Annotated in this window: 110 protein-coding genes and 2 riboswitches (2 of these 112 only partly in view); of the genes, 48 read left to right on the top strand and 62 right to left on the bottom strand. The window is 62.7% G+C overall.

Translation table 11 applies throughout. The features are described from left to right. The 8 genes in view from iolC to RA302_RS10055 are tightly spaced (at most 52 nt apart) and all read left to right on the top strand, a layout consistent with a single transcriptional unit that may run on beyond the window. On the top strand, nucleotides 1-310 hold the final stretch of the coding sequence (gene iolC / locus RA302_RS10090) for a 5-dehydro-2-deoxygluconokinase (RefSeq protein ID WP_020969140.1). 695 nt of this gene lie to the left of the window's left edge; only the last 310 of its 1,005 coding nucleotides appear in the window; the start codon falls outside the window, past its left edge; its stop codon occupies nucleotides 308-310. Further along, a complete protein-coding gene (locus RA302_RS10085; RefSeq protein WP_133728409.1) occupies nucleotides 303-1,202 on the top strand; it encodes an aldolase in 900 nt (299 codons plus the stop codon). The genes iolC and RA302_RS10085 overlap by 8 nt, the downstream gene beginning before the upstream one ends. Nucleotides 1,203-1,223: 21 nt before the next feature. Further along, nucleotides 1,224-2,096, top strand: a complete 873-nt coding sequence (gene iolB, locus RA302_RS10080) for a 5-deoxy-glucuronate isomerase (RefSeq protein WP_338480442.1) — start codon at nucleotides 1,224-1,226, stop codon at nucleotides 2,094-2,096. Between the two features lie 14 nt (nucleotides 2,097-2,110). Further along, nucleotides 2,111-4,066 (top strand): 3D-(3,5/4)-trihydroxycyclohexane-1,2-dione acylhydrolase (decyclizing), encoded by a 1,956-nt coding sequence (gene iolD, locus RA302_RS10075; RefSeq protein WP_338480440.1) that lies wholly within the window; start codon nucleotides 2,111-2,113, stop codon nucleotides 4,064-4,066. 52 nt (nucleotides 4,067-4,118) lie between these two features. Further along, on the top strand, nucleotides 4,119-5,024 hold the full coding sequence (locus RA302_RS10070) for a sugar phosphate isomerase/epimerase (protein WP_019747670.1): 906 nt from the start codon (nucleotides 4,119-4,121) through the stop codon (nucleotides 5,022-5,024). Between the two features lie 26 nt (nucleotides 5,025-5,050). Then, on the top strand, nucleotides 5,051-6,091 hold the full coding sequence (locus tag RA302_RS10065) for a Gfo/Idh/MocA family oxidoreductase (RefSeq protein ID WP_019747669.1): 1,041 nt from the start codon (nucleotides 5,051-5,053) through the stop codon (nucleotides 6,089-6,091). Nucleotides 6,092-6,093: 2 nt separating this feature from the next. Further along, nucleotides 6,094-6,978: a sugar phosphate isomerase/epimerase family protein gene (locus tag RA302_RS10060; protein ID WP_338480438.1), complete on the top strand. Its 885-nt coding sequence runs from the start codon at nucleotides 6,094-6,096 to the stop codon at nucleotides 6,976-6,978. Nucleotides 6,979-7,002: 24 nt separating this feature from the next. Then, the gene (locus RA302_RS10055; protein ID WP_338480437.1) at nucleotides 7,003-8,508 is read left to right on the top strand and encodes a CoA-acylating methylmalonate-semialdehyde dehydrogenase; all 1,506 of its coding nucleotides are present in this window, start codon (nucleotides 7,003-7,005) and stop codon (nucleotides 8,506-8,508) included. Between the two features lie 62 nt (nucleotides 8,509-8,570). On the opposite strand, the gene RA302_RS10050 is transcribed toward RA302_RS10055, so the two are convergent. After that, a complete protein-coding gene (locus RA302_RS10050; protein WP_019747666.1) occupies nucleotides 8,571-9,143 on the bottom strand; it encodes a dihydrofolate reductase family protein in 573 nt (190 codons plus the stop codon). A gap of 198 nt (nucleotides 9,144-9,341) precedes the next feature. Here RA302_RS10050 and RA302_RS10045 point away from each other — a divergent pair, with 198 nt between their 5' ends. After that, complete coding sequence (locus RA302_RS10045; RefSeq protein WP_338480435.1) at nucleotides 9,342-10,655, top strand: D-alanyl-D-alanine carboxypeptidase family protein; 1,314 nt, start codon at nucleotides 9,342-9,344, stop codon at nucleotides 10,653-10,655. Here the strand turns inward: RA302_RS10045 and yhjD are convergent. The 7 genes from yhjD to RA302_RS10010 all read right to left on the bottom strand — a co-directional run bounded on the left by yhjD (nucleotide 10,652) and on the right by RA302_RS10010 (nucleotide 17,296). Then, entirely contained in the window at nucleotides 10,652-11,686 is a 1,035-nt protein-coding gene (gene yhjD / locus RA302_RS10040; protein WP_020969131.1) for an inner membrane protein YhjD, read from the bottom strand. The two genes, RA302_RS10045 and yhjD, sit on opposite strands and share 4 nt — an antisense overlap. 51 nt (nucleotides 11,687-11,737) lie before the next feature. Beyond that, the gene (gene trpS, locus RA302_RS10035; protein ID WP_003941025.1) at nucleotides 11,738-12,772 is read right to left on the bottom strand and encodes a tryptophan--tRNA ligase; all 1,035 of its coding nucleotides are present in this window, start codon (nucleotides 12,770-12,772) and stop codon (nucleotides 11,738-11,740) included. Between the two features lie 26 nt (nucleotides 12,773-12,798). After that, a complete protein-coding gene (locus RA302_RS10030; protein ID WP_019747663.1) occupies nucleotides 12,799-13,293 on the bottom strand; it encodes a barstar family protein in 495 nt (164 codons plus the stop codon). Beyond that, nucleotides 13,293-13,826, bottom strand: a complete 534-nt coding sequence (locus tag RA302_RS10025) for a ribonuclease domain-containing protein (RefSeq protein WP_021332497.1) — start codon at nucleotides 13,824-13,826, stop codon at nucleotides 13,293-13,295. Before RA302_RS10025 ends, RA302_RS10030 begins: the two co-directional genes overlap by 1 nt. A gap of 26 nt (nucleotides 13,827-13,852) precedes the next feature. Then, a complete protein-coding gene (locus RA302_RS10020; RefSeq protein ID WP_020969128.1) occupies nucleotides 13,853-14,698 on the bottom strand; it encodes an exodeoxyribonuclease III in 846 nt (281 codons plus the stop codon). Between the two features lie 36 nt (nucleotides 14,699-14,734). Next, nucleotides 14,735-15,874 (bottom strand): MFS transporter, encoded by a 1,140-nt coding sequence (locus RA302_RS10015; protein ID WP_020969127.1) that lies wholly within the window; start codon nucleotides 15,872-15,874, stop codon nucleotides 14,735-14,737. 198 nt (nucleotides 15,875-16,072) lie between these two features. Continuing rightward, a complete protein-coding gene (locus RA302_RS10010; protein ID WP_019747659.1) occupies nucleotides 16,073-17,296 on the bottom strand; it encodes an NADP-dependent isocitrate dehydrogenase in 1,224 nt (407 codons plus the stop codon). A gap of 305 nt (nucleotides 17,297-17,601) precedes the next feature. Continuing rightward, nucleotides 17,602-17,742, top strand: a riboswitch (SAM riboswitch). Between the two features lie 143 nt (nucleotides 17,743-17,885). Between RA302_RS10010 and RA302_RS10005 the strand changes: the two genes are divergently transcribed. From RA302_RS10005 to RA302_RS09990, 4 genes are all read left to right on the top strand, one after another. Beyond that, the gene (locus RA302_RS10005; RefSeq protein ID WP_019747658.1) at nucleotides 17,886-19,211 is read left to right on the top strand and encodes a bifunctional o-acetylhomoserine/o-acetylserine sulfhydrylase; all 1,326 of its coding nucleotides are present in this window, start codon (nucleotides 17,886-17,888) and stop codon (nucleotides 19,209-19,211) included. Beyond that, complete coding sequence (locus RA302_RS10000; protein WP_019747657.1) at nucleotides 19,208-20,344, top strand: homoserine O-acetyltransferase; 1,137 nt, start codon at nucleotides 19,208-19,210, stop codon at nucleotides 20,342-20,344. Before RA302_RS10005 ends, RA302_RS10000 begins: the two co-directional genes overlap by 4 nt. A 118-nt stretch (nucleotides 20,345-20,462) precedes the next feature. Beyond that, complete coding sequence (locus tag RA302_RS09995; protein WP_241896052.1) at nucleotides 20,463-22,292, top strand: DEAD/DEAH box helicase; 1,830 nt, start codon at nucleotides 20,463-20,465, stop codon at nucleotides 22,290-22,292. Next, on the top strand, nucleotides 22,292-22,867 hold the full coding sequence (locus RA302_RS09990) for a hypothetical protein (protein ID WP_211917094.1): 576 nt from the start codon (nucleotides 22,292-22,294) through the stop codon (nucleotides 22,865-22,867). Before RA302_RS09995 ends, RA302_RS09990 begins: the two co-directional genes overlap by 1 nt. A gap of 5 nt (nucleotides 22,868-22,872) precedes the next feature. On the opposite strand, the gene RA302_RS09985 is transcribed toward RA302_RS09990, so the two are convergent. Further along, complete coding sequence (locus RA302_RS09985) at nucleotides 22,873-23,157, bottom strand: DUF3017 domain-containing protein (protein ID WP_003940740.1); 285 nt, start codon at nucleotides 23,155-23,157, stop codon at nucleotides 22,873-22,875. Between the two features lie 5 nt (nucleotides 23,158-23,162). Further along, nucleotides 23,163-24,020 carry a bifunctional methylenetetrahydrofolate dehydrogenase/methenyltetrahydrofolate cyclohydrolase gene (locus RA302_RS09980; RefSeq protein WP_007727401.1) on the bottom strand — a complete coding sequence of 286 codons (858 nt, stop codon included), beginning with the start codon at nucleotides 24,018-24,020 and terminating at the stop codon, nucleotides 23,163-23,165. 31 nt (nucleotides 24,021-24,051) lie between these two features. Between RA302_RS09980 and RA302_RS09975 the strand changes: the two genes are divergently transcribed. Further along, nucleotides 24,052-24,564 (top strand): GNAT family protein, encoded by a 513-nt coding sequence (locus tag RA302_RS09975; RefSeq protein ID WP_069145850.1) that lies wholly within the window; start codon nucleotides 24,052-24,054, stop codon nucleotides 24,562-24,564. A 31-nt stretch (nucleotides 24,565-24,595) separates the two neighbouring features. Next, nucleotides 24,596-24,871, top strand: a complete 276-nt coding sequence (locus RA302_RS09970) for a DUF1905 domain-containing protein (protein ID WP_020969121.1) — start codon at nucleotides 24,596-24,598, stop codon at nucleotides 24,869-24,871. 6 nt (nucleotides 24,872-24,877) lie between these two features. On the opposite strand, the gene RA302_RS09965 is transcribed toward RA302_RS09970, so the two are convergent. After that, complete coding sequence (locus RA302_RS09965) at nucleotides 24,878-25,498, bottom strand: pentapeptide repeat-containing protein (protein WP_003940770.1); 621 nt, start codon at nucleotides 25,496-25,498, stop codon at nucleotides 24,878-24,880. A gap of 51 nt (nucleotides 25,499-25,549) precedes the next feature. Further along, nucleotides 25,550-26,221: a DUF2510 domain-containing protein gene (locus tag RA302_RS09960; RefSeq protein WP_259118910.1), complete on the bottom strand. Its 672-nt coding sequence runs from the start codon at nucleotides 26,219-26,221 to the stop codon at nucleotides 25,550-25,552. A gap of 136 nt (nucleotides 26,222-26,357) precedes the next feature. Between RA302_RS09960 and RA302_RS09955 the strand changes: the two genes are divergently transcribed. After that, entirely contained in the window at nucleotides 26,358-26,822 is a 465-nt protein-coding gene (locus RA302_RS09955; RefSeq protein WP_019747649.1) for a tRNA (cytidine(34)-2'-O)-methyltransferase, read from the top strand. Nucleotides 26,823-26,828: 6 nt separating this feature from the next. Here RA302_RS09955 and RA302_RS09950 read toward each other — a convergent pair whose 3' ends face one another. The 3 genes from RA302_RS09950 to RA302_RS09940 form a co-directional block, all read right to left on the bottom strand. Further along, nucleotides 26,829-31,013 carry a bifunctional nitrate reductase/sulfite reductase flavoprotein subunit alpha gene (locus tag RA302_RS09950; protein ID WP_338480418.1) on the bottom strand — a complete coding sequence of 1,395 codons (4,185 nt, stop codon included), beginning with the start codon at nucleotides 31,011-31,013 and terminating at the stop codon, nucleotides 26,829-26,831. A 180-nt stretch (nucleotides 31,014-31,193) separates the two neighbouring features. Continuing rightward, the gene (locus RA302_RS09945; protein ID WP_080909699.1) at nucleotides 31,194-31,406 is read right to left on the bottom strand and encodes a hypothetical protein; all 213 of its coding nucleotides are present in this window, start codon (nucleotides 31,404-31,406) and stop codon (nucleotides 31,194-31,196) included. A gap of 6 nt (nucleotides 31,407-31,412) precedes the next feature. Then, nucleotides 31,413-32,576, bottom strand: a complete 1,164-nt coding sequence (locus RA302_RS09940; protein WP_029254968.1) for an NAD(P)/FAD-dependent oxidoreductase — start codon at nucleotides 32,574-32,576, stop codon at nucleotides 31,413-31,415. Between the two features lie 75 nt (nucleotides 32,577-32,651). On the opposite strand from RA302_RS09940, the gene RA302_RS09935 reads away from it, so the two are divergent. Beyond that, the gene (locus RA302_RS09935; RefSeq protein ID WP_020906975.1) at nucleotides 32,652-33,332 is read left to right on the top strand and encodes a TetR family transcriptional regulator; all 681 of its coding nucleotides are present in this window, start codon (nucleotides 32,652-32,654) and stop codon (nucleotides 33,330-33,332) included. 25 nt (nucleotides 33,333-33,357) lie between these two features. Here the strand turns inward: RA302_RS09935 and RA302_RS09930 are convergent, their stop codons facing one another. Further along, a complete protein-coding gene (locus RA302_RS09930) occupies nucleotides 33,358-34,269 on the bottom strand; it encodes a LysR family transcriptional regulator (RefSeq protein ID WP_019747644.1) in 912 nt (303 codons plus the stop codon). Nucleotides 34,270-34,359: 90 nt separating this feature from the next. On the opposite strand from RA302_RS09930, the gene RA302_RS09925 reads away from it, so the two are divergent. Together RA302_RS09925 and RA302_RS09920 are read left to right on the top strand one after the other, a co-directional pair. Further along, nucleotides 34,360-35,445: a TDT family transporter gene (locus tag RA302_RS09925; protein WP_338480413.1), complete on the top strand. Its 1,086-nt coding sequence runs from the start codon at nucleotides 34,360-34,362 to the stop codon at nucleotides 35,443-35,445. Between the two features lie 74 nt (nucleotides 35,446-35,519). Then, nucleotides 35,520-36,161, top strand: coding sequence for a dihydrofolate reductase family protein (locus tag RA302_RS09920; protein ID WP_029254966.1), 642 nt, complete (start codon nucleotides 35,520-35,522; stop codon nucleotides 36,159-36,161). A 48-nt stretch (nucleotides 36,162-36,209) separates the two neighbouring features. Here RA302_RS09920 and RA302_RS09915 read toward each other — a convergent pair whose 3' ends face one another. Then, nucleotides 36,210-36,518: a rhodanese-like domain-containing protein gene (locus RA302_RS09915; RefSeq protein ID WP_019747641.1), complete on the bottom strand. Its 309-nt coding sequence runs from the start codon at nucleotides 36,516-36,518 to the stop codon at nucleotides 36,210-36,212. An 85-nt stretch (nucleotides 36,519-36,603) separates the two neighbouring features. On the opposite strand from RA302_RS09915, the gene RA302_RS09910 reads away from it, so the two are divergent. Then, nucleotides 36,604-37,443 carry a CPBP family intramembrane glutamic endopeptidase gene (locus RA302_RS09910; RefSeq protein ID WP_099697304.1) on the top strand — a complete coding sequence of 280 codons (840 nt, stop codon included), beginning with the start codon at nucleotides 36,604-36,606 and terminating at the stop codon, nucleotides 37,441-37,443. Between the two features lie 33 nt (nucleotides 37,444-37,476). Beyond that, entirely contained in the window at nucleotides 37,477-38,367 is an 891-nt protein-coding gene (locus tag RA302_RS09905; protein WP_205907716.1) for an alpha/beta hydrolase, read from the top strand. Here RA302_RS09905 and RA302_RS09900 read toward each other — a convergent pair. The 4 genes from RA302_RS09900 to RA302_RS09885 form a co-directional block, all read right to left on the bottom strand. Beyond that, nucleotides 38,354-39,361, bottom strand: coding sequence for an NAD(P)-dependent alcohol dehydrogenase (locus RA302_RS09900; RefSeq protein ID WP_195791080.1), 1,008 nt, complete (start codon nucleotides 39,359-39,361; stop codon nucleotides 38,354-38,356). The genes RA302_RS09905 and RA302_RS09900 overlap by 14 nt on opposite strands. 58 nt (nucleotides 39,362-39,419) lie before the next feature. Then, nucleotides 39,420-40,190, bottom strand: coding sequence for a glucose 1-dehydrogenase (locus tag RA302_RS09895; RefSeq protein WP_020906972.1), 771 nt, complete (start codon nucleotides 40,188-40,190; stop codon nucleotides 39,420-39,422). 14 nt (nucleotides 40,191-40,204) lie between these two features. Further along, nucleotides 40,205-40,552: a hypothetical protein gene (locus RA302_RS09890; RefSeq protein WP_338480402.1), complete on the bottom strand. Its 348-nt coding sequence runs from the start codon at nucleotides 40,550-40,552 to the stop codon at nucleotides 40,205-40,207. Between the two features lie 216 nt (nucleotides 40,553-40,768). After that, entirely contained in the window at nucleotides 40,769-44,056 is a 3,288-nt protein-coding gene (locus RA302_RS09885; RefSeq protein WP_024487466.1) for an error-prone DNA polymerase, read from the bottom strand. 269 nt (nucleotides 44,057-44,325) lie between these two features. On the opposite strand from RA302_RS09885, the gene phoA reads away from it, so the two are divergent. Beyond that, nucleotides 44,326-45,858, top strand: coding sequence for an alkaline phosphatase (phoA, locus tag RA302_RS09880; RefSeq protein WP_021343627.1), 1,533 nt, complete (start codon nucleotides 44,326-44,328; stop codon nucleotides 45,856-45,858). 37 nt (nucleotides 45,859-45,895) lie between these two features. Here the strand turns inward: phoA and RA302_RS09875 are convergent, their stop codons facing one another. Genes RA302_RS09875 through RA302_RS09860 form a run of 4 tightly spaced genes read right to left on the bottom strand, consistent with a single transcriptional unit; the run spans nucleotide 45,896 to nucleotide 49,525 of the window. Continuing rightward, nucleotides 45,896-46,666, bottom strand: coding sequence for a (2Fe-2S)-binding protein (locus RA302_RS09875; protein WP_069145845.1), 771 nt, complete (start codon nucleotides 46,664-46,666; stop codon nucleotides 45,896-45,898). Next, nucleotides 46,663-47,496: an ABC transporter ATP-binding protein gene (locus RA302_RS09870; protein WP_020969107.1), complete on the bottom strand. Its 834-nt coding sequence runs from the start codon at nucleotides 47,494-47,496 to the stop codon at nucleotides 46,663-46,665. The genes RA302_RS09875 and RA302_RS09870 overlap by 4 nt, the downstream gene beginning before the upstream one ends. After that, nucleotides 47,493-48,533, bottom strand: a complete 1,041-nt coding sequence (locus tag RA302_RS09865) for an iron ABC transporter permease (RefSeq protein ID WP_029254959.1) — start codon at nucleotides 48,531-48,533, stop codon at nucleotides 47,493-47,495. The genes RA302_RS09870 and RA302_RS09865 overlap by 4 nt, the downstream gene beginning before the upstream one ends. Further along, nucleotides 48,530-49,525, bottom strand: coding sequence for an ABC transporter substrate-binding protein (locus RA302_RS09860; protein ID WP_029254958.1), 996 nt, complete (start codon nucleotides 49,523-49,525; stop codon nucleotides 48,530-48,532). Before RA302_RS09860 ends, RA302_RS09865 begins: the two co-directional genes overlap by 4 nt. A 115-nt stretch (nucleotides 49,526-49,640) precedes the next feature. Further along, nucleotides 49,641-49,787, bottom strand: a riboswitch (cobalamin riboswitch). Between the two features lie 71 nt (nucleotides 49,788-49,858). On the opposite strand from RA302_RS09860, the gene RA302_RS09855 reads away from it, so the two are divergent. The 4 genes from RA302_RS09855 (at nucleotide 49,859) to RA302_RS09840 (ending at nucleotide 54,769) form a co-directional block, all read left to right on the top strand. Continuing rightward, a complete protein-coding gene (locus RA302_RS09855; RefSeq protein WP_020906965.1) occupies nucleotides 49,859-51,979 on the top strand; it encodes an MMPL family transporter in 2,121 nt (706 codons plus the stop codon). Between the two features lie 129 nt (nucleotides 51,980-52,108). Then, a complete protein-coding gene (locus RA302_RS09850) occupies nucleotides 52,109-52,231 on the top strand; it encodes a hypothetical protein (protein ID WP_019747629.1) in 123 nt (40 codons plus the stop codon). 50 nt (nucleotides 52,232-52,281) lie between these two features. Next, nucleotides 52,282-54,276, top strand: a complete 1,995-nt coding sequence (locus RA302_RS09845; protein ID WP_141487501.1) for an SDR family oxidoreductase — start codon at nucleotides 52,282-52,284, stop codon at nucleotides 54,274-54,276. Between the two features lie 52 nt (nucleotides 54,277-54,328). Continuing rightward, nucleotides 54,329-54,769, top strand: a complete 441-nt coding sequence (locus RA302_RS09840; protein WP_020906963.1) for a hypothetical protein — start codon at nucleotides 54,329-54,331, stop codon at nucleotides 54,767-54,769. A gap of 380 nt (nucleotides 54,770-55,149) precedes the next feature. Here RA302_RS09840 and RA302_RS09835 read toward each other — a convergent pair whose 3' ends face one another. Continuing rightward, nucleotides 55,150-56,139 (bottom strand): pyridoxal-phosphate dependent enzyme, encoded by a 990-nt coding sequence (locus RA302_RS09835; protein ID WP_338480393.1) that lies wholly within the window; start codon nucleotides 56,137-56,139, stop codon nucleotides 55,150-55,152. An 81-nt stretch (nucleotides 56,140-56,220) separates the two neighbouring features. Between RA302_RS09835 and RA302_RS09830 the strand changes: the two genes are divergently transcribed. Then, the gene (locus RA302_RS09830; RefSeq protein WP_042951331.1) at nucleotides 56,221-57,135 is read left to right on the top strand and encodes a LysR family transcriptional regulator; all 915 of its coding nucleotides are present in this window, start codon (nucleotides 56,221-56,223) and stop codon (nucleotides 57,133-57,135) included. A 25-nt stretch (nucleotides 57,136-57,160) separates the two neighbouring features. Here RA302_RS09830 and RA302_RS09825 read toward each other — a convergent pair whose 3' ends face one another. After that, nucleotides 57,161-57,745, bottom strand: a complete 585-nt coding sequence (locus RA302_RS09825; RefSeq protein ID WP_141487503.1) for a TetR/AcrR family transcriptional regulator — start codon at nucleotides 57,743-57,745, stop codon at nucleotides 57,161-57,163. 77 nt (nucleotides 57,746-57,822) lie between these two features. On the opposite strand from RA302_RS09825, the gene RA302_RS09820 reads away from it, so the two are divergent. Then, the gene (locus tag RA302_RS09820; RefSeq protein ID WP_020906960.1) at nucleotides 57,823-58,437 is read left to right on the top strand and encodes an NAD(P)H-dependent oxidoreductase; all 615 of its coding nucleotides are present in this window, start codon (nucleotides 57,823-57,825) and stop codon (nucleotides 58,435-58,437) included. A gap of 14 nt (nucleotides 58,438-58,451) precedes the next feature. On the opposite strand, the gene RA302_RS09815 is transcribed toward RA302_RS09820, so the two are convergent. From RA302_RS09815 to RA302_RS09795, 5 genes are all read right to left on the bottom strand, one after another. Further along, nucleotides 58,452-59,033: a GNAT family N-acetyltransferase gene (locus RA302_RS09815; RefSeq protein WP_070386833.1), complete on the bottom strand. Its 582-nt coding sequence runs from the start codon at nucleotides 59,031-59,033 to the stop codon at nucleotides 58,452-58,454. Between the two features lie 184 nt (nucleotides 59,034-59,217). Beyond that, the gene (locus tag RA302_RS09810) at nucleotides 59,218-60,108 is read right to left on the bottom strand and encodes a sucrase ferredoxin (protein WP_338481166.1); all 891 of its coding nucleotides are present in this window, start codon (nucleotides 60,106-60,108) and stop codon (nucleotides 59,218-59,220) included. A gap of 42 nt (nucleotides 60,109-60,150) precedes the next feature. Then, nucleotides 60,151-60,723, bottom strand: coding sequence for a YdeI/OmpD-associated family protein (locus RA302_RS09805; protein WP_019747619.1), 573 nt, complete (start codon nucleotides 60,721-60,723; stop codon nucleotides 60,151-60,153). 9 nt (nucleotides 60,724-60,732) lie between these two features. After that, a complete protein-coding gene (locus RA302_RS09800; RefSeq protein ID WP_338480385.1) occupies nucleotides 60,733-61,236 on the bottom strand; it encodes a hypothetical protein in 504 nt (167 codons plus the stop codon). Nucleotides 61,237-61,244: 8 nt separating this feature from the next. Continuing rightward, on the bottom strand, nucleotides 61,245-61,805 hold the full coding sequence (locus tag RA302_RS09795; RefSeq protein ID WP_070386976.1) for a TetR-like C-terminal domain-containing protein: 561 nt from the start codon (nucleotides 61,803-61,805) through the stop codon (nucleotides 61,245-61,247). 292 nt (nucleotides 61,806-62,097) lie between these two features. Between RA302_RS09795 and RA302_RS09790 the strand changes: the two genes are divergently transcribed. Beyond that, nucleotides 62,098-62,931 carry an alpha/beta fold hydrolase gene (locus RA302_RS09790; RefSeq protein WP_019747617.1) on the top strand — a complete coding sequence of 278 codons (834 nt, stop codon included), beginning with the start codon at nucleotides 62,098-62,100 and terminating at the stop codon, nucleotides 62,929-62,931. On the opposite strand, the gene RA302_RS09785 is transcribed toward RA302_RS09790, so the two are convergent. After that, entirely contained in the window at nucleotides 62,928-63,884 is a 957-nt protein-coding gene (locus tag RA302_RS09785) for a GlxA family transcriptional regulator (RefSeq protein WP_029254948.1), read from the bottom strand. The genes RA302_RS09790 and RA302_RS09785 overlap by 4 nt on opposite strands. A gap of 126 nt (nucleotides 63,885-64,010) precedes the next feature. On the opposite strand from RA302_RS09785, the gene RA302_RS09780 reads away from it, so the two are divergent. Then, nucleotides 64,011-64,649, top strand: coding sequence for an HD domain-containing protein (locus tag RA302_RS09780; RefSeq protein ID WP_338480380.1), 639 nt, complete (start codon nucleotides 64,011-64,013; stop codon nucleotides 64,647-64,649). Nucleotides 64,650-64,658: 9 nt separating this feature from the next. On the opposite strand, the gene RA302_RS09775 is transcribed toward RA302_RS09780, so the two are convergent. The 7 genes from RA302_RS09775 to RA302_RS09745 all read right to left on the bottom strand — a co-directional run bounded on the left by RA302_RS09775 (nucleotide 64,659) and on the right by RA302_RS09745 (nucleotide 72,018). Then, a complete protein-coding gene (locus RA302_RS09775; protein WP_019747614.1) occupies nucleotides 64,659-65,615 on the bottom strand; it encodes a R2-like ligand-binding oxidase in 957 nt (318 codons plus the stop codon). Nucleotides 65,616-65,702: 87 nt separating this feature from the next. Further along, nucleotides 65,703-67,340, bottom strand: a complete 1,638-nt coding sequence (locus RA302_RS09770; RefSeq protein ID WP_338480377.1) for a sulfatase-like hydrolase/transferase — start codon at nucleotides 67,338-67,340, stop codon at nucleotides 65,703-65,705. A 45-nt stretch (nucleotides 67,341-67,385) separates the two neighbouring features. Further along, nucleotides 67,386-67,727 carry a DUF6292 family protein gene (locus RA302_RS09765; protein WP_020906953.1) on the bottom strand — a complete coding sequence of 114 codons (342 nt, stop codon included), beginning with the start codon at nucleotides 67,725-67,727 and terminating at the stop codon, nucleotides 67,386-67,388. Between the two features lie 67 nt (nucleotides 67,728-67,794). Further along, complete coding sequence (locus tag RA302_RS09760) at nucleotides 67,795-68,550, bottom strand: alpha/beta hydrolase (RefSeq protein ID WP_019747611.1); 756 nt, start codon at nucleotides 68,548-68,550, stop codon at nucleotides 67,795-67,797. Further along, complete coding sequence (locus RA302_RS09755) at nucleotides 68,537-69,382, bottom strand: alpha/beta hydrolase (protein ID WP_338480374.1); 846 nt, start codon at nucleotides 69,380-69,382, stop codon at nucleotides 68,537-68,539. Before RA302_RS09755 ends, RA302_RS09760 begins: the two co-directional genes overlap by 14 nt. A gap of 165 nt (nucleotides 69,383-69,547) precedes the next feature. After that, a complete protein-coding gene (locus tag RA302_RS09750; RefSeq protein WP_019747609.1) occupies nucleotides 69,548-71,101 on the bottom strand; it encodes a DNA polymerase Y family protein in 1,554 nt (517 codons plus the stop codon). Beyond that, complete coding sequence (locus RA302_RS09745) at nucleotides 71,098-72,018, bottom strand: hypothetical protein (RefSeq protein ID WP_182261802.1); 921 nt, start codon at nucleotides 72,016-72,018, stop codon at nucleotides 71,098-71,100. Before RA302_RS09745 ends, RA302_RS09750 begins: the two co-directional genes overlap by 4 nt. A gap of 227 nt (nucleotides 72,019-72,245) precedes the next feature. Between RA302_RS09745 and RA302_RS09740 the strand changes: the two genes are divergently transcribed. Then, nucleotides 72,246-73,445, top strand: a complete 1,200-nt coding sequence (locus RA302_RS09740; protein WP_020906948.1) for a serine/threonine-protein kinase — start codon at nucleotides 72,246-72,248, stop codon at nucleotides 73,443-73,445. A gap of 27 nt (nucleotides 73,446-73,472) precedes the next feature. Here the strand turns inward: RA302_RS09740 and RA302_RS09735 are convergent, their stop codons facing one another. Further along, the gene (locus RA302_RS09735) at nucleotides 73,473-74,864 is read right to left on the bottom strand and encodes an FAD-binding oxidoreductase (protein WP_029537867.1); all 1,392 of its coding nucleotides are present in this window, start codon (nucleotides 74,862-74,864) and stop codon (nucleotides 73,473-73,475) included. Continuing rightward, nucleotides 74,861-75,697 carry a class I SAM-dependent methyltransferase gene (locus RA302_RS09730; RefSeq protein WP_338480371.1) on the bottom strand — a complete coding sequence of 279 codons (837 nt, stop codon included), beginning with the start codon at nucleotides 75,695-75,697 and terminating at the stop codon, nucleotides 74,861-74,863. The genes RA302_RS09735 and RA302_RS09730 overlap by 4 nt, the downstream gene beginning before the upstream one ends. 151 nt (nucleotides 75,698-75,848) lie before the next feature. Here RA302_RS09730 and RA302_RS09725 point away from each other — a divergent pair, with 151 nt between their 5' ends. From RA302_RS09725 to RA302_RS09700, 6 genes are all read left to right on the top strand, one after another. Further along, the gene (locus RA302_RS09725; RefSeq protein ID WP_070796127.1) at nucleotides 75,849-76,526 is read left to right on the top strand and encodes a helix-turn-helix domain-containing protein; all 678 of its coding nucleotides are present in this window, start codon (nucleotides 75,849-75,851) and stop codon (nucleotides 76,524-76,526) included. Nucleotides 76,527-76,636: 110 nt separating this feature from the next. After that, nucleotides 76,637-77,221: a M15 family metallopeptidase gene (locus tag RA302_RS09720; protein ID WP_019747603.1), complete on the top strand. Its 585-nt coding sequence runs from the start codon at nucleotides 76,637-76,639 to the stop codon at nucleotides 77,219-77,221. A gap of 2 nt (nucleotides 77,222-77,223) precedes the next feature. Then, a complete protein-coding gene (locus RA302_RS09715) occupies nucleotides 77,224-77,865 on the top strand; it encodes a phosphatase PAP2 family protein (protein ID WP_019747602.1) in 642 nt (213 codons plus the stop codon). A gap of 76 nt (nucleotides 77,866-77,941) precedes the next feature. Next, nucleotides 77,942-78,640 (top strand): response regulator transcription factor, encoded by a 699-nt coding sequence (locus RA302_RS09710; protein ID WP_020969076.1) that lies wholly within the window; start codon nucleotides 77,942-77,944, stop codon nucleotides 78,638-78,640. Beyond that, complete coding sequence (locus tag RA302_RS09705) at nucleotides 78,637-80,031, top strand: HAMP domain-containing sensor histidine kinase (RefSeq protein ID WP_029254938.1); 1,395 nt, start codon at nucleotides 78,637-78,639, stop codon at nucleotides 80,029-80,031. Before RA302_RS09710 ends, RA302_RS09705 begins: the two co-directional genes overlap by 4 nt. A 189-nt stretch (nucleotides 80,032-80,220) precedes the next feature. Continuing rightward, the gene (locus RA302_RS09700) at nucleotides 80,221-81,426 is read left to right on the top strand and encodes an MFS transporter (protein WP_338480366.1); all 1,206 of its coding nucleotides are present in this window, start codon (nucleotides 80,221-80,223) and stop codon (nucleotides 81,424-81,426) included. On the opposite strand, the gene RA302_RS09695 is transcribed toward RA302_RS09700, so the two are convergent. The 3 genes from RA302_RS09695 to RA302_RS09685 are packed head-to-tail and all read right to left on the bottom strand — an operon-like array spanning nucleotide 81,423 to nucleotide 84,860. Next, the gene (locus RA302_RS09695) at nucleotides 81,423-82,874 is read right to left on the bottom strand and encodes an MFS transporter (protein ID WP_338480364.1); all 1,452 of its coding nucleotides are present in this window, start codon (nucleotides 82,872-82,874) and stop codon (nucleotides 81,423-81,425) included. The two genes, RA302_RS09700 and RA302_RS09695, sit on opposite strands and share 4 nt — an antisense overlap. A gap of 49 nt (nucleotides 82,875-82,923) precedes the next feature. Then, nucleotides 82,924-83,583 carry a response regulator transcription factor gene (locus tag RA302_RS09690; protein ID WP_020969075.1) on the bottom strand — a complete coding sequence of 220 codons (660 nt, stop codon included), beginning with the start codon at nucleotides 83,581-83,583 and terminating at the stop codon, nucleotides 82,924-82,926. After that, nucleotides 83,580-84,860 (bottom strand): ATP-binding protein, encoded by a 1,281-nt coding sequence (locus tag RA302_RS09685; protein ID WP_037134353.1) that lies wholly within the window; start codon nucleotides 84,858-84,860, stop codon nucleotides 83,580-83,582. The genes RA302_RS09690 and RA302_RS09685 overlap by 4 nt, the downstream gene beginning before the upstream one ends. Nucleotides 84,861-85,096: 236 nt before the next feature. Between RA302_RS09685 and RA302_RS09680 the strand changes: the two genes are divergently transcribed. Both RA302_RS09680 and RA302_RS09675 read left to right on the top strand, forming a co-directional pair. Beyond that, nucleotides 85,097-86,491: a PspC domain-containing protein gene (locus RA302_RS09680; protein WP_259118953.1), complete on the top strand. Its 1,395-nt coding sequence runs from the start codon at nucleotides 85,097-85,099 to the stop codon at nucleotides 86,489-86,491. Beyond that, complete coding sequence (locus RA302_RS09675; RefSeq protein WP_020906937.1) at nucleotides 86,488-86,721, top strand: hypothetical protein; 234 nt, start codon at nucleotides 86,488-86,490, stop codon at nucleotides 86,719-86,721. Before RA302_RS09680 ends, RA302_RS09675 begins: the two co-directional genes overlap by 4 nt. Nucleotides 86,722-86,776: 55 nt before the next feature. Here RA302_RS09675 and guaA read toward each other — a convergent pair whose 3' ends face one another. Further along, nucleotides 86,777-88,348 carry a glutamine-hydrolyzing GMP synthase gene (gene guaA / locus RA302_RS09670; protein ID WP_019747593.1) on the bottom strand — a complete coding sequence of 524 codons (1,572 nt, stop codon included), beginning with the start codon at nucleotides 88,346-88,348 and terminating at the stop codon, nucleotides 86,777-86,779. Nucleotides 88,349-88,715: 367 nt separating this feature from the next. On the opposite strand from guaA, the gene RA302_RS09665 reads away from it, so the two are divergent. Continuing rightward, nucleotides 88,716-90,485 carry an Ig-like domain-containing protein gene (locus RA302_RS09665; RefSeq protein WP_338480358.1) on the top strand — a complete coding sequence of 590 codons (1,770 nt, stop codon included), beginning with the start codon at nucleotides 88,716-88,718 and terminating at the stop codon, nucleotides 90,483-90,485. Nucleotides 90,486-90,536: 51 nt separating this feature from the next. Further along, nucleotides 90,537-92,294 carry an Ig-like domain-containing protein gene (locus tag RA302_RS09660; RefSeq protein ID WP_020969070.1) on the top strand — a complete coding sequence of 586 codons (1,758 nt, stop codon included), beginning with the start codon at nucleotides 90,537-90,539 and terminating at the stop codon, nucleotides 92,292-92,294. 83 nt (nucleotides 92,295-92,377) lie between these two features. Here RA302_RS09660 and RA302_RS09655 read toward each other — a convergent pair whose 3' ends face one another. The 3 genes from RA302_RS09655 to guaB all read right to left on the bottom strand — a co-directional run bounded on the left by RA302_RS09655 (nucleotide 92,378) and on the right by guaB (nucleotide 96,996). After that, on the bottom strand, nucleotides 92,378-94,132 hold the full coding sequence (locus RA302_RS09655) for a GMC family oxidoreductase (protein WP_060938810.1): 1,755 nt from the start codon (nucleotides 94,130-94,132) through the stop codon (nucleotides 92,378-92,380). A 173-nt stretch (nucleotides 94,133-94,305) separates the two neighbouring features. After that, entirely contained in the window at nucleotides 94,306-95,445 is a 1,140-nt protein-coding gene (locus tag RA302_RS09650) for a GuaB3 family IMP dehydrogenase-related protein (RefSeq protein ID WP_003940976.1), read from the bottom strand. A 27-nt stretch (nucleotides 95,446-95,472) separates the two neighbouring features. Then, nucleotides 95,473-96,996 (bottom strand): IMP dehydrogenase, encoded by a 1,524-nt coding sequence (guaB, locus tag RA302_RS09645; protein WP_020723641.1) that lies wholly within the window; start codon nucleotides 96,994-96,996, stop codon nucleotides 95,473-95,475. 243 nt (nucleotides 96,997-97,239) lie between these two features. Here guaB and RA302_RS09640 point away from each other — a divergent pair, with 243 nt between their 5' ends. Continuing rightward, nucleotides 97,240-97,644, top strand: coding sequence for a DUF5319 domain-containing protein (locus RA302_RS09640; RefSeq protein ID WP_003940777.1), 405 nt, complete (start codon nucleotides 97,240-97,242; stop codon nucleotides 97,642-97,644). Nucleotides 97,645-97,746: 102 nt separating this feature from the next. Here the strand turns inward: RA302_RS09640 and RA302_RS09635 are convergent, their stop codons facing one another. The 3 genes from RA302_RS09635 to RA302_RS09625 all read right to left on the bottom strand — a co-directional run bounded on the left by RA302_RS09635 (nucleotide 97,747) and on the right by RA302_RS09625 (nucleotide 100,269). Continuing rightward, the gene (locus RA302_RS09635) at nucleotides 97,747-98,682 is read right to left on the bottom strand and encodes an anti-sigma-D factor RsdA (protein WP_223257858.1); all 936 of its coding nucleotides are present in this window, start codon (nucleotides 98,680-98,682) and stop codon (nucleotides 97,747-97,749) included. Further along, complete coding sequence (locus RA302_RS09630) at nucleotides 98,666-99,244, bottom strand: sigma-70 family RNA polymerase sigma factor (RefSeq protein WP_003940953.1); 579 nt, start codon at nucleotides 99,242-99,244, stop codon at nucleotides 98,666-98,668. Before RA302_RS09630 ends, RA302_RS09635 begins: the two co-directional genes overlap by 17 nt. A gap of 176 nt (nucleotides 99,245-99,420) precedes the next feature. Continuing rightward, nucleotides 99,421-100,269, bottom strand: coding sequence for a hypothetical protein (locus RA302_RS09625; protein ID WP_338480351.1), 849 nt, complete (start codon nucleotides 100,267-100,269; stop codon nucleotides 99,421-99,423). A gap of 605 nt (nucleotides 100,270-100,874) precedes the next feature. Here RA302_RS09625 and RA302_RS09620 point away from each other — a divergent pair. From RA302_RS09620 to RA302_RS09605, 4 genes are all read left to right on the top strand, one after another. Then, on the top strand, nucleotides 100,875-101,171 hold the full coding sequence (locus RA302_RS09620) for a WhiB family transcriptional regulator (RefSeq protein WP_003940939.1): 297 nt from the start codon (nucleotides 100,875-100,877) through the stop codon (nucleotides 101,169-101,171). A gap of 165 nt (nucleotides 101,172-101,336) precedes the next feature. Further along, nucleotides 101,337-102,002: a fasciclin domain-containing protein gene (locus RA302_RS09615; protein ID WP_007728616.1), complete on the top strand. Its 666-nt coding sequence runs from the start codon at nucleotides 101,337-101,339 to the stop codon at nucleotides 102,000-102,002. 88 nt (nucleotides 102,003-102,090) lie between these two features. Then, complete coding sequence (locus tag RA302_RS09610; RefSeq protein ID WP_019747585.1) at nucleotides 102,091-102,759, top strand: sigma-70 family RNA polymerase sigma factor; 669 nt, start codon at nucleotides 102,091-102,093, stop codon at nucleotides 102,757-102,759. A 1-nt stretch (nucleotide 102,760) separates the two neighbouring features. After that, on the top strand, nucleotides 102,761-103,498 hold the full coding sequence (locus RA302_RS09605; protein ID WP_019747584.1) for an anti-sigma factor: 738 nt from the start codon (nucleotides 102,761-102,763) through the stop codon (nucleotides 103,496-103,498). 76 nt (nucleotides 103,499-103,574) lie between these two features. Here RA302_RS09605 and groL read toward each other — a convergent pair whose 3' ends face one another. Together groL and groES are read right to left on the bottom strand one after the other, a co-directional pair. Further along, a complete protein-coding gene (gene groL / locus RA302_RS09600; protein ID WP_019747583.1) occupies nucleotides 103,575-105,185 on the bottom strand; it encodes a chaperonin GroEL in 1,611 nt (536 codons plus the stop codon). An 86-nt stretch (nucleotides 105,186-105,271) separates the two neighbouring features. Beyond that, a complete protein-coding gene (groES, locus tag RA302_RS09595; RefSeq protein ID WP_003940763.1) occupies nucleotides 105,272-105,571 on the bottom strand; it encodes a co-chaperone GroES in 300 nt (99 codons plus the stop codon). Nucleotides 105,572-105,804: 233 nt separating this feature from the next. On the opposite strand from groES, the gene RA302_RS09590 reads away from it, so the two are divergent. After that, nucleotides 105,805-107,520, top strand: coding sequence for a TIGR03767 family metallophosphoesterase (locus RA302_RS09590; RefSeq protein WP_019747582.1), 1,716 nt, complete (start codon nucleotides 105,805-105,807; stop codon nucleotides 107,518-107,520). Between the two features lie 19 nt (nucleotides 107,521-107,539). Here RA302_RS09590 and RA302_RS09585 read toward each other — a convergent pair whose 3' ends face one another. Continuing rightward, nucleotides 107,540-108,100, bottom strand: a complete 561-nt coding sequence (locus RA302_RS09585; protein ID WP_338480344.1) for an ion channel — start codon at nucleotides 108,098-108,100, stop codon at nucleotides 107,540-107,542. 161 nt (nucleotides 108,101-108,261) lie between these two features. Between RA302_RS09585 and RA302_RS09580 the strand changes: the two genes are divergently transcribed. Then, on the top strand, nucleotides 108,262-109,848 hold the full coding sequence (locus RA302_RS09580) for an Hsp70 family protein (RefSeq protein ID WP_019747580.1): 1,587 nt from the start codon (nucleotides 108,262-108,264) through the stop codon (nucleotides 109,846-109,848). A gap of 3 nt (nucleotides 109,849-109,851) precedes the next feature. On the opposite strand, the gene tsaD is transcribed toward RA302_RS09580, so the two are convergent. The 7 genes from tsaD to RA302_RS09545 all read right to left on the bottom strand — a co-directional run. Further along, the gene (tsaD, locus tag RA302_RS09575; RefSeq protein WP_029254929.1) at nucleotides 109,852-110,889 is read right to left on the bottom strand and encodes a tRNA (adenosine(37)-N6)-threonylcarbamoyltransferase complex transferase subunit TsaD; all 1,038 of its coding nucleotides are present in this window, start codon (nucleotides 110,887-110,889) and stop codon (nucleotides 109,852-109,854) included. After that, the gene (rimI, locus tag RA302_RS09570; RefSeq protein WP_020906927.1) at nucleotides 110,886-111,380 is read right to left on the bottom strand and encodes a ribosomal protein S18-alanine N-acetyltransferase; all 495 of its coding nucleotides are present in this window, start codon (nucleotides 111,378-111,380) and stop codon (nucleotides 110,886-110,888) included. The genes tsaD and rimI overlap by 4 nt, the downstream gene beginning before the upstream one ends. A gap of 10 nt (nucleotides 111,381-111,390) precedes the next feature. Next, complete coding sequence (tsaB, locus tag RA302_RS09565; RefSeq protein ID WP_084326037.1) at nucleotides 111,391-112,089, bottom strand: tRNA (adenosine(37)-N6)-threonylcarbamoyltransferase complex dimerization subunit type 1 TsaB; 699 nt, start codon at nucleotides 112,087-112,089, stop codon at nucleotides 111,391-111,393. Between the two features lie 165 nt (nucleotides 112,090-112,254). Next, nucleotides 112,255-112,746 carry a tRNA (adenosine(37)-N6)-threonylcarbamoyltransferase complex ATPase subunit type 1 TsaE gene (tsaE, locus tag RA302_RS09560; RefSeq protein ID WP_019747576.1) on the bottom strand — a complete coding sequence of 164 codons (492 nt, stop codon included), beginning with the start codon at nucleotides 112,744-112,746 and terminating at the stop codon, nucleotides 112,255-112,257. Beyond that, the gene (locus tag RA302_RS09555) at nucleotides 112,736-113,788 is read right to left on the bottom strand and encodes an alpha/beta hydrolase (protein WP_003940782.1); all 1,053 of its coding nucleotides are present in this window, start codon (nucleotides 113,786-113,788) and stop codon (nucleotides 112,736-112,738) included. Before RA302_RS09555 ends, tsaE begins: the two co-directional genes overlap by 11 nt. After that, complete coding sequence (gene alr, locus RA302_RS09550) at nucleotides 113,785-114,987, bottom strand: alanine racemase (RefSeq protein WP_338480339.1); 1,203 nt, start codon at nucleotides 114,985-114,987, stop codon at nucleotides 113,785-113,787. The genes RA302_RS09555 and alr overlap by 4 nt, the downstream gene beginning before the upstream one ends. Before the next feature lie 55 nt (nucleotides 114,988-115,042). Further along, a protein-coding gene (locus tag RA302_RS09545; protein WP_172933408.1) for an NAD(P)H-hydrate dehydratase crosses the window boundary here: on the bottom strand, nucleotides 115,043-115,343 show its 3' end. It continues 1,133 nt past the right edge of the window; 301 of the gene's 1,434 nt are visible here — the last part of the coding sequence; its start codon lies beyond the right edge, outside the window; it ends in the stop codon at nucleotides 115,043-115,045.

The following is a 115,343-nucleotide window of genomic DNA, read 5'->3' as shown; positions in this document are numbered from 1 at the left end:
CGACCTCGGAGTCGAACTGGCGATCGTGAAGCAGGGCCCGAAGGGTGTTCTCGGCAAAACACGAAAGCAATCGATCACCGTGCCGCCCAATGCCGTCGACGTGGTCAACGGGCTGGGTGCTGGCGACAGCTTCGGCGGATCACTGTGCCACGGACTGTTGGCCGGGTGGCCACTGGAGAAGGTACTGCGCTATGCCAACGCGGCCGGTGCGATAGTCGCATCTCGGCTCGAATGCTCCACTGCGATGCCAACCGCTGAAGAAGTCCACGATCTCGCCGAAGCCACAGCCACGGAGGCAGTCAATGTCTGACAAGCTCGCCGCCCGCCCCCTCGCCACCACCTACGCCGACGTGACGGAACTGCGTGCGAGCGATCCGCAGATCATCGAAAAGTCCTGGGCAGCAAGAACTCCTCGCGCCACCGTTCGAGGCAACGGACGACTGATGATCGTCGCTGCCGATCATCCAGCGCGTGGGGCATTGTCTGTCGGCGGCAAGCCGACAGCGATGAACAGTCGTACCGATCTGCTCGACAGATTACGCACGGCGCTCGACAATCCCGGAGTCGACGGCGTTCTCGGTACCGCGGACATTCTCGACGATCTGCTCCTCCTCGGGGCCCTCGAGGACAAGGTCGTCTTCTCGTCGATGAACCGCGGCGGCCTGGCGGGCGCGAGCTTCGAACTCGACGACCGCATGACCGGATATACCGCGGCGGGCACCGCGAAGTTCGGAATGAACGGCGGAAAGATGCTGCTGCGCATCGCCCTCGACGACGCGGGCACCCTGCCCACCATGACGGCATGTGCCGAGGCCGTTGACGAACTGGCCGCGGCCGGACTGATCGCGATGCTCGAGCCGTTCCTCTCCAGTCGCGTCAACGGCAAGGTGGTCAACGATCTCAGCCCCGACGCCGTCATCAAGTCCATCCACATCTCCCAAGGTCTCGGCTCCACCTCGGCGTATACGTGGATGAAACTGCCGGTCGTCGACGAGATGGAACGCGTCATGGATGCGACCACCCTCCCGACGCTGCTCCTGGGCGGCGATCCGCAGATCGCGCCGGAAGAAACGTACGCGAAGTGGGGCGCTGCCCTTCAGCTGCCGTCCGTGCGCGGACTGATCGTCGGGCGCGCGCTGCTCTACCCACCGGACGGCGACGTGACCGCGGCCGTCGACACCGCAGTCAAGCTCGTCCACTAGAACCGACCTGGCAGGAGCAAGATGTTCAGCAAGTACTACGTCCCCGCCGGATCGTCCGCCGACGGTGATTTCACGACAGTGGTCACGCCGGAGTCCGCCGGGTGGGCCGAATCCAGCTTGTGGACACTCGAACTCGCCCCCGGCGCTAACGTCCACCTGCAGTCCGGCGAGAACGAGATAGTCGTCGTTCCACTGTCGGGTTCGGCCGTGATCGTTGCCGAGGGGACGGAGATCGCCCTGACCGGCCGCGCGTCGGTCTTCGACGGACCGAGCGACTTCGCCTACGTAGGAAAGGATTCCGACTACACAGTGGCCAGCGCAGGTGGAGGCCGCTTCGCCCTGTGCGGAGCGCGCGCCGGCGCAAAGCTCCCCCATCGCTACGGCCCGGTGTCGGGAGTTGCCGTCGAACTCCGCGGTGCCGGTAACTGCAGCCGACAGGTTCACAACTTCGCCACCGCAGACACTTTCGAGGCAGACTCCATCATCGCGTGTGAAGTCATCACCCCCGGCGGGAACTGGTCGTCGTATCCCAGCCACAAGCACGACGAGAACAGCGACGTCGAATCGGCTCTGGAAGAGATCTACTACTTCGAGATCGACCGAAGCCCCACCGGGACCGAAGGTTTCGGCTACCACCGCGTGTACGGAACCGCCGAGAGACCTATCGAGGTGCTCGAGGAAGTCCGCTCGGGCGACGTCGTCCTCGTGCCGCACGGCTATCACGGCCCGTCCATCGCAGCGCCGGGCCACCACATGTACTACCTCAATGTCATGGCAGGTTCGGACGAGATCCGGGCGTGGAACATCTGTGACGATCCGCAACACACCTGGCTACGTGGAAGCTGGGATCACCAGGACATCGACCCTCGACTGCCGTTGCAGTCCCACAACTGACGGAAGTGAAAGCTGTGGCACCCACCAACAACGCAACCGGCAATCGTCTACCTCGCGACGAGCCGACCGTACACCTCACCGTTTCTCAAGCTGTCGTCCGCTTCCTCGCCAACCAGTACACCGAACGCGACGGCCAGCGCACCAAGCTGTTTGCCGGCTGCTTCGGAATCTTCGGGCACGGCAACGTCGCCGGACTGGGGCAGGCACTCTTGCAGGCCGAGATCCAGGATCTCGATGCCGGCCGTGAGCCGACACTCCCCTACGTGCTCGGCCGCAATGAACAGGCGATGGTGCACTCGGCTGTCGCGCACGCCCGCATGAAGGACCGCCTGCAGACGTGGGCAGTCTCGTCCAGCGTCGGCCCAGGTGCCACCAATATGATCACCGGCGCGGCGCTGGCCACCATCAACCGTCTACCTGTATTACTCCTTCCCGCAGACACTTTCGCGACCCGCGCCAGTGCCCCCGTCTTGCAGGAACTCGAACTCCCGTCGAGCGGCGACGTCACAGTCAACGACGCTTTCAAACCGGTCTCACGATACTTCGATCGGGTATGGCGCCCGGAGCAGTTGCCGAGCGCTCTGCTCGCCGGGATGCGCGTTCTCACTGATCCCGTCGAGACCGGCGCAGTCACCATCGCCATCCCGCAGGACGTGCAGGCCGAGGCTTTCGACTGGCCCGAGTCCTTCTTCGCCGAGCGAGTCTGGCACGTGGCCCGCCCGCTCCCCGAGCGATCGGTGATCGAACGCGCCGCCGCGATCATCCGCTCGGCTCGCAAACCACTGATCGTCGCCGGCGGCGGAGTGATCTACAGCCAGGCCACCGACTCTCTGGCAGCGTTCTGCGCGCAGACCGGAATCCCCGTGGGGCAGAGCCAGGCCGGCAAGGGTTCATTGGTCTACGACCATCCACAATCCGTCGGGGCGGTGGGGTCCACCGGCACTACGGCTGCAAACGCACTGGCTACCGAGGCGGACGTCGTCGTCGGTATCGGCACGCGGTACAGCGATTTCACGAGCGCGTCCCGCACCGCATTCACCAATCCCGACGTTCGCTTCATCAATATCAACGTCGCTTCACTGGACTCCGTGAAGCAGGGCGGAGTCAGCGTGGTCGCCGACGCACGTGAGGCACTCGACGCGCTGGCACTTGCACTGAACGACTACCGGGTAGACGACGAATACGCCTCCAGGATTGGTGACCTCGCCCGCAATTGGGATGCGATCGTCGAATCCGTCTACAACCCAGCCGAACCCGCTGCCGACGGGTCACTGAATCAGAATCAGGTGATCGGCCTGGTCAACACTCTGTCCGATCCACGTGACGTCGTCGTGTGCGCTGCCGGGTCCATGCCGGGTGACCTCCACAAGCTGTGGCGAACCCGTGATCCCAAGGGGTATCACGTCGAATACGGGTACTCGTGCATGGGATACGAAGTTGCCGGCGGTCTAGGCGTCCGCATGGCGTGCCCCGATCGCGACGTGTTCGTGATGGTCGGCGACGGTTCCTATCTGATGATGGCCACCGAATTGGTCACCGCCGTACAGGAACGCCTCAAGGTCATCGTCGTCCTGGTGCAGAATCACGGATTTGCCTCCATCGGTTCGCTGTCCGAGTCGCTGGGTTCCCAGCGCTTCGGCACGCAGTACCGCTACCGCTCGAATGACGGACGTCTCGACGGAGGTGTTCTCCCGGTCGATCTGGCCGCGAACGCCGCCAGCCTCGGTGTCGACGTCATCCGCGCCAACACCGCCGCCGAGTTCGCCGACGCGATCAAAGTCGCCAAAGCAAGCGACACCAGCACGGTCATCCACGTCGAAACCGATCCGCTGATCGGCGCCCCGGACAGCGAATCATGGTGGGACGTACCGGTATCAGCTACTTCCGAACTGGAATCGACCAAGAACGCCCGGACAACCTACGAGTCCTGGAAGAAGATCCAGCGACCGTATCTACGTCCATCCGAATGAAAATTCCGCACAGCCACACCCCAAAAAGCCTGCCCGCGAAAGGAATCTAGACATGAGCGCGATTCGCGTCGGATCAGCCCCCGACTCCTGGGGTGTGTGGTTTCCGGACGACCCTCAGCAGACCCCGTACACGCGATTCCTCGACGAGGTGTCCGCGTCGGGATATGAATGGATCGAACTCGGTCCGTTCGGATACCTTCCGACCGATCCAGCCAAGCTGACTGACGAACTCGGAGCACGCGGCCTCAAGCTTTCGGCCGGTACCGTTTTCGAACACCTGCACCAGGACGATTCCTGGGATGCCGTCTGGAATCAGATCAAGGACGTCGCCAAGTTGACCGCAGCCGTCGGCGGCAAGCACGTAGTGGTCATACCCGAGATGTGGCGCGATCCTTCCACCGGAGTGGTACTCGAGGATCGAAATCTGACTCCCGAGCAGTGGCGCAAGAAGACCGACGGCATGAACGCTCTCGGCAAGGCGATGCTCGAGGAGTACGGCGTCATGGCGCAGTACCACCCTCATGCCGACAGCCATGTCGATATCGAGGACAACGTCTACAAGTTCCTCGAAGGTACAGACGAGCGTTTCGTGAACCTGTGCCTCGATACCGGCCACATCAGCTACTGCGGCGGCGACAACCTGGCCATCATCAACAAGCATCCGGAGCGCATCGGGTACCTGCACCTCAAGCAGGTGGATCCGGCGATCGTCGCCAAGGTGGAGGCGGAGGACCTGCCGTTCGGCGAAGCGGTCAAACTCGGCGCGATGATCGAACCACCGCGTGGAATCCCGGACATGCCGCCGCTTCTGGAGGCCATCGAGAAGCTCGGCATCGACGTGTTCGCGATCGTCGAGCAGGACATGTATCCCTGCCATCCCGACACACCGCTGCCCATCGCACAGCGCACTCAGAAATACCTGTCCACCTGTGGCGTTCCCGCCGTCCGTTTCAGCTGAGCAACACAATCGAGGAGTACCACCGCATGTCTGACAACCAGGATCTCCGGATCGCAGTGCTCGGCGTCGGCATCATGGGGGCCGATCACGTCGACCGCATCACCAACAAAATCGGCGGTGCCCGAGTCACTGTCGTCAACGACTACTCTCTTGCCCGCGCCGAGGAAATCGCAGCATTGACGCCGGGGTCACGCGTCGTCGTCGATCCGTTCGATGCCATCGCAGCCGAGGACGTCGACGCCGTTGTGCTCGCAACCCCGGGCCCGACCCATGAGAAGCAGGTACTTGCCTGCCTCGAAGCAGGCAAGCCGGTTCTCTGCGAGAAGCCGCTGACCACCGACGCGGACAGTTCGCTGGCGATCGTCAAAGCCGAAGCAGCGCTGGGAAAGAAACTGATCCAGGTCGGTTTCATGCGCCGGTTCGACCACGAATACACCCAGCTCAAGGATTTGATCGACAGCGGCGATCTCGGTCGCCCTCTCGTTGTGCACTGCGCGCACCGCAATCCTGCGGTTCCGAACGGCTTCGACAGCGCGATGATCGTCAAGGACTCACTCGTCCACGAGGTCGACGTGACGCGATTCCTGCTCGACGAAGAGATCACCTCGGTGCAGATAATTAGGCCGTCTGCGAATTCGCTTGCTCCCGAGGGCATTCAAGACCCACAGATCGCGATATTCGAGACCGAGTCCGGTAGACACGTCGACGCCGAGGTGTTTGTCACCACCGGAGTTGCCTACGAAGTGCGCACCGAAGTTGTCGGCGAACTCGGAAGCGCGATGATCGGACTCGACGTGGGACTGATCCGAAAGACCAAGCCCGGAAACTGGGGTGGGCAGATCACCCCAGGATTCCGCGAACGCTTCGGGCAGGCATACGACACCGAGTTCGCCCGGTGGATCAAGGCAGTGAAGACGGGCGCCGGCACCGGCAACTACATCGACGGACCAGGTGCCTGGGACGGGTACGCCGCGGCCGCTGTCTGCGCCGCTGGCGTGAAGTCTCTGGAGACGGGTCAACGCGTCGTCGTGGACATGGTTGCGCGCGACTCTGTGGCCGGAGCGTAGCGATGAAGGTCGCACTCGATCCCACACCGTTCCATCACGATTACTCGCTGCTGGAGCTTCCCCGAGTTGTTGCCGATCTCGGGTACGAGTACCTGCAGCTCACACCGCACGTCGACATGATCCCGTTCTTCAATCACCCGAAAGCCGACGACGCGCTCGTCACCGAGTTCCGGAAGGCCTGCGCGAGTGCGGGAGTCGGCATCGCGTCGGTGCTCCCGGTCCTTCGGTGGTCCGGCCCGGACGAGGACGCTCGCGAAGCAGCAGTGCGTTACTGGAAGCGGGCCATCCAGATCACGGTCGATCTCGGTGTCAACGTCATGAACACCGAATTCTCCGGCCGCCCCGAGAAAGCCGAAGAGTCCGAGCGTGCGTTCTATCGTTCGATGGAGGAACTGCTTCCGATCATCGAACGCGAGGGGATCGACGTCCTGATCGACCCGCATCCGGACGATTTTGTCGAAGACGGGCTTGCCGCGATCCGCACGATCCGTGGCGTGAACTCCAAGAACCTCGGCATGGTGATCGTGGCGTGCCACCAATTCCACATGGGTGGGGACCTTCCCGCCATCATGGAGGCCGCCGGCGACATGGTCCGTCTCGTACATGTGGCAGACACCATGGATCATCACCGTTCCCACGGACTTCGCTACATCACCAATCCGCCAGGCAATGCCGTTCGAGTGCATCAACACCTCAAAATCGGGGACGGAGACGTCAACTGGGACGAATTCTTCGGCGGCCTCGGCAAACTCGGCTTCTACGATCGTGACAACACCGTGATGGTGTCGAGCGTCTTCGCCGAGAACGAAAACGCACACGAGGTTTCCCGGTACCAGCGCGAGACGATGAACGACTATGTCGCCAAGTACATCTCCCCGAACTCCTGAGCCACCAGACCACTAGGAAATACCATGACCAGCACTGATACTCGTGTCATCGCACACTGGTTGGACGGCAAGTCGTTCGCCGGAACATCCGAGAACACCGCCCCCGTCACCAACCCCGCCACCGGACAGATCACCGGCCGACTCGCCCTGGCGAACCTCGAGGATGCCCGCACCGTCATCGACGCTGCTGCGGCGGCCTTCCCCGCCTGGCGTGACACCTCCCTGGCCCGGCGCACACAGATACTGTTCAGCTTCCGCGAACTCCTCAACGCTCGCAAAGGTGAACTCGCCGAGATCATCACAGCCGAGCACGGCAAGGTTCTCTCCGACGCCCTCGGCGAAATCAGCCGCGGACAAGAAGTAGTCGAATTCGCCTGCGGAATACCGCATCTCCTCAAGGGCGGATACACCGAGAATGCATCGACCAAGGTCGACGTCTACTCCATCCGCCAACCCCTCGGCCCCGTAGGCATCATCTCCCCCTTCAACTTTCCCGCGATGGTCCCGATGTGGTTCTTCCCGGTCGCCATCGCCGCCGGGAACACCGTGATTCTCAAACCCTCGGAGAAGGACCCCACCGCGGCGATCTGGCTCGCCGAACTCTGGGCCGAAGCCGGTCTGCCCCCCGGCGTCTTCAACGTCCTCCAAGGTGACAAGCTCGCCGTCGATGAACTTCTGGAAAACAAAGCAGTCAAAGCGATTTCGTTTGTCGGATCCACCCCCATCGCCCAGTACGTCTATGCCACCGGCACCGCCAACGGCAAACGCGTGCAAGCACTCGGCGGCGCCAAGAACCACGCCATCGTTCTGCCGGACGCCGACCTCGACCTCGCCGCCGACGCAATGGTCAACGCGGGATTCGGCTCCGCGGGCGAACGATGCATGGCGATCTCCGCCCTGGTCGCAGTCGGCGACATCGCCGACGAACTGGTCGCCAAGATCGTCGAGCGCACCACTCCCCTCGTCACCGGTGACGGCACCAAGAACTCCGACATGGGTCCGCTCGTCACCAAGGCCCACCGCGACAAGGTCGCCTCATACGTCGATGCAGGCGAGAAGGACGGCGCCACCATCGTGGTCGACGGACGTACAGTCCAGGCCGATGGTGGACCGGACGGCTTCTGGCTTGGACCCACCCTCATCGACCACGTCACCACCGACATGTCGATCTACACCGACGAAATCTTCGGGCCTGTTCTCTCCGTCGTGCGCGTCGATACCTACGACCAAGCCCTCGAACTGATCAACAACAGCCCGTACGGAAACGGCACCGCCATCTTCACCAACGACGGCGGCGCTGCCCGACGCTTCCAGAACGAGGTGGAGGTCGGCATGATCGGCATCAACGTCCCCATCCCGGTTCCCATGGCCTACTACAGCTTCGGCGGCTGGAAGAACAGCCTCTTCGGTGACACCCACGCTCACGGGACAGAAGGTGTTCATTTCTTCACGCGAGGTAAAGCCGTCACCAGTCGCTGGCTCGACCCCAGCCACGGCGGCATCAACCTCGGCTTCCCCGAGAACAGTTAGCCGGCAAAACATCTGTGACCGAGACTCTCGAAGAGGCTCGGCCACAGATGTTTTCGAGAGGTCTACGCGACCGTGGGGTGGTACGTCAGCACCTGAACTCCGGATTCGTACCGGCGATCGTCCTTCAACTCGAGGTCGATCTTGTCGGCCGATTCGGGGAACACTCTCCCGCCGGACCCGAGAATGACCGGGAAGACCATCAGTCGTAGCTCGTCGACCAGACCGGCCAGCAACAACGCGTGGACGAGCGTCCGACTTCCCGCGACCAGGATTTCGCCGTCGATCTGTTCCTTAAGCTTCGGAACGGATTCCTCGATGGGACCGTCGAGCGCCGTCGAGTTGTTCCATTCGAGCGGCTCCGTCGAACTCGTGACGACGTACTTGGGCATCTCGTTCATCTTGTCCGCAAAGCCTTGGTCGTCCTCGCGCTCAGGCCAGGCACCGGCGAAGCTCTCGTAGGTCCGTCGACCGAGTAGAAGCACGTCCGCGGCGAGGGTTTCATCGAGTTTGAACTTCATCTGATCGCCCTCCTGGTACGGAAAGACCCATCCAGTGTGCGCATAACCCGGTTCGCCACCGGGCGCTTCCATGACCATGTCCAAAGACACGAATTCTGTCACCACGATCTTGCCCATACCGATCCCCTGTCGTCAGTGCGTGTGCGCCATTCGAGTAGTCGACTACCCCACTGTTACAGACTCTGCGTGGTGGTGGAACTCATCAGCGGCGATCGTCCACTATGACCGATGTACAAACCGAATCGCCTGTTTTCGATCCCTCTGCTTGCGTGGCGATTCGGACGTTCCCTCAGGTTCGCATACCCTCGTATATCGATGATGTGGCGTCGAAAGTGTGCAGTGGCAGTGGCCGGAACAGTGCTCTCAGGGAGCATTGCGTTTACCGGTGTCGTAGGGACCTCGGGAGTGGCCGGCGCCCAACCGGCCCCGCCGCCGCCCACCACCACCACCGAGGCACCGTTCACAACACCCAACACCGACAGCTGCCCGTTCATGAGTAGCCCGGCGCCGGCGATCGATCTCTCCGAAGCACCCGCGCCCGGATCCACGGCCCCGACTGCCGTCCCGATTCCGGAAAGCCCCGTCGGTGGAGACAAGCTCGGCGAGTGTGGCGTCGTACTTCCTGACGGCGCTCCCCCGCTCCCGGCCGACATCGCGGCATCCGGATGGGTACTCGCGGACGCCGAAACCGGTGAGGTCCTCGCCGCGAAAGATCCGCACGGTCGCTACCGACCGGCCAGCACCATCAAGATGCTGTTGGCTCTCGTCGCGCTCGACGAACTCGATCTCGACACCGAAATCACCGCAACTGCCGAAGACGCGGACGCTGAAGGTAGCGCTGTCGGCATCGGCAAGGGCGGCAAGTACACCAACCGGCAACTGATGCAGGGTCTGGTCATGGCATCGGGAAACGATGCCGCGCACGCTCTTGCCCGCCAACTCGGCGGTGACGCCGCAGCCGTGTCGAAAATGAACGCACTCGCGGCCGAACTCGGCGCCCTCGACACCCGCACGGCAACTCCATCCGGACTCGACGGCCCAGGGATGAGCAGCTCACCGTACGACCTGGCCGTAATCTTCCATACAGCCCTCCAGAATCCGACGTTTGCCGGACTGATCCATACCGAAACCGTCGAGTTTCCCGGCTTCCCCAAAGATCCGACGATTCCTGACGATCAGGACCGCCCCGGATTCACTCTCGCGAACGACAATCAGTTGCTCTACAACTACGACGGCGCATTGGGCGGCAAGACCGGCTTCACCGACGACGCCCGCCACACGTACGTCGGTGCTGCGGAGCGCAACGGCCGGAAACTACTGGTGACATTGATGGGCGGCGAAGCCAAGCCGATCCGGCCGTGGGAGCAGGCTGCCCGTCTACTCGACTACGGATATGCACTCCCCGCGAGCACAACCGTCGGCTCGTTGACGGACCGATCGACCGACGATGCCACGCCCGATGTCACTCGCACACCGTCTGCCGCTGCACCAGGCTCGATTTCGGCAGCACCCACCGCTACCGACACCGAGTCGGACACCACTGACCGCATCCTCATCGGTGCTGTCGGCGGAGTTGTGGTGATCGCGCTGGTGGCGGGAGCCGTTGCCCTGAACCGTCGAAGGCGCTAGCGCGGCCGACGGCGCATGAAGCCCGAAAGACCCAGGCCGGCAACCGCACCCGTGGCGATCAACGCAGCCACGCGAGACGGTGAAGCTCCGTCACTGACAACGATTCGCGGCGAGATCACGGCCGGATCCGGCGGCGGAACGAAGGCGAGAGCCATACTTTCCTTTGTCGTCGCCGCCCACGCCGTGCAGAACAGCAGCATCCTCGACGCCGTGAACACGAACACGAGCAAACCGATGATCGGGCCGAATGCCACGCCCGCCGGGCCACTGGTGACGGCCGCGAGGTAGATCGCACCTACCTGCTTGAAGATTTCGAACACGACCGCGGCGATAAGCGCTGCCTGCGCGGCGCTGCGCAGCGTGACAGGCTCGCGCGGTAGCCGGGCAATCACCCACAGGAACACCGCCCACGTCGCCAGGAGTGAGAGCAACAGTGAAACGACTCTGAGCCCCACGCCGACACCGGTGATGTTCTCGAGGTTGAGCCATTTCACGATCTGAGTCGCAACCGGCCCGCTGCTCAGCGCCGACATTCCCAGTGAGACGACCATGGCGAGAGCCAGACCGATGAGGGCCCCTGCGTCACCGAGTTTGGTACGAACGAAACCCTTCGGCTCGCGCTTGCTCTCCCACATCGCCGTCAGCGCGTCGCGAACATTTGCCATCCAACCGAGACCCGCGTACGCGGCACCCAGGAGACCGAAGATTCCGACGCTCGCGCGCGAGTCGATAGCCGAATCGATCAGCGTGTTGATGGTGTCACCCAAGCTGCCCGGAATGCTCTTGGTGATCTGCTCCTGAATCGACTCCAGGTACTCGGGATGCCCGGCCAATACGAAACCGGCCACTGCAAACGCGACCATCATGATCGGAATCAATGCGAGAACACTGAAGTACGTGATTCCCGCAGCGTAGTAATCGCCCTTTTGCTCTTGGAAACGTCCTGCGGCGCGAACCAGATGATCGAGCCAGGGTCGCGCTGCTCGTTGCTTCTCGAGAAAGCTCGGTGCGTCGTCGTCCGTGTCAGCCATTGCCGTCCCCCTCATGTTCGGTCAGGCGTCGTGAGTCCGAATTCGCGTAAGTCAGCCCTTCGGTGCCAGGAATCCGACCTTGTCATAGACAGCGGCGAGAGTGCGTGAAGACACCTCACGGGCGCGGTGCGCTCCAGCCGCGATGATGCGATCCAGCTCTGCCTCGTCGGCAAGGTAACCGTCGACCTTCGCCTTGAGTGGAGTGACGAACTCGGTCAGCACATCAGCGGTATCGGTCTTGAGGTCGCCGTACCCCTTGCCCTCGTAACCGGCCACCAGAGTCTCGATCGGTACTCCCGAGAGAGCCGACTGAATGGTGAGCAGGTTGCTGACGCCCGGCTTGGCCTGCGGGTCGAAACGAATCTCGCGCTCGTTGTCGGTGACGGCCGACTTGATCTTCTTTGCCGACACCTTCGGGTCGTCGAGCAGATTGATCAGTCCGGCCGCACTGGCGGCGGACTTGCTCATCTTGGCGGTCGGATCCTGCAGGTCGTAGATCTTTGCCGTGCCCTTGATGATCTGCGGCTCAGGAACGACGAACGCCTTGCCGTAGCGGGTGTTGAACCGACCGGCCAGATCGCGTGCAAGTTCGAGGTGCTGACGCTGATCCTCACCCACCGGAACTCGCTGCGGGCGGTACAGAAGGATGTCCGCGGCCATCAGAACCGGATACGTGAACAAACCGACACTGGCGTTGTCGCTGCCTTGCTTGGCGGACTTGTCCTTGAACTGCGTCATACGGCTGGCTTCACCGAAACCGGTGATGCAGTTCAGGACCCACGCCAACTGTGCGTGCTCGGGAACCTGACTCTGTACGAACAGCGTCGCCCGATCCGGATCGATCCCCACCGCAAGGAGCTGAGCCACCGCAACCTTGGTGCGACGACGCAATTCCTTCGGGTCCTGCGTCACCGTGATGGCATGAAGATCCGGAATGAAGTAGAAAGCGTCGAAATCGTCCTGCAACGGAACCCACTGCTGCAGCGCACCCAGGTAGTTGCCGAGGTGGAAAGAATCCGACGTCGGCTGGATTCCGGAAAGCACGCGAGGCTTTGCGGTGGGCTTCTGTTCTGCAGGGGTCGACATGGTTCCGATCTTTTCACGAGTGGAAATCAGTGCAGTGGCGTGGTGCCCGGGTAGTCGAGTTCGACGAGGTCTTCACCGTGGGTGGTGAGGTCCTCCGCACCGAACTGGTAGACGGTCCGGAAAACGACGGGTTCCCATTCTTCGGTGTAGAAGTCCATCGTTTCGCGGAACCACTCCAACTGATCCTGTTGCTCGGACAGTAGAGAACCCGCACCTCGGATCACAACTACATATCCGGCGCCGAGTCCGAGTACGTCGTCGAGATCGCGCATGACATCGTCGAAAGCGTCTTTGTTGCGCCCGAAGTGGGACGGAAACTGGAAGGCTGCCGCGAACTCGTCGAAGACCTGCGCCGTTGTTCGCATGTTCTCTCCGCGAACCACCCGAACGACAAAATTCTCGCCACGAAGTTCACGTGCAAGATCATCCGCAACGGCCGGGTCGCTCTGCAGGGCCACCGAAGCCACATCCGAAGACGGATCCAGCCACTGCGCCACGCTGACCGTAGACGAGTCCGACATCAGCGAATCCTCACAAACGTGTCGTAGTGATCGAGGGTGTACCACGCCGAACCGTCGTTACCGGTGACGATTCGCTCGGCATCACGACCTTGGCCGTTTTTCTTCGCGTTGACGTCCCATTCCTGATAGACGACACGTCCGCCACCGGCACCGACAGCGGGCAGACGCCCTTCGCTGTTGCGGAAGGTGATGCCGCCCTTGGTGCCCGGCGCATTGGCGGAATCCGGCCACCGCCCGGCGTCGATCTCCACGAGCGTGGCGAGAACGCGCGTCGGCGCATCGCTGTTCGTCTGCTGCGTTGTCTTGACGGCGGAGCTGGAGGGCGCGGAGCTCGAGGGCACGGAACTCGACGGCGCGGCCTTGGTGGTAGCACCCGGCTTGGCTTGAACAGTCGAGGACTGGGCACTCGAGGACTTCGCAACCGACGACGCCGAACTGTCGGAGTCACGTGAAGAAAGGGTGACCGCCAGTACGAGCGCCACCACCGCCACCACGACGGTGATGATGGCGTTGCGCGTCTTTGCGCTCGGCATTTTCAGTCCTTCAGGCACGAGCGCTCCTACCGGTACGAGACGGTGACAGGCGCGTGATCCGACCAACGGAGGTCGTAGGACTCAGCGCGTTCCACGAGCGCAACCTTGGCCCGCTCGGCGTATCCGCGGGTGGCAACCTGGTAGTCGATACGCCAACCCGAATCGTTGTCGAATGCCTTGCCGCGGTACGACCACCACGAGTACGGACCGTCGACACCCGGATGGAGGGTGCGGAAGACATCGACCCACGCGGAATCTTCGGCGAACAGCAGATCCATCCAGGCGCGCTCCTCGGGGAGGAATCCCGAAGACTTCTTGTTGGTCTTCCAGTTCTTGAGGTCGAGTTCGGTGTGCGCGATGTTCCAATCGCCGCTGACCACCACGTGACGATCGGCAGCCTCGGCCGCCGCAGCGGTGGAGGCGAGGTGAACTGCGAAGGACGCCATGAACCGCTCCTTCTCCTCCTGCTTCGGCGTGAGCGCCTCACCGGAGGGCAGGTACAGGCTCGCGACGGTCAGATCCGCGAAGTCGGCTTCGATGTATCGACCGGCGTCGAGAAACTCGTCGTCGCCGTGACCGATCCGCACCGCGTCAGGTTCCGTGCGTGAAAGCACAGCGACTCCGTTGCGTCCCTTCGCGGACGGCTCGGCGGAGACGAGGAACCATCCGTTGCCGAGCGCTGGTTCGAGAGTCTCGCGAAGCTGATCGTCCGACGCACGCGTTTCCTGAAGGCAGATGAAATCCGCCGACGTCTTCTCCAGCCAATCGAGCATGCCCTTGCGGGCAGCTGCTCGAACGCCGTTGACGTTCACGGACGTGATGGTGTGGGGCGCAAGAATGTGGGAGTCAGCAGTTTGTGGCACGGCAAGCACCGTAGCCGATTCCACCGACGCGGATGGGCGCCCAGGTCAGCGCACGGCCCTACGCTGCAGAATCACCGCAACCGCCAGCACGACGAGACCCGCGACGGCCAGCAACGACCCAACCGCTGCCGGTGCGGTATACCCGTAACCGGCAGCGATGACGACGCCGCCGATCCACGCTCCGAAGGCATTGGCGATGTTCAGCGCGGCGTGATTGAGAGACGCAGCCAAGGTCTGAGCGTCCTCGGCGACATCCATCAACCGTGTTTGAAGGCCAGGAACCATCGAGGACCCGGCAAGCCCGATGAGGAAGACGAAGACAAGCGCCGTGTACGGATTGCGCACGGCGATCACGAAGACCGCGAGGATCACCACGAGGGATCCCATCGACAGGAACAAACCCTTCATCAGTGCGCGATCCGCGAGGTATCCACCGACGAAGTTGCCGGCGACCATGCCCAGTCCGTACAGCATGAGCGCCAGAGGAATGAACGAAGCACCGAGACCGGATACGTCGGTGAGCGTCGTACTGATGTAGGTGTAGACGGCAAACATCCCGCCGAATCCGACCATTCCCACGATCAGGGTCATCCACACCTGAACGCGGCCCAGCGCCCCGAGTTCGGTGATCGGATTCGTCACCGGCATACCGTCCAACCGCGGAATCCAGACGAACAGCGAAGCAACGGTTGCCACCCCGATCACGGCGACCAAGGCGAAGGCGCTGCGCCAGCCGAGTGCCTGGCCGATCCAGGCCGCGACCGGCACCCCGATCACATTGGCCACGGACAGACCCATCATCACCATCGCCACGGCCTTCGCGCGTTTACCTGGTTCGGCCAAATGAGCGGCGACCAGTGCGGCGACTCCGAAGTACGCGCCGTGCGGCAATCCGGCGACGAATCGAGCCATCATCAGCGTCGTGTACGAGGGCGCAAAGACCGAAGCGGCATTGCCGACGGTGAATGCGACCATGAGTGCGATCAACAGGGTGCGGCGCGGTACCCGTGCGGTGAGAGCAGCGATCAGCGGAGCACCGACGACAACCCCGAGCGCGTACGCCGAGATCACGTGACCAGCGATGGGTTCCGAGACGCCGAGCCCGGATGCCATTTCCGGGAGCAATCCCATGGCGACGAACTCGGTTGTGCCGATACCGAAACCGCCGAGGGCAAGAGCGAGCATCGCTGGACCTCTGGCGGAACGAACCCCGGGTGTCGAGGTGTCAGAACGGGAGAGGGTAGACGAAGTCACTGATCAATTGTGGTCTCACACCTGGTTGAACTTCCAAGTGAGAGCGGGTGAGTTCACTCACGTGAGACCGCGAACACAAATGGGACGCCCGGTTTCCCGGACGTCCCATCAGAAGGTGAAACAGTGAATCTACTTCGCGGCCATGGCCTTCTGCAGGTTCACGTCGAGTGCGCCGAGGAACTCCTCGGTGGTCAGGTAGCCCTGATCGCCGCCGACCAGCATCGAGAGGTCCTTGGTCATCTGGCCGCTTTCGACGGTCTTGATGACAACGTCTTCGAGCGCCTGCGCGAAGCCGATGACCTCAGGGGTGCTGTCGAGCTTGCCACGATGCTCGAGTCCGCGGGTCCACGCGAAGATGGACGCGATCGGGTTGGTCGAGGTGGGCTTGCCCTGCTGGTGCTGACGGTAGTGACGCGTCACGGTGCCGTGAGCAGCCTCTGCCTCACAGGTCCTTCCGTCCGGTGTCAGCAGAACCGACGTCATGAGGCCGAGCGAGCCGAAGCCCTGGGCCACGGTGTCGGACTGGACGTCGCCGTCGTAGTTCTTGCATGCCCAGACGTATCCACCCTCCCACTTGAGTGCGGAAGCGACCATGTCGTCGATGAGGCGGTGCTCGTAGGTCAGACCTGCGGCATCGAACTCAGCCTTGAACTCGGTCTCGTAGACGTGCTGGAAGATGTCCTTGAAGGCACCGTCGTACGCCTTGAGAATGGTGTTCTTGGTGGACAGGTACACCGGGTAGTTCTGCTGCAGTCCGTAGGTGAGCGACGCGCGAGCGAAGTCACGGATGGACGTGGTGAAGTTGTACTGCCCCTGGACGACGCCGCCCTCTTCGGGGAAGTTGACCAGTTCGTGCTCGATCGGTGCGCTGCCGTCCTCAGGCGTGTAGGTGATCATCACCTTGCCGGGGCCGGGGACCTTGAAGTCTGTGGCGCGGTACTGGTCGCCGAATGCGTGACGGCCGATGATGATCGGCTTGGTCCAGCCCGGAACGAGTCGCGGAACGTTGGAGATGATGATCGGTGCGCGGAAGATCGTGCCGCCGAGAATGTTGCGGATCGTTCCGTTCGGGGAACGCCACATCTTCTTGAGACCGAATTCCTCGACACGTGCCTCGTCCGGCGTGATCGTGGCGCATTTGACGCCGACGCCGTGCTTCTGGATCGCGTGCGCTGCGTCGATGGTGACCTGGTCGTCGGTCTCGTCGCGGTACTCGATACCGAGGTCGTAGTACTCGAGGTTCACATCGAGATACGGATGGATCAACTTGTCTTTGATGAACTGCCAGATAATGCGCGTCATCTCATCGCCGTCGAGTTCGACGACGGTGCCCTCAACCTTGATTTTGGACATGGGTGCTTCGCGTCCTCCTAGGAAGTTTCCCTGGTTACACGGTTGCGGTCACACTTTGTGAGTGGGTCCGCGAACGGTTCGATTATCAAACCTAGACGGTGTGGACTGATCTCGGGAGATGAGTCCCAAACAAGACAAGCGTACTGCTAACCCGTGAGGCCGCAACCGGCAGGTCCACCCATCGGTCTCTACTCGCGAGTAACTTTTGCCTGCTAGTGGGCTGCGTCGCTCTGTCTCGTGTGCGGTTGCGGCTCACAATTCGCCCCGCGTCAGGACTGCGCTCACTTCCCGGTAGAATCCGACTTGGTCATGAGTGCCAGCGTCAAGCCCCGGCTCGCTGGACGGCAACCCTCCAACCGCGGTGGGGTGCCCCGGGTGATGACCAGGTTTCCCGACGTGGATCTGCTCACGCAGTTCCACCGCAATTCGGGTGACAAGCGCGGGTCCGACAGGGACGGACCCCAGACCGGGCCGAGCCCCACGGAGGTAACTCAGTATGTGTCGCACTTGTAGATAGACCCCAGCACGGGGCGGCGATCCTTCGCCCCCGTCCGACATCTATCCGTCAGACCACTGGAGTGAACAAATCATGACCGACAACACAGCCGACGGCGCAGCAACTTCTGATCCGACCGCGAACTGGTCGTTCGAGACCAAGCAGGTGCACGCCGGGCAGACAGCGGACACCGCCACCAATGCGCGCGCTCTGCCGATCTACCAGACCACCAGCTACGTCTTCGACAGCACCGATCACGCTGCGGCACTGTTCGGCCTCGCCGAGCCTGGCAACATCTACACGCGGATCATGAATCCCACACAGGACGCCGTCGAACAGCGCATCGCCGCCCTCGAAGGCGGAGTCGCCGCACTCCTCCTCTCCTCGGGCCAGGCTGCCGAAACCATCGCGATCCTCAACATCGCCGAAGCCGGCGACCACATCGTCTCGAGCCCGTACCTGTACGGCGGCACGTACAACCTCCTGCATTACACCCTTCGCAAGCTGGGCATCGAAGTCACCTTCGTCGAAGATCCCGACAACCTCGAGCAGTGGCGCGAAGCCATTCGCCCGAACACGAAGGCGTTCTACGGCGAGACGATCGCCAATCCCAAGAACCACATTCTCGACCTCCCCGGTATCTCGTCGCTGGCCCACGAGAACGGTCTTCCGTTGATCGTGGACAACACTGTCGCGACGCCGTACCTGCTCCGCCCACTCGAACACGGCGCCGACATCGTCGTTCACTCCGCCACCAAATACCTTGGCGGACACGGCACCGCGATCGCCGGCGTCATCGTCGACGGTGGCACCTTCGATTGGACGCAGGGTCGCCACTCGAACTTCACGACGCCTGACCCCAGCTATCACGGCGTCACCTTCGCAGACCTCGGCGCGCCGGCATTCGCACTCAAGGCGCGCGTCCAACTGCTGCGCGATCTCGGCTCCGCCGTGGCGCCGTTCAACGCGTTCCTCATCGCGCAGGGCATCGAAACCTTGAGCCTGCGCATCGAGCGCCACGTGTCCAATGCCCAGAAGGTCGCCGAATTCCTCGACGGCCACGGCGAGGTGGCCTCCGTTTCCTACGCGGGACTCCCCTCCTCGCCATGGTTCGAACGCGGAAAGCAGCTGACGCCCAAGGGAACCGGCGCCATCGTCACCTTCGAGCTGCCCGGAGGTATCGATGCGGGCAAGACGTTCGTCAACGCCCTGACGCTGCACAGCCACGTCGCCAACATCGGTGACGTTCGCTCACTCGTCATCCACCCCGCCTCGACGACACACTCGCAGCTCACCCCTGAAGAGCAGCTCGCCTCCGGTGTCACGCCCGGACTCGTCCGCCTCGCGGTCGGTATCGAAGGAATCGACGACATCCTCGCCGATATCACCGTCGGCCTGGCTGCGGTGGCAAACTCGTGACCGTGAACGAATTGGAGCCCAGGATCGACCTCCTTCCCCCGCCCGACGGCCAGGTGGGGTTCGTCGACATCGGCGCCCTGGAACTCGAGAGCGGCGCGGTACTCCCATCGGTTTCGCTCGCCGTTCAGCGGTGGGGTGAGCTGTCCCCGAACCGCGACAACGTCGTACTCGTCGAGCACGCACTGACCGGAGACTCACACGTCACCGGACCGATCTCCGCAAATCAGCCCTCCCCCGGCTGGTGGAACGGGATGGTTGGGCCGGGCGAACCGATCGACACCGGCGAATGGTGCGTCATCGCAACAAATGTCCTCGGTGGTTGTCGCGGCACGACCGGTCCTAGTTCGCTGGCCGACGACGGCAAGCCGTGGGGCAGCAGGTTCCCGGAGATCTCCATCCGGGATCAGATCGCGGCGGAGAAGAAGCTCGTCGATCTCCTCGGGATAGACCAGTTGGCCTCGGTAGTCGGCGGATCCATGGGCGGCATGCGCACCCTCGAATGGGCAGTTACCTACCCGGACAGCATTCGCTCCGCGTTGGTTCTCGCAACCGGTTCACGGGCCACCGCAGATCAGATCGGCACCCAGACGACGCAGATCGCTGCCATCGTCTCCGATCCGGATTGGCAGGGCGGTGACTACCACGGAACGGGGCGGGTACCTCGCGCCGGACTCGGCATCGCCCGTCGCATCGCGCACCTGACGTACCGCACCGAGTCCGAACTGGATGCGCGCTTCGAGAACTCCGCTCAGAACGACGAAAATCCTTGGAACGGTGGACGATACGCCGTCCAGAGTTACCTGGAACATCAGGCAGACAAGCTGGTCGACCGCTTCGACCCGAGCACGTACGTCCTCCTGACCGAGGCCATGAACCGGCACGACATCGGTCGTGGACGCGGCGGCGTTGCAGCGGCGTTGGCATCGATCACGGCGCCGGTCGTCGTGGGCGGCGTGGACTCGGATCGGCTGTATCCCCTTCGTTTGCAGGAGGAGATCGCGGACGGCATTTCGACGTGCACTGGCCTCGAGATTCTCAAGTCCAGAGACGGCCATGACGGCTTCCTGACGGAGGCGGACGCTGTCGCCGGACTGCTTCGCCGAACGATGGAGTTCGCACGCACGGCCCGCTGATCCGGCACAGAGGCACAATTTCAGGATCCGTCAATGTCGGGAAAACCACAGCTGATCTGCAGGTTTTCCCGACATTTTCATTGGCGTCCCTGAGCCGGCGCGGCTAGCATCGGCGAACGTGAATCAGCCATGCTCGACGCGCCTGCAGGCTACGTACATTCCCGAGCACATGTCCTTCGCGTTCTGGGGTGACACAGATCCGGCAGCGCGTCTGTCGGCGCTGGGGATGCCGACGGGATCGCCGGGCATCTGCCGGCTGGCGATCCCGGTCGACGAGTCGATCACAGCGACCGATGTCGAAGCGCAACTGCTCGACCTCGCCACCGCGATCGACGCCTTGCACACCCTCGATGCACGTCGCGACGACCTCGGACCGTCGTTGCTCGCATGGAAGCGCGTCATCGACACCGGCGCACATGACATTCCGACTGCAGCGCATGCCGCGATCGAGCGCGACGACACGAGAATCAGAAGCGCCCGGTCGACGGTGCAATTGTTCACGGAAGCGCGCGCGGCCATCGAGAGTCTTCGCCGAGCAAAGATTCAGGCGACATTGCGCCCGTATCAAGTGCACGGAGTTGCCTGGCTGACTGCACTGTCGGGTTCGGGCGGTGGAATCCTCGCCGACGAGATGGGTTTGGGCAAGACACTGCAAGCGATTTCGATGATCGCGATCCGCGCCGACGACGGTCCGCACCTGGTTGTGTGTCCCACCTCGGTGATAGGAAACTGGCGCCGCGAGATCGAGCGATTCGCTCCGCATCTGCCACTGCACGTTCATCACGGGACTGCTCGCACACTTCCCACTCGTGTTCCTGCCGGCACCACGGTTCTGACCAGCTACAGCGTCTTGCGTTCCGACGCAGCACAATTGGCCCCGATCCATTGGAGTTCAGTGGTCTTCGACGAGGCACAACAGATCAAGAACCCCTCTTCGCTGGCAGCGAAAGCAGCAATGCAGTTGTCGGCCGACGTCAAGGTAGCGATGACCGGCACGCCGGTGGAGAACCGCCTCGAAGAATTGTGGTCGCTCTTTCGCGTCGCCAATCCCGAAGTCCTCGGAACTCGCGCACGGTTTCGTCAACGCTTTGCCGTACCGATCGAATCCGGTCGATCGGCCACCGCGGCGACCAGGCTTGCCGCGGTCATCGATCCGTTCATTCTGCGCAGAACCAAAGACACAGTGGCCAAGGATCTTCCGCCCAAGCAATTTTCCACCGTCTCGTGCACTCTGACGTCGGAACAGGCGCGCATCTATCGGTCTGCAGTTGCAGATGCTTTCGACACCGGTTTGGGTACGGGAATTGCCCGGCGCGGCAATATCCTTGCACTGCTGACCACCCTCAAGCAGGTATGCAATCATCCGGCGCAGGTCACCGGCGATACGGACGACCTCTACGGAAGATCCGGAAAGCTCGACCGCGCAACGGAAATGATCGCCGAGATCGTCGACGACGGCGATCGCGCGCTGATATTCACGCAGTACCGGACGATGGGCGAGATGCTCTCGCGGCACCTGGGCTCCGAGTTGGGAATCGGCGCAATCCCGTTCCTTCACGGCGGCCTGAACACCGACAAGCGCGACGCGATGGTCGACGCATTCCAGAACGACACGGATTCACCACCGGTTCTGATTCTGAGCTTGCGCGCCGCCGGCTTCGGCCTCAACCTCACACGCGCAAGTCACGTCGTGCACTACGACCGGTGGTGGAACCCAGCCGTCGAGGATCAAGCAACCGACCGGGCACACCGCATCGGCCAGAAGCGCACCGTCAACGTCCACACCTTGGTGACGGGCGGTACCGTCGAGGATCACATCGCAGCGATGCACGAGTCCAAACGAGCTGTGGCCGATGCTGTTTCCGGGAACGTCGAGGCCGCCCTGGCCGATCTACCCGACACCGAACTGCGTGAACTCCTCGAACTCGACGGCGCGGTGATCATCTGATGGCCAACGAATTCGGTGTCACCGCTTGGGGTCGAGCATGGCTGCGCACAGTGGAGCGGACCGCGGCATCCGGTCCGAACCCGTCCCTGCCGACGGCTCGTACCCTCGCACGCAACGGTTCCGTGGAGTTCACCGTGGTCTCATCGGGGACCGTCGTCGCGGAGGTGAGCACCAAAGCAAAAACCTCGTCGGTGACAATTTGTGTCCCGCTCTGGACCAAATCCGAAATCGCCGCAGTGAAGAGCCTTCTCCGTTCGGCTGGAAAGGCCAACAGATCCGTCTCCACCGGCGAACTGCCGGACAGCATCGTCACCGAACTTCAGGCTCGAAATATTGCAGTAGCCGTTGATCTTTCGGAGTGCACTGCCAGCTGCGACTGCTCAGGTCGACGCTCGCCGTGCGTTCACCATCTCGCCGCGATCTACGCCCTGGCCGGGCGAATCGACGAGGAACCTGCACTTGCGGTGACGCTGCGAAGTACACCGGTCAAGGCTGGAAAGAAGTCGACATCCACAGATTCACCGGAGTGGATCCCCTTGAGTGATATCGACATTCGCTCGTTCTACGGGGACTGATCTTCTCAGTCGGTGCCGAGCGGATCGATGGTCAGGGCGAGCGTCGCGATCAACACACCCATCACACCCATCGCCGCAGTGTCGAAGACCCTTCCGCGCACCGCGAGCAACCCCACACGATTCTCGGGAACGAACCACCGAGCGGCAGCTCCGATGATGACGGCAACACCGAAGACGAGGGCGCCGCGACGCCACCGGTCGGCCAGCACGAGAACCACGGCCGCCGCGATCACGGCGAGGACCGCGAGCATGGGCAGATTCTTCTTCGCGAGGCCGACCAGTGAGGACATCGGACTCAGACTCCGGCCAGAACCCGCTCGGCGCGCTCGACCACGTTGGTGATCAGGAACGCGCGGGTCAGCGGTCCGACACCACCGGGATTGGGTGAGACGAAGCCGGCGACCTCGTTCACGTCGGCTGCCACGTCGCCGCGCAGGCCGTCGTCGGTGCGACTGACGCCGACGTCGAGGACCGCTGCTCCGGGCTTGACCATGTCTGCGGTGATGAGGCCGGGAACGCCGGCGGCAGCGACGATGATGTCGGCGCGGCGAACCTCGGCCGCGAGATCGCGGGTACCGGTGTGGCAGAGCGTGACCGTCGCGTTCTCGCTACGACGCGTCAGCAGCAATCCGATCGGACGACCGACCGTGACGCCGCGTCCGACAACCACCACGTGTGCACCGGCAATCGGGACCTCGTAGCGACGCAGAAGGTGGAGGATTCCACGTGGGGTGCACGGCAGCGGGGCTTCCTTGCCCAACACCAGTCGACCGAGGTTGACCGGATGCAAGCCGTCGGCATCCTTGTCGGGGTCGATACGCTCGAGGGCCGCGTTCTCGTCGAGGTGCTTGGGGAGCGGCAACTGCACGATGTAGCCCGTGCACTCGGGATTGGCATTGAGCTCGTCGATCGTCGCGTTGAGCTGTTCCTGCGTGATGTCGGCAGGCAGATCGCGTCGCAAAGAATTGATACCGACCTTGGCGCAGTCGTTGTGCTTGCCGCGCACGTAAGCCGCGGATCCCGGGTCGTCGCCCACCAGGATGGTGCCCAAGCCGGGTGTGATGCCCTCTGCCTTCAGAGCGCTCACCCGCACCTTCAGGTCTTCGAAGATTTCGTCGCGGGTAGCTTTGCCGTCGAGGATCGTTGCAGTCACGGCGACCATTGTTCCAGGTTAGGGTCGATGAGTGACAACGGCTCCGGAACTACGCGGCCCGAGGGTGCTCCTCTCCCCCGTCGCGCCCGATCATCACGCCCGTCTGCGGGCAATTCACCTGCACCCGGACGTCGTGCAGTGGTGGCAAAATCCCGACGACGACTGGCCTGCAGCGCCGGAGGCCGGCACCACGCGCTACAGCATCTTCTACGGCGACCGCCTGATCGGCTTCATCCAGTGGTACGAGGCGGAGGACAACCCCGACTTCCGCCACGCCGGGCTCGACTTGTTCCTCGATCCCGACTTTCACAGCCAAGGGTTCGGTCGCGAATCGATTCGGGTGCTGTGTGCCCACCTGATCGACGACCTCGCATTCCACCGTCTGGTCATCGACCCGGAAGTCGACAACTCCGTCGCCATCGCTTGCTACCGATCGGTGGGGTTCAAAGACGTCGGGGTGATGCGCGAGTACTCGCGAGATCGCCATGGTGTGTGGAAGGACGGACTGCTGATGGATCTGCTCGCACGGGAATTCATCCGCTGATCACAAGGCACGACCCGAAGGGACAGTCATCATGTTGCTGGACAAGGAATTCACGGCCACCTTGCAGAAGAGTGACGCCAAGGGTGGGTGGACCTACGTGATCTGGCCGGAGTCCGCCGAGTTCTTCGGCACCCGCGGCCTGGTCAAGGTACGCGGGACGATCGACGGACATCCGTTCCAGAGTTCGTTCATGGCGCTGGGAGACGGCAACCACAAGCTGCCGGTCAAAGCCGATCTTCGCAAAGCCATCGGCAAGGAGACCGGCGAGATGGTGACAGTGCGCCTCGAGGAGCGCGTGGAGAGCTAGGCGCCTCTACTTCATGTCTACGACAAGACCGTGCGCCGACGCATAAGCCACCGCCTGCATCAACTCGATCTGCGCGTTTCCGACGGATGCGGACGTCCACAGGCTCGGATCGATCCGCGCGCCGCGCAGATCTGCACCTTCGAGTTTGAGTCCACCCGTACGAGCACCGGACAGATCCGCCGACGCCAGGACCGCGCCCCGCATGTCGGCCCGAACCAGGTTCGCTTCACGGAATCGGCATGAGGTGAAGTCGATCTTCCTCAGGTCCGCTCCACCGAGTGAGGTCAACGAGAAGTCGACTTCGTCGAGCGTCAACGGCCGGATACGGCAACCGTCGAACGTCGACCCGAGCAGACTGCAGTTTCGGAACGTGCTGTGCCACAGGCTGGTCCGAGCAAAATTGCAGGAGCGAAACGCCGTTCCCGTGTGCACGGACTCCCCCAGATCGGTGCCGGTGAAGTCACAATCCGTGAACACCACCGACTCCGTCGTGAGTCCGGTGAGGTCGGCATCTCGGAAATTGCAATTGGTGAAAGTGCGCTGACGCCACTTCTGCCCGGCCAGCCGCGCGTCTGAATAGTCTTCGCCGACGACGTCGTCGGATTCTTCGGGGAGCATGCCGTCCATACTGCCCCGTCGCACCGACACCGGTTCAGCGCCCCTGATGGCGGCGGACAATCAGCCAGCCGACACCCAGCGATCTCGTCCGTCACTACCAATCCCACACACCATGGGAGTGCCCTTCTTTGTCACGCCTGTCGCTCCAGGTGACGAGCAGAATGATCCCGGATTCACCGTTCCTCCCGACGGTTTCGGGGGAACGTAGACGGGTTCCGTTGTCTTCGGCGGGGTGTACGCCGGGGCGGGCGGAACGTACGGCGTAGTCGTCGTTACCGGAACCTGCGGAACCAGCGGCACGATTGCCACGGTTGTCGTCGTTGGTGGCGGCACGATCGTTGTCGTCGTCGGCAAGAGGGACGACGTCGTGGTCTTCGTCGTCGACGGGACCGTGCTTTTGGTTGTCGTCGCCGCCGCTGTCGTAGAAGAGGTCACAGCAGGCGTCGTTGATTCTTCCGACTTGCCCGCGCCCGTCGCCGCGGCGATGGCAACCAGCCCCACGACTGCTGCGCCGGCGATCCACGGCCACTTACGCCGCGTCTTGCCTTCCTCGGCGTTTGCGTCCGGCACCGGCGAACCGGGAGCACCGAAGACCTGGGTGGGAGTGCCGAAGGCTTGAGTGGGTGCGTCGACGCCCTTGGGCCGTGTCTGTGCAGTCCACTGCTGACCGTCCCAGTAACGGTCGATCGTGGGGTCGAAGGGGTCGGGGTTCCAACCGGCGGGAGGGTTCATCAAAATGTCCGTTCTGCGAAGAGTGCCGGAAATAGATTCGCACGGACTGGCCGGTTTGTTACCAATTCGCCCACACTTCCCGACCGGTCTTCTCACGGACGCGGGCACCGATACGACGCCCGGTACAGTTCCTCGAGTGTTCCGAGTGATGTTCCACGAGCCCCGCATCCCACCCAACACCGGAAACGCGATCCGCATGGTCGCGGGCACCGGTTGCGAACTCCACCTGGTCGGCCCTCTCGGGTTCGACTTGTCGGAGCCGAAACTCAAGCGCGCAGGCTTGGATTACCACGATCTGGCGACTGTCACGGTCCACGAGAACCTTGCTGCGGCGTGGGAAGCCGTCACGCCCGCGCGCGTGTTCGCCTTCACCGCGCACGCGACCACGTCCTATGCCGATATCGCCTACCAACCCGGCGACGTCCTGCTGTTCGGGCCCGAGCCCACCGGACTGTCCGAAGAGGTATTGGCGGACGAACACATCACCGAGCGCCTGCGTATCCCGATGCTTCCCGGACGCCGGTCCCTCAACCTGTCCAACGCTGCCGCCCTCGTGACGTACGAGGCGTGGCGTCAGCACGGGTTCAAGGGCGCCGTCTGATCGACGTCAGTAGACGTCTCGGACGTACCGCTTCTCGGCCGAGAGTGCCTTCACGTACGCCTCCGCACTACGAGGTGCCAGTTTTCCGTGTTGAGCGACCACCCCGTTGAGGGCACTGTCGACGTCCTTGGCCATCCGGTTGGCATCGCCGCAGACGTAGAAGTGGGCGCCCTTCTGCAACCACTCCCACAGCAGCGCACCGCGCTCACGCATCCGGTCCTGCACGTAGACCTTGTCGGCTTGATCCCGGGAAAATGCGAGGTCGAGTTCGGTGAGGAATCCGTCTTTCCGCAATTCTTCGATTTCTTCGCGGTAGTAGAAGTCGGTCGCGGCGTGCTGTTCCCCGAAGAACAGCCAGTTCGGGCCCGTGTGCCCCAATGCCCGACGCTCATGCAGGAAAGCACGGAACGGCGCGATGCCGGTTCCCGGACCGACCATGATCATCGGGGTTTCGGGATCGGACGGTGGCCGGAAATGGGTCGACTTCTGCACGAAGATGCCGATGTCATCATCGTGGGCGTGGTCTGCGAGGTAGGTCGAGCACACCCCACGCCGTGGGACACCCGCGACGTTGTAGCGCACCGCGGACACCGTCAGCTGCACTTCGCGTGGGTTCTCCTTCGGACTGGAAGATATCGAATACAGCCGCGGCTGAAGCGGTTTGAGGAGGGAGAGCCATTCGTCCGTCGAGGCACGAACGGGTGACTGCGCAAGTACGTCGACGGACTGTCGTCCCCACGACCAGTCTTTGAGCGTGGAGATGTTCTCCGGCTTCATCAACTCGGCGAGGTCCGCGTCGCGAGTTCGTTGATGCACGAACCGAATCATCTCGCTCGAGATTCGAGTGATCTCCAGGCGTTCGGTGAGCGCGGCACGCAGGGTCATATCGCCGTACTGCCCCAGTTCGACGACCTCCTCACCGTCGAGGCCGGTGAGGGTGAGCCACTCGTCGACAAACGGAGAGCTGTTTCGGGGCCAGACTCCGAGAGCGTCGCCAGCTTCGTAACTGACCGTGTCGTCCGGAAGGTGAAAGCCCAACTGCCGCACGTCTTTGGAAGAGCCTGGCCGGTTGAGCACGACATTGCGCGTCAAGGCTGTGGTCAGCGGCGCCTTCTTGTTGTACTGCAGCGGCGCCGACATCGCCGGTGAAATCGGCGTGGCCGCAACGGTTGTCCCAGAATTCTTCTTTGCAACGACGACGTCGGCCGTCTCACCAGCCGCCGAGCGCTGAAGTTCAGCCGTGACAGAGTCCAGCCAACCAGCAGCGGTGTCCTCGAAATCGGGCTCGCAGTCGGCGCGATCGACGATACGACTGGCCCCCAGTTCACCAAGGCGGGCGTCAAGCTTTCGTCCATGCCCACAGAAGTCGTCATAGTTCGAGTCACCGAAAGCGATGACTGCATACCGTGTCTCGGCCATGCGGGGCGCCGTGTCAGCAGCCAACGCATCCCAGAAACCGCTGCCGTTGTCCGGGGATTCGCCGTCACCGGAGGTACTGGTGATCAACAGGACCTCTCGGGTGGCCGCCAGGTCGGCGGCCGGGAACTCGTCCATTGCATGCATCACCACGGGCAAGCCAACTTCCCCAAGGCGAGCAGCGCAGGCGGCGGCAAATTCTTCCGCGTTTCCGGTCTGCGATGCCCAGAGCACCACGATCGGCGCGCGTTCTGTCGCAATGCCCGGAGCCGAGGACAACGCGGGCCCGTCGGTGTCAGGGAGCGAGGTTCGCGAGTACAGGCCGGCCAATACCCCGTCGACCCACATCCGCTTTTCGGCATCGAACGGCGCCGTCGACGGCAACGTCGGGACCCCGGCAGTGCGATCGGCGTCCGCACGCAACGCGGCGAGAAGACCGGCCAGGTAGCTCTGCTGGAGCGCATCGAATACCACTGCAGGTGTTCCTGTTTGACCGATGACATCCGCGAGGACATCGGTTCGCGACAAAGCCCGATCAGCTGGCGCGGAAGCCACCAGCGGCGCCTCGGCGAGCACTGTTTCAGGTGTGTTCACGGCGACCTTCGTCATAGTGACAGCACAGGCTTTGAACTCCGGTTGCTGCGAGGCTGGATCGATGGCGTCGTTGGTGACAGCGTTGATGGACAGATATTCGCCGAAGGCGTCGTTCCAGTGAAATGGGGCAAAGCAGTTCCCCGGACGCACTCGGTCGGTGATGACGGCCGGAAGCACAGCGCGACCGCGGCGTGAGGCAACCTCGATCGCATCCTGGTCGACGACGCCGAGCCTGGCGGCGTCGTCGGGATGGATCTCGACGAAGGGACCTGGGTTGAGTTTGTTCAGCTTGGCGACCTTGCCGGTCTTGGTCATGGTGTGCCACTGGTGCGCGAGACGACCGGTGTTGAGCAGGAATGGATAGTCGTCGTCGGGCATTTCGGCGGGAAGCATGTGCGGCCGTGCGAAGAACATCGCACGGCCAGTGGCGGTGGGAAATGCGAGCCGCGGAGTGCTGCCGTCCTCGCGGATCAGGAGCCTTTGACTGACACCGTTATTGACGTATCGGATGGGATGACGGTCCTGATCACTGTCTGGCGGGCACGGCCACTGGATTGATGTCTTGCGGAGGCGCTCGTAGGTGACGCCGCGTAAGTCGTAGCCGGTCTTCGGATTCCAGAACTGCTTGATCTCTTCGAACACCTCTTCGGCACAGGTGTAGGTGAACGCCTCGACATACCCCATCTCGCAGGCGATCCGGGCGATGATCTGCCAATCAGGCAGCGCCTGCCCGACCGGATCCAGTGCCTGCTGAAAGAGCGTCAGGTTGCGTTCGGAATTGATCATCACTCCGTCGGACTCAGTCCACAGTGAGGCGGGCAGCAGAACATCGGCGTATTCGTTGGTCTCGGTGCCCAGGAACGCATCCTGGGTGATGACGAGGTCAGCCTTCTCCAAGCCGTCGATGACGGTCTTTCGGTTGGCTACCGTTGCAACGGGATTGGTGCAGATGATCCAGCATGCCTTGATGTCACCCGCCGCCATGCGGGAGAACATGTCGATGGTGCCACCGCCGATGTCGGTGCGCAGCGAGCCTTGCGGGATCCCCCACCTCTCCTCTACGAATTCGCGATCGGCGTCGACCATCACGGCGCGCTGGCCGGGCAAACCTGGACCCATGTAGCCCATTTCACGCCCACCCATGGCGTTCGGCTGCCCGGTCAGCGAGAACGGACCGCTGCCGGGCTTGCAGATCGCACCGGTCGCAAGGTGAAGGTTGCAGATGGCGTTGGTGTTCCACGTGCCGTGGGTGCTCTGGTTCAAACCCATTGTCCAACAGCTCATCCAGTTTGCAGCCTCACCGATCCACTGCGCTGCAGTGCGGATGTCGGCCTCGGGGATACCGGTGATCTCACTGACCTTCTCCGGGGTGTACTCCGCGAGGAAACTGGGCATCACCTCCCAGCCTTCGGTGAAGTCGGCGATGAAGTCAGGGTCGGTGTGGCCGTTCACCACGAGCAGGTGGAGTAGTCCGTTGAGTAGCGCGAGATCGGTGCCGGGAGCGATCTGCAGGAACAAGTTCGCCTTGTCGGCGGTGGCACTGCGTCGAGGGTCGACGACGATCAACTTCGCGCCTGCCTTGATCCGCTCCTGCATCCGCAGAAAGAGGATCGGATGGCAGTCCGCCATGTTCGCGCCGGTCACGAAGAACACGTCGGCGTGTTCGAAGTCCTGATAGGAACCGGGCGGTCCGTCGGCCCCGAGAGACTGTTTGTACCCGGTGCCGGCACTCGCCATGCACAACCGGGAGTTCGATTCGATCTGATTGGTCCCGATGAATCCCTTGGCCAGCTTGTTCGACAAGTACTGGGCTTCGAGAGACATCTGCCCGGACACGTACAACGCAAATGCGTCGGGGCCGTGCTCGTCGATGATTGCCCGTAGACGCTGGGCGGTGTCAGTGATGACGGCGTCCATGTCCGCGGCTTCGATCGCATCCCCTCGGTGCGGACGGCGATATGCAGAGTCCATTCGCCCCGGACCTGCGAGCATGTCTGCGGTCGTGGTCCCTTTGGTGCACAGACGCCCGAAGTTGGTGGGATGTGTCTTCAGACCGGAAGACTTCGCAGCCTTCCGGCGTCCCGTCTCCGGATCGGTGATGATGTCGAGGACAAGACCACAGCCGACCCCGCAGTACGCGCAGAGTGTGTCGACACTGGTGGTGGTGAGTTGAGCGCCCATCGATTCATGCATCCCTTCGACCGAGGATCAAGGTCGACTTCTATCTTCGGATGCAGTTGTTTCGGGAGTTCATGCTCGATGTTGCGTATCAATCACTCTTTCCTCACCGCGCCCTTCGGACCGATGTGCGGTCCCGGAATCGGCGGTCGTCGACGGGCAGCGATACGCGAATGCCCAGTTCTACGCCCTGCCGCCGAATCGAGCGATGTAGTGCCAGACCTTTTTGACGTCCTGCGGATCGAAGGACGCACTCCGTGCGAGCCCCAGTACGGCAGGCGTCAGTCGCCTGCCGCGGGCAATTTCTCGGGCAAGGTCGACGACGGTCGCTCCCCGGTATTCGGGATGTTCGGCTATCTCTTCGACATCGACCGCGTAACCGTCGTGCCACAGCACTGCCCATTATCCGGATACGGAAGCAGCGCCGGTGAAGAAGTCGACCAGTGAATACGGTGCGCCTTCACCGAGGCAGAGATCAAGGATCACGTGCGAGTCAGCGGCCTCGGATGCACTGCGCACGAACATCGCTTCCTCGTAGCCGCTCAGTGCCGCTTCGATGTCGTCCGGGTGCGCGGCGATCGCCCTTCCCAGTTCGGCGCCGTCGAACATGGCCAAGTTCGCACCCTCACCGGACGGAGCCATCAGATGTGCCGCGTCACCGAGGAGCGTGACCCCAGGCACGCGATCCCATCGGTGCTCGTCGGGAAGTGCATGGATCGCGCGCGGAATCGGAGCGGTTTCGCCGTCTGTGATCAGCGCAGTGAGTTCCGTTGCCCAACCGTCGAACTCGGCCGCGACCCGCGCTGTCGCAGCAGCGGCGTCGGTGAAATCGATACCGGCAAACCACTCCGCCGTACGGTTCAACTGGACGTAGGTGTGCACGATATCTCCCGCCTCTCGATGCGCGGCGATCGCTTTTCCGGGTGCGGGCGCGTACATCGCCCCGTCACCGACTGCCTCGGCTGCAGCCGAATGCTTCTCGTCGACGTCGTACAGATACGTCTCGACGAACGTCGTGCCGACGTATTCGGGCTTCGCATCGGAGAGCAACGGGCGGATCTTCGACCAGGCACCGTCGGCGCCGACGAGGAGGTCGGTAGTCACCGTCGAACCGTCGGCAAAGGTCAGTTCGTGTCGGCCGTCAGCGCGCTCGTCGGCTGTGTTCCGTGAGCCGAGCGAGCGGACACTGTCGACCTTGCGTCCCCATTCGATCGTGCCGTCCGGAAGGGATTCGAGCAGGATCCGTCGGAGGTCTCCGCGCAGCACTTCAGGACGGACTCCCGTGCCGTCATCGGGTTCGTCGAGGAGTACAGCGGCGTGTTGATCGAGTACGCGCGACGCGGCACCGCCCTCGTGGATGACCGCGCGGAACTCGTCGATGAGGCCGGCAGCGTCGAGCGCCGCCTGACCGTTGTGTTCATGGATGTCGAGTTGGCCGCCCTGCGTGCGAGCTTCTGCCGACGGTTCCGCCTCGTAGATCTTCGACGGAATTCCGTGAACGTGGAGGACGCGCGCGAGGGTCAGACCGCCGAGGCCCGCCCCGATGATCGTTATCGAGTTGCTCATGTTTGTTTCCTTTCAGGCTTCTATTGGAACGTCGTTCCAGTGACCATCTTGGAACGGCGTTCCAGATATGTCAAGATGGTGCGCATGGCGACCAGGAATCAGCGGACCGAACGACGTACGGACGCGCTCTCGAAGGAGCGAATCGTCGAGGCTGCGATCGAGATCCTCGACGACGAGGGCGAAGCTGCGCTGACATTTCGCGCACTCTCCGCACGCCTGGCAACAGGTAGCGGGGCGATTTACTGGCACGTTGCCAACAAGAGCGAACTGCTCGCCGCGGCGACCGACGACGTCATCGCCCGCGTGACCACCGAAGGAACCGAAAGCGCAACCCCACGGGAGGCGATCCGGATCATCACTCTCGGTGTGTTCGACGCGATCGACGCGCACCCGTGGGTCGGCACCCAACTCTCTCGCGAGCCGTGGCAATCAGCGGTGATGCAGATCTTCGAGAGTCTGGGAGGGCAACTCCAAGCACTCGGCGTTCCCCAACCGGCACAGTTCGATTGTGCGTCCGCACTCCTGAACTACGTGCTCGGCCTCGCCGGACAGTATGCCGCGGGGGCCCGCCTCCTCCCCCGCGAGACAGATCGGTCCGCCTTCCTCGCCACCGTCGCGCAGCGGTGGGAAGAACTCGATTCCGCGAAGTACCCGTTCCTCAATCAGGTGACGGCGCAATTGCGCGACCACGACGACCGAGAACAGTTTCTGGCAGGCATCGATCTCATCCTCGCGGGGATCGACACCGTCCGATAGCAGCCGTTCCCGTCAGCCGCAGCCGTCAACGCGAATGAACAGCAGTGTTGGAGCCGAGCGCTATGTCGAGGAAATCTCTTGCCGCACCGCGCAATCCGCGATCGGGATCCCAGACGGCTTGGAGTCGCCTTGGCATCCGCAAGCCGTCGACGTTGACCGCGACCAGTCGGCCGTCCGTCAGGTCGGCAGCAACGGCCAACGACGACAGAACGGCGGGCGCGTTGCCTGCCACCACCGCAGCCTTGACTGCGGTGCACGAGGTGAGCTCGAGCAACGGCGGCACACAATCGGGAACAGCATTCTCGAGCGTCAGACGCGTCCCTGACCCTGACTCGCGCTGAATCAGCGGCGTGCGTGCGAGGTCCGCAACCGGAACGGGCACACCATTGGCCCAGTCGTGTCCCGGCGGCACAACCACGACGAGGTGATCACGCGCTACCTCGCACGACGCGAGCGCCGACGGCACATCCGGACCTTCGACGAATCCGATATCGGCCTGGCCTGCCTGCACTTGAGCAGAGACATCCGAGGAATTGTGCAAGCTCACCGACGCCACGACGTTGGGGAACTTGTGCCGCATCGCAACTGTCCACCCGGGGACCAGATACTCGGCGATGGTCATGCTGGCCGCGACGGTGACGGCAGCGTCGCGTTCACCGCGAAGTGCGGCAACTCCCGATGCCATTTCCTCGGCACTGACGAGGATGTGACTTGCCCACTCGAGAATCAGACCGCCCTCGGCGGTGGGACGAACACCGGTCGCCGCTCGATCGAAAACCTTGATTCCGAGCTGCCGTTCGACCGAACGCACCCGGGCGCTGACCGCTTGCTGACTGAGTCCGTGCTCCCGGCCGGCAGCACCCATGCTGCCTAGACGCCCTACGGAAAGCAGGACGTCGAGGGCACTGAGTTCCGGCACCCGAGGAGACAACGACATAGACCAAGATTAGACCCACAAGGCGAGTTTGTGGGCATTCAAGGACAACCGGTCTACCGGTACGAACCGGATGAGACGACAGTGAAATACATGACCACCACAACGAGTCCCACCTTCGCCCACATCACCCCGAACTGGTTCGCGGCAGCGATGGGAACGGGAATCGTCTCGGTGGCCGCAGCTTCGCTCGAACCGGAGATCGAAGGCTTGAAGCTGGTCTCTGAAATCTTCTGGGTTCTGGCGGTTCTCGTACTGTGCGCCTTGATCGGCGCATTTGCCACCCATTGGTCACAACATCGATGTCAGGCCCTCGCCTACCTGCACAGCCCCGCGATGTTCCCGTTCTACGGAGCCGTCGCCATGGCCCTGCTGACCGTGGGATCGGCAACCGGCATCACCGGGCCGGACTTACTCGGCCACGACGTGGCGATCACCGTCTCGCTGACTCTGTGGATACTCGGCACGGCACTCGGCCTGGTCACCTACGTCGTGATGATGATTCGTCTCGTTCGAGATGCTGGGATGGCGACGGCAATGCCATTCTGGCTGATGCCCGTCGTACCTCCGATGGTCTCGGCCACCACCGGCGCAGCGGTCAGCACCCACATGCCCGAAGGCGCTCCGCGCATCGCGGTACTGATCTTCTGCTACATCCTGTTCGCTCTGGCACTGACCGCCGCTATCGGCATTCTGATAGCCGTCGCAAGGCAGTTCGCACGCAACCGCTCGGCCGGCATCGACGTGATCCCGTTCAATGCCATTCCCTCGCTGTGGATTCCGTTGGGCGTGATCGGACAGTCGATCGCAGCATCCAACCTGTTGGCCGCCGCCTCACGGCATGCACTCAGTACCGAGCACGCCGACACCCTGCACGAATTCGGAATCGCATACGGAACCGTCGTCGGAATCATCGGCGTCATGGCATTTGTCACCGTCACCACCGTGACCATCCACGCACTGCGCCGCGGCTTGGACTTCTCGCTCGGCTGGTGGAGCTTCACCTTCCCCATCGGAGCATGTGCAGTCGGAGCGAATGCCTTCGGAGTCGCCACCGGTTCGACGCTGATTCTGGGAATCGCACTTGCCCTGCTGACCGTGCTGATCCCCATCTGGGCAACCGTCGCGGTGCGGACCGTCCGATCGATCCGCAGTGGAGCTCTCCCGGCGGCTGCATGAATTCGCACCGATGAGTTTTACCTCGCCGTACGGTCTGTACTCACGTAGACCATTGTCGAGAGCGGGAGTACACGGTGAGTCAGTTATTACGAGTACAGAATTTCAGCGTTTCCAGTGACGGAATAGCCTGCGGTCCGGACCAAAGCTTCGAGAGCCCGTTCGGCCTGGACCACGGTGAAATGTTTGCGTGGGCGGGAGCTACAGCGAGCTGGCCCAATCGCACCGATCCCGGCGGCAGCCGAGGCATCGACGACTATTTCACGCGGGACTTCTCCAACAACATCGGTGCCGAAATCATGGGCCGCAACAAATTCGCACCATACCGCGGCCCTTGGGAGAATCTCGAGTGGCAGGGGTGGTGGGGCGACGAGCCACCGTTCCACACCCCGGTTTTTGTCTTGACCCACCACGTGCGGCCGTCGTTCACGCTATCGGACACGACATTCCACTTCGTCAACGCTGACCCGGCGACGGCCCTCGAGCAGGCACGTGAGGCAGCGCAGGGCAAGGACGTTCGACTCGGCGGCGGGGTCAGCACTATCCGTGAATTCCTCGACGCCGATCTGGTCGACACGATGCACATCGCTGTCTGCCCGATCGAATTCGGATCCGGTCTACGCCTGTGGGAGACACCTGATGAGTTGCGCGACCGCTTCAACCTCGAAATCGTGCCGAGCCCGAGCGGCGTGACGCATCACCTGTTCTGGCGAAAGTGACCGGTGGGGGCGGCTCCCGAAACGGGAACTGCCCCCATCAGTTGTGTCTTAGGCTCCGGTCTCGACCTGGCGCCCCGACTGGTACCACGCCATTGTTCCACCGGCCACCGAAACGGCATTGATGCCACGGGCCTGCAGATACTCCGCGGCCTGCAGGCTACGGCCACCGACGGCGCAGATGATGTACACCGTTTCCGCGTCCGGAATTTCACCGACGCGAGAGACGAATTCGCTGAGCGGAATGAGCGCCGCACCGGGAACTCGGACCTGAGCGAACTCGTCGGGCTCACGGACGTCGATCAGCGGCTCACCTGCCGCCAATGCCGTGTCCAGTGCATTCAAGTCGACTTCCAACATGTCTTCTGCGTCCTGCCTTCGTGTTCGCTGCTGTCCGAATAGACGGTACCGCGTGATTTCGTGTGGTTGCCTTTACGATCTGACAATGACCAATACTGTTCCCGAAAAGTCGGGTTTTTGGAGTCGACCCACTTTGTGGAAGTTGCTCCTTCTCATCGTTGCCTATTTGGTCTTCTACCTTGCCGCCGGGCAGGTGATCTCGCGTGTTTTCGCCGACCAGATCGACACGGACAACGTGGTCTCGAGTGCCTCGAGCATCATCTTCGGCGTCATGTTGCCCATCGCGATCGGTGCAGTTGCGTTGCTGATCTTCACGGTCAAGGTCGGCTGGCTCAGCAGTATCTTCGGTCCTCAACCGGTACGCGGACGCGGCTGGATGTGGATCGGGCCGATTATCGTCGTTGCCGCCATCGCTGCCCACCTGGCCGGAACCGACTGGAGCGCGTGGTCGGCCAGCGAAATCGTCTCGTTGATCGCCCTCGGTGTATGTGTCGGTCTCGCAGAGGAATTGGTCACCCGAGGTATTGCAGTGAAGATGCTTCGTGATGCCGGCCACCGAGAACGCTTCGTCGCTGTTGTGTCGTCCCTTCTGTTCGCACTCATGCACACGGTGAACTTCATCGCGGGAATGGAACTGGCAACAGTCCTTGCCACCGTCGTTTACACCTTCGGATTCGGAATGTGCATGTACTTGACCATGCGCGTGACGGGCACGATCTGGGCCGCAATCGTGTTGCACGGCCTCACCGACCCCACCACCATCCTCTCGACCGGCGGACTCGACACCTCGGTGACGACGGGTGCCAGCGGAGCCACCACGATCGCCACACTGCTCACTGTCGTGCTGGTCGCCTTCGGCGTAGTTGCCATCTTCTTCATCCGCGGCCGGGTCGGCGAAGAACAGCCCACGCGCGTCTCGGCCTGACTGATCGCATGGGTACAAGACATACTTGTACCCATGCCTTCTCGGACCACACATTCGATCGCCGTCGTGACCGCATCATTTGTTCTGGCACTATCGGGTGCCGTCACACACGCCGCTGCGGGGGTTCCGGCCGCTCCCGAAGCCGCGACTACCGAATCCATCGCATCGGAGTCGATCAGCGATCTGTACGCAGCCCAGGGTGCGCACGAGGTGGCGGCCGACTCGGTTCCCGGATACCAATTGTTCTACCCAGCCGACTTGTCCGCTGATGGCAAGCGGCATCCCGTCATCACGTTCGGCAACGGCAGCTACGCGACGTTCGAAGAGTACGAGGCCCTCCTCCGACACTTTGCGTCGTGGGGTTTTGTTGTTGTGGTGGCCGACAGCAGTGTGACCGGCGACGGTACTGAAATCTTGGGTGCCGCTCAGTACCTCGTCGATCAGAACACCAACGCTGAGAGCATTTTTCACCAGAGGATCGATACCGACAACATCGCCTCGGTCGGACACTCCCAGGGGGCAGGTGGCGCGATCAACGCTGCAACGCAGTCGGCGAATCTGATCACCGCCACTGCGGTGCTCGACCTGCCGGACCCGTGGTGGGCTTCGCGACCTGTCGATGTCGTCGACGTGGCGAAGTTGACCGGGCCGACGTTCTTCATGACCGGCGCCGACGATCCGGTCTCCACCGCCGATCCACAAGCTGAGTACTTCGACAAAACCGCAGCACCGGCGGTCCGGGGCAGACTACTTGGCGTCGGCCACAATTGGGCCGCCGACGGCGAAGGATTCCGGGGTTACCTGACCGCGTGGCTGAGGTTCGCCCTCAGCGGCGACCAGACTGCCGGACGTGCGTTTGTCGGCGACTCGGCGGAAATCCTCACCGATCCCCACTGGGACCGGCAAGCGATCAAGGGTTTGTGATGACGATCTTGCCGTAGGCCTGCCCGGATTTCTGCTGCTCGAACGCCTCGGCAAGATTGTCCAGACGGTACGACGAATCGATGACGGGACGAAGCGCGAGTCTCTCCAGCCCTGCAACCATCTCCTCCTGATGTGCACGACTGCCCACCAGAACACCTTCGATGGTGACCTGTTTGGTCAGTAGCGAAGTCAGGTCGATCGACGACGACGGGCCGTTCATGATGCCCAGCGCGCAGATCCGGCCGCCTGGTCGGACTGCCGCCAGAGATTGACCGAGGGTGGACGGCCCGCCCACGTCGAGCACAAGGTCGATCCCGCCGCTGAGCCGCATCGCTTCCGATCCCCAGTCCGGGCGCTCACGGTAGTTGACCACGTGATCGGCACCGAGCTCGGTCAATCGAGCCATCTTGTCGGGAGCCGACGAGGTTGCGATCACCTGAGCTCCAGCAGCTTTGGCAAGCTGGACGGCAAACAGCGCTACCGTGCTGGTCCCGGGAATCAACACCGACGAACCTGGGATGATCGGGACGCCGGCAAACAATGCACGCCACGCGGACAAGCCCGCAGTGGGCAAGGTAGCGGCTTCTTCGTACGTGTAGTTTCGCGGCATCGACGTCACTGCCGATACCGGCACGGTGACGGTGTCACGGGCGAACCCGTCGACGCCGTCACCGGGTGAATTTCCGAATCCGTCGAAATCCGGTGCACCGCTGCGCCAATGCGGCAGATAGGTGCTCATCACACGGTCCCCGACCCCGAACTGTGTGACGCCGTCGCCGACGGCAACTACCTCGCCCGCTGCGTCGGACAAGAGAATGCGAGGGCCGTCGGTCGGTATCTCGCCGGTCGCCACGAGGTAGTCGTGGTGGTTGAGCGAATTCGCGCGGATCGCGATCGTCACCTCACCCGCACCTGGCCCTGGCGTCTCGATCGTCCTCGATTCGAGGTTGTTCAACCCTCCAGGCGGAAGTACGTATACAGCGCGGTTGGTCATGGTGTGGATCCTCGCACGATTGACGATTTCGGGTGACGTTCGGAAAGGGTTCCGCTGCTCAGAGGAGAGAAGCGGTGAACCCTCCGTCGAGAACCAGGCTGCTGCCGTTGCACCACGACGACTGGTCGCTCGCAAAGAACACTGCGGCGGCGGCGACTTCCTCGGTCCGGCCGTAGCGGGTTTGCTTCGTGACCATCAGGTCGTCGAAGCCGCCGGACTCGAGGCCGAGTGCGTTCTCGAAATCCTGTTGGTGACTCTTGACCAGGTCTGTGTCGATGAATCCGGGTAGCAGGGCATTGGCTCGGATTCCGTGGAAGCGAAGTTCGGCTGACAGGGTTTCGGTGAGATTGCGAACTGCTGCTTTGGCGGCGGCATAGCTACCGATCAAGGGCGACCCGGTGGTCGACGAGATCGACGAGATGTTCACGATCGAACCGCCTCCGGATGCGACGAGCGCGGGTAGCGAATGACGGACGGTCAAGAATACTCCATCGAGGTTGACCGACATGACTTTCCGCCAGTCCTCGAACGAGGTCTCGATCAGCGGAGTCGTGGTGGCGATGCCGGCGTTGGGTACTACGACGTTCAGTCCGCCGAACTCTTCGACCGCCCTGGCGACGAGATCCTTGACCTGCTGTTCGTCGGTGACATCAGTGGTGACAGCGATAGCTCCGTCGATCGAGTCCGCCACTGCCTGTGCTGCGTCACCGTTGATGTCGGAGACTACGACGCTCGCGCCCTCCGCCCCGAATGCCCGGGCAATGGCGGCGCCGATTCCGGCACCTGCGCCGGTGACAATTGCAACTTTGTTCGCGAGAAGATCGGACATGTCAGCGTTCCCCTTCAGTTCTCGGTCGGGACGTAGAAAAGCAATTCGGGTCCGGTGCCGCCGGTAGTCGCGATGGCCTCGGACATGTCGAGAGTTCCGTCGCCCAAAGCACTTCCCAACGCCTGCGCCGTGCCCGCGAGATCTTCCGTGTCGAGTTGATAGATGCTCAGGTAGCGGCGCGCGGGCAATGCATCCTCGGGCAGCAACTGCACATCCGCCAGGAAGAATCGGGAGGCGGAGACAACTCCAGGCACTCGTTCGACGACCTGCGGAATATGCACGTCGTCGTACCAACGGTTGAACGCGTCCTCCGAAGACGGATCGGCAGGGTGTACGTGTGCGACGAGAATCGCTGTGCTCATGGAGTTCCTCTTCAACTCGAAGTGCTTTGGATTCAGCATGTTTGGAAGGCGACAATATTCACCAGCGAGGCCACTGGTCGTGGCGGTGCCAGGCGATTCGATGGCCGCTCAAGCGACAACCCTAGGTAGCGATTGTGACCCGCGCCATATGCTCGGAGGTCAGAGTTGAGCTCCACATTTGTCCTCTCGGCACAAAACTCCGAGCAGAATCGGGCACTAGCGAAAGTCTCGCGACTTGGCTGTGACTCGCAGATCCATCAGCTGCATCCGGTCTGCCACGACAGTGACAGCGCCTTCCGCATTTTGCACCTTTCCTCGAATAAGCAACGCCGGCGCCGTATTTGCCAGTTTTCGGTACTTTGCCCACAACCCCACCGAACACACGACATTGACCATGCCGGTTTCGTCTTCGAGGTTGATGAACGTGACGCCCGCAGCTGTGGCCGGACGCTGCCGGTGTGTGACCGCTCCCCCTACCAGCACACGGTCACCGTCCGGGATGTCGAGCAGCCTCGAAGCGGGCACCACGCCGAGCGCGTCGAGCTGCGGGCGAAGAAACTGTGTCGGATACGTGTCGGGAGATACTCCTGTCGCCCAGACATCCGCTGCCGCCAATTCGACGTCGCTCATGCCGGGAAGGGTGGGAGCTGTGACCGACGCACCGATACCGGGCAAGCGGTCCGGACGCTCCCCTGCCGCAGCGCCCGCAGCCCACAGCGCTTCTCTACGCGAGATGCCGAAGCTGGCAAGCGCGCCGGCAGTCGCCAACGATTCAGCTTGCGCGGTAGTCAGTTCCACCCGACCGGTCAGGTCGAGAAACGACGTGAACGGTCCACCGAGGTCGCGCTGTTCGACAATTTTCTCGGCGAGTGCATCGCCGATGTTGCGCACTTCCCCCAGTCCCAGCCGAACCTCGAATCCACCTGCCTCGACGGTGGCATGCGCGAGGCTGACATTGATGTCTGCACCGTGTACCTGCACTCCGTGCCGGCGCGCATCGGCAACCAGGGACTGTGGTGAGTAGAAACCCATCGGCTGCGCTCGCAGAAGCCCGGCACAGAACGCAGCGGGGTGATGAAGCTTGAACCACGAGGAGTAGAAGACCAGTGCGGCAAAACTCTGTGAATGACTTTCCGGAAAACCGAAATTAGCGAATGCGTACAGCTTTTCGTAGATTCGGTCGGCAACCTCGTCGCCGATGCCATGTAGGTCTCGCATGCCCTGGTACAGCCTCGCTCGCAGTTGCTCCATCTTCTCGGTGGAGCGTTTCGATCCCATTGCCCGACGCAATTGATCGGCCTCGGACGGCGTGAAACCCGCAACGTCGACGGCCATCTGCATCAACTGTTCCTGAAACAGCGGAACCCCCAACGTGCGTTCGAGTGCCTTCTCGAGCGACGGATGGTCATAGGACACAGGTTCGAGTTTGTTGCGCCGGCGGATGTACGGATGGACTGATCCGCCTTGAATCGGCCCGGGACGGATGAGCGCGACTTCGACCACCAGGTCGTAGAAATTTCGAGGCTTCAGACGCGGCAGTGTCGCCATCTGCGCACGTGATTCCACTTGGAACACCCCTACCGAATCTGCCCGCTGCAACATCTCGTACACCGCTGTTTCCGACAGATCGAGATGCGCCAAATCGACTGTGATGCCTTTGTGTTCGGCCACCAGGTCCATCATGTAATGCAAAGCCGAGAGCATGCCGAGCCCGAGTAGATCGAACTTGACCAACCCAGCGGCAGCACAATCGTCCTTGTCCCACTGCAGGACACTGCGATTGGCCATCCGCGCCCACTCCACCGGGCAAACGTCGGCGATGGGACGATCACAGATGACCATTCCGCCGGAGTGGATACCGAGGTGCCGTGGATAGCCTTCGATCTGCGCCGCCAGTTCGAGTACCGGACGCGGAATATCGGTATCCGCATTCTTGTCGATACCACCCCACCGGCCGACCTGCTTACTCCACGCATCTTGCTGGCCCTGCGAAAAGCCAAGCGCGCGGGCCATGTCCCGCACCGACGACTTTCCTCGATAGGTGATGACATTGGCTACCTGCGCGGCATACGTACGCCCGTATTTCGCGTACACGTGCTGGATCGCCTCTTCCCGGCGATCCGACTCGATGTCCACGTCGATATCCGGTGGGCCGTCGCGCTCGGGCGCAAGAAACCGCTCGAACAGCAATTTGTTGCGAACCGGATCGACGTTGGTGATGCCAATCGCGTAACACACCGCAGAGTTCGCAGCGGAACCCCTTCCCTGACAGAGGATGTCGTTGTTCTTGCAGAACGACACGATGTCATGCACGACCAGGAAGTATCCGGGAAAGTTCAATCCCTCGATGATGGCAAGTTCATGTTCGAGCTGTTTGTATGCCTTCGGTGCACCTTCCGGGGGTCCGTAGCGTTCCAGCGCCCCGACCATGGTCAGCTCACGCAACCACGACGCCTCGGTATGCCCGGCAGGAACGTCGAACGGTGGCAATTTGGGCGCGATGAGCTTGAGATCGAAAGCGCACTCACGACCAAGATCGGCGGCACCACTGACAGCCTCGGGATAGAGCGAGAACAGCGTCGCCATCTCCGCGCCGGACCGCAGGTGTGCTCCGCCGGTCGGAGCCAACCATCCAGCTGCCTCATCCAAGCTTTGACGCGCCCGCACAGCTGCCATTGCCATGGCGAGGCGTCGACGCGGAGGAGCGGCGAAGTGTGCGGCGGTGGTCGCCACCGTACGTAGTCCACGTTCTCTCGCCAGTTCTGCAAGAACGGCATTGCGCTCGTCGTCCTCCGCCAACCCATGATGAGTGAGCTCCACCGACACTCGCTCCGCCCCGAAACGCTCGACCAGATCCTGCAAGGCCTCCGCCGCGGCTTCGCGACCACCCGACGTCAAGGCTTGCCGCACATGACCTTTGCGGCACCCGGTCAGGATCTGCCAGTGCCCACCGGCGGCTTCGGTCAGCGCGTCGTAGTTGTACTGCAGTTTGCCCTTCTCACCGCCCGCCAGATGTGCGGCGGCTATCTCCCGCGAAAGACGGCGATATCCTTCCTGCCCACGGGCAAGTACCAGAAGATGCGTTCCACCGGGATCTGCCGTCCCAGTTCTGGGTACCGAATCGAGCGACAACTCGGCCCCGAACACGGTCCGCATTCCCCATTCACGCGCAGCCTCCGCAAACCTCACCACGCCGTAGAACCCGTCGTGATCGGTGACGGCAATCGCCTCGAGCCCGAGACGCACAGCTTCCTCGACCAGTTCTTCCGGCGGTGATGCGCCGTCGAGGAAGCTGAAGGCCGAGTGAGCGTGCAGTTCTGCGTAAGGAACCACGCCGGTGCCACGAGTGAGTTCGCCTGCGTGATACTCGCCGCGCTTTCGTGACCAGGCGGGACTGTCACTTCCGTCGCCCGGGAACAAATCCTCGTGTTCCACGCGGCCTGGCCGTCCGGACAGCACCCGTTCCATCTCGGACCACGTCGGCGGCCCATTTCCCCAACCCACACTGACCTCGCACCTGATCGAGCCGGCCGTCACGGGACGACCGACTGCTCGAGGATGCCGAAAGGGAAGACGCACCACATGCATCGAACTGATGTTCGATGCAGATTCAGTCTGACAGGTCACTCACCCGCAGTCAACAGAGCGAATCTCAACCCTCACCGTCTCGTCACATTCAGATGTACGCATGTCTGCACTCCGTTCACTTTGGCCCCAGATCATTAGCGGCGTTCATAATCTCCATCCATACTGTTTCCAGGAGTACTACTCGTATGTCGTTCTCGCGCAACACACGTAGGTTGACGGCCGTCGCCGGCGCCGTCGCCGTTCTGGCCGCTGCCGGCTGCAGCAGCAGTGCCGACGAGGCAACAGGCTCGAACGGCACGACCGTCGATCGCGCCGCGACCGGCGAACTGTCCTCGAACGGTGGTGCTCGCCGCATCGACGGTGATCAGTCGGCTGCAGTGCGTGACGCCGTCAACGCTTCCGGCGCGAAGAACGTCATCCTCCTGATCGGGGACGGCATGGGCGACTCGGAGATCACCGCCGCGCGCAACTACGCCGAGGGTGCTGCTGGCAGCTTCGCCGGCCTCGACGCCCTGCCGATCACCGGCCAGTACACGCACTACGCGTTGACCAAGGACGGCAAGCCCGACTACGTCACCGACTCCGCTGCCAGTGGATCGGCATGGTCCACCGGCACCAAGACCTACAACGGCGCGATTTCCGTCGACATCAAGGGGCAGGCCCAGTCGACCGTCCTCGAGATCGCCAAGGCGAACGGCAAGGCCACCGGCAACGTCTCCACCGCCGAGGTGCAGGATGCCACCCCCGCAGTGCAGGTCGCGCACGTCAGCGGCCGCAAGTGCTACGGACCCGAGGCGACGTCCAAGTCCTGCCCGGAGAACGCCATCGAGAACGGCGGCAAGGGGTCGATCAGCGAACAGCTCCTCGACACCCGCGCCGACGTCACCTTTGCCGGCGGCGCCAAGTCCTTCGCTGAAACCGCGAAAGCCGGTGACTGGCAGGGCAAGACCCTCAACGAGCAAGCTGCCGCTCGTGGCTACCAGCTGGTGAAGAATGCCGCCGAGATGAACGAGGTCGGCAAGGCAGATCAGGACGCACCCGTGCTCGGGCTGTTCGCCGACGGCAACATGCCCGTCCGCTGGGAAGGCTCTGTCGCCACCCGCGACGGTTACCTGCAGCCCGCCGAAACCTGCATCGACAACCCCAAGCGAACCTCCGACGTACCGAAGCTCGCGGACATGACGCAGAAGGCAATCGACCTACTGAAGGTCAACGACAACGGATTCTTCCTCCAAGTCGAAGGTGCCTCGATCGACAAGCAAGATCACGCAGCCAACGCGTGCGGTCAGATCGGTGAAACCGTCGACCTCGACGAAGCTGTGCAGAAGGCACTCGAATTTGCGAAGACCGACGGAGAAACCCTGGTCATCGTCACAGCCGACCACGCTCACACCAGCCAGATCGTCACCAACGTCAGCGCAGACGACATCGCCACCATCGCCAAGGACCAGAACATCCCGGTCGAGCGCGCCCAGGAAATCGTCTACCCCGGTCTGACCCGCAAGCTGACCACGAAGGACGGCTCGGAGATGACGATCAGCTACGGAACGTCCGAAGATCCGGCCGTCGAATCCGAAGGGCATACCGGAACTCAGTTGCGCGTAGCAGCTTTCGGCCCGCACGCGGCCAATGTCAGCGGCCTCACGGACCAGACCGATCTGTTCTTCACGATGACCGACGCGCTGGGACTCGACCGTTCCAAGGTCGCAGCTCACTGACCTGACCAAACCCGACCCGGTAAAAGCCTGGGTCCAGTCACACCAGAGTAGCCAAGGCGCGCACCCGATCTTCGGGTGCGCGCTTCGGGCAACTGGTGCACTTGCCTTCACCTGGCACCTCGTAGATCAGGCAGCACGATGCCCGCTGCGTGAATCTGCGTCGCCCTGATGCCACCGGTGTCAACGGATTAGAAACGCGCACAACACTTTCATTGCGGTCGACATCGACGAAACGCGGGACGGGAATGCCCGGGTTCTCACCGCGGAGAACATCGATCAGACCAGCAGCAAATGCACTTCCGCGCTCCCTCGCGCTACCGGCGGCGTCGAGGCTGCGATTGGCGATGGAGTCCGTCGCGATCGCCCACAGCGCCTGCTGCCGAACGCCGGACACCTCGGCGAGTACCTCGATCACGGGACTGAGTGAGCGGAGCATCGCGTGGCCCAACTCCGCCACACTCCGCGAGATCGGAATGACCGATCCGGCAGCAAACCCGCCCAGATAGCCGTTGTCACGCAAGAAGATCCGCCCACCGTTCAACGATGGATCGGCAGCGAACCCGGTGACCATACCGGTTCCGATCGGAATGCCAGTCAGCGTGGAACTGGCCGAGTACCACCACAATGTGCCGTTCACTCGGCTGTCCGCACTCCCCCATCGCTCGGCCGTATCGGCGACACGTGCTGCCAACCACTGGGGGTCGGTCATCAACACCGCGGGCACCGTATCCGGATACGCGCTCAGGTTGTCGAAGAACGGCACCGCTAATGCCATACGGGCGTAGATCCCGGCTACCGATTCCGTCATGCCAGCCCCAATATCTCCATCCGCGGACGTACTCCGCGTTCGACTCGCGCCTTGATGCCGAAAACCTCGGCCAACAACGGCTCGTCCAACACCTCGACCGTAGACCCACACGCGCGGAGTTCACCTTCGGTGAGCACGGCAAGGTTGTCGCAGTACTCGACTGCCAACCGTAGATCGTGCATCGTGACCACAACCGCGAGCCCCGCCGACGCAAGTTCGGCGAGCAATTCCATCACGATCAACTGGTGACGAAGATCGAGATGATTGGTCGGCTCGTCCAACAACAGAACCTTGGGCTCCTGAGCCAATGCGCGCGCTATCGAGACACGTTGCCGCTCACCACCCGACAGGGTGGACACGTCGCGTCCGGCAAGCTCGACCAAACCAACCTGCTCGATGCACCGGTCCACGATGGCGGTATCTCGCTCAGTGCTTCGGTCCAACCAGCTACGGTGCGGAGTTCGTCCGAGCGCGATCGATTCACGAACCGAAAGTCCTGCCGAGACAGTAGGTTCCTGGACGCTCGCCGAGATGGTTTTGGCGATGTCCTTACGCGAGAGCGTCGTCGAGTCGGCTTGATCGATCAGAACTGCGCCACCTGTCGGAGTCAAAGCGTTGTAGCAGCAGCGCAGCGCCGTCGTCTTGCCACTGCCGTTGGGTCCGACCAAGCCCAATATTTCACCGGACGTCACCGCGAAAGTGATGCCGCGCAGGACTTCGCGGTTGCCAAGCCGCGCCCGGGTCTCGACGAGTTCGAGCAGAGGCGCAGCTTCGGCGTCCTTCGGGAGTGTCTCTGTTCTGGCCTGTGTCACTGTTCTGGTCTGCGTCACTGTTCGAGCCTCCGATACTGCCGGTAGAGCATCCAGACGAAGATCGGTGCACCCACGAGGGCGGTGATCACTCCGACCGGAACTTCGGTGGATTGTGCCACCGAGCGCGCAGCGGTATCCGCGGCAACCATCGCGACGGCGCCCAGAAGGGCTGCAGCAGGGAGCAGTCGAATTGCTCTGGTGCCGACGATGAAACCGGCCAGATGTGGGATCAGGAGGCCGATGAATCCGATTCCACCGGCAACGCTGACTGCCGCGCCCGCCAGTACGGAGACCGCAAGCAAGGACAACACTCGGAACCGTCGGACGTTCATACCGAGGGCTGCAGCCCCGTCGTCACCGGTCTGCAAGACGTCCATCCACCGCGAACTGAACAGAAGGGCCGTGCCGACGACGACCAGTGCGATCGTCGGGAAGATCAGCGTCGACCATCGCGCATCACCGAATCCGCCGGCAATCCAGTGCATCACCGACGTCACGTGCCGATCATCGGCCAACACCAGGATGCAAAAGGTGATGAGCGCCGAGAATATCTGGGCGAGCGCTACACCCACCAAAATGATCGCGGTCGGCTGCGGATACCGGCCGCCGATCAGCAGTGCGAGAAACAACGGGATCATCGCCCCGACGAATGCTGCGACCGGAATCGTGAAAACCCCGAGGAGGCCGGCGCCGAAACCCAGCACCGAGACGAGCACCACCATGAATCCCGCACCCGACGAAACTCCGAGCAGATACGGGTCGGCAAGAGGATTCCGTGTGACAGCCTGAGCAACAGCACCCGACATCGCCAAGGAAGCACCCACGACCGCAGCCGTGAGTGCACGTGGCAGGCGGGAGTCGATCACGATCGACTCCCGCGCCGCGGTCCACCACGTTTCGAAAGTCCCTGGCGCCAAACGGGCTCCGACTATCGCCCAGACGTCACCGACGGGAATGCGAACCGATCCCAAGGAGACGGCCAACCCCAGGACGATCGCCAAGGCGACCGCCAAGCCGACAAGTAGGGCGCCGTACCCGTAACGCGTGCGGGTCACTTCGCCGCGTCAGCGCCCGGATGGAAGGCCGTCGCGATGGTCTGTGCCGAACGCACCAACCGTGAACTCTCGAACAGGTCCGCGAGAGGAACCACGACGAACCGGTTCTGCTGCACAGCAGGGGTGGTCGCCATCAACGGCTGGGCACGGAGGAAGTCGATCTTCTGCTCGGCCGTCTTGTCGCCGTAGTCGATGACCACGATCGCCTGGGGTGCACGCTCGGCAACAGCTTCCCACGATGCGTCGATGTAGGGCTTTGTCCCTTCGGCGAAGATGTTCGAGACACCGGAGTATTCCGCGACCAATTGACCGACGCCGACTCCGCCGATAGTCGTCGGAACCTGGTCACCACTGTCGTAGAAGAAGGTCGGTACCGGCGCCGCGTCCCCGACCGAAGCGCGGACGGAATCGAGACCATCGCTGATCTCCTCTGCGACCTCGCGGGCGGAATCTTCAACGCCCAGGACTCGACCGAGTTGCGTGTAGTCGTTCTCGAGCAATCCGATGTCGGGGAAACCGGTGCCACAGTATTCTGAGAAGAGGAAGGTGTTGATTCCGCGCTCGCCGAAAGCGTCTCGGGAACGGCCCTGCTTCTCGTTGAAGGCACTGGTCATTCCTCCGACCACGAAGTCCGGATCGACGTCGAGAACCTGCTCCATGCTGGGGAACGTATCGGAGAGGCTGGGAATCTTGTTGAATACATCGGCGGTCTCCGCAGTTGGCGGATTGTCGCTGTACGCCCGACCGACGATCCGGTCACCCGCACCGATTTCGATGAGCGCCTCGGTGACATGCCCGTTCAAAGACACGATGCGCTGCGGCGGCGAGTCGAAGGTCATCTCTCGATCGCAGTTGGTCACGGACACAGGCTGTGCGAAGGATTCCGCAGCAGACGCGGACTCTGATTCCTGGCCTTTGGAACAACCTGCCGAAACCAAGGCGACCGCGATGAGAACAGCGGCGGCGCGGGACGGGGAGAACTGAAGTGACACGGGGACCTCGTAAGGGCTCTGAGCCACGAATGAGAATCCGACAGACAACTCCGCCCGCACACTGATACTCGGCCAGAGCTCCTGCTGGACTTCCTTTTCGTAGACCACGACGAATGGATGTCGCACACCGCGCGGTGGGTAATCGGGCTTGCCGACGCTCGGTGACTACCGAGAATCGACCTACCGTTGCGGGTCAGCGCCGGATTCGGACCGGCTTCCCCCACACGCGTGGCTTGCAAGTGCTTCGAGCAGTATGCATGACGTTTCCGATTCAAGACCAAACGCCCACTACAGTCGATCTGGCCAGACGCCCCCACACACCGGAGTTGATACATGACACGCTGGGCCCAAACCGTCGTCGCCCGGAAATGGTGGGTACTGAGCCTCGCGGTTCTGATAGTTCTCATCAGTGGGGTGTGGGGACTCGGAGTGTTCGGCAAGCTCAGCCAGGGCGGCTTCATCGATCCGGGCAGCGACTCCGCGAAGGTTGCGGACATCATCGAAGACAATCTCGGGCCGCAGACCCCGGACATCATCGCGATCTACTCACCCACCGACGGCAAGACCCTCGACGACATCGGGCCGGCAGTAACGGCCGCCGTCGACCAGTTCAAAACGGAAGTGCCGACCGCGTCGGTGAAGTCGTATTGGGGAACGGACGCCGCGGCCAAGGCCAGTCTGCTCTCGAACGACGGATCCATGGCGGCCGTTGCGATCACGTTGGCACCGGACTCGGGCGTCACACCTGCTACTTTCGCCGATCTCTTGCCGAAGCTCGAAGTTGAAGGTGCCGAGGCACAATTCGCGGGTAATACCGTTGTCGGCGTCGCGTTCAACACCAAGCTGGAGAAAGACCTGGTGGTCGCCGAAGCCATCGCCATTCCGATCACTCTGGTGCTGCTGGTCTTCATCTTCGGCGGCATCGTCGCTGCGGCGGTTCCGGTATTCGTGGGTGTACTCAGTGTCTTGAGCGCCTTGGCGGTTCTGCGAATCCTCACGTTGATCACCGATGTGTCCTCGTTCTCGATCAACGTCGCTTCTCTTCTCGGGTTGGGACTTGCAATCGACTACGGACTGTTCGTGGTCGGTCGGTTCCGTGAAGAACTGAATTCGGGCTCGGACCCGGGAGCGGCTGCGCAGCGGACAGTTCTGACCGCGGGTCGCACCGTCATGTTCTCGGGTCTGCTGCTGATCTGCGCGTTCAGCGGCATGCTCGTTTTCCCGCAGGCCGTCATCCGGTCTTTGGGTTTCGGTGCGATCGCAGCAGTACTGAGCGCGGCAGTTCTGTCGCTGACCGCTGTGCCTGCGCTGCTTGCCATTCTGGGGCATCGCATCAACGCCCTGACGTGGCGCAAGGATGCGGCGCAACGCGGCGAGGAACGCTCGCGCAAGTTCTGGGGCCGCGTCGTCACGTGGGTGATGAAGCGTCCGGTCGCGGTCTCGGTGACGATCGTGGCCGTGCTGCTCGTGATGGCCTCGCCGCTGCTCGGTGCCCGTTTGGGAGAACTCTCGTACACCGCACTCCCGGACAACGACCCCGCTCGCGTCGCAATGGACACGTTGGTCAACGACTTCCCGCAGACCGGCAACGGCGCGACGATGATCCTTCAGGCCGAGGACGGGAACACTCTCACCCCGGCCGAAGGTGCAGCGATCGCCGAGTCCGCCGGTCAGGTCGAGGGCATCGGTCAGGCGACCGTCGTCGCGAGCACCAATCAACTCATCGCGGTTCAGGCTCTCTACAGCGAGGGCTCTACACCCCAATCACAGAGCACCGCAGTGACAGATCTGCGTGCGATCTCCGCTCCTGACGGAACAGTGCTGCTTGTCGGTGGCGGTCAAGCCATGGTCGACGACGGCAACAACGCCGTCCTGCACTGGTTGCCGGTGATGATCCTCATCATGGTCGGATCGACCTTGATCCTGTTGTTCCTCGCGTTCGGTTCGGTGGTCCTGCCCATCAAGGCGGTACTGATGGCCGCGCTGAGCCTCGCGACCACCTTCGGTGTCCTCACCTTCGTCTTCCAGGACGGTCACGGCGTCGAACTCCTCGGGGTCAGTCAAACTCCGCTGGAGGCGACGTTCGTCGTGCTCATCCTGGCGGTGGTGTTCGGATTGTCCACGGACTACGAGGTTTTCCTGATGTCCCGGATGGTCGAGGCCAAGAACGCGGGAGCGACGACGGAGGAAGCAGTCAAGTTCGGAACCGAACGCACCGGCCGAATCGTGACGGCCGCCGCCCTACTCCTGATCGTGGTGACGGGGGCATTCGCGATGTCCGGGTTGTCGGTGATGAAGTTCCTGGGCGTCGGCATGATCGTCGCGCTGATCGTCGACGCGACCATCATCCGCATGTTGCTCGTGCCCTCGCTCGTGAAGTTGATGGGCGAAGCGAACTGGTGGGCTCCGGCCTGGATGAAAAAAGTTCACGCGAAGGTCGGCATCGGCCACTGATTTCGGGCCACTGATCACGCACTAGTGGATTTCCCTGATCGGGCAGTCGTCCTCGAGGATGACTGCCCGATCGCCTAAATCGCTCCGCAGGGCGATGTTCTCCGAAGCTGATTTCGTCAGACTTGGAGCATGACAATTTTCGAATGGATCCTTGCAATCCCCGCTCTTGCACTTGCCGTCGCGTTCCTGTTTTCCGGAATCATCACTGCGGGCATCGACTTCGACACCGAGGATGGCGTCATGACGCATTGATGTCCGGTTCCCTCTAGCCGTCGATCTTACTTTGGAGTAAGTTACCGACCATGGCCACATACATCGTCACTGGCGGCACCGGGTTCCTCGGACGAGCTGTACTACCGCTCCTGCTCGAGCATGATGAAACTGCTCAGATCCACGTGCTGGTCAGAGCGGGTTCTGTCGCAAAACTCGAAGCACAGGTGTCGGCAATTCCCGGCGGCGATCGAGTGCATCCGCTCGTTGGCGATCTGACCGAGCCCGAGCTGGGCATCGACTCTCCCCCGCCGGCCGACCACGTCCTTCACCTCGGCGCGATCTACGACATCACGGCCGGAGACGAGCAGGCTTCGACGAATGTCGAGGGCACACGCTCCGTGGTCGAACTTGCTGCGAAACTGGGAGCCACCCTTCATCACGTGTCATCGGTCGCAGTCGCAGGCGACTATCCGGGCACGTTCAGCGAGACCGATTTCGATTGCGGCCAAGGCTTTCCGACGCCGTACCACCGAACCAAGTTCGAGGCCGAGAAGCTCGTTCGAGAACGAGAAGACCTCACCTGGCGTGTTTATCGGCCGTCTGCCGTGGTCGGCAACTCCGTCACCGGAGAGATGGACAAGATCGACGGACCGTATTACTTGTTCCCAGGTCTGGCGCTACTCGCGAAACTACCTGCAGCACTACCTGTCCCGATCCCCAACCTCGGGGCAACCAACGTGGTGCCGGTCGATTATGTGGCCGCTGCCCTCGTCGAGTTGATGCATGTGCCCGGCCGTGACGGCGAAGCATTCCATCTCGTCAATCCGAAACCTCAACCGGTACGCGAAATCTATGCCGGCCTCGCCAAGGCCGCCGGAGCACCGCGGCCCGCGCTCAGCCTGCCGGGCGTGATCGCCAAACCCTTTGTCTCGCCATTGCCGATGGACTCGGCAGAATCGGCACGAAAAGTCTTCCTCGATCGCATCGGCATGCCTGCGGCGTTGCTCGACAACATGACGATGGCGCCGACCTTCACCTCCGAGAGAACCGTTGCCGCCCTCGCCGGATCAGGCCTGACGGTCCCCGAGTTCGGCTCCTACTCGACGGTCTTGTGGAAGTACTGGCGCGCAAACCTCGATCCCAATCGCGCACGTCGCAACCATCCCGAAGGACCACTTGTCGGTCGGATAGTCCTGATCACCGGTGGCTCGTCCGGAATCGGCAAGGCCTCTGCCATCGCCGCCGCCCAGAAAGGCGCCACAGTTCTCCTGATCGCACGCCGCACCGACGAACTCGATGCCGCGGTACAGGAGATTCGATCAAGCGGAGGCAAAGCGTTCGGTTATCCCTGCGACATCACCGACGACGAGTCGGTCCAGCACACGATCAAAAGCATTCTGACAGAACATGATCACGTGGACATGTTGGTCAACAACGCCGGCCGATCCATTCGGCGCGGCATTTACCATTCCACGGATCGTTTCCACGACTACGAACGAACGATGGCCGTGAACTACTTCGGCGCTGTGCGATTGGTTCTCGCATTGTTGCCCACCATGCGTTCTCGCCGCTTCGGTCACATCGTGAACATCAGCAGCGCGGGAGTCCAAGCGGCAACGCCTAGATTCTCGGCCTACGTGGCGAGCAAGGCCGCCCTCGACGGTTTCTCCGACGTAGCGGCCTCCGAAACCCTGGCAGACGGAATCACTTTCACGACCATCCACATGCCGCTGGTCGAAACGCCGATGATCGCTCCGACCGGCGAATACAACAACGGCCCGATCACCAGCCCGGAAAAGGCTGCGGCAATGGTGATCCGCGCGCTGATCGAACGCCCCAAGCGCATCGACGTGCCACTGGGCACTCTGGGTGATCTGGGAACCTTGTTCGCACCGCACACCAAGGACCGGATTCTCAACCAGATGTACCAGGCCTTCCCAGACTCCCCGGCGGCAAAGGGGCAGGTAGACAAAGAAACTCCGTCAGACGTTCCGGCAACACCGTCGCGTCAACGCCATTCACGCTCACGCATCCGCAAACTCGGCCGACGCGCCGCCCGACTCGTGCCCGGAACGCACTGGTGACCGGTGGTGTGACTTCGCCTCGTAGCGTGTTGGCCACCGCAAGGGATCTGCAGTGCTAGTCATCAGAATCTATCCTGACCATGGCCATCCCAGTTCACTATGGCCGTCGAAGGAATTGATTGTCGTCCCGCCGCAACGGTTCCCGCAGGCATACGTTCTCCCGAGCCAAATGGGGATCGACGACGAACTCGGAGAGAAGATACTGGCGTGGACTGATCGCTTCCAAAAGTTCTTTGTGACCGAGATCGACGGCTTCGCGATGCGACCGAGGTGGCGTCCAGGGATCAACGTTTTCGACTGGTACGACGAGGGCTATCGGATCGTGGGCGAACTTCGCGCACGGTTTCCGGACGTGCACGTCAAACCTGAATTTGCCCAGTACGTCTTTTCGGTCAACGAGCGTCGGGAAAGCATGGGGCTTGTGCCGGTCAGCCTTCCGAACGAACCCAAGGCCGGGCACATAAGCATCACTGAACTCCTGCACCCCAAATGAGTTTCAGAGCCATGGCGATGAATGCGATCGATACTGCGGCAGTGATCGAGTTTTCCCATCCGAGGGCGAAGTAAACTGCGGAAGAATCGAAATCCACTGCCTTGCAAGAGGCTACGGGAAACGGGATCCAGGCCCATCGTATTTCTTCGAGTAATCCGATTCCATACGAACTTGATCTACAAAGCTCCGATGCGGACGCTGGGAACCCCCAACGTGAGGTCACTCCGAAACTCACGATCAATCCAAGAACACCGACGACCAGCATGAGTGCGCAAATATTGAGAGTACGTGACTTTTCTCGGGGTGAAGTCATTGGCACACAGTACTTCGGCTTTCCGTCAGTTCGCTGACACTGCACATTGTTCCGAATACGAGATCAATTAGCTGACGACCCTGCGGATCTCACTCTCGGACGCATTGGCGCCCGTACAGACGACGGCAACACGCTTGTCCGCGAAGGTGTTCGGATGTGCGTAGACCGCAGCAAGTGCGGCCGCACCGGCGCCCTCACTCAAAGTGTGTGCGTCGAAGAGGAGAGCCCGCTGAGCGAGGGTGATGTCATCGTCCGTGACGAGCAAGAAACCACCTAGCCGTTCTCGCATGACACGTTGAGTCAATGAGAATCCGGCCCCGGTCGCGAGCCCTTCGACACGAGTGGCGTTCGGGCGCTCGACACAGGTGCCGGAAGTCCACGAGTCGTGCGCCGCTCGTGCGGCCTCCGACTGCACCGCGAACACCTCCAGGTGCGGTGCAAGCGCACTGGCGACGAGGCAAGCGGCCGCCGCACCACTGCCACCACCGACTGGGACGACCACGGCGTCCAGATCTGGCTGCTGCTCGACGAGTTCGACGTACGCCGTGGCAACACCGGCGAGGATTGCCGGCTCATTGGCGGCGCTGACGAGACGCAGGCCGTCACGTTCGCTGATGAACTCTGCGTGAGCGCGTGCCTCGTCGAAGTTTGCGCCGTGCTCGATGAGCTCGGCCCCAAGCATGCGGACAGCGTGAGCCTTGACCGGATTCGCCCCAGCCGGCATCACAATTACGCACCGCACGCCCGCATCCGCTGCGGCATACGCCAGGGACTGAGCATGATTTCCCGTCGAGTAGCCGATGATGCCTCGGGCCCGCGTCGGCTCATCGAGTCCAGCCACCAGGTTCAGTCCACCGCGAACCTTGAACGCACCTGTGGGTTGCACGTTCTCATGTTTGACGAACAACTGGCTGCACGAGCCCGCTCCCAAGGTCGGGTGCGATATCAGGGGCGTGACCGGTAGGTGGCGTCGGACAACCTGACTTGCACGCTGAATGTCCGCCCATGTGGGTGGTTGTAGCCCGGTTGTTGCCGCGAGATCAGGTACCTGTGCCATGTGGATCACCCTGTCAAACACTGATTCATAGGTCTAATACATGTTTTCGTCGAAAGCATCGAAATCCTCTATGATTTCGTCATGCTCGATCTAATTCGACTTAGGGTCTTGGTCGCTGTCGCGCAGGAAGGATCGGTGACAGCCGCCGCCGATTCGCTCGGTTACGCGCAGCCCTCCATCAGTCACCACCTTCGACAGCTCGAATCGGAAGTCGGAGTTCCGCTGTTCCAGCGAGCCGGTCGTGGGCTTCGTCTGACGGATGCCGGTGCGGTACTGGTTCGGCGCGCCACGGAAATTCTCGGTCACGTCGACGCTGCCGTAGCCGAAGTCGAAACGTACGCGGGACTGAGGGCGGGGCGGGTACGACTTGCCGCATTCCCGTCAGCCCTGGCGAGTTTGATTCCGCAGGCGATGGCAGCGTTCACATCCCAGTACCCCGACGTGTCCATCAGCCTCGTTGATGCAGAACCACCCAAAGCACTTGCAATGCTTCGTAACAACGACGTCGACGTAGCTGTCGTTTTCGCACACGCGGATACCCCGGATGTGGGGCTGAAGCACGTCACCCTAACGACGTTGCTGGACGATCCGTTGTACCTGATCACCTCTGCGCGGAATGCAGATGCCGCCAACGAGATCACGGACTACGCCGGTGAGACCTGGATTGCAGGCTGTCCGAGCTGCCGCGCCCACCTTCTCACCGCCTGCAATCGAGCTGGGTTCGTTCCACGGATCGAGTTCGAGACCGACGACTACGTCGCGGTCCAAGCGCTGGTCGCCTCCGGAAGCGGAGTCAGCACCCTTCCGGCCCTCGCTCTCCATGCACATCAGAACCCGGGTATCCGCGCACACCGCATTCCCGGCGAGCGACGCACTGTCTCCGTCGCAACCTACGGGAAACCTCCGCTCGCTCCCGCCATCGACGCGTTCGTCAGCACCCTCGCGGCGATATCCGACTCCGTGCGAGAGCGGTTCGAACTGGATGGGCACCTGTAGGCGATGAGATCACGGCTGCACCGCACTACCCAGTCAGTGATGGCCTGCCGACGACCGCGACGATCAGCGCGGCAAGTTCACCTTCGGCGTCCTCGGGCGAGAGCACTCCGACTACCGCCGCGTGCGAGAGGGCCTCTGCAGCACCGAATATCGCAGTCATCGATGATTGTCCAAGCCCGTCGGCGCTGAAAGGAGCCAGCACCTCGCGACAACGCTCTGAATAGGCGCGTTCCGACTCGCGCTTGACCTGCTCCAGCTCGGGCGAGCCCTCCAGCGCTGCAAGCACTCCCGTCAGTTCACGCCCCTGTGCCAGTGAACATCCGACATAGGAGTCGGCGATGGCATTCGCCCGCCCGTTCACAGACTCCTCCGCAGCTTCGAGGTATTCCCCGAGCATCACCGTCTGACGATCGTCGAATTCCTTGAAGAGGGCCGCCAACAGCGCAGCGCGGGAGGCGAAATGGCTGTAGACGACCGGCTTTGCAACGCCGGCACGTTCAGCCAACCGGCCGAGGGTCAGCGCGTCCGCGCCCTCCTCTCGCACCAGTGCCCACGACACCTCCACGAGTTGTTCGTACCTGTCGGCCCGCGACAGTCTCGTTCGTGCCATCGGACACCTCCTTGCGCTATATACCAATAGTAACCTACTCTTAGTACATAAGCGCACCATCTACCGAAGGAACGCTCATGACCACACTCGTCGTAGTCTCCCACTCCGATCCACAGTCACTTACCCAGCATGTCGCCCGTTCTACCGCCGACGCGATCCGCGACCTGGGCGGCGATGTCGACATCGCGGACCTACATGCCGAGAATTTCGATCCCCGATTCTCCAAAGCCGATGTGAACCTGTTCCGCGGCAAGGGAACTCCCCCGGCCGACGTTGTAGCCGAGCAGGACCGAATCGATCGAGCAGACGATCTGATTCTCGTGTTTCCGATGTACTGGTGGTCGATGCCCGCACTACTCAAAGGTTGGATCGATCGAGTCTTCGTCAGCGGATGGGCGTACGAGTTCACCCCGGGAAGCGAATTCGTGAAGAAACTGGACCGACTCACGGTCCACCTGATCCCGGTCGCGGGTGACGACGCGGAGAGTTTCGAACGCCACGGTGTGTACGAGGCCTTCCAGACACAGATCGAGCGCGGCATCATCGAATACTGCGGTGCCACACTGGGATCGACAACATTCGTTCACGAGTCGGACACGAAGCGCCGCGATACCCTCGCCGCAGAAATCCAAGACCTCAGCGAAAGCATCGCTGCCCGTGTCGCCTACCCTGCGACCGTGGCTTCCCGTTGACGGTCGGACATCGGTCAACTGACGCTTGACCGGCCCGTGACTGCCCAGTAGCGAAGCGTATCCCCCGTGTGACCGAGGTTGCGCGACAACTGATCAGCTGGGCGCACGCTGTCGAGTAGACCACCACACCCTTCGATTGCCTTACGTGAACCCGCGTTCGTTTCGTCGCAGGTAATCAGGACGCGACTGAGCCCCACCGGGTCGCCTGCATACGTGAGCACCTCCCGCAGAGCAGCCGACGCTAAACCTTTCCGGCGTTCCGACGGCCTGACCCCATAGCCGATGTGACCACCGACATCGGCCAAGAACTCATTCAAGCTGTGCCGCAACTGGATAGCGCCGAGGTACCTGCCGTCTCGAACGATCCACCAGTTGGTTGCCGGGACAATGTCGGGCCCCGGCACTGCCTCTGGCTGCGCCAACAACTCCTGCACCCACTGCCCGAATCCATCCCGGGAGGCAAGATCGAGATCTAGACGTTGCGCAACTCCCAGTGCCGAGCCGGGCTGATCCGCCTGCGGTCCGCCCCACTCGTCACGCGACTCCAACCAGGACACCCACAAGGCCTCGTCAGGCGCAACCAAATCGACTGTCATAGCAGCGATGCTACTTCGCACCTGCAACGGTGCCGCTATTCCCCCGAACCGCCGCTGCCTAAGTCCCGAATCCGCTTGTCACGCCAGCAGACTGTGGATCTGATGGAGTCCGTATCCTCTGCCCCACCTGCCGGCCCATGTGATCGCATTCATCGAGACTGATCGTATGGAACCGACGAGGGAATCACAGTTCTCGAATCGACGTGACGACAACTGGCCTGACCGGTTTGGGCGCCGCGCCGCAGCTCGGTGGACGCGGCGCGAGTTCGGAGACCGCAGTCTCGACCATCCACCGCCGTCCGTCCACATGTGCGACGACGCATGTCCCGTCACTGGCCTGCTCGATGACAGCCAAATCGTCGATTCCGCAGCTGATTTGTTGTCGTACAGCAACTTCCGAAGCCTGCCCCGCAGGAAACCAGCAACTCCGTCCACGCAGGCCTGGCAAATGGACCTGATCTCGGGAAGCCACCTCCACGGCCGTGACACTCTCACCAGCGGACAGACGGCCGTACGTATTGCCGCTCGGCAGCAGGATCATCGACGGCGCAAATCGGTGCCCGCCAGTATGCGAACACTCCCACACCTGGGGTCCGAGGGACGACATCAGCGCTGCGGCAATCGGCCTGCCGAACACAGCGCAGCATTGGTCACGCTTACCGTGCGCACAAACCAAGACGACTGGCTCGTCCACCGAGTCGCCCAATCCTGGTGGAGGGCCGTCGAGTAGCGCGAAATCGATGTCGAGCAGATCAGCCGGTGAATCGATGCGCAACCGTTCGCACCACGAGTCGCTCGGATCGGAGCGCGCGAGCAAGACCGTGTGCCCATCAGTCAGCGGATCGGTGCGGCCTGGTCGCCGAATGAACATGATTCGTACGTCGGCAGCATCAGCTCGCCGACTCAGCTCGGCGGCAAGCTCCTCCCCCAAGGCCGTACCGTCCAGCACGTCACGACCCCAAGCGGCATTGAATTCGAGGCATACCCAACCCCGCACGACGGCAGCGCTGCCTGCCAACGGTTCGTCAACAGCAGACAGCGCGGAACAGGTCTCGGCTTCGATCACGAGCCCTATTGTGTCAGCCACGTTGAAAGTCGATCAGCCGTCCCAGTCAGCTCAGTAGAACTTCTTGCCCTCCGCGAGTTGGTTCACGAACTTCTCGATCCGCCTGGCGCGTGTCTCCGGACGCTTTGCCTCCTGCAGTCGGTACGCGATGGTGAATCGATTCGTGGAATTGAGCGTCGCGTAGAACTCGCGAGCCTGCGGGTTTTCCGCAAGCGCATCGAGAAAGTCCGTCGGGACCTCGGCCTTGGCTGCTCCCTCGTACGCGCGATCCCAGCGACCGTCGGCCTTGGCCTTCTCTATCTCAGCGATGCCGGATGGCTCGAGAAGTCCCGCAGCGTCAAGGCGGGCGACTATCTCGACGTTGCGTTTGGACCACGGACTCCGCGCAGTGCGACGCGAAAACTTCTGCACGAAAAAATCGTCGTCGATTCGCCGGGAGAGGCTGTCGATCCAGCCGAAGCACAGGGCAACGTCCAACGCTTGGTCGTAGTCGATCGAACTGTGTGACGAGGTCTTCTTGGCCATTCTCAGCCAAAGCCCGGGGACCGCCTCGTGGTTCTCGCACAGCCATCGACGGAACTCGTCTCCGTCAGCGAAGTATTCGGTACCGAGTTCGACTGCCATCAGTGCTCCTCATTTTCGCGATACCCATACTCTGACAAAACCCTGCGACAAATATCCGAAAGTTCCGAGTGCGAGTACCCATTTGGCAATACTGACCGTCGAGGCGGCGCGAACCCTCGAGTCGGTGATGCTGTCGCGATGATCGAGGAAATGGAGGCCGACCACGTTCTCGACATAATCGCCCGCCGCCGACAGCACCGGCGCTACGGCAAGCGCACGCCGAGTTGCGGCCGAAAGGGGAACCCGCTCTCCGAGCCGCTTGCCTGCGGACCGCAAAGCCATCGCGTAGATCGCGGGATGTACGAAGTCCGGGTAGTAGTGACTACGAAATCGCGCCGTGGCCTCCGCATCCATGGAGTCCAAGATCTCGAGGTACCGACGAGCGGAAAACGCCGTCTGCACTTCCAATACTTTAGGAGCCACCGGCCCGAGTAAACGCGCAATGTTTGCTTGTGAGACAACAAAAGCGGTGGTCCACAGTGCCATCGTGTTCGCAGAGCCGGTTAGTGCCATGCCGTCGATCATTTCACTATTGGATCAACGCCGACGACAAGTGCAACCAGTTTGTCGAGTTCGATACGAGGCTCGGTGTTCTGGGAAATCGCTGCCAGCCGGATCGGCGAAGCTAGTGCCGCGAGAACAGTATCTGGATCAGTACCGTCCGGGACCTCGCCGCGTTCGATTCCACGGTGAATCATGACCGCTGCCGCATCGAATCGGGCGCGCCAGAACTGTGCGCGCGCAGCCAAGATTTCCGCGTCGTCGGTAGGCATCACACCCGTACGGGCCAGTGCCAATCCGGTGTCTGTCGCGAGCCAATCTTGGAGACTCCGAGCAAAAGTCCGAAGATCACCGAAGAGTGTCCCGGTGTCAGGTATCGCCAAACCTGCATCCGTGAACTCGCGGAGAGCATCCACGACCAGCAAGTCGACCGTCGCCCATCGGCGGTAGATCGACGTTGGATGAACGTCCGCTTCGACCGCTATCGCGGCGATCGTCACCGACTGCGGTCCTAGTTCAGCAACCTTTCGCACAGTCGCTTCGATCACGGCCGTTCGGACCGCTCGGCCCCTTTGCTTCATGGCCTCATTGTGCCAACCGCGACACCCCGTCATATCGCAACAACTACTTGCGATATGCTCGATACTAGGGCGATTCCTTCAACCAGTGAGGCAGCGATTTACATGGTCATGTTCTTCGAAGTGCTATTTGTTCTCGCATCGGTCGCGATGGGATGGTTTGCCATATACGTCATTTACCGCCTGATCACGGACGAGTGACAATGACCTCTGTCGAGGATCTGGTCACTGGTGAATGAGTCCGTAAAAAGCGGGCATCCCGTATCGATCATCGGTCCGATAGCGGGGAGCGCGCATGTCGCCCAAGTCCAACCCGACTGTTCTGTTCATCCACGGACTCTGGATGCACCCGACCACGTGGGATCCCTGGGCGCAGGTTTTCAACGCGCAGGGGTACTCCACGATGGCACCCGGATGGCCAGGGGATGCGTCCACGGTGGGTGAGACGCGCGAACACCCGGAGGACATCGCGGGACACGGCATCGACGACGTGACGGACCACTACGCCAAGGTGATCGCTGATCTCGACGAACCACCGATCGTGGTCGGGCATTCGTTCGGAGGTTTGATCGCGCAGAAACTGCTGGGCCAGAAGTTGGCGACCGCGGCAATTGCCATCGACCCCGCTCAGCCCAAAGGTGTGTTGAAACTTCCTCTCGTTCAGCTTGGAAGCGTGTTCCCTGTCCTGTCCAACCCTGGCAACTACCGGAAGGCCTACTCACACAACAGAAAATCGTTCCACAAGTCCTTCGCCAGCGCCGTGTCCCAGGACGAGTCCGACGCCCTGTTCGAGCAGTATGCAATTCCCGCCCCCGGACGGCCGTTGTTCGAGGCAGCACTCGCCAACTTCGCGCCCCACAGCCCCGCTGCAGTGGATTTCAACGCCCGCCGCGGCCCCCTCCTGATGATCGGCGGCGGTAAGGATCGCACAGTACCGAAGGCCAGTTCGGACAGCTCGTTCAAGAAGTACGCCAAGGCCCCGACGATCAACGAATACAAGGTATTCGGCGACCGAGGTCACTCGCTGACCATCGACCACGGTTGGCGTGAGATCGCCGATTACAGCCTTGCCTGGCTCGACAAGCAGGGCATGAGCCCGCCACAAGGCAAGCACGAAAGTCAGTCCTAGCCGAACGCTTGAAACCGACGACGGTACACCTGGGGCGAGATTCCGAGATGAGTCGAAAATGCTCGTCGTAGGGATTCCGAACTGCCGAATCCCGCCAACTGCGCGGCTTCGGTCACCGAGTGGCCGGCATCGAGGAGCGCCTTCGCAGCGTCGAAACGGATCAACTCGACGTATTTGGCCGGCGTCGTCCCTAATTCTTCGCGAAAGAGCCTCGTCAGATGACGCGGGCTCAGGTGCGCCAGGGCAGCCAGTTGCTCGACCGAATACTCCCCCGCCGGATCGGCCGCGACGGCGTCGACCACTTCTCGGAGCGCAGGGACCCGAGGCCGCGGCCCACTGAGCGAGGGCGAAAACTGTGACTGTCCGCCTGGACGCTGGAGAAATACCACCAGAAGTTGTGCGACGCGTCGAGCCATTTCTGCACCATGATCACGCTCGAGCAATGCGAGCGCGAGGTCGATGCCCGCGGTCACACCCGCAGACGAGAACACCGCGCCATCCTGAATGAAGATGGCGTCAGGAACCACCGTGATCTGTGGATAGGCGCGCGCCAGCGTTGCCGTGTGTTGCCAATGTGTCGTTGCGCGGCGTCCGTCGAGCAATCCACTCGCCGCAAGAATGAATGTCCCGGTACAGATCGAGGCAACCCGGCCCGAACGCCCCGCCAGATCGCTCGCTGCCTCGCGCAGTTCCGGACTCACCGGCGTCGACGGGAACACGTCTCCACCCATGACCAGCAATGTGTCGAAAGAACCGGAATCTACAACGTCACGGTCGACCGGAATGCGCATCCCGGTCGACGAGTCGACATCGTGTCCACCTACCGAGCAGATCACCAACTCGTAGTTCGCCCCGCCGCGATTGGCTTCCGCGAACACCTCACTCGGACCTGCGACGTCGAGCAGTTTGACGCCGTCGAACACCAGGACGGCAACTCGATGCACTGCGGTCACGATGCGCTCTCCTTCGTCCTGATCTGTGGACAGTATGGCCGAGATCAGGGTGCGCCCGCGGGCGTGCTCGACCGACACTGGGATAGACCGAGAAATTCGCAGCAACGACGAGCAGAGCAGGTACCGATGACCACGATCATTGCCGGTGTGAAAATCCCCGATTCGAAGATGGCTGCCGACGCCACCGAGCTGGTACGAGATACGGCGTCCGAGTTACTGTTTCACCACTCGCGACGTGTCTTCCTCTTCGGATCGCTTCAAGGAGCGCGTCTGGGTCTGCAGGCCGACCCCGAATTGCTCTACGTCGGCGCCATGTTCCACGACCTGGGGCTCACCGCGAAATTCCGGGACAGTACGTCACGTTTCGAATTGGACAGCGCCGACGAAGCGCGGCGATTCCTCACCGGCTACGGAATCGACGAAACCGCCATCCGCACAGTGTGGGAAGGCATCGCTCTGCACACGACGCCCGAGATCCCCTCCCGATTGGAACCCGAAATCGCCTTGGTGACAGCGGGTGTGGAGACCGACGTACTCGGAATCGGATACAGCGAACTCGACCAGGCCGACATTGACGCCGTCACCGCGGCTCACCCGCGCCCGGATTTCAAGAATCAGATCTTGAAGGCTTTCACCGAAGGCTTCAAGCACCGTCCCGAAAGTACATTCGGGACGGTCAACGCTGACGTACTCGAACATTTTGTGCCGGGATTTCGGCACATCGATTTTGTCGAGGTCATCCAGAACTCGGCTTGGCCCCAATAGAATTCGCTGTCATTTGGCCGCCTCACTCATCGCAGCGGCATCTTCCGCCCCGAACTTTTCCTCGAGGGTCTCCGGCGAATAGTCGAGGTCGATCTCGGCGACGTCGCGCCCGCGCGCGGACTCGATCGCCGAAAGTCGGCGCTGCGCACGGTCTGCGGCGTACTCGAGGAACTCCTGATTGTCCAAACCGAACGGCTGCACCTCGAATTGATCGTTGACCCAGTTGATCATTCCGAGTGCCATGGGCATGAGTTCACCCATCCGCTGCTGAACGACGTCCCAGTTGTGATCGTCGGCGGCTACGTGCCTTCGGCAGGTGAACGTCCCCCAAGCCATGTGCCGTCGCTCGTCGTCACCGATCTTGCGCACCAATTGCTGCATGCCAGGCAGGATTCCGCGCGTCGCACAGACTTTCTGCCAGGCGTAGTAGCCCGTCAACGCCAAACTGCCCTCGATGACGTGGTTGTACGTGACGCTGGCACGCACCTGGTTGACCGGACTCGGATCCGTCTCGAGAATGCGTAGCGACGAAGGCAACTCCTCGTAGAACAGTTGCCGGTAGTACGGATTGTCAGCGACGTAGGAATGCAGATCGCTGGTCAATCCCACTTCGTCCATCCACAGCCGAAAGACCTGGGTGTGCTTGGCTTCCTCGAAACAGAACTGCGTCAAGTACATCTCGTCGCCGAATCGCCCCTCGGTCGACATCGCTTTCATGAACGGTTGAATGTCTTCCGTGACGGCTTCTTCACCGGCAATGAACTGCGCGCACAGGAAGGTGGCGCTGCGCTGCTGCTCGCTGGTCAGCTCCTGCCAGTCACGAGCGTCCTGGGAAAAATCGAGGTCGGTTGGGTTCCAGAATTTGGCATTTCCCTTGGTGAACAATCGGAGTGGGAACGAATCCCAGTTCAACCCTCCCGACCGAAGAGTACTGAAACCTTCTCGCCCCGGCGAGGTGACAGTCATGACATTCCTTCTTCCCGAACCGAAGACAGATGCCCCATCAGCATGCCCGCAGAACTGAAACGTGAATCAGTTTTGGCGAAATTCGATCTATTCCTTCAGAGAAACGCCCTTGGTCTCCATCACTGCGAAGAGCTTGGCGTTCATCTGAGCCGCCAGATCCGGCCGATACGAGCCGATATTGAGCGGATTGGCTAGATTGTTCAGTTCCAAGGGGTCGGCTTGTAAGTCGTAGAGTTCGTATTGCGGCGCAGCAACTCCCGCGGGATCGAAGTACATCGTGTACTTCCACCGGCTCTCCCGGATGCAGCGGATGTGATTGGGCTGCGTGACGATGTTCTGACCGTCGGGCGTCGCACAATTCTGATCGTCGTAGGTGAACAGAATCGTGTCCTGAACCTGCGCGCTGGGACCGTGGGGGTAGGCGGCGGCGTCGACGATGACCGGTGTCAGATCGGTACCCGAGAAGTTCCACGATTCACGCGCTGGCGCTTGGGCGAGAGTGGCGAGAGTGGGCATCACGTCGATCAACGACGCCAAGGCGTCTGTGCGAACGGGTTCGGGAAACAGCAAGGGGTTGCTGATGACCAGTGGAACGCGCAGCGTTTCCTCGTAGGCGTTGAACACCTTCTGCCGCAAACCTCCGTGGCTCATCCCCATCTCCCCGTGATCGGACATCCGTACGATCACGGTGTCGTCGAGCATCTGCGGGGTGGCTTCGATCGCGTCGAGCACGCTGCCGATGTGTTCGTCGACCACCTTGTGCATGTAGGCGTAGAAGTTGATGTAGTTGCGTGACTGATCAGGCCCGAGCAGCGGGCCGAGCCCGGCTGCGAGTAGCAATTCCGACTGAACCTGCGCTGTCGGTTTGTGATTGAGTGCCAGGATCTCGCCGAAAGTGGGCGGCAAGTCGATCCCCTGCTCGAAGGCGCCTGGCGCGTCCGATCCATAGTTGTCGCACGTTCCGCTCATCGCATTCCAGGTCTGGGGGTACGCGAGGACGTCGTGTGGGTTCACGAACGAGACGATGAGCGCCCAAGGCTGCCCGGATGCGACCGCAGATCCGGAGAGGAAATCGACTGCCTCCTCGGCAACACGGCGATCATGGTCGGCGCACCCGCCACCGAAGTGGTCAGGATTGGTGTCCTGACCCGCGTCGGGGGGAATCCACCCTTCGAAGCCGAATCCCGCTACATCGTCACTTGTCGGATCACCACCCTCGACGCCTTTGCTCAGATGCCACTTCCCCCGGTACTGAACGTTGTAGCCGGCCGACGCCAGCAGCTTTGCCATGTTCTGCTCGGAGACTTGTAACTGTGGCTCGGTGGGTGAGACAGTGCCGCCTTCGGTGAGGGTTCTGGTGACCCCGTGCTGCGCGGGAAAGAGGCCGGTGAAGAACGTACTACGACTGGGCGAGCACATCGCGGTATTGCACACTGCCTGGTCGAACGTCAGCCCGTGATCGGCAATCCTCTTGCGGTTGGGCAGATTCTGATCAGCCCAGCCCTGCGGCCAATACATCGGCCGGCGCTCCTGATCGGTGATGATGACAACGATGTTGGGTTTCTGCGGAAACCGATCGGCGGGCGATGCTTTCGCCGGCGCCGCGCTCGCCGCGCCGGTTGCCACGTCTGCCACTCCGGCGAGGACAAGAGCACCGACGCCACCGAGGAACGTCCGGCGCGGCAATGAATGACAGTGCGAGGCAGGAACGTTCTCTGGGTTCACGGGCGTCGTCCTCTCGGAGGCGTTGTGGCCCCAGAGTTGACCGAATCAGTGTTCGCTACACATTCGCGAGCAAACTGCCTCGGCGCTGATCAGTTCGATGACCCGATCCGCGCAGCGCAGAGGATCCGGTGTCCGGCCGATACCGAGAGGGTCGACAATCGAAATCGTCCTTCGCACGTCAGCCTCCTCGACACCCCACGACCAACCGAAGTCGTGATTCCAGAGCAGAACCGCATTCTTCCCCGGATGGTTTCGGGCATGAACTGGCAGAACGATCACCGCATCCATACTCGGTCCCTGCGGCCATCGGACGGTCTCACCGTGAACGGATCGTGCTACCGCGTCGACGTATTCGTGTGCGGACCAGTCGTTGCCGTTGGTATGCATGGAAGTACATTCGGTGCCGCACGCGTAGCGGATGGGTTCCTGCCGGAACTGATCGAGTATTGCGCTTTCAGGAAATGAACGGCAACACAACGGATTCGAATTGGCGATGGCCGTCGCGATGGACACTGTGGCCGGTACGGAACGAGACCAATTCGCAGCGCGCGACGGTGGCGGCAACAGCGTCGAGGCGATCGGGATCCACCATCCCGCCCAGACCTCCACGCAGGAACAACATGTCAGCCTCGATGAGCGGCAACCGATCCCACCACTGCGGATCCGGTCGGCGGAACTGCTCGAGCGCGGACCGCGTCATCGAGCGATCGAACGTCAGCGCAGCTCGCGGATGCCGTACCAAACTTGTTGTTGCATGCCACAGTTCTGGCACACTCGGCAATTTCCTCGCGAATACCTGTTCTGCGTCACCTGCGCGTAGCGGCAACGGTGCTTCCTCGATGACCAACTTCCGCACCACGGTGGGTCGTTTCTGCGCGATCAACGACGCCGCGTGCCCGCCGAGCGAATGGCCGACGAGGTCCACCTGATCGAGTTCGAGATGATCACACACGTCCATGACGTCGTCGGCGAACTCGTCGAACAGATACGACGACGCCCGAGCGCTCCGGCCGTGGCCGCGAAGATCGACCGAGACAACTCGCCGATTGCGTGATCGCAAGGTCCGCGCGAACTTGTCCCAGGTACCGCTGTCGCCACCCATTCCGTGCACGAGGACTACCGGAGGCAGATCGGCAACACTGGGATGCGAGCCGGAATCGCGGTAGCTGATCTGGACCCCGCCGGCACTTCGTACGTTAGCGACACTCACGAGTTCCCAGGATAGACCTGTCCTCGTGGATTGCTGAAGCTGTCAGCCGAGGCGGCAACTGCCCTGGCCGCGTGACCTCGTCGTAGCGACCGAGCCCGATCCTCGCGATGTTGCGCAGCGACTCGCTTGCATCGGCGAAGTATCCACAATGCCCTCGAATGGCACCGGTGTCGAAAACAACAGCTCCGTGCTGCGCCCGAACTGGAGACGGGCCGTGCCCGAGGCGACCGATCTTCACGCGTGGGAAATACCGAATCCAGTCCGACGGCCCCAGCGCGGCCCAGAGATTTCCGGCAAAGCACAGGTCTTCGCGAGAACTGGTCCCCATCCCCGGGCTACCGAGCACCACACAATCGTCTACTCGCGCCGACGGGAGGGCGAGTCCGCACACCACGGCCCCGTAGCTGTGTCCGACGAGCGTCACATGCGCCGAACGCGGCAGGATGCGTGTCAATCGCGCCAGATCGATCGCACCGCGTTCTGCGAGTGTCCGCGAGAACGACTCGAGAAATCCCCACGGCGTCCGATAACCGACCCACACGATCACCGCGACGTGATCGTTCGGTCCGAGCGTTCGGAGCATTCTTCCCAGTGTCCATCCGCTCGCTCGTGGTCCTGTCGGACGGTTCTCGTCGAAGTAGTTTCCCAATCCGTTGTCGTTGCCCGGCACGAAGATGACGATGTGCTCGGCTGTGGCGACATCGCCGAACACCTCCACGATCCGGCCTTCGCCAGACTCGTCGTACGCCAGAAGTTGTGCGTCGTGCAGCTCCGTCTGCTCGTAGTGAAGTCGATCGGTTCCGCAAACTTCAGGTCGACCCGCCGTTGCCAAGACACTCCTCGTAAAGAGTTGCAACGGTGAGAATCATTGCAACGGTTACTTTTTTGAATGTCATCAACGCTAGGAGCCGAGCGACGGCATGACGATGGTGCCAACGCCCCTACTGTTCGTACAGTCGACTCGACCAGGCGGGTACAGCTGGCTATACCTGCGAGCTCATTCGTACACACCCTCCACCGACCATCCACCGCCTTCACAGATCATCAGCAGCGCACGCGATTCCTCCAACAGAACCTGAGCCCGCGCCGCCGTGCGTGCCGAGGCAGCGTCCCACCATCGCTCGTCAACCGGCCAGGGCCCGGCCCACCCCTGCACTGCCCATTCCTTGCTCCCCCACTTCAGCCTTCCCGGCTGCGAACTGAAGACACCGCGCTCAGTGACGTACACGGCGTTACCGGCCACATCCCCCAGCCACACCTTGGGATTGTCGACGAAGATCGACCCCGGAGACGGTTGTGGCAGACGGCCCGGCCACGGGGCTGTCGGATCATGGGTAGCTACCCGCTCGTCACCCAAGGGCAACAAGGTAATTCGCTCCAAGGGCCCTCGACCTCCGCTCAGGACACCGACCTGAACCGATTCGCCACCCAGAAGACCCTGCACGCGCACCAATGCTCGCCTGGCTCGCTCCTCCTCGTCGCCGACACCGCCCCACAGCCCCAACTGCAAAGCGCCGGCACTGACCACCTCCACCGGTTCCAGACGCAACACGGCTATGCCTGCGGTTGGCCGGGTCTCACTGCGCCCGGTGAGCCAGCCATCCAGTTGCCATCGCACTCGATCGGCCGTTCCCTCCGGCGTCAGAGGTTCGGCGCAACGCCAAGTCCGAGAAAGATTTTCACCGTTACCCGTGCTGGCCGAAATCGACAGACGGGTGCACGCCACCGCGGCAGCAGACAACTTGTCGTGCAGGAGACTCGCCAAGGCGCGCCCGGCAAACGCTGCGGCATCCACCCGCTCGATCGACGGATCGTAATGCTGCTCCACCTCCAGGTCCGGCGGAAGTGTCCGCGCCGACGGTGGCCGTTCGGGTTCACCGCGCGCCGCACGATGCGCGAGCACCGCATCGGCACCGAAACGCGAAGCGACGTCCACTGCCGGCAGATCCGCAAAAGCACCGATGGTTCTGATCCCGAGCCTGCGCAGCAGATCCACCAACTCCCCGCGATGCGGTGCAGACAGGCTGGGCTCGGCAGCCAACTCCGGCATGGGTAGCGGCGCCAGAAACTGTGCCCCCTCCCCCGGCGGCACCAGCGCTGCCCGGCGCGCGGCAATGACCGCCGTGGACAGCTGATCTGCCACCCCCACCTGACTCTCGACACCCGCAGCAGATGCCTGATCCACCAATCGTTCCGCCGCAGCTTCCTCAGAACCGAAGTACCGACTGACACCACGCGCGCTGAGCACCAACAAACCAGGACGGAGTACCTCGACGCCCGGTGCCACCGCGTCGATGGCCGCGGCCACCGGCTCGAACAATCTTGCATCGCGTTCCGGATCTGCCATCGCCACATACAGTTCCGGGCAGCGAGCCTGCGACTCGCGTCGGCGCAGGCCTCGTCGCACTCCCTCCGCACGAGCCGTCGCCGAACATGCGATCACCCGATTACCCGAAGTGACCGCGACGGGATGTGTGGCCGGAAGATCGGCAAGCGCTGCCGCTGCCACCGCCGGCCAGTCCGGGCACCACAACGCCAGAACTCTGCTCACAGTGACACCACCTGCGACGACACCACCTGCGACGACACCACCTGCTCCGACACCACCTGCGACGACACATCCTCGACCGGCCGAGAAGGTACCCACTCGACCCGCCCGGCTGCACTGCAGATGTCCAGACGCGTGGTCCGGGGCTGGAACGAGCGCCCCCGAGCACGAACCGCGAGGCTCAGGGAACTGAGCCGTCCACGCCCCAACTCCCGACCCTGACCGAACCCACCATAGCCATGAACCCGAGCGTCCAACCGAACCTCGGCTCCGTCCCAGTGACCTTCGGTGACAACAAGAGTCGAGCCCTTGCTCCGAGCACGTGCGACCACCGCCCGAGCACGCGACGGGGATACCGACGCACCCGCCAATCCCAGAATCACCAGATCCATACCGTCGAGCAGCACGGCGGCGATCTCGACCGGATCCGGCCCAGGCGCCGGAATGAGTGCCAGACGTTCCAGTTGCGCACCCATCTCGTACGCCGCCAGCAATCCCAGTCGAGGCTGCCCGATGACTGCAACATGCCCTCCGGACGCCGTCACCGACGCGACCAATCCCAAAAGCAAGGACGCTGCACCCTCGACGGACACCACGGTTCCCCGCACCAAACCGCCCTGCGGTAACAATGCGGCGATACCCTCCGGCACCGGGAGGACACCGGCTTTGTGCGCACGGTCCACGACCGGCCTGTCCCGGTCGGCAACACTCTCGGAGGCCGCTGCACTTGTCCCGGAAACACCAGCCACAGGAACACCGGCCACAGAAACACCGGGCCCGGAAACACTCGGTCCCGAAAACGACGTATCGCCTCGCGAGGGAATGGACGCGATCTGTCGGCGGAGCTGTGCCAGCCGATCCTGACGGGACAACCCCGCCGCATCTGCCGACAGCTCTACCAACTCGGTCACCTCGGTCATCCCCATCCTCCGGAACACCGGAAAAACTCACTCGGCAGCAATCCATAACCAGCCGGCAAACCGCGGGGAAGTCGGGTCTGACATGCATCCAACGAACAGCAATTTCGAACATATTTTCGAACTGTTTTCAGTAAACCGTGTCACCCCCGACACGTCAAGCAGAGCCAAAAACCCAGTTCACAGGAGCCTCGAGCGTCACAGTGGCATCAATCCATTAACCTTGAGATGTGACAGCTCAAGAGCAGACCGGGAGGGGCATCGGGCCCGAATACCTGCTGGCGGGGCGGTACCGACTCCGCTCCAAGATCGGCGACGGAGGGATGGGCGCCGTCTGGCTGGCCCGCGACACCCTCCTCAGCCGCGATGTCGCGGTGAAACAGGTCACAAGTACGGAAGGCCTCGACACCGAAACGGCCGAAGAGGTCCGCGAACGTACATTGCGCGAGGGCAGGAACGCCGCAAAGCTCACCCATCCCCACTCCATCGCCATGTACGACGTCGCGATCGAGTCCGGCGAACCCTGGCTGGTCATGGAGTACTTCCCGGCTCGCAGCCTCGCCCAGGCCATGAACCTGGCGGACACGTTGCCACCACTCGAAGTCGCGCAGATCGGCGCGCAGATCGCTGCGGCACTCACCGAAGCGCACGCCGCCGGCATCGTCCACCGCGACATCAAACCCGGCAACATCCTGATCGCCGACCGAGGCAAGTCCCTCGGCACCGTCAAGATCAGCGACTTCGGCATCGCCCGCGCAAAGAGCGACGTGTCCGACACCCAGGACGAGGTCATCACCGGCACTCCCGCGTACTTCGCACCCGAAGTTGCCCGCGGCGACGACCCCACCGAGGCCAGCGACGTCTTCTCACTCGGGTCGACGCTCTACACGGTGATCGAGGGCCAACCGCCCTTCGGCATCGACTCGGACGCCATCGCCCTACTGCATCGTGTCGCCAAGGCCGAGATCTACCGACCCACCAAGTCTGGACCGCTCACCGATGTTCTCCTTCAGCTCCTCGAGCCGGACCCGACCCGTCGGCCGACGATGGCTCAGGCACGCGACGCGCTCGCCGCAGCCGCGACCGGCGGCGGCACGATCGATCAGTTGATCGACGCTCCCGTCTACTCGTCCGAGGGCGCCGTGCCGGCCTGGGCTCACCGCACCACACAACTCGCCGACCCACACCGCCGCAATCGCCTGACCGGCTCCACGGTCACCGGACTTCCTGCAGTGCAACAGAACACGCCACTGCGAAATGTTCCCAGTCCGATGGACATGTTCTCCTGGCCGCCGCGGATGCCGACCGGACCCGCCGATGCCAGCACCCGCGACAAGGTAGTCGCGTGGGCTCCCCTCGCCATGACCGGCATGGTCGCCGTCATCGTCTTGGCCGCACTGATCGTCGTCATCCTGGTGTTCACCGCCTGACTGGTGTTCACGGTCTGAGCACAAGCTTCACGCAGGCAGAATGTTTGCATTGAGGTGAAACACGTTGTCCGGGTCGTACTTCGCCTTGACTGCGGACAACCGCGCGTACTTCCCCGCGCCGTAGGAAGCTCGCACTCGGTCCTCGTCGACGTCGGTCATGAAGTTGACGTACCCGCCTTGGTTGGATGAGAACGGACGCAAGGCTTCCCAGGTCTCACGCACCCACGATCGATCCAATTCCAGCGTCCCGGCATCGGTGGCCGTCGCCGTCATATTGCACACGTAATGCGGTGTGCGAGAACCACCGAACGCTGTGTCGTCCTCGCCGACGGAAGTGAAAGCTCCCTGCAGCGGAAAGATCGGCATGAAGGACATCGGCGACGATTTCTTGCCCGCTTGTTCGGTCAGAACATCGATCACGTCGTCGGAGAAATCCACCAGGTCCAAAGCCTTCTCATAGGCGTACGCACCCCACGGTTCCGATTCGTCGAGCATCGACTGCAAGCCGACGTACGGGATCGGAGTGACGAACTCGAAAAGCGTCGGCAAGCCCTCTCGAATCGGCGCAATCGCGTTCGAGTGTTCTACTTCCGATCCGAAACCGGCTACCAGCAACGCGTATCCGGGCAGTAGGTGAAATTGATCCGGGACAAACGGCGCCGGCGGCGCGGACAAACTGACGGCAACCATCGCACCCGCATTTCTCGGCAGGGCAGGCACTACCTCGCGGCACAGACGAAGCGCTGCGGGTCCGTCCTCCATCCCCCAGAAGAACAGTCCCAGATGCACTTCCGGACCGATCTCGCTCAGACGGTACTCGAACTCGGTGACCACTCCGAAATTTCCGCCGCCACCGCGCAGTGCCCAGAACAAGTCGCTGTGATCGTTCTCGGAGGCTCGAACGATCGAACCGTCGGCGAGCACCACCTCTGCCGACACCAGATTGTCGATCGCCAGGCCGAGCGTGCGGGTCAACCACCCCATGCCACCACCGAGTGTCAGGCCACCGACGCCGGTATCACTGATCACTCCGCCGGTCACCGCCAACCCGTGTTCCTGCGTCGCCTTGTCGAGGTCGGCGATCGTCGCACCACCACCGACCCTGGCTCGCTTCGCTGACGGGGCGACGCTGACTACGTTGATCGCACTGAGATCGATCATCACTCCGCCTTCACACACCGATGTGCCTCGGTAGGAATGCCCGCCACCTCTGACCGAAACCTCCAACGAATGGGCTCTGGCAAATGCAAGTGCCACAGCCACATCCGACGCCGACCGGCACCTGGCGATCACCGCCGGACGATGATCGATCTGCCCGTTCCAGATCGATCTGGCGTCGTCGTACTCCGGATCTCGGGGGCCGAACACAGAACCTGTGATCGCCGATTTCAGTGGCGCGAACTCGACCGTCGTCATCACGCACCTCCCCCATCGGGCGTCGCGGTGACCAGCAGGTACTCCCACTCCATCGTGAACGGTTCGCTTCCGCTGCCGTACCTTTCCGTCAACTCGAGCAGATCGCGGTCCAGCGCCTGCGTTCGGTCAGGATCGCCGGCGATGTTCCGGTACACCGCGATGGTCGGCCCGTAATTCTTCTTGAAGAAATCACGGAACTCTTCCGGCCCGCTGAATGTGTCCACACGAAGTACGTCTTTCCTCGTGGCAACATCGCCAAGCAGATCACGAACATGGTTCTCATCGCCCCACAAAGGCGCCGGCTGCGAACCAGGAGGCGGCGGCGGTGCGTACGGCTTCATCGTTTTGAACATCTCGCCGATGAATCCCGTCGGAGTCCAACTCAGCACTCCGATCATTCCGCCGGGTCGGCATACTCGCACAAGTTCGTCCGCGGCGCGCTGATGATGCGGCGCGAACATCACACCGACGCACGAGAGCACCACGTCGAACTCGTTGTCGCCGAAAGGAAGAGCCTCGGCATCGACCTCCTGCCAGTCCAATTCGACTCCGGCGAGGGAAGCGGCCTCCTTACCCGCTACGAACAATTCGGGAGCCAGGTCAGTGGCAATCACCTGCGCACCCAGCGCGGCCGCCGGAATGGCGGCATTGCCGGACCCCGCCGCGACGTCCAGCACGCGGTCACCCTTCTGCACACCGCACTCGCCGACCAGTACGGGCCCGAGTTCCGCAATGACCTGCGTGGCCACCGCCGGATAGTTACCGAGACCCCACATGGCCCGATGCTTGGCCTTCAGCTCACGATCCAGCCCGAGCGTTTCCGTCGATTCACTCATTACCGTTCTCCTTCAATATTTTTGGTACTCGGAGCCCAACAACCTCGGAGCCCGACAACATTCATGCCGTTACTTCGACGCTACGACGACGGTTCACTCCTCTCCAGTACGAAATCTGTACCGGAGCACTCCAGAGGCCTACGATCGAGTGATGGGGTCCTCGTACCACCAGTTCTGCCCCGTCGCCAAGGCGATGGAGCTACTCGACGAGCGGTGGACGCTGCTTCTCCTGCGCGAACTGATGATGGGAAGCGACCATTTCAACGATCTCCGACGCGGACTTCCGCGAATGTCACCGACTCTGCTCTCCACGCGGCTGCACCAACTCGCGATCGCCGGCATCGTGGAGCGAGAAGAAACCGACTGCGTCGTCAGTTACCGATTGACCGACGCGGGCCGAGAACTGCGCCCTGTGGTCGAAGCTCTCGGAATCTGGGGTACCAGGTGGATCGGCGAGCTGGGCGATGAAGACCTGGATCCGAAACTGCTGCTGTGGGACATGCATCGACGCGTGGATCACTCCGTGGTTCCCGACGGAAAGACCGTGGTGCACTTCGTTTTCTCCGGCGTGCGTGAACATTCGCGAAACTGGTGGCTCGTCATCAATTCCGGGGAGGTGGACATGTGCGATATCGATCCGGGTTTCGACGTTGCGGTGTCGGTCTCTGCCGGCTTGCGATCGATGACCGAGATCTGGCGCGGTAACCTGACCTGGTCGGACGCCATACGGTCAGGTGACGTCACCATTTCGGGGCCTACGGCGTTGCGTCGTAGCTTGCCTTCGTGGTTCGAACTGTCGACTTTCGCATCGATCCCGCGCCCCGCGTAAAGCGCGCTCACCAGCCCCGTTCCGTCCTGTTACAGAGCTGTTTCAGACCGTGACACCGTCGACGAACGGCGACCACCTGACGGTGACACTGACCGAGCAGTCTCTGTTGTATGCCCAGCCACCGCGGAATAATCCGCCTCGCCGCACTCGGTGCAGTCGTACTCGGTGCGCTCACGCTCAGCGCATGCTCGTACACAGAAGAAGCAAAGCCCAAGAGTGGTAATTACCTTGCCACTCAGCCTGATTCAGGACCCGCAGGCGGCGAGATCGAGGACGGCATCAGCGTGCAGGATACCCATGTACCTGCACTGGCCCGTCTCGATTCCGCACTGCTCGCGGCGCTGCAGTCGGCAGCGGCCGACGCACAGGCCTCCGGAGTGAACATGCACGTCACCTCGGGTTGGCGGTCCGCCGCATACCAACAGCGACTGTTCGACGAAGCCGTCGTCAAGTACGGCAGCATGAACGAAGCGTCCAAATGGGTGCACTCCCCGAGTCTGTCGAAGCATGTCAGCGGACAAGCCGTCGACATCGGACCGACCGATGCCGACGACTGGCTCATCCAGCACGGCAATGATTACGGCCTCTGTCAGACCTATGCCAACGAGATGTGGCATTTCGAATTGGCAACCACTCCCGGCGGGGAATGCCCGCCCCAACTGAGCAACCCTTCGGACGAGAGAGCGGAAGGCTGATCATGACTCGAGTCAAACCCGCGAGACTGATTGCCGCACTGGCACTCCTGATCCTCGGAGTCGTCGAATTCGAACTGGCAGTCAACACGACTGGTGGTCAGATCGTCGACCAACAACTCATGGTGGGCGCGGCCACCTCCGAAGGACTCAGTGTGTTCTCCACCGAGTTCATCGGCCTCGTCACTCCGATACTGATAGTGGGAGGAGTGCTCGTGGCACTCATGATCACATTGCGCAACAACCCGATTGCGCTGGCCCTACGCGTCGTCGTCGTGACCCTCGGTCCCATCACGACGGCCTGGGTTCTCAAACAATCGTTGGATCGACCGGACCTGAACGGCCTGGTGATGCACAATTCCTTCCCCAGCGGCACGCTGACGGCCATCGCTGCTCTGGTCTGCGCGATCGTGCTCGTCACACCCTCGAGGTGGCGGGCAGTCGTTGCAGTCAACGGCGCGCTGATCACCATCGGGACCGCGATCTCGGTAGTCGTGTTGCAATGGCACCGGCCGAGTGACGTGATCGGTGCGCTACTGCTCGTCGGCTGCTACACCCTCGCCGTGTCGGCATTTCCGTTGAACACCAGCGTCGCACGGCACGCAGTACTGGCGGACTCAGGCAACGAACGGCTCTCGAAAGTGTGACCCCCTGTACCCTTGGCTGACCGAGATTCCTCCGACCGCAGAAGGCCCCTGATCATGGCGAGTCCAAGGTGAGCGCATGGTGAGCATTCTTTTCATAGAAGACGATCCAGCGGTAGCCGAGGCAATCACGTTGGGACTGAACCGACTCGGGCACAACGTCAGCCATCGGCCCGACGGTAACGGCGATTTCGACGACGTCCTCGGCTCCACCGACCTCGTCCTACTCGACCTCGGACTGCCAGGAGCCGACGGTTACGAGATCTGTCGACGCATCCGTACGCGCAGTTCGATCCCGATCATCATCTTGACCGCCAGATCCGACGACATCGACACTGTTGCCGGCCTCGAGGCCGGTGCCGACGACTACGTCGTCAAACCGGCCAGTCCGCGTGTCCTCGATGCTCGGATCAAAGCCGTCGTGCGGCGCTCGGCCCCCGCAACATCGCGTTCAGATGTGGCGCCGGGCGCAGAGAAGTTCGGCGACCTGGAATTGGATCGGTCGTCATTGCAGGTACGCAAAGCCGGGACGCTGCTGACCCTGACTCCGACCGAACTCCGACTGATACTGGCGCTGACCGAAAACCCCGGACAGGTTCTCAGCCGCAGGCAGTTGTTGTCCGCAGCCTGGGACCAGGAATACCTGGGCGACTCACGAATCGTCGATGCAGCAGTGCAGCGGCTGCGCGGAAAGATCGAGGACGACCCAGCCACACCGACCGTGATCGAAACGGTGCGCGGGTTCGGGTATCGCTTCAACACCAGCCCGGCCCGATGAGACCGACCTGGCTTCGGGTCGACGGTCTTCGGACCAGGCTCGTGCTCGTGTTCATCGCAATCGTCGTGATCATCGCCGGGGCAACCGCAGGCGTCGTCTCGTTCATGGCGCGGTCGTGGATCTATTCCAACGCTCAGGACGTGGCAACGGCACAATTTCGCGACGAACTGCAGTACAGCAACGGACCGCCGGTAGACGGGTTGACACCTGACACCCTCGACCAGATCTTCCAGTCCGACATGACTCTGATCGTCGACGGCGAAGTCATCCGTCAAGGATCAGTGGATGCGGCAACGATCCCACCCAGCTTCGAAGAGGGTTTGGACAGTCCCAAACTGATCCGCTTCGAGAGACTCGACTCCCAGCGCATCATGTTGGGAATGTCGGTCAATGTCGTGGACATGACTGCAGACGACGGCTACGACAACGAGACACTGGTCAAAGCCGTCACCATCCGGCCGCTGGTAGGGGTGCAGGACAAGTTCGACGACCTGCTTCGAGCTGTCGGTCTCACCCTCGCGGCGGGTGTGCTGGTGAGCGGTCTGCTCGGACTCTGGATCGCGTCGACGCTGGTCCGTCCGCTCAAACGCCTGGACGAGGCCGCCGCCCGCGCCGCCGACGGCGACCTGAGCGTCCGGCTCCCCGAAGACGGAGTAGCCGAACTTGCCCAGGTCACAACAACTTTCAACAACATGGTCGCTCGCAACGAAGCGGTCATCCGAGGTCTGGAAGAATCGGAAGAACAGTCGAGAAGATTTGTCGCCGACGTCTCCCACGAGCTTCGAACGCCGCTGGCGGCATTGGTTCCGGTCAGCGAAATCCTCCGCGAAGAGATCCCCAATCTTCCGCCGGACGCCGCCGCTGCAGCGCGCATCGTGAGCAGTGAGATCGGCAAGCTCACTCGACTTGTCGAAGATCTGATCGAAATGTCGCGCCACGACTCACAACAGGCGCGTCTCGTCCTCGACGACGTCGACCTCGTCGAATTGACCGAGCGCACACTCGAGAGCCGAGGTTGGACAGAAACCGTCGAACTCCGTGCACCCGAAAACGTCAGCACCAGAGTGGATTCGCGTCGAATCGACATAGTCGTCGCCAACCTCGTCGGCAACGCACTGCGCCACGGAGCGCCTCCGGTTCGCGTCGAGTTGAGCGCAGAACCCGGTTTCTCCGTCATCACCGTCGTCGACCACGGCCCCGGCATCTCACCCGAAGACCGGCAGGCGATCTTTCGGCGGTTCTACAAGGTCGACACCGCGCGCGGACGCAGCGAGGGCAGCGGACTCGGGCTCTCCCTCGCCGTCGAAAACGTGCACTTGCACGGCGGCACCATCGGCGTCGACCAGGTGGACGGGCGCACGATCTTCACGGTTCGCCTGCCCCATCGCTGACCCGCTTCCCGAGCGAACGTACCTTTCGGCGCACCCAAGGCGATCGTCGTACCGTTCGCTCGAAAAGGGGTGGGCACTTCGCACCCTGGACCCCCCACGTTTGACCAAATAGTGGGATTCTGGTTTCAACATGTGAAACCACACGAGTAGCGTCGGCATCGTCCAACAGCGTAGAAATCGGAGGGCACCATGACGCAGGCGTCGCGGTTGGAAGAGACGGCCGTCTCCCCGAAGGCGTGGACGATGCTCGGAATCGGCGTCGCAGCCCAGGCCGCAGGCACCGTCTTCGTCAGCACCCCCGCCTTTTTGATCCCGCTGCTGCATTCCGAGCACGGTCTCTCGTTGACACAAGCCGGAACCCTGGCCGCTGCACCCACTTTCGGCATGGTTCTCACCTTGGTGGCGTGGGGAGCGATGGCCGACAGATTCGGTGAGAAATGGGTCATCTCCATCGGGCTCGCGCTGACGGCGATCGCCGCGCTCGCCGCGACCACCACCGACAACTACGCCCTCCTCGGGATCGCATTTCTACTGGGCGGAATGGCTGCGGCGAGCACCAACGCCGCCAGTGGGCGTGTTGTGGTCGGCTGGTTTCCCAAGGATCGGCGCGGCCTAGCGATGGGCATCAGGCAGATGTCACAGCCACTGGGCGTGACCATTGCGTCGTTGACCATCCCGACTCTCGCCGCGAACGTAGGAATCGGTTCGGCCGTCGGACTGTCGGTGGCGCTCAACGGCGTCCTCGCCTTGATCTGTGCCGTCGCATTGGTCAATCCCCCGCGCCCGGCGCGGTCCACCGATATCCCGGTCGAGACGATCAACCCTTATCTCTCGAACTGGTTCCTCTGGCGCATTCACCTCGTCTCGGCACTGTTGGTGTTTCCGCAGTTCACCCTCTCGACGTTCGGTCTGGTCTGGCTGATCAGCGAGCAAGGCTGGGATGCGGCGCCCGCGGGACTCCTGATCGGGATCTCCCAGTTCGTGGGTGCACTCGGTCGCATCGTCGTCGGCATCTGGAGTGATCGCGCCGGAAGCAGAGTAGGCCCGCTGAGGTTGGTTGCCGTCTCCGCATCCGCGGTCATGTTGGCAATGGCAGCAGCCGGCGCAGCGCCTTGGGGCGTTCCGGCCCTGATCCTGCTGCTGGCAACAACCGTCAGCGTCGCCGACAACGGTTTGGCGTTCACATCTGTCGCCGAAGCTGCCGGGCCGAAATGGCAAGGAAAAGCGTTGGGCGCACAGAACACCGGCCAGTTCATTGCCGCGTCAGCAGTGGGCCCGGTGGTCGGTGCGCTGATCGGCGCGGTCGGCTACCCGCTCGCTTTCGCGATAGTCGCGGCATTTCCAGCCGCGGCAATCCCCTTGGTGCCCAGCCGAGATCGCGACATCAGCGTCTAGTCCCTCATCGGATTCGGTTGCACTGCAGGTCCCGTCAGATCACAATGCGGCTTGCACGCAACCGAATCCGCTTCCTGAACAGGCTCGACAGTCGGAGTACGGATCAGCGTCGCGGCGATGGCCGCACCGATCAACAGCAGCGCCACACAGATGTACATCGCGTACCGGAAACCGTCGGAGAAACTCGACGGATCGACCAGGCTCTCGGCATCAATGCCCACGAGAGCGGGCAAGGCCGCAACCGCAAGAAGCTGGCTCGTGCGAGCAACGGCATTGTTCACTCCGGACGCGATTCCGGACTGCTCCACCGGCACCGAGCCGAGCACGGCCGCAGTCAACGGCGCCACCATCACCGCCAGGCCGAGCCCGAAGACCAGAACTCCCGGCAGCACGACGGTCAGGTACGACGCATCCGGGCCGATCCGCGTCATCAACACCAACCCCACCGCGGCCACGGCGGGCCCGACCGTCATCGGCAATCGCGGTCCGTGCGTCTGCGCGTAACTGCCCGCGCGCGAAGACAACAGCAACAATGCCAAGGTGATCGGTACCGTTGCGACGCCGGCAGCCACCGGTGAGTACCCCGCGACCAACTGCAATTGCAGCACGAGCAGGAAGAACACACCGCCAAGAGCCGCATAGACCGCGAGAGTCACCAGATTGGCCGCGACGAACATCCGCGAACGAAACAGGGACGGCGGCACCAACGCACTCGGCGATCGACGTTCCACAACGAACAGGCACAGAGCGAGCACCCCGACCAGCCCGACTATCGGGTTGACTTCGATCAGCCCGTACGTCAGCGCCCCGAGACCGACTACTGCGCAGGCAGATCCGACCACGTCCAGGTGCTCGGGCGGATGCGGATCGCGGCTCTCCGGCACGTGGCGCACCGCTGCCCACACCACGACGATCGCCAACGGAATGTTGAGCAGGAACACCGATCGCCATCCCGCCACTTCCACCAGCCAACCACCGAACAGCGGACCGATAGCGCCGGCGACACCACCCAAGCCCGACCACAAGCCGATTGCCGCGCCGCGGTCCTCCTCGCGAAGTGACGCGGAAATGATGGCAAGGCTGCCAGGCGTCAAGAGCGCAGCTCCCACTCCCTGCAGGATCCGCGCAATCACCAGAAACGTGATGTCAGGTGCAATTCCGCACAGCAACGACGCGACCGCGAACCAGACCGTCCCCCACACGAATACCCGCCGCCGACCCCAACGATCGCCGAGGGCTCCCCCGAGCAGTATCAGCGACGCCAATGCCAAGGTGTATCCGCTGAGAGTCCACTGCAGCCCGGCGACACCGGAATTCAAGTCCTCGCCGATGTGCGGCAGAGCAATGTTGACGACGGTGCCGTCGAGGAGAGCCATGCTCGAGCCGAGAACGGTGGCGGCGACAACCCAACGCCCACGTCTCGACGCGAGCGCCAGTGGTTCCGTCATCGGTCCATGGTGCGCCTTCACTCGCAATCGCGAAAGGGTGCGCGGAAATTCAGTCGATCTGTCGGCGATGTGCCCAACGTGTCAGCGCATTGCGATTGGACTGCTGAGTCTTTCGCAGAACGTTCGATGCGTGAGTCTCGACCGTCTTCACGGAAATCACCAGGTCCTCGGCAATTTCACGGTAGGTGTACCCACGTGCCAGCAATCTGAGCACTTCGAGTTCCCGCGGAGTAAGAGAATCGAGTTCCGGATCGAGTTGTGGCTCGGGTGCATTGGAGCGTCCGGTGAAGGAGTCCAACACGAAACCTGCCAGGCGCGGCCCGAACACCGCGTCACCACCGGCAACGCGTCGTACGCCCTCGGCAAGTTCGGATCCCGAGATCGTCTTGGTCACATACCCGCGCGCACCGCCGCGGATCACCGCGATCACGTCTTCGGCGGCATCGGAAACGCTGAGCGCCAGGCACACCGGGCCGGAATCGATTCCGCGCAGAACTGCCACTCCACCACCGTCTGGCATGTGGACATCGAGCAGAACGACGTGCGGCTTCGTCGAGTTGATACCGGCGATTGCCTCCGCCACGCCGCCGGCCTCACCGACGACATCCATATCCGTCTCGCGCGAGAGCTCGGCCCTCACCCCGGAGCGGAACACTGCATGATCGTCGACAAGAAATACGCGGTACGGGGGCGGCGCAAGCGAAGTCACTGGGGCTGTTCCTCGGGGTTGTCGACACGGTCAGCAGTCTGGTCCCACTTTAGAGCAGAGTCACCGAGCGGCATGTGCACGCGGATTTCGGTGCCCTTTCCGATGTCGGATCGAACCACGACGCGGCCACCGCGCCGCTCGATTCGACCACGAATCGACTTGGCCAGCCCCTGGCGATCCTCCGGCACCGCGTCGACGTCGAATCCGACGCCGCGATCACGAACGAACACACTGACCTGATCACCCTCGACCTCGGCGAACAGATTGATTTCCTTCTCCCCCGAGTGCTTTGCCGAGTTCACGAGAGCTTCACGCGTCGCACCGAGGAGCGCGGTGAACGCTTCCTTGGGCAGGCCGTTCTCGACGCCTTCGCCTTCGAGTTGTACGTCGCCGACAGTGACGGGACGGACCGTGACACCGTGCTGGTCTTCCACTTCACCGGCGATGATCTTCAGGCCTTCCGTCAGGCTCGTGTGGTCGATGTCGCCGCCGCTGAACAACCACTTGCGCAGCTCGCGTTCCTGACCGCGGGCCAGGCGCGCCACCTCTTGTGGGTTGTCGGACTGCTTCTGAATCAGAGCCAACGTCTGAAGGACGGAGTCGTGTAGATGCGACGCAATCTCTTCACGTTCGTCGTTGCGAATTCGGGCCGCACGCTCGGCGCCGAGAGCACGCCACATCCGCAGCCACAGCGGCACCGTCAACAAACCGACACCGATCAGCGTCACGACCACAGCCAAGAGAGACGAGCGCAGTGCTTCGAGGTCGACCTGAGCAAGGACGACAACGCCAAGACCCAAGATGATCAAGGTGGCTCCCCCGACCACCCGCGCCCACGTCAGAACGGTAGGCCGCTGCGGCAAGCCGATGACAGTACGGGGACCGTCGGAGTCGAACTCGCGCCACACCAAGGCGGCACCGATCGCGACGACGAAGAACGGCGCGAGCACCGAACCCGCCGTGCCGCTGAACAACCAGGACAACGCGGCTGCGCCGCCCAATCCGAGTGCGATCAAGCCGTACGCCCGCTGCCGCTCGGCCGCGGACGGCTTCTGCGTGTCCGTGCCGGCGGAGGTGAAGATCCACAAGGCGCCGTAAATGACGATGCCGGATCCGGCCATCGCCGCAAGAATCGTGAAGGCGACGCGCACTTTCAGGACATCGATACCGAGATGATCGGCGATCCCGCCCGCAACTCCGGCGACGATGCGACCGCCGGAGCGCCGCTCCAGCTTTCGCAGTGGCACGGCACCCGGAATGGGCACGCCCTTCTTCATGGGTACGGGATGCACCGGTACCCCGTTGACGGGCGGGCCTCCCGCAAACCCGGGAGCGGGACCGCTCACGAACGGCGGATCTGACAGATATTGCACATAGTCGATACTGGCACGAACCACGCGGACACACATCAGGGTCCAACCCTGAATCAGTCCGCCACCCTCACCCGCGATCACCACAAAGATCAGGGTTGGCCCTGATGCGCGGAGGCTGCCTCGGAAGCCAGGATTGATTCATGAACAATCCGACTTTCCAAGAACAGATCCAGGATCTGTGGCGGACCCGCCCCGTGCGTCTGCCGGCACAAGGTCACGTGGCTGGGGTATGCGCCGGAATCGGATACCGGTACGGCATCGACCCCGTTCTCGTACGCGTGGCGTTTGTCGCGTCCACCATTTTCGGTGGCTCAGGCATCCTTCTCTACCTCGCCGGCTGGTTGGTACTTGCCCGTGCCGGTGACGGATCGTCCCCCGCGCAGTCGTTGATGGGCCGCGGACACAGTTCCGATTCCAGTACCAAGACCATCGTCTTGCTGGTGGCCCTCGCCATCGCGGCTACGACTGTCGGCCCCGTCGGCGTCGGTCTGGGTGGTTCCGGACTGATCGGGCTGATCCTGATGGTCGGTGGCCTGTGGCTGCTCTACCAACGAGCGCCCATCCCGCCCGCACTGCCGCAGAACACGTCGCCTTATGTCGGCGCAGGTACCGCGTATCCAGGCACCGGATTCACGCCTGGGCCGTTCACCCCCGGATACTTCGCGCCCAATCAGCCTCCCGTGTACACGCCGTACACCAAACTCCCCGACAGCTATGTGCCCGAGGAACGACCGGCCGACCAGCCGCAGCAGTCACCACAATCTCAGGCCGCTCATCCGACGATAAACCTGTCGAAGGACCCGAGCGCTTCGGTCAGCACCAATCCGACCGAGGTGATCGGTGAGGCCGCCATCACGCCGCCGTCCTGGGATCCGCTCGGTGTCGCTCCGTTCGCCTGGGATCTTCCGGATCCGGCAGCCAAGGCCACACCGCTGCTCCCGTTGCCGCCACGTAAGCGTCGCTCGCGTTGGACGCTGACGGTCCTCGGACTCGCAATCATCGTCGCCGCAGTCACCGGGGCAGCGGGCGCCGCAACCGGCAACGAGTGGTTCACTCCCGGCCGAGTCGGTGCAGTCGGACTCGCCGTCATCGCACTCGGCCTGATCCTCGGGGCATTCTTCCGCAAGGGGTACGGCCTGCTGGTCGTCACCGGACCACTCGTGGGTTTCGTGCTTCTCGCCTCGTTGGTCTACCCGATCGAGTTCGACGCCTCGGGTGAGCAAAGATGGACTCCGGCAACAGCTTCCGAGTTGGAGCCGTCGTATTCAGGAGCCTTCGGAAGCTTCACTCTCGACCTCAACGGGGTCAAGTTCACCGAGGACGAGACCATCGACGTCGCGGCGTCGTTCGGCGAGTTCACCGTCATGGTGCCACCAACCGTCAACGTCAAGAACAGCTGCACCGTCGTCATGGGTGACGGATCAGGTTGCCTCGACGGCGGAATACACCCGGGCCGCGATGCGACACCGGACTCTCCCACCCTGACCATCAACGCCAAAGCTACGTTCGGCAGCCTGAAGGTGACGCAATCATGAGCGAGTACGACGAGACGACAGACCAGGACGAGACCCGAGAATCCAAGCGCCCCTCGGCACTTCTGCTGATCGCCGGACTGGCCGCACTACTGGTCAGCGTGTGGGCGTTGGTCGGGCCGTTCTCTCTGGCGCCGGCAGCGAACATTCAGTTCCGTTGGCTGTTCGTCGGTGCCGCCGTCGTGGCAGGACTACTGCTGGTGATTCTGCCGAATCGGCGCAACCGCAAGTAAAACTACTGTGCGCCTTTATTAACCGCGGGGGGTTAATAAAGGCGCACAGTTGTTTTTACTCCCACTCGATAGTTCCCGGCGGCTTGCTCGTCACGTCGAGGACTACGCGGTTCACGTCCGCAACCTCGTTGGTGATTCGAGTCGAGATGCGCTCGAGGGTCTCGTACGGCAGACGCGTCCAGTCCGCGGTCATCGCGTCTTCACTCGAGACCGGACGCAGCACGATCGGATGACCGTACGTCCGGCCGTCACCCTGCACGCCCACGCTGCGGACGTCAGCGAGGAGAACCACCGGACACTGCCAAATCGTTCCGTCCAAGCCTGCAGACGTAAGCTCTTCGCGCGCAATGGAATCTGCATGACGCAGGATCTCGAGGCGATCGCGGGTGACCTCACCGATGATGCGGATACCGAGTCCGGGACCGGGGAACGGCTGGCGTCCGACGATCTCTTCCGGCAGACCGAGTTCGCGGCCCACTGCACGGACCTCGTCCTTGAACAGCAGACGCAGCGGTTCGACCAACTTGAACTGCAGGTCTTCCGGCAGCCCGCCGACATTGTGATGGCTCTTGATGTTTGCAGTTCCCGTGCCGCCGCCGGACTCCACGACATCCGGGTACAGGGTGCCCTGCACGAGGAAGTCGACGGTCGCACCGTGAGATGCGTTCTCGCCCAGAACATCACTGACTGCGCCTTCGAAGCTGCGGATGAACTCGCGGCCGATGATCTTGCGCTTGGTCTCGGGATCGGTGACCCCAGCCAGCTCACCGATGAAGGTGTCCGCAGCATCCACGGTGATCAGACGCGCACCGGTTGCCGCGACGAAGTCCTGCTCGACCTGCGTGCGCTCACCGGCTCGCATCAAACCGTGATCGACGAAGACACACGTCAACCGGTCGCCGATTGCCCGCTGAACCAAAGCCGCAGCGACAGCCGAGTCGACACCACCGGACAGACCGCAGATGGCGTGTCCGTCGCCGACCTGCTCGCGAACCTGCTCGATCAGCGCATCGGCGATGTTGGACGCCGTCCACGCTGCCGGAATACCGGCGATCTCGTGCAGGAAGCGGCTCAGGACCTGCTGACCGTGTGGGGAATGCAGAACCTCGGGGTGGTACTGCACGCCGGCGAGCTTGCGGGCGCGATCTTCGAACGCTGCGACGGGAGCGCCATCGCTGGTCGCAGTCACCTCGAAGCCGGACGGCGCTTCGGTGACGGCGTCACCGTGGCTCATCCACACCGGCTGCGTCGCGGGAAGTCCGTCGTGCAGCAACCCACCGGATACCGCGATGTCGGTACGACCGTATTCGCGGGTGCCGGTCTCGGCAACGGTGCCGCCGAGGGCGCCTGCCATTGCCTGGAATCCGTAGCAGATTCCGAAAACCGGGATGTCGTGATCAAAAAGTGCGGGATCGAGCTTGGGAGCACCGTCTGCGTAGACACTCGAGGGCCCACCCGAGAGCACAACAGCCAAGGGGTTCTTGGCCACGATCTCCTCGACGGTCGTGGTGTGCGGAATCACCTCCGAGTAGACCTTGGCTTCGCGAACTCGCCGTGCGATCAACTGCGCGTACTGCGCTCCGAAGTCGACGACAAGAACTGGTCTCTGCTGCTCGATATCTGCCACAGGTGCAGTCTAATCGCCGCAGCCAGCGCTTCTGCGCATGCATGGACTCAGCCCGCTCCTCGGCCGAGTGAGCGCGAGGTACGTCACTACAAAGGCCGACCCTCCGGACTGCGCGGCGACCTCGGGGCGAACTAGACCACCGTCCAGGTTAACGATGCCCCAATCACCCGCACTTTAGCTTCGGCAATCAAATCGGCGACATCATCGCAGGCCAGAGCCCGAAATGGACGGAGGGTGAATTTTCTGGACGTTTGACCGATTCGCCTGAACCAAACGTCCAGTAAAGGTAATCTCGCCCGTCAAGTGATCAGGATCACGATCGCAAACGGCCGGCGCCGCCGAACGGCGCTCACCTCGAGGAGGACCTGTGCGTCGATTCATACGACGACTCGCCATACCTGTCGCGGCTGTGACGGCTGCCGCCGGACTTCTAGCCCTCGGCACGCCGGCCACCGCTGACGAAGCCCCGCCGACCACCTTCACCGGCACGACCGACAATCTGATCTTCACGAAGAGTGTCATCGGGAACGCGGCAGTTCACCCGGGTGACACCGTCACGTACAAGACCGAGATCAAGCACAACGAAAGCGGCATCGAACGGTCGATCGCAAAGATCCGTGACATCCCGCCCGCAGGATTCGTCCTCGTGCCGGGCAGCGCCAAGGCCACCTACCTGGGTGTGACCAACCGGGCGACGATCAGCAACGAATCAGATGGCGGAGTCTCAGCGAAGTGCTCGAGCGGCTGCACCTTCCTCGTCGGTGGATTCGTCGTCAAGAAGAACCAACCCGTCACGCTCGAAGCGACCTACACGGTCCCTGTCGGCACAGCGTTCGAGACGTACGACAGCGGCATGCTCTTCGACGTCAACGCCTTCAGCACGCAGCAGGGCCTCAACCCGATCAACGTCAACGTCCAGGTCGTCGACCCGTCTGTCGCCACCGGAACCACTCTGGTTGCACCGGCAACGGCGAAGGTCGGCACGCCGGTCGACCTGACCGCGACGGTTGCGCCGTCCGACGCGAGCGGCACCGTCCAGTTCAAGGACGGCGGCAACGACATCGGCTCACCCGTCCCGGTCTCGGGCGGTAGCGCCACCCTCTCCCACACCTTCGACAGCGTCGGCGCCCACGACATCACCGCCGCGTACAACGCCGGTCCGGGATTCCACAGCTCGACCTCCGGAGTCCAGACCGTCGACGTCTCCGCGGACACCACCACCACGATCTCGGCTCCGAACGCCGCATTGGTCGGTGACAGCATCACCGTGAGCGCCGTCGTCACTCCGGCCAACGCCGTGGGCACGGTGCAGTTCAAGGACGGCGACACCAACCTCGGCGCACCGGTGGCCGTGGTCGACGGAACGGCTTCCCTGACCCGCAGCTACGACGCCTCCGGCACGCACAGCTTCACCGCAGTGTTCACCGGCGAGGCCGGCTACGGCGATTCCGTCTCCACCGCAACCCAACTCGACGTCAGCGATCCCGACTGGGGAACCACCACCACCGTTGTCGAACCGCTCACAGCAGTCGTCGGTGAACCGACCAACCTCTCGGCCACCGTCTCCCCCATCCCGAGCAGCGGAACCGTGACGTTCAAAGTCGACGGCGCCGAGGTCGGTACCGCACCCGTCGGCACGGGTGACGGCGTCGCGATCCTCCCGCACACCTTCGCATCAGCCGGTGCCGCAGCCGTGGTCGCCGAGTTCTCCGGCGGAACCGGATTCATCGGCTCCACGTCCACATCGTTCACGGTGAACGTGACCGATCCCGAGCCCGCCCGCGCGGACACCACGACAGTCCTGACTGTCAGCGGCTCCGCTCAGGTCGGAAAGGCATTGCAACTCAAGGCCACTGTTGCACCCGGAACAGCAAACGGAATGATCCAGTTCAAGTCCGGCACGACGCCCATCGGCGCACCCGTTGCCGTCGTCAACGGCGTCGCGACGCTCACGCACACCTTCGACGACGAGGGAACGTTCGGCCTCACTGCCAACTTCGTCGGCGACGCCGGCTGGAAGAACTCCGTCTCCGGCCCGACGGTCGTGCAGGTCGGCACCGCACCGACCGACGGCGGCGGCACCGGAAGCGTGGACACCGGTTCGCTCAGCGGCCTCATCCCGCTCTTCGGAAGCTAGTCCCCCACATCAGCTTTGGACACCACTCCCGTACCCAGCTCAGGAGAATCCATGTTCGTGTACTCCAGACGTCGCATCGCGGCGCCGATCGCCGCCACGGCACTCGCCAGTGGCGTCATCCTCGCGGGAATCCCCGCGTCAGCGGCCCCGGTGACAACAACTTTCGGAACGAGTTGCCTCGCAACCCCGTCCGCCGTCGCCGGTCCGACCACGCAGTCCCAGTCCGGTTCGGTCATCGTCGACGCACCGGAGAGCGTCGGAGCGGGTGAGACCTTCGAGGTCACCATCCAACCCGGTCCCATCGCCTTCCCCGGATCGGCTTCGGGGGCGACCGTCCAGAACGTCTCCCGCATCAAGGTCGACGTCGACGTTCCCGCGAACGCCACCCTGGTGGAAGCCACCATCGTTCCCGGAACTTCGGCAGGGCTCAGCGGTGTCGCGCCGAACATCCTGCGTGTCAACGAGAACGGCAACGTCGATCCCAACGGAACCATTCTGCGTCTCTCCGGAAACAACCAGGTCATCGGCAACAGCCCCAGCTCGAGCATCAACTCCGAGGGCGGGATAGTCGTCAAGGCGACCGGCAAGAACGTCGACGGCTCCAACAATGCCGACGGCTACACCCAGTTCCAACTCCCCCAGGTCAAGGCAGTTCTCAAGGCCGGCGATTCAGGGGACGTCGCGATGAAGGTACGCACCGGCGGCAGCGCAGGAGCATGGAACAACGATCGCAACTTCCTCACGTTCCTCCCCAAGGCCACCCTGGTCATCACCGCCTGGGCGCCTACTCGGTGCACCCCTCGTGACGCTGAGAACGGTCCTCTCAACAGCGGCGCAGGCCCCCTCGCCACGACACGGATCATCGAGGCGGACAAGGCAACCACCACCACTGTCGTCGGACCGGCCAACGCCAAGAACGGAACTCCTGTCACTCTGTCGGCCAACGTGAGCGGCGGCGCAAACGGTGGAACCGTCCAGTTCTTCGACGGCGACAACCCCTTGGGGGACGCGGTACCGGTCACCGGAGGGTCGGCAAGCATCTCCCCGACCTTCACCGAGGACGGACCGCACTCCATCACCGCGAGCTACAGCGGTGCACCCGGATTCCTGGCGTCGACGTCGGCGTCGGCCAAGATCGTGACCGTCACGACCGATGCGCCGCCTGACGCCGTGACCACTACCGCAACGGTTTCGCCGTCTACCGCGAAGGTCGGTCAGGACGTCAACCTCACCGCCAAGGTCGATCCGCAGGGCACCGGCGGCACCGTCGACTTCATCGTCGACGGCACCGAAACGCTGACTGCCACGGTCGGAACAGACGGAGTTGCCATCGCTCCGTACACCTTCACCTCGACAGGAACGCACAAGGTTGTCGCGAAGTTCACGGGTTCACCAGGATTCGCGCCGTCCGCTGCCCCGGCATTCCCGGTCAGTGTCACGACTCCGGCTCCCGCTGACGTCGAGACGTCCACGGTTCTCGACGCCGTCGGAACTGTTCAGAAGAACACCCCGGTGACACTCAAGGCAACGGTCGATCCGGCCGGTGCCACGGGCAAGGTCCAGTTCAAGGTCGGTGACACCCTCATCGGTGGACCGGTCGACGTGGTCAACGGTGTCGCAACGGTACCGGCCACGTTCTACAACTCCGGGACCTACAGTGTCACTGCCGAATTCGTGGGTGGTTCGGGCTACACGTCCTCGGCCTCTGCGCCGCAGACCCTGACCGTCCCCGGTGATACCGACGGCGGACCCGGTGGCGGAACCGGCAGCCTCGACCTCGGCACCCTCTTCGGGTCGCTGGGCGGCTGACAAGGTGGGCTGACGATCTGAAACTGCAAAAGGGGCGTGCCGTCGAATCCTCGACGACACGCCCCCTTTCAGTTCTCGGTGAACTATCCGGCAGCAGGCTCCACCGGAACAGCCGTAGCCGTCTTGCCGCCGGTGATCTTCACGATCGGCAGAACCAGCGCGGCCGGAGCCGACGCCGGCACCACGGGCGACTTGGGTGCAATCGGAGCCAAACGCTCGTAGCCGCTGCCCTGGGCGGGACGCAGGTCGGTCTCTCCCTTGTTCGGCCACAGCGAGGCCGAGCGCTCGGCCTGAGCGGCGATGGTCAGCGACGGATTCACGCCGAGATTGGCCGAGACCGCTGCGCCGTCGACGACGCTGAGCGTCGGGTAGCCGTACACGCGGTGGTACGGATCGATGACACCGTGATCGGAATCCGACGCGATTGCGCAACCGCCCAGGAAGTGCGCGGTCAAAGGAACGTTGAAGATCTCGCCCCACGTGCCGCCTGCGACGCCGTCGATCTTCGCGGCAACTCGACGCGTCGCCTCGTTGCCCTCGGGAATCCACGTCGGGTTCGGCTGACCGTGGCCCTGCTTGCTGGTGACCTTGCGTCGACCGAACAGGCCCTTCTTCGTGTACGTGGTGATCGAGTTGTCGAGGTTCTGCATGACCAACGCGATGATCGTGCGCTCGCTCCAGTCCTTGACAGTCAGCATGCGCAGCATCTGGTACGGGTTCTTCGCGACCACACCGAGGAACTTGATCCACCGCGGTGTCGAGCCACCGCCATCCGTCATCAAGGTCTGCAGCAGTCCCATCGCGTTGGAACCCTTGCCGTAGCGGACCGGCTCGATGTGCGTGTCGCTGCTCGGGTGGAACGACGACGTGATCGCCACTCCGCGGGTCAGGTCGAGTGCAGGATCGACCTTGTACTTGCCTGCGCCGACGATGGATTCGGAGTTTGTTCGAGTCAGCTCGCCGAGCTTGTCGGAGAGCTTGGGCAGCGCTCCGGTGTCCTTCATGTCGAAGAGCAGATGCTGAGTGCCCCACGTCCCGGCCGCGAGAATCACGTTCGCAGCCGTGTAGGTGCGGCGGTTCTTTCGCCCGAATGCACCGGTTCGCTCGGTGAACACATCCCACGAACCGTCGCGAGCCTCACGAAGTCCGGACACGGTGGTCATCGGAATGATCTCGGCGCCGGCTGTCTCGGCAAGGCCCAGGTAGTTCTTGAGGAGAGTGTTCTTCGCTCCGTGACGGCAACCCGTCATGCACTCGCCACACTCGATGCAACCGGTGCGCTCGGGTCCGACGCCGCCGAAGTACGGGTCCTTCGCCTTCTTGCCCGGCTCACCGAAGTAGACGCCGACAGGGGTCTGGATGAACGTGTCGCCGACGCCCATGTCGTCGGCGACCGACTTCATGATCTCGTCAGCGGGCGTCATGTGCGGATTCTGCACGACGCCGAGCATCTTCTGAGCCTGCTCGTAGTACGGGGTGAGCTCACTTCGCCAGTCGGTGATGTGCGCCCACTGCTTGTCTTGGAAGAACGGCTCCGGTGGCTGGTACAGCGTATTGGCGTAGTTCAACGACCCGCCGCCGACCCCTGCGCCCGCGAGGATGAGGCAGTCGCGCAGCAGATGCACGCGCTGAATGCCGAAGCAACCCAGCTTCGGAGCCCAGAGGAACTTCTTGAGATCCCAGCTGGTCTTCGCGAAATCTTCGTCGGCATACCGTCGGCCGGCTTCGATGACGCCGACCTTGTAGCCCTTCTCCACGAGACGAAGCGCGCTCACGCTTCCGCCGAACCCGGATCCGACGATCAGTACGTCGTAGTCCGTTGCCCGTTGCTTGCCCATCAGGACACCTCCACCGTGAACCGTAGTTACCCGCCAGTATGCACCTATCCCTTGTGACTACCACCACAAGGGGCCCCATAAGCGTAACCGCAAGTATCAGGAACGGAAGAAAGTCCTGCACAACGAACTGTGGCCCCGGTTCACGAAGAACCGGGGCCACCGAAAGGTACAAACTACGCGCGGACCGTCAGTCCGACCTTCTGGAACTCCTTGAGGTCGGAGTACCCGGCCTTGGCCATCGACCGACGAAGACCGCCGACGAAGTTCAGAGAACCGTACGGATCATCCGAAGGACCGCTCAGGACCTGATCCAGGCTCGGACGCTCGCCGTAGGAAACCGGAAGAAGCGCTCCACGCGGAACCGAAGGATGAGCCGCAGCGGACGGCCAGTACCAGCCGCCACCCGGCGCCTCGGCGGACACGGCCAGCGGCGTGCCCAGAACGGCAGCGTCGGCACCGCAGGCGATGGCCTTCGCCAGATCACCCGAAGTTGCGATGTCACCGTCGGCGATGACGTGGACGTAGCGTCCACCCGTCTCGTCGAGGTAGTCGCGCCTGGCTGCTGCAGCATCGGCAATCGCCGTGGCCATCGGAACGCCGATACCCAGGACCTCACCGGTGGTGGTTGCACCCTCGGTGGAGCCGTACCCGACGATGACACCGGCAGCGCCGGTACGCATCAGGTGCAGCGCGGTGCGGTGGTCACTGACCCCACCAGCGACAACCGGAACGTCGAGTTCCGAGATGAACGTCTTGAGGTTCAGCGGTTCCTGCTCGGTGTGCACGACGTGCTCGGCCGAGATGATCGTCCCGTGGACGACCAGCAGGTCGATTCCGGCCTTGATCAGCTCGGGCGTCAGTGCGCGCGCATTCTGCGGACTGACCCGAACGGCAGTGGTGACCCCCGAATCACGGACCTGCGCCACCGCAGCAGCCAGAAGACCCGCCTGCAGCGGTGCCGCGTGCAGCTCCTGCAAGTAGCGGATGGCTGCGTCGACGCCACCGTCCTTCTCGGCGATCTCGACGAGACGCCGGAGCTTCTCCTCGACATCGGGGTGACGGCCCCACAGGCCTTCACCGTTGATGACACCGAGGCCGCCGCGCTTACCCAGCTCGATCGCGAAGGTCGGCGAGACCAACGCGTCGGTGGGATGTGCGAGGACTGGGATGTCGAACCTGTAAGCGTCGAGCTGCCAAGCAGTCGACACCTCCTTCGACGAACGGGTTCGCCGGGAGGGAACGATGTTCACATCGTCCAACTCGTAGGTACGTCGGGCCGTTCGACCCATGCCGATCTCAACGAGGTCGCGCACGCGCGCCCCTTTCTCGTGTACTGGTTGCTAACGAGCGGTGTAGTTGGGTGCTTCGACAGTCATCGTGATGTCGTGCGGATGGCTTTCCTTCAAACCGGCCGCCGTGATCTGGACGAACTGAGCGTTCTGCAGGTGCTCGATCGTCGCCGACCCCGTGTAACCCATGGCAGCGCGCAGACCACCGGTGAGCTGGTGCGTCACCTGGGAAAGCGGGCCACGGAACGGAACACGTCCTTCGATGCCTTCCGGAACCAACTTGTCCTCGGAAAGTACGTCGTCCTGGAAGTACCGGTCCTTGGAGTACGACTTGGCCTCGCCACGCGATTGCATCGCGCCGAGCGAACCCATTCCGCGGTAGCTCTTGAACTGCTTGCCGCCGACCAGGATCAGTTCTCCGGGCGATTCAGCGGTACCGGCCAGGAGCGAACCCAGCATGGCCGTCGACGCACCCGCGGCAAGAGCCTTCGCGATGTCACCGGAGAACTGGAGTCCACCGTCAGCGATGACGGGCACACCCAGAGGCTTGCACGCGGCAACCGCTTCCAGGATGGCCGTGACCTGAGGGGCACCGACACCGGCGATGACGCGGGTGGTGCAGATGGAACCAGGGCCGACTCCGACCTTGACGGCATCGACGCCGGCTTCGACCAGTGCCAGAGCACCCGCGCGCGTAGCGACGTTGCCACCGATGATCTGAACCCGCTCACCCAGTTCACGCTTGAGCTTGGCGATCATGTCGAGAACGTTGGACGAATGACCGTGCGCACTGTCCACCACGAGTACGTCCACACCGGCATCGGTGAGCGCCATCGCACGCTGGAAGGCGTCGTCGCCTGCACCGACTGCAGCGCCGACGAGCAGTCGACCGTCACGGTCCTTGGTAGCGTCCGGATGCTGCTCGGTCTTCACGAAGTCCTTGACCGTGATCAGACCGGTGAGCTTGCCGTTGCCGTCGACGATCGGCAGCTTCTCGATCTTGTGCCGACGAAGAAGGCCCAGTGCCACGTCTGCGGTGACGCCTTCCTGAGCGGTGATCAGCGGCATCTTGGTCATGATCTCGACGACCGGACGATTCTGGTCGACCTCGAAACGCATGTCACGGTTCGTGACGATGCCGACCAGCTGGCCGGCGTCGTCGGTGACCGGCAGACCCGAGATGCGGAAGCGAGCGCACTTCGCGTCGACCTCACCCATCGTGTCGGTCGGCTTACACGTGACGGGATCGGTCACCATGCCGGCCTCGGAGCGCTTGACGGTCTCGACCTGTCCTGCCTGAACCTCGACGGACGAGTTGCGGTGCAGAACACCCATGCCGCCGGCGCGTGCCATCGCAATTGCCATGCGCGACTCGGTGACGGTGTCCATCGCAGAACTGACCAACGGAATCCGCAGACGGATGTCGCGGGTCAGTTGACTGGACGTGTCGACCTGGCTCGGGATGACGTCGGACGCAGCAGGCAACAGCAGCACGTCGTCGTAAGTCAGTCCCAGCATCGCGACCTTGTTGGGGTCGTCTCCTCCGGTGTGTACATGTCCTGCAGAACTACTCATGCGGTCAGGACCCTCCATGGACCTAGATTCGCCCAGGGCGACCGCTGTAGCAGCCGCCTCGAAACGGATTACGAAAGCTGGATATCGGATAGAAGGCGCCTGCACGGAAAGAAATTCCTGGCACCTTTTCCCGGCGTTGCACACCATGGTATCGGCTCACTCAAAGGTCCGAACCATCCCACCCACGCTGCGGGTACGCGTAACAAGTGGCGCTGACCCCCCTGACCTGCGTACCGTGGTGCTGTGCGTGATCAACTGCCCCCCGGTCTGCCGCCAGATCCCTTCGCCGGCGACCCAGCTGACCCCTCCGCGGCTCTCGATGCCATCGAGCCGGGCCAACCACTCGACCCCCACGAACGCCAAGCGGTCGAGGAGGATCTCGCTGACCTCGCCGTCTACGAGGCGCTCCTCGCTCACCGCGGCATCCGCGGTCTCGTAGTGTGCTGCGAGGACTGCCAACAAGATCACTACCACGACTGGGACATGCTGCGCGCAAACCTGCTGCAGCTCCTCGTGGACGGAACCGTCCGCCCCCACGAGCCGGCCTACGACCCGATGCCTGAGGCATATGTCACGTGGGACTACTGCCGTGGATACGCCGACGCGTCGATGAACGAGGCGATGCACGGCGACGGTTTCGACAGCTGAGCGAAACCCCACCAGGTTCAAACGAAAGTGGCCGACAAGCAATTGCTTGTCGGCCACTTTCGTATGAACGTGGACCGCAACGATGCGATCAGAGCGGGAACCTCAGGGTGGGGGTGAAGAAGAATCACCCGACGGCGACGAGGCCGGGGCCAGTGACGTCGTTGTCGTGGTGGTCGTCGTGGTCGTGGTAGTCGTCGTGGGCGACGATGACGGTGTAGACGACGCCGCGCTTGGACCAGGCGCTTGCATGATTCCAGGGTCGGGCGTTGTCGTTGTGGTCACGCCGCCAGACAACTGAGGATTGGCCGGATTGACTGAAGTCCCCGGAATCGCCGTGGGAGAGGTGGCAAGCGAGGATTGCTGATCGGACGTCAACGGCGGTACTGCGGGTGACGTGGTCTCCTGGACCTGCGTCATCAACTTGCCCCAACGCTCGACGAGATCCGTCTTGTCCTGCGAGTCCTTGACCGCATCGGCACGGTGAGCTGCGTTGTCCAGCACCATCTTTGCCGCGGGAATGTCCCCGGCGGCCAACAGACGCTCGGCCTTTTCCAGCTCGGATGTCGTGTCGATCTTCGCGACCGTCGAGTTGGCCTCGTCGGCGAAGACGACCTGCTTGACGCCCCAGAGGGCATCGCCGGGCTGGGCGTCGTACGCCATCGCTGTGGCACCACCGAAGACCACTGCTGCAACAGCTGCTGCGGCGGCGATCGGGCGGACCACACGCAATCGGGAACGGGAACGTGAACGCTGACGATCGGAGAAGCCGGACGGCGTCGCTGTGATTGCAGCGATGACATCGTCCAACAACGGACCCTCGGGCATCGGAGTCGCAACGACATCGTCACGCCATTGCGAGAGAATCAACGCAAGTTCGTACTGTTCGGTGCTATCGGTTGCTACCGGCCCGCCACTCGAAATGGACTCGATCAGCGCATCGTCACGCCGAACCGCAGCCAAGTCCACTGGCGTACCGTCGTCGGCGAGATCACCGAGATTCGAAGCGTCACGCCCCTCGTCTCTAGCCAAAGCTCTCACCTGCTTTCGTTACTTCTTTTTTCAGTTTCGCGATCGCCCTGTGCTGAGCGACTCGTACAGCTCCGGCGGTACTACCGACGGCGACGGCCGTTTCCTCGGCCGACATCCCGACCACCAGGCGAAGTATCAAGATTTCTCGATGCTTCTCCGGAAGTGTGCCGAGAAGTTCATGCATCTGTCTGCTGGACTCCGAATCGAGTGCTCGCTGTTCGGGACCATCATCCAGTGCTATTACATCCGGTACTTCGGAAACGGGCTCCGACTTGTTACGGGCGGAACTTCGATGTGCGTCCGCAACCTTGTGCGCGGCAATTCCGTACACAAAGGCCATGAACGGGCGTCCCTGGTCTTGATAACGCGGCAGCGCGGTCATCACGGCCAGACACACTTCCTGCGCGACGTCGTCAGCGGACAGGTGTCCCCGCTCGGCCGCACCCACTCGACCGCGGCAGTAGCGCACCACCATCGGTCGGATGTTCTCCAGAACCAAAGCTAGAGCTGTACGGTCGCCCTGCGCAGCAGCGGCGACCGCGGTGTCCAACTCATCGCTCGTATTTGTCATCGTCAGCGAAAATCCTGGCGTTACAGTGGCACCTCCCGAGCGGGTGTGCTCCCGCTCTCAGCGGAACCCTCTAAGAGTAACCATCCGGACCGGCTGGTCTCCGCATGCCCGCCCAGCAGTCGCGATATCGAAACAGCCCTGTGGGAATCGTTCGCGAGAGACTTCGGGTGGATCGATTACGACACAGGTAGGAGTGATCCACCGCGCATCGCAATCAGATCGCCGATCTCACGGGCACTCGGCGAGGTCCTCCCGCCGCTCACGCCCTCGATCAGCAGCGACGACGCCCAGGCCAGGGGCAGCAGGCCGTATTGCTGACACCTCGCAAGCACTTCCGCTGCCGACTCCACGGCAGCGCTTGGGTCTGTTCCGGTCAGCGCGGCGCTGCGCAGTAGATCCGACTTCACGCGGTGCCGGACGGACTCCGATTTCCCCGACAATTCGACGGCGCGTTCTGCGTGTCTGCGGGCGCGCGCGAAGTCACCTCCCGCCAGCGCCAGTTCCGCCGAGACCCATTCGATCCGAATTTCCTGCCGCCACAGCCCGCCCTCGCCGCCCAGACGGGTCCGACACTCCCCCAGCAGGCGCCAGCCGAGGGGGAGCCGGCCACAACCGAGGGCGTCCGCGGCCAGACCGGTCAGAGCGTCACAGGCAGCCTCTGGATCGACTGGCAGACCGCCGACGATCGCCAGTGCGCGCCCGTCCCACGTCGACGCGAGTGCATGACGTCCACTCTGGCGAAGAAACGACGCCCTCGTGCTGGCAGAGAGAGAGGCAAGAACTCGATCCGAGTGCGTCGAGGACCCCGCCGTGAGCCGATCGAGGACATCCAATGCTGCCCGCGCTCTGGCGTAGTGCCCCTGACCACCCAGAATTACTGCCGTTGTCCACCAATCCCGGGTTGAGCAAGGCGCCGGGAGACGGTCAAGGTCCGGATCCGCACCGAATGCGGCGGATTCGAAAGTCCCGGGACGGCCAGGTGACTCAGTGAACGAAGGCGATTCAGGGGGCTCAGGTGTCGACACAGGTAGATCATCGCAGCAGCGCCAACAGACAAGCGCCTGACCGATGCCGTTTGCCGCACGGGAAGACGAAAAGGCAAGTTTGTCGGAGTTAATCAGATATTCAACTGAGATTTGCCGAATGTACTCGTAATGATATTTAACGGGCATATATCCGTGACGTTAACTGCGCATTACTTATTGGACAGATGTCCTAGTTGAAACTTGGGCACTAAGTCCCGAAATGGAGTACGACCCTGCCCGCGCAATATCGGACAAATGACGCAAACGGAGCCGACGGGCTGAGTGTTTTCGCCGGGCGATCAGCAGCAAACATATCCCTGATCTGTGGGTTTCGCATCTCGAGCAGCCAGGCTTGCCTGCCACCACCTCGATCGACCCGATTTCAACATCGACGCAGCGCAACGCATGAGAGACCCGAAATGTAAATATATACTTCGTTAACTCTCGCATTTCGATATATGCCGATCGCCACTGAACGAGCCTATTGACGCGATTTACTCAGCACCCTTACGGTTAGCAAGCGTGAACGATTCAGAAGGCCCGGATAACCTCCGGGCAACTTGGTCCGCTCGTTGATCAACGCGAGCTTGCAGTAAGGAGTCAACATGCCTGCACCGAATCACCTTCCAGGCCCCAACGCAGACATCTGGGACTGGCAGATGCACGGTCTGTGCCGCGGAGTCGACTCCTCCATGTTCTTCCATCCCGATGGCGAACGCGGTAGAGCACGTGCCCAGCGCGAAACCCGCGCAAAAGAGATGTGCCGTCAGTGCCCGGTGCTGATGCAGTGCCGCAGCCACGCGCTGACCGTCGCCGAGCCGTACGGCATCTGGGGAGGAATGTCGGAAACCGAACGTGAACTACATGCGCGCCACCGTCGCACCACCCGCATAGCTTCCTGATACACGTAGGTCGAGTGCACAAGGCCCCCGAGAGTTTTCGGGGGCTTTTGCTTGTTTACATCAGCTCCTGAAAAGAATTTCCGACTCCGACCCATCCTGTCGACAACCGACTCCGAATGCCTTCTGACAGTGCACCTCAGCACATCCCTTCAGGAAGGCAGACCCATGAACACCTCTACTCGAGTTCTGGCAGTCACCGCAGCAGCCTCTTTCGCCGTCTTCGGCGTCGTCGGTTGCTCCTCCGACGACAACGATTCGTCGACCGACACGTCCAGCGCCGCCATGACGTCTTCTGCCATGGGATCGAGCATGTCTCCCAGCAGCGCGATGGCGGAGCCTGCTTCTGATCTGGTCGGTGCCGGTTGTGCCGACTATGCAGCCGCAGTGCCGAGCGGCGCCGGATCGGTCAGCGGAATGGCCCAGGATCCGGTTGCCACAGCGGCATCCAACAATCCGTTGCTCACCACCTTGACCGCGGCAGTCTCCGGCCAGCTCAACCCGGACGTCAACCTGGTCGACACTCTCAACGGCGGCGAGTTCACCGTCTTCGCGCCGATCGACTCGGCATTCGCCAAGATCGACCCCGCGACGATCGACAGCCTCAAGACGGACAGCGCCACGCTGACCAAGATCCTCACCTACCACGTGGTTCCCGGCCAGATCGCTCCTGACGCGATCGACGGAACGCACCCCACCGCCGAGGGCGGAACGGTCACCGTCACCGGATCCGGTGACAACATCAAGGTCAACGACGCAACTGTCGTCTGCGGTGGGGTCAAGACCGCAAACGCCACCGTCTACCTCATCGATTCGGTGCTGATGCCGCAGTAGTCCCCACCTGCTGTGCGCCTTTATTAACCCCCCGCGGTTAATAAAGGCGCACAGCGGCCAACGGCGGGCCGAGAGAAAAGAACCGGACATGCACGCTACGGTTGTACGCGATGAAGCGAGACAACTCTTCGTGAGCGAGCCAGACCATGCGTCGGATGCGGCCGACGCATGCCCGACGGACAATTCTGCGGCCCGCACCGCGCGAATCGTGGAATCACGCGAGCTGGCAGTGATCCTCGCGAACGTGGCCGGTGGCGACCAGAGCGCCTTTGCCGAGTTCTACGACCGAACCAGCTCCCGTGTCTACGGCATGGTTCTCCGTGTACTCCGTGATCCAGGCTTCTCCGAGGAAGCGGTCCAAGAGGTCTACCTCCAAGCCTGGAAATCGGCCGACAGCTTCGATCCTGCCAAGGGGTCCGCACTCTCCTGGCTTCTGACGCTTGCCCACCGCCGCGCGGTGGATCGCGTGCGCTCCGAACAGTCGAGTTCGGATCGACAGGCTCTCTACGACACCACCAATGCCACTCCCGAGTTCGACGTCGTCAGCGACGAAGTGACACGAAGAGACGAGCATCGTGCTGTCACCGACTGTCTCGAAACGCTGACGGACACTCAGCGCCAATCGGTGACTCTCGCCTATTACGGCGGCCGAACGTACCGCGAGGTGGCCGAAGATCTCGGCGTGGCGATTCCCACGATCAAGTCGCGAATTCGCGACGGACTACTGCGCCTACGTGGATGTTTGGGGGTGATGTGAGATGGACGAAGAGCTGATCGACTACGCGTACGCCTACGCGATCGATGCGTTGGACCTCGACGAGCGCCGTGAGGTCGACAGACGACTTGCCGCTTCGGACTCCGCGACCCGCGCCGAATTCGACGCCCAGGTCCGACTCACCTCCGAAACCATGGCCGCGATGACCGTCGTCGACGCCGTCGAGCCCCCGCCGTCGCTGCGCAGCAGCGTCCTCGCCTCGATCGCAGAACAGACCGCGGCTCCCAACGCCCCGGTTTCGCTGGCCGAGCGTCGTAACCGTCGACGCCCGTGGACCATGGCTCTTGCGGCGGCCGCCGCAGTCGCAATCCTGGTCGGCGGCATCGGAATCGGACGCACGCTGTCCGACAACACGCCGCCGCAGAACCCCGCATCCGAAATCATGGCAGCACCCGACGTTCATGCCACGACGCGTGACATCCCGGGCGGCGGTAGTGCCACGACGCTGTTCTCGCCCTCCGAAGACGCCGCAGTCCTCGTGATGAACGATGTGACTCCCCCGAGTCCGGATACCGTCTACCAGATGTGGCTGGTGCCGGGCGACACCGACGACACCACGATGATCCCGATGGGGACGATGGCTCCGAGCGACGTCAAACCCACTACCCAGGTGGTGCTCGACGGCATCGGCCCGAACACGAAGTTGGCGTTCACGGTCGAACCGCCCGGCGGATCGCAGCAGCCCACCAGCGAGCCGTTCGCAACGATACCGCTCATCTGATCGCCAGACGAAAGAAGAGATCCCCCACCGGAATCCGGTGGGGGATCTCTTCTTTGTCGAAACTACGAGCAGCGAGTTAGTGGCTGTGACCGTGTCCGGTGTCGGCAACTGCCTCGGTCGGCTTCTCGACGACAGCGCTCTCGGTCGTGAGGATCATGCGCGCGACGGAAGCGGCGTTGACCACTGCCGAGCGAGTGACCTTGACCGGGTCGACGACGCCGTCGGCAAGCAGGTTGCCGTAGGTGAGGGTGGCAGCGTTGAAGCCTTCGCCCTTGGTCATCTCGGCGACCTTGCTGACAACGACGGATCCGTCGATGCCTGCGTTGCTGGAGATCCAGAACAACGGAGCGTTGAGGGCTTCACGGACCACGGCAACGCCGGTGGCCTCGTCACCCGACAGGCCGAGGTTCCCGATCAGAGCCGTACCGGCCTGAACGAGAGCCGATCCGCCACCGGGGACGATGCCCTCGGCAACTGCTGCCTTGGCTGCGTTGACCGCATCCTCGACGCGGAACTTGCGTTCCTTGAGATCGGTTTCGGTGGCTGCGCCGACCTTGATGACGGCCACGCCGCCGGACAGCTTCGCCAGACGCTCTTCGAGCTTCTCGCGGTCCCAATCCGAATCGGTGTTCTCGATCTCGCGACGCAACTGCGCGACGCGGGTCGCGATGTCGTCAGCGGTGCCGGCACCGTCGACGATGACCGTCTCGTCCTTGGTGACGACAACGCGGCGAGCGCTGCCGAGCAGGTCGAGGCCGGCTTCCTTCAGGGAGAGGCCGACGTCGGTGTTGATGACGGTGCCTGCCGTGACGACTGCGAGGTCGTCGAGGAATGCCTTGCGACGATCACCGAAGAACGGCGCCTTGACGGCGACGGCCTTGATGGTCTTGCGGATGGAGTTGACCACCAGGGTGGAGAGAACTTCACCCTCGACGTCCTCGGCGATGATCAAGAGCGGCTTGCCGGATTCGGCAACCTTCTCGAGCAGCGGCAGGAAGTCGGGAAGTGAGCTGATCTTCTCGCGGAAGAGCAGGATCAACGCGTCTTCGTAGACGGCCTTCTGCGCATCGATGTCGGTGACGAAGTAGGGCGAGAGGTAGCCCTTGTCGAACTGAACGCCTTCGGTGACAACGAGTTCGGTTGCAACGGTGGAGGATTCCTCGACCGTCACGACGCCGTCGGTTCCGACACGGGTGAGTGCCTCGCCGACGAGCTTGCCGATCTCTTCGTCACGCGAGGAGACGGTGGCGACCTGGGCGATCGACTTCTCGCCCTCGACCGGGGTGGCCGCGGCGAGCAGTTCCTCGACGACCTTGTCGGCTGCGGCGTTGATGCCGACGCCGAGCGCCATCGGGTTCGCGCCCGCTGCGATGTTCTTGAGTCCGCCGCGGACGATGGCCTGGGCCAGAACGGTCGCGGTCGTGGTGCCGTCGCCGGCAACATCGTTGGTCTTGGTGGCGACGCTCTTGACGAGCTGCGCGCCGAGGTTCTCGAAGGGATCTTCGAGCTCGATCTCACGGGCGATGCTCACACCGTCGTTGGTGACGGTGGGGCCGCCGAATGCCTTGGCGAGCACGACGTGGCGTCCACGCGGGCCCAAGGTCACCTTGACGGCGTCGGCAAGCTTGTCGACTCCGGCTTCGAGAGCGCGGCGTGCGGTCTCGTTGAACGCAATTTGCTTGGACATCTGTTCTGTCAGCTCCTGAATCTTCGGGGCGTGAACGCATTCCGCCCCGGGATCCTGTGTGGACTCCGGGGCGGATCACGTGTGTCTTACTTGGAGACGACAGCCAGCACGTCGCGTGCCGACAGGATCAGGTATTCCTGGCCGGCGTACTTGATCTCGGTTCCGCCGTACTTGGAGTAGATGACCGTGTCACCCTCCTTGACGTCGACCGGGATGCGGTTGCCCTGCTCGTTGACGCGGCCTTCGCCGACTGCAACGACGGTGCCCTCCTGGGGCTTTTCCTTGGCTGTGTCAGGAATGACCAGGCCGGAAGCCGTCGTCGTTTCAGCCTCGTTGGCCTGGACGAGGATCTTGTCCTCGAGCGGCTTGATGTTGACGCTCGCCACGATGAGCCCTCCACTTTGGGGTATGTGCGTCCGAGGCGATCCTCGGACAGCTGTTTGGGTATGCCGTTTACGGCGCGTCACTGCAGTCCCGTCGTCGCGGGTGCCGGAACTCGATCAGCGCCAATTGGCACTCTATACGTGAGAGTGCCAACCCTCAAGGACTGGGCGCATTTTTCTCTTCGTCCAGAGCGAAACAGGACAGCCGTCCACCACGTTCACCTATTGTTCACTTCGTGACGAACATCAATCGCCGTAGTTTTCTGACCTTCGCCGGACTCGGCGCCGTCGGCGCGGTCAGCCTTGGCAAGCCGTGGGGCCTGCAATACGCAGGCGCGTCGACCATTCCGACGTCAGGTCCCGGCACCACTCTCGAGTCCGTGTCCACGCCCGTCAGCAGCAGCGGCTACACCAGGCTCACTGCCGGTCCCGGTTGGGCGAACATCGTGCGCAGCGAGTTGGCCGAGCCGAAGTCAGGACGCGAGGACCGACGCACCGCGCTCGCCTCACTCGTGCAGTTGACCGACGTCCACATCGTCGACGCCCAGTCCCCCATGCGCTTCGAATACGTCCATCAGATCACCGGCTCGGCGTTCCGCCCCCAGGAGACCTTGACGGCGCACGGGCTGATTTCGCTTGTCCGACGCGTCAATTCGATCGGGAGCGGCCCGCACACCTCGCGCCCCTTCGATGCCGTTGTCACCACCGGCGACAACACGGACAACAAGGAATTCGCCGAACTCGACTGGTTCCTCACCTCACTCAACGGCGGAACCGTCGTCGCCAACACCGGCGCCAAGGACCGCTACGAGGGTGTGCAGAACTCGGGTGCCGATCTGTACTGGAACCCTGAATCGCCGATGCTCGACATGTACAAGAAGGCCGGCTTCCCGGAGATTCCGGACTTCTTCGGTGCCGCTTTCACTCCCGTGTCGAGCCCCGGCCTGAACACCCCTTGGTACTGCGTGTTCGGCAACCACGACGATTCGGTGTCGGGCACGGTGCCCAGCGGCATCCCACCGCTCGAAGCGATGTACACGGGATCTCTCAAATTCGAGGTGCCCGGTTCACCGGAGCAGGCCAAGCAGATCGACATCGCCACCAAGTTCGATCCCAGTGCGATTCCCGGAATCCTGTCCGCCTTCACGACGCCGCCGCGCCAGGTCACCCCCGACCCGTCGCGCGCACCGTTCACACCCCGGCAGTTCATCGCCGCACACCTTGATCCCGCGCACACCGGCCCCGGCCCTGTCGGGCACGGTTTCGCCCCCGACGCCGGCGAAACCGGTATCGGCTACTACTCGTTCCAGATCGCACCGGGCGTCGTCGGCATCAGCATGGACTCCACCAACCGCGCAGGCCTTGTCGACGGTTCGCTGGGCGCCGCTCAGTTCCAGTGGATCGAGAACACCCTGCGCGCCGGCAGCAGCACCTACTACGACGCCGCGGGCTCTCGCGTCACCGAGTCGCGCAGTGACACCTATTTCGTGCTGTTCAGTCACCACACGAGCGACACGATGGACAATCTCATTCCCGACCCCGAGAACGTCCTCGAGCCGCGCCTGCGCGGTTCACAGCTTCTGGACTTGCTGCATCGTTTCCCGAACGTACTTGCCTGGGTGAACGGACACACCCACGAGAACAAGATCACCCCGTGGCCCGGCGCGACCCCCGAGCAGGGCTTCTGGGAGATCAACACCGCCTCTCACATCGACTACCCACAGCTCGGGCGCATCATCGAGATCGCGGACAATCACGACGGAACGGTGTCGTTGCTTGCGACGCTCTTCGAAGCGGAAAGTCCCAATTCAGTCGAGTACAGCGACAAGTCGGCGGCCGGGCTCGCCTCGCTGTACCGCGAACTGTCGTTCAACGACATCCACCGCGACCCGAAGTTGACGGGTACCGGCGTCGACCAGAACGTCGAATTGTTGGTCCACACCGGACGATGACTCCGATTGCCGCAGTGTCCTAGGTGATTTCAGGTCCGCTCGAAGGCCAGCGGTGCGCTTTCGCCCACGACACTGCGGCAACCACAAATCGAACGCCGAATCCGATCAACACCAGATTGCAGACGATCTGAAGGCTCACGAGTCCCCTGGCAAGGTCCGTCTGTGCAGCGATGTCGCCGAAGCCGACGGTCGAGAACACCGACAGCGAAAAGTACAGGGCCGCCATACGCGACAGCGGTTCGGTGAAACTGCCGGCACTCGCATGCTCGACCGAAAAATAGGTGATGGACACCAACAGCAAGTAGGTCGGCATCACGACCGCCACTGCTTCGACCGCCTGTAGAGAAGGCACATCGGAACGCAGAATTCGACGCACCTGCCAGGTCGTCACGGCAAGCACCGCTGCCCCTCCACCGATCAAGAGGAAAATCGCACCCACTGTGTGGACATCGATCCACGGCAGGAAGAAGTACGCACATCCGAAGGCGATCATCGTCAGCGTGGGTCGAAGCACCGCACCCCGGATCAGCGCGCGCCGTCGATCCCGGTCGATGTGGGGAGAATCGCCTTTTTTCCGCATGAATCAATGATCGACAATTTCGCAGGTAAAACCACCCTTTCGGTCCGAAAAGGGTGTCATGGAGACAAAAAGCACTGAGCAATCCTCACGAACCTTCTGTAACGTTCATATAACGGCGGTCGATTGAACATTGACCGGTATTGACTGTGAGGAGGTGCGCGATGAGTTGTTCACTGGGAATTTCCACTGGATCTTCCGGTGTCTATTCAGCACTCGTCGACACCGATACCAGCACAAACGCGCCAGGAGCGGTACCTGCCGAGACTCGCTTCGTCTCGGCGGATCAGGCCAATTCCAACGTCGGTGACCTCGTCCGGGCGTCCATCAAGCTGATGACGACGCAGGTAACGGACGGATCTGAAGCGCCGCGCTCGATCGGTGTCAGCTATCGCACGGACGACCAGCTCGCGAGCATCAGGTCATCTCTCTCGCGCTCGCCGAAGCAGGTCCGTGCCATCCCCGAACCTGCCGCAGTACACGCGTATCTCGCCGAGACCGGGAAAACCGAGCGGTACGACACGACAGCTCAGGTGGACGTCGGCGATCAGGGTCTGACGGTGTCCGTCGTCGACCACACCGGTGAGGTTCTGCATTCCGACCGTATCGACGCCCTCGCAGGGGCCGGAATCGACCGGGCATTGGTCGACTTCGTGACGGAGAAGGCGCCAGGGCACCTGCGCCGGTACACCGACGCGGAGCTTCTTGCTGCCCGGTGCCACGTCGCGAAAGAGCAACTGTCCACCGCCGCCAAGGTGACCATCGACCTTCCCGTCGACGCAATGGCGATCACGCGCGACGAGTTCGAAGCCATCATCGCCCCGGATATCGAGCGCGCCGTCACCTTCATCCGTGAAGTCGTGAACGGCTCACCGCGGCCGGTCGGTGCCGTTGTCCTCATCGGCGGTGGCGCACACATTCCGGCCGTGCGGTCCGCCGTCGCCGCTGCCGTCGACCTCCCCTTGGTCGAGATCGTCGAGCCCGAGACTGCGGCAACCAAAGGTGCTGCACTCCTGGCAGATTCGATCACCGCAATTCGTTTCCCCTTGCTGGGCTCCGGAAGTGACCAGCGCTCGGGATCCACCGCCAAGGTCTCGGGAGCTTTGATCGGTGCGCTCGTGGTCGGCGGACTGGTACTCGGCTACGGCGCAAAGGAATTGGTGCCGACCGACGACACCGCGGTCTCGCCTGTCGGAACCGGTTCGACCACGACGACGGTGAGCCCCGAAGCGACGCCGAGCACCGGATCGACGATCATCCCCTCGCATGATCCTCTGCCTTCGGTAGTGGGCAGCACTTTCCCGCAGTACGGCTATCCCACAACGCCGTTCGACTCACAGCCGTTCGACACGCACTCGTACACAACGCATCAGTACACGCTTCCGCCGGCGCCGATACCGGACACGTCGACAACAACTACACCGCCGACGACGACCACGACCACCCCGAATTGGCCGACCATCCCCGGAATCACGCTGCCCGATCCACCGGCGTGGTGGCCGACGCTGCCGGACACCGAGGCGACTCCCCCGGTCGATCCGACCGAGGCAAACCCCGGCGGCGGTCTCGGCCCGGGTGAGAGCGGCGGCGAAAACCCGACGACGCCGGAAAATCCTGGATCCGGTTCCACCGAAACCGAACTCACCACCCCCGGTGGTGATCCGACGACAAAACCCGGTGAACCGAATACCTCGACGCCCGAACCCGGCCCCGCGACCACACCGGATCGGGAACCGGTCCCAGTCGGTTGATTCTCAGCGCATCAACTGGCTGACCGAGACCGACAGCCCCGGGTCCGTGGCAACACTCAATTCCGAAGGGCCCGCACCGTTTCCGATCAGGTGGGCAGCCAACGAAGCGATCATCACGCCGTTGTCCGTGCACAGTCGAGGTTTCGGAATGCGCAACGTGATGCCGGCTTCGGCGCAGCGCTGCTCGGCGAGTGAACGGATACGTGAATTGGCCGTGGCGCCGCCGCCGAGAACCAACGTGTCGACCCCGACGTCCTTGGCTGCACGCACTGCCTTCATCGTCAGGACGTCGGCAACCGCTTCCTGGAACGAGGCAGCGATGTCCGGGATCGAAAAGGCCTCGCCTGCGCGCTCTTTCGATTCGACATAGCGGGCGACGGACGTCTTGAGTCCCGAGAACGAGAAGTCGTGCCGCGAATCGCGCGGGCCGGTCATGCCGCGGGGGAAGGCGATTGCGTTCCGATCTCCCTCTTGCGCAGCAGCATCGAGTGCCGGTCCGCCGGGAAAGCCGAGCCCGAGCAGTCTGGCCACCTTGTCGAAGGCCTCACCGGCGGCGTCGTCGACAGTCGTGCCCAGTTCGACAATGGGCTTGCCCAGATCTTCGACGTGAAGCAGGTGCGTGTGACCACCGGAGACCAGCAATGCGACGCACGAGGGCAACGGACCGTGCTCGAGAGTGTCAACCGAGACGTGACCGCCGAGATGATTGACCGCATAGAACGGTATGTTCCAGGCTGCGGCATAGGCTTTCGCGGCGGCGACACCGACCAGTAGCGCACCGGCCAGGCCGGGTCCGATGGTGACGGCAAGTGCGTCGGGCTTCTCGATACCGGCGGCAGCAAGGGCACGGCGCATCGTCGGCACTATCGCCTCGAGGTGAGCCCGCGAGGCTACTTCGGGAACCACTCCCCCGTACCTGGCGTGCTGATCCACGCTCGATGCCACCTCGTCGGCCAACAGGTCGCAGGTTCCGTCACCGTTCCAGCGAACGATACCGACACCTGTTTCGTCGCAAGAGCTTTCGACACCCATGACGATCATGCTTGCTGCTCCTCAATTTCGCGGACACCGAGCACGGCGGGCCGTCTCATCGTGTACGCATCTGCCCCACTGGGCTGGTAGTACTTCTTTCGTGTTCCGACGATCTCGAATCCTTCGCGCCGGTACAGCGCGATGGCAGGGTCGTTGTCGGTGCGCACTTCCAGGAACACCGGACACTGCCGTGAATCCGCCAGGGTCAGAAGCGCATCGAGCAACGCGCCGCCGATTCCCAGTCGCTGAGCCGAGGGATCGGTACCGATGGTGTGAACCTCGGCCTCCATGTTCGGCGACGCGCCCAACAACGCGACTCCGGCGTAGCCGAGGACGTGACCGTCGGGTTCCCTGGCAACGAAGTAATGATTATGTGCGCCCGCAAGTTCCGAGACAAACGCTTGCGCGCTCCAGGGTCCGTCGCCCGCGAACAACGCGCGCTCCAACTCCCCGCACCGTTCGGCGTCATCGACGTTCATCGGCTCGATGCTGTACTTCATCTGCTCGGTCTCACTTGCCACGTTCTGCGAGGGTCTTCGCGTCCGGGCGTCGGAGGTACAGCGGCTCGAGCGGGGCCGGAACCGATCCGGCCAGAATCTCGCGAGCAGCGACTGTGACCAAGCCGGCCGGTGAGGGTGTCTCCGCCGGGTCGACGGGCAGATCGAAGAAGTCCACGTGCGAAGCAGATCCGGCAATCAGCGTCGAAGGCGAAGGATCAACGTCGCCGGCGGAATTCACAGCCGGTCCTTCGACGCGCACTCCGCCGTCGTAGCGCGCCCAATAGATCTCGCGACGCCTCGCGTCAGTCACGACGAGCAGGCTCTGTGTGGTCGGTACCGCAGCCGCGATGGCGTCGAGGCTGCACACGCCGTACACGGGAACACCGAGTGCATCACCGAAGGCAGCGCCTGTCGCCATGCCGACACGCAGTCCGGTGTACGGCCCCGGCCCGACACCCACGACGACGGCGTTCAACTCTGCCGGCATGAGCCCGGCCTCGGCGAGGCATTCGAGGACGTGAGGGGTCAAGACCTCGGCGTGCGCACGAGGATTGACCGTGACACGCACGGCAAGCGTCTCCACTGTGCCCGGTGACTCGGTGCCAGGCGACTCGGTGCCCGGTGACTCTGCGTCCGGTGACGGAGCAGACAGGGAGACGACACCGGCAGTGACTGCCGGAGTGGAGGTGTCAATTGCGAGAACAAGCACGATTTCTCAGGGTACCCGCACGTGAAGAACTACTTCCGGCCCGGGAGGGTCACGACGTCCATAACACCAAACGCCGTTTCACGACGTCTGCGACACAAAACGCCGTTTCACGACGTCTGCGACACGAAACGCCGTTTCACGACGTCTGCGACACGAAACGCCGTTTCACGACGTCCAGGACCAACTCGCAGTCCGCACATCCGATTCAGGTTCCCGATGAAGCTGCACGCGCAAGTGTCGTTCGACGAGCCTTTCCACGACGTCACCACCCCATTCGACCACCACCACAGCATCGGTGAGGTCGGTGTCGAGGTCGAGGGCATCGAGTTCGTCGAGCGCATGCGGTCCGCTGTCTCCCAGCCGGTATGCGTCGACGTGGATCATGCCGACGGGAACTCCGCCGCCGGGGCGGGTGCCCGGACGATGCTCACGAGCGATGACAAACGTCGGGGACGTCACCCGGCCCTGCACTCCGAGCCCGGCGCCGATTCCGCGCGTCAACGCGGTCTTGCCCGCCCCGAGTGGCCCGTCCAGCACCACCAGGTCGCCGGCAACAAGTCCCGCCGCCAACCGTCGGCCGAAAGCCTCGGTATCCTCGGCCGTTTCCAACGTGATCTGTCCGGATTCGGGAAGTCCCGTGGCGTTCTCAGCCGACATCGGACCGCTCTTCTACCTGTGCACGCTGCACCAGCTTGTCGATTGCGTCCGTCACGATCGCCGGGAACTCGAGCTGCACCAGATGGCCGGCCCCGTGAACTCTCACGAGTTCAGACTCGGGGAGATCGGCAGCGAGACGCTTGGAGCTGATGAACGGAATCATCATGTCTTGATCGCCGCAGATCACGACTGCCGGTGTGTGCGCGAGCACCTCGAGGGACGCGGACTCGTCGTGCAGTTCCAACGTCCGCAAGAAATTGACGATGGTCACGACCGAGGTCCGGTCGAGCATGCCGTCCGACAGCTCATGCAGTCGTGGGCTGACATCGGTCCCGTACGACGCTGCACGCAGGATCGGCGTGATCAGTACTCGCGCAGCGCCCCGGGCGTGCTGAACCACTCCTGGCGAGGTGCGCACTGCCAACCGGAACCCGTCGATGATCGGATTCTGCAGATTGCGGGTCAGACCGGTCTCGGCCAGCCCTGCCGCCGTCGTCGCGACCAGCCCGACGCCGATGACTCGGCCCTCGAACCATTCGGGTCGCTGACCGGCGAGCGCGAGCACCGTCATGCCGCCCATCGAGTGGCCGACGAGAACTATCGGTCCCTTGGGCACTTTGGCCTCGACGACAGTCGCGAGGTCGCGGCCCAGCTGCGAGACCGTGCAACTCTTCGAACGCGGCATACCTGAATCTCCGTGTCCGCGCTGGTCGTAGAACACCATGCGAACCTTGTTGCCCCATCGCTCTTCGAGCTGGCGGCGCTGGAAATGCCAGGACAGCGCACTCAGGCAGTACCCGTGCACGAAAACGACTGTCAGCGGAGCGTCATCCGGTCCCACTTCGCGAACTGCCAGCTCGACGCCGTCCTCGGTGCGCACCGTGCTCTTGCGGTCGCGCGTCATGAGGTCGAAGTCCTCGTCCGCGTAGATTTCCCGGCCCGGACGCGTCGCGGTCTTGAATGCATTCACGCCGGCCATCGAGCCGAGCGCCACAGCGCTGAGCAGGCCACCGAGAATGCTCATCTTTCCTGCAGTCTTCATGACGTCTCTCCCCCGATGTACGTTCGCACAGTGCGTCCACGTATTCCGGTCACGACCTCGTAGTGAATGGTGTCGAGTACGTCGGCCCAGGCCTGCGCGTTGGGTTCGCCGTGATCGCCGTTGCCGAAGAAGATCGCGGTGTCGCCTTCGCGAACTCCGTCGCCGTCCGGCCCCAGGTCCACCAACACCTGGTCCATGCAGATCCGCCCGACGGCCTGGCGACGCTTGCCGCCCAACTGCACTTCGAACTTGCCGCTCAGTGAACGAGTCAGACCGTCGGCGTAGCCGACGGGAAGCAGCGCAAGAGTGGTGTCGTGCGGTGCGACCCACTGATGCCCGTAGGAGACGCCCTCTCCGGCGGCCACCTTCTTCACCAGAATCACCTTCGCTCGCAGCGTCATCGCCGGTCGTAAACCGAAATCTCCGAGTTCGGGCACCGGAGACAATCCATATATCGCAATCCCGGGTCGAACCATGTCAAATTGCAGGTCAGGACGGGTGACTGTAGCGGCGGAGTTGGAAAGATGAACAACTTCGTGGTCGAATCCGCGAGCGCGGACGTCGGCAACCGCTTCGATCAAACGCTGCTTCTGCATGTCGATGACGTCATGATGCGGTTCGTCCGAGTGCGCAAGATGGGAAAACACTCCGCGCAGCCTGATCGTGCCCTCGTCCCGGGCAGTGGCGAGGTCGTCGAGCATCTGCGGCCACTCGGTTCTCGAGACGCCGTTGCGATTGAGACCGGTGTCCACCTTGAGCGTCACGGTCGCCTGTTGTCCCAGAACCCGTGCCGCGTCGACGACAGCAGCCAGGTGTCGCGGGGAGGACACGCCGATCTCGATGTCGGACCGGATCGCCGAGGAGAAATCGGCGTCGAGGCCGTGCAGCCAGGCCAGGACGGGAGCGGTGATGCCTGCCTCGCGAAGGACCAGTGCCTCCGCGATGGTGGTGACGCCGAGTTCCCGGGCTCCGGCCGACAGTGCCGTCCGCGCAACCGCAACTGCGCCGTGGTTGTATCCGTCCGCCTTGATGACCGCCATCAACGCTGCATCACCGGCAAATTCACGCAGGACACGCACGTTGTGCGCGATCGCGTCCAGATCGACGACTGCCTCCGTCTGCGGCCCTACTGCGTCGTCGAGTCGGCTCGCCTTCCCCTCCGCAGGCTCCTTCGGTGCTCTTCCCTGGGCAAGCGTCATGGCGACAATCCTGCCACCCGCGCAGAATCGGACACGTGTTCGGGTTTGAACACCCTCAATCAAGGGCAAAAGAGCGAAGCACACGCACCGACTCGCGCAGACCTCCCAGCAGCGGCGAAGCCGAAATCGGTGCTCCGGCGACATCGCTCTGACCGCCGGCAGCGGCGATGTTCGCCGCCAACGCGTGAGCCCGCGCCCCGACGGCCCCGGCTTCGAGAGGGCTCAGACCCGCCGCCAGCAACGCGCCGATCACACCGGAGAGGATGTCACCCGAGCCTGCGGTCGACGCCCAGGAGCCGCCGGCGTCGTTGACCAGGACCTCACCGCCGGGATCCGAGATCACCGTCGTATGGCCT

Source organism: Rhodococcus sp. DN22 (assembly GCF_036669995.1).
GTDB lineage: Bacteria > Actinomycetota > Actinomycetes > Mycobacteriales > Mycobacteriaceae > Rhodococcus_F > Rhodococcus_F erythropolis.
The sequence above is the reverse complement of the archived record's forward strand: the minus strand, read 5'-3'. Positions and strand labels throughout refer to the sequence as shown.

Bases quoted from the DNA above. Each gene is read 5' to 3' on its own strand.
- RA302_RS10085 (WP_133728409.1), top strand. From the start codon at position 303: ATGTCTGACAAGCTCGCCGCCCGCCCCCTCGCCACCACCTACGCCGAC.
- iolB (WP_338480442.1), top strand. From the start codon at position 1,224: ATGTTCAGCAAGTACTACGTCCCCGCCGGATCGTCCGCCGACGGTGAT.
- RA302_RS10070 (WP_019747670.1), top strand. From the start codon at position 4,119: ATGAGCGCGATTCGCGTCGGATCAGCCCCCGACTCCTGGGGTGTGTGG.
- RA302_RS10065 (WP_019747669.1), top strand. From the start codon at position 5,051: ATGTCTGACAACCAGGATCTCCGGATCGCAGTGCTCGGCGTCGGCATC.
- RA302_RS10060 (WP_338480438.1), top strand. From the start codon at position 6,094: ATGAAGGTCGCACTCGATCCCACACCGTTCCATCACGATTACTCGCTG.
- RA302_RS10055 (WP_338480437.1), top strand. From the start codon at position 7,003: ATGACCAGCACTGATACTCGTGTCATCGCACACTGGTTGGACGGCAAG.
- RA302_RS10050 (WP_019747666.1), bottom strand. From the start codon at position 9,143: ATGGGCAAGATCGTGGTGACAGAATTCGTGTCTTTGGACATGGTCATG.
- RA302_RS10045 (WP_338480435.1), top strand. From the start codon at position 9,342: ATGATGTGGCGTCGAAAGTGTGCAGTGGCAGTGGCCGGAACAGTGCTC.
- yhjD (WP_020969131.1), bottom strand. From the start codon at position 11,686: ATGGCTGACACGGACGACGACGCACCGAGCTTTCTCGAGAAGCAACGA.
- trpS (WP_003941025.1), bottom strand. From the start codon at position 12,772: ATGTCGACCCCTGCAGAACAGAAGCCCACCGCAAAGCCTCGCGTGCTT.
- RA302_RS10030 (WP_019747663.1), bottom strand. From the start codon at position 13,293: ATGTCGGACTCGTCTACGGTCAGCGTGGCGCAGTGGCTGGATCCGTCT.
- RA302_RS10025 (WP_021332497.1), bottom strand. From the start codon at position 13,826: ATGCCGAGCGCAAAGACGCGCAACGCCATCATCACCGTCGTGGTGGCG.
- RA302_RS10015 (WP_020969127.1), bottom strand. From the start codon at position 15,874: ATGCTCGCTCTTGCCCTCGGCGGTTTCGGTATCGGCACAACCGAGTTC.
- RA302_RS10010 (WP_019747659.1), bottom strand. From the start codon at position 17,296: ATGTCCAAAATCAAGGTTGAGGGCACCGTCGTCGAACTCGACGGCGAT.
- RA302_RS10005 (WP_019747658.1), top strand. From the start codon at position 17,886: ATGACCGACAACACAGCCGACGGCGCAGCAACTTCTGATCCGACCGCG.
- RA302_RS09990 (WP_211917094.1), top strand. From the start codon at position 22,292: ATGGCCAACGAATTCGGTGTCACCGCTTGGGGTCGAGCATGGCTGCGC.
- RA302_RS09985 (WP_003940740.1), bottom strand. From the start codon at position 23,157: ATGTCCTCACTGGTCGGCCTCGCGAAGAAGAATCTGCCCATGCTCGCG.
- RA302_RS09970 (WP_020969121.1), top strand. From the start codon at position 24,596: ATGTTGCTGGACAAGGAATTCACGGCCACCTTGCAGAAGAGTGACGCC.
- RA302_RS09965 (WP_003940770.1), bottom strand. From the start codon at position 25,498: ATGGACGGCATGCTCCCCGAAGAATCCGACGACGTCGTCGGCGAAGAC.
- RA302_RS09960 (WP_259118910.1), bottom strand. From the start codon at position 26,221: ATGAACCCTCCCGCCGGTTGGAACCCCGACCCCTTCGACCCCACGATC.
- RA302_RS09950 (WP_338480418.1), bottom strand. From the start codon at position 31,013: ATGGGCGCTCAACTCACCACCACCAGTGTCGACACACTCTGCGCGTAC.
- RA302_RS09940 (WP_029254968.1), bottom strand. From the start codon at position 32,576: ATGAGCAACTCGATAACGATCATCGGGGCGGGCCTCGGCGGTCTGACC.
- RA302_RS09935 (WP_020906975.1), top strand. From the start codon at position 32,652: ATGGTGCGCATGGCGACCAGGAATCAGCGGACCGAACGACGTACGGAC.
- RA302_RS09930 (WP_019747644.1), bottom strand. From the start codon at position 34,269: ATGTCGTTGTCTCCTCGGGTGCCGGAACTCAGTGCCCTCGACGTCCTG.
- RA302_RS09925 (WP_338480413.1), top strand. From the start codon at position 34,360: ATGACCACCACAACGAGTCCCACCTTCGCCCACATCACCCCGAACTGG.
- RA302_RS09915 (WP_019747641.1), bottom strand. From the start codon at position 36,518: ATGTTGGAAGTCGACTTGAATGCACTGGACACGGCATTGGCGGCAGGT.
- RA302_RS09910 (WP_099697304.1), top strand. From the start codon at position 36,604: ATGACCAATACTGTTCCCGAAAAGTCGGGTTTTTGGAGTCGACCCACT.
- RA302_RS09905 (WP_205907716.1), top strand. From the start codon at position 37,477: ATGCCTTCTCGGACCACACATTCGATCGCCGTCGTGACCGCATCATTT.
- RA302_RS09900 (WP_195791080.1), bottom strand. From the start codon at position 39,361: ATGACCAACCGCGCTGTATACGTACTTCCGCCTGGAGGGTTGAACAAC.
- RA302_RS09895 (WP_020906972.1), bottom strand. From the start codon at position 40,190: ATGTCCGATCTTCTCGCGAACAAAGTTGCAATTGTCACCGGCGCAGGT.
- RA302_RS09890 (WP_338480402.1), bottom strand. From the start codon at position 40,552: ATGAGCACAGCGATTCTCGTCGCACACGTACACCCTGCCGATCCGTCT.
- phoA (WP_021343627.1), top strand. From the start codon at position 44,326: ATGTCGTTCTCGCGCAACACACGTAGGTTGACGGCCGTCGCCGGCGCC.
- RA302_RS09875 (WP_069145845.1), bottom strand. From the start codon at position 46,666: ATGACGGAATCGGTAGCCGGGATCTACGCCCGTATGGCATTAGCGGTG.
- RA302_RS09855 (WP_020906965.1), top strand. From the start codon at position 49,859: ATGACACGCTGGGCCCAAACCGTCGTCGCCCGGAAATGGTGGGTACTG.
- RA302_RS09850 (WP_019747629.1), top strand. From the start codon at position 52,109: ATGACAATTTTCGAATGGATCCTTGCAATCCCCGCTCTTGCACTTGCC.
- RA302_RS09845 (WP_141487501.1), top strand. From the start codon at position 52,282: ATGGCCACATACATCGTCACTGGCGGCACCGGGTTCCTCGGACGAGCT.
- RA302_RS09835 (WP_338480393.1), bottom strand. From the start codon at position 56,139: ATGGCACAGGTACCTGATCTCGCGGCAACAACCGGGCTACAACCACCC.
- RA302_RS09830 (WP_042951331.1), top strand. From the start codon at position 56,221: ATGCTCGATCTAATTCGACTTAGGGTCTTGGTCGCTGTCGCGCAGGAA.
- RA302_RS09825 (WP_141487503.1), bottom strand. From the start codon at position 57,745: ATGGCACGAACGAGACTGTCGCGGGCCGACAGGTACGAACAACTCGTG.
- RA302_RS09820 (WP_020906960.1), top strand. From the start codon at position 57,823: ATGACCACACTCGTCGTAGTCTCCCACTCCGATCCACAGTCACTTACC.
- RA302_RS09815 (WP_070386833.1), bottom strand. From the start codon at position 59,033: ATGACAGTCGATTTGGTTGCGCCTGACGAGGCCTTGTGGGTGTCCTGG.
- RA302_RS09805 (WP_019747619.1), bottom strand. From the start codon at position 60,723: ATGGCAGTCGAACTCGGTACCGAATACTTCGCTGACGGAGACGAGTTC.
- RA302_RS09800 (WP_338480385.1), bottom strand. From the start codon at position 61,236: ATGGCACTAACCGGCTCTGCGAACACGATGGCACTGTGGACCACCGCT.
- RA302_RS09795 (WP_070386976.1), bottom strand. From the start codon at position 61,805: ATGAAGCAAAGGGGCCGAGCGGTCCGAACGGCCGTGATCGAAGCGACT.
- RA302_RS09790 (WP_019747617.1), top strand. From the start codon at position 62,098: ATGTCGCCCAAGTCCAACCCGACTGTTCTGTTCATCCACGGACTCTGG.
- RA302_RS09780 (WP_338480380.1), top strand. From the start codon at position 64,011: ATGACCACGATCATTGCCGGTGTGAAAATCCCCGATTCGAAGATGGCT.
- RA302_RS09775 (WP_019747614.1), bottom strand. From the start codon at position 65,615: ATGACTGTCACCTCGCCGGGGCGAGAAGGTTTCAGTACTCTTCGGTCG.
- RA302_RS09765 (WP_020906953.1), bottom strand. From the start codon at position 67,727: ATGCATACCAACGGCAACGACTGGTCCGCACACGAATACGTCGACGCG.
- RA302_RS09745 (WP_182261802.1), bottom strand. From the start codon at position 72,018: ATGACCGAGGTGACCGAGTTGGTAGAGCTGTCGGCAGATGCGGCGGGG.
- RA302_RS09730 (WP_338480371.1), bottom strand. From the start codon at position 75,697: ATGAGTGAATCGACGGAAACGCTCGGGCTGGATCGTGAGCTGAAGGCC.
- RA302_RS09725 (WP_070796127.1), top strand. From the start codon at position 75,849: ATGGGGTCCTCGTACCACCAGTTCTGCCCCGTCGCCAAGGCGATGGAG.
- RA302_RS09720 (WP_019747603.1), top strand. From the start codon at position 76,637: ATGCCCAGCCACCGCGGAATAATCCGCCTCGCCGCACTCGGTGCAGTC.
- RA302_RS09715 (WP_019747602.1), top strand. From the start codon at position 77,224: ATGACTCGAGTCAAACCCGCGAGACTGATTGCCGCACTGGCACTCCTG.
- RA302_RS09710 (WP_020969076.1), top strand. From the start codon at position 77,942: ATGGTGAGCATTCTTTTCATAGAAGACGATCCAGCGGTAGCCGAGGCA.
- RA302_RS09705 (WP_029254938.1), top strand. From the start codon at position 78,637: ATGAGACCGACCTGGCTTCGGGTCGACGGTCTTCGGACCAGGCTCGTG.
- RA302_RS09700 (WP_338480366.1), top strand. From the start codon at position 80,221: ATGACGCAGGCGTCGCGGTTGGAAGAGACGGCCGTCTCCCCGAAGGCG.
- RA302_RS09695 (WP_338480364.1), bottom strand. From the start codon at position 82,874: ATGACGGAACCACTGGCGCTCGCGTCGAGACGTGGGCGTTGGGTTGTC.
- RA302_RS09685 (WP_037134353.1), bottom strand. From the start codon at position 84,860: ATGAAGAAGGGCGTGCCCATTCCGGGTGCCGTGCCACTGCGAAAGCTG.
- RA302_RS09680 (WP_259118953.1), top strand. From the start codon at position 85,097: ATGAACAATCCGACTTTCCAAGAACAGATCCAGGATCTGTGGCGGACC.
- RA302_RS09675 (WP_020906937.1), top strand. From the start codon at position 86,488: ATGAGCGAGTACGACGAGACGACAGACCAGGACGAGACCCGAGAATCC.
- RA302_RS09660 (WP_020969070.1), top strand. From the start codon at position 90,537: ATGTTCGTGTACTCCAGACGTCGCATCGCGGCGCCGATCGCCGCCACG.
- RA302_RS09655 (WP_060938810.1), bottom strand. From the start codon at position 94,132: ATGGGCAAGCAACGGGCAACGGACTACGACGTACTGATCGTCGGATCC.
- guaB (WP_020723641.1), bottom strand. From the start codon at position 96,996: ATGAGTAGTTCTGCAGGACATGTACACACCGGAGGAGACGACCCCAAC.
- RA302_RS09630 (WP_003940953.1), bottom strand. From the start codon at position 99,244: ATGACAAATACGAGCGATGAGTTGGACACCGCGGTCGCCGCTGCTGCG.
- RA302_RS09620 (WP_003940939.1), top strand. From the start codon at position 100,875: ATGCCTGCACCGAATCACCTTCCAGGCCCCAACGCAGACATCTGGGAC.
- RA302_RS09615 (WP_007728616.1), top strand. From the start codon at position 101,337: ATGAACACCTCTACTCGAGTTCTGGCAGTCACCGCAGCAGCCTCTTTC.
- RA302_RS09610 (WP_019747585.1), top strand. From the start codon at position 102,091: ATGCACGCTACGGTTGTACGCGATGAAGCGAGACAACTCTTCGTGAGC.
- RA302_RS09605 (WP_019747584.1), top strand. From the start codon at position 102,761: ATGGACGAAGAGCTGATCGACTACGCGTACGCCTACGCGATCGATGCG.
- groL (WP_019747583.1), bottom strand. From the start codon at position 105,185: ATGTCCAAGCAAATTGCGTTCAACGAGACCGCACGCCGCGCTCTCGAA.
- RA302_RS09585 (WP_338480344.1), bottom strand. From the start codon at position 108,100: ATGCGGAAAAAAGGCGATTCTCCCCACATCGACCGGGATCGACGGCGC.
- RA302_RS09580 (WP_019747580.1), top strand. From the start codon at position 108,262: ATGAGTTGTTCACTGGGAATTTCCACTGGATCTTCCGGTGTCTATTCA.
- tsaD (WP_029254929.1), bottom strand. From the start codon at position 110,889: ATGATCGTCATGGGTGTCGAAAGCTCTTGCGACGAAACAGGTGTCGGT.
- rimI (WP_020906927.1), bottom strand. From the start codon at position 111,380: ATGAAGTACAGCATCGAGCCGATGAACGTCGATGACGCCGAACGGTGC.
- tsaE (WP_019747576.1), bottom strand. From the start codon at position 112,746: ATGTCGGCTGAGAACGCCACGGGACTTCCCGAATCCGGACAGATCACG.
- RA302_RS09555 (WP_003940782.1), bottom strand. From the start codon at position 113,788: ATGAAGACTGCAGGAAAGATGAGCATTCTCGGTGGCCTGCTCAGCGCT.
- alr (WP_338480339.1), bottom strand. From the start codon at position 114,987: ATGACGCTTGCCCAGGGAAGAGCACCGAAGGAGCCTGCGGAGGGGAAG.